The 107,323-nt window shown below is 58.2% G+C and carries 136 protein-coding genes and 5 tRNA genes (2 of these 141 running past the window's edge); 43 read left to right on the top strand and 98 right to left on the bottom strand.

The annotated features are described in order from the left end of the window. The 3 genes from BXA01_RS26225 to BXA01_RS26215 all read left to right on the top strand — a co-directional run. Nucleotides 1–20, top strand: partial view of a YbfB/YjiJ family MFS transporter gene (locus BXA01_RS26225; RefSeq protein ID WP_076567356.1) — the 3' end only. The gene continues 1,180 nt to the left of window position 1, outside the view; the window shows 20 of its 1,200 coding nt (coding positions 1,181–1,200); the start codon falls outside the window, past its left edge; its stop codon occupies nt 18–20. A 61-nt stretch (nt 21–81) separates the two neighbouring features. Continuing rightward, nucleotides 82–1,080 (top strand): NAD(P)H-quinone oxidoreductase, encoded by a 999-nt coding sequence (locus BXA01_RS26220; RefSeq protein ID WP_076567354.1) that lies wholly within the window; start codon nt 82–84, stop codon nt 1,078–1,080. Nucleotides 1,081–1,194: 114 nt separating this feature from the next. Next, entirely contained in the window at nt 1,195–2,139 is a 945-nt protein-coding gene (locus tag BXA01_RS26215) for an alpha/beta hydrolase (protein WP_076567352.1), read from the top strand. A 30-nt stretch (nt 2,140–2,169) separates the two neighbouring features. On the opposite strand, the gene BXA01_RS26210 is transcribed toward BXA01_RS26215, so the two are convergent. Beyond that, nucleotides 2,170–2,499, bottom strand: a complete 330-nt coding sequence (locus BXA01_RS26210; protein WP_041478568.1) for a hypothetical protein — start codon at nt 2,497–2,499, stop codon at nt 2,170–2,172. A 196-nt stretch (nt 2,500–2,695) separates the two neighbouring features. Here BXA01_RS26210 and BXA01_RS26205 point away from each other — a divergent pair, with 196 nt between their 5' ends. Continuing rightward, nucleotides 2,696–2,971 carry a hypothetical protein gene (locus tag BXA01_RS26205; RefSeq protein ID WP_076567350.1) on the top strand — a complete coding sequence of 92 codons (276 nt, stop codon included), beginning with the start codon at nt 2,696–2,698 and terminating at the stop codon, nt 2,969–2,971. Nucleotides 2,972–3,098: 127 nt separating this feature from the next. Next, on the top strand, nt 3,099–3,314 hold the full coding sequence (locus BXA01_RS26200; RefSeq protein WP_041478566.1) for a hypothetical protein: 216 nt from the start codon (nt 3,099–3,101) through the stop codon (nt 3,312–3,314). Nucleotides 3,315–3,396: 82 nt separating this feature from the next. On the opposite strand, the gene BXA01_RS26195 is transcribed toward BXA01_RS26200, so the two are convergent. From BXA01_RS26195 to BXA01_RS26185, 3 genes are all read right to left on the bottom strand, one after another. Beyond that, nucleotides 3,397–3,684: a hypothetical protein gene (locus BXA01_RS26195; protein ID WP_041478565.1), complete on the bottom strand. Its 288-nt coding sequence runs from the start codon at nt 3,682–3,684 to the stop codon at nt 3,397–3,399. A gap of 174 nt (nt 3,685–3,858) precedes the next feature. Further along, the gene (gene rtcA, locus BXA01_RS26190) at nt 3,859–4,884 is read right to left on the bottom strand and encodes an RNA 3'-terminal phosphate cyclase (protein ID WP_076567348.1); all 1,026 of its coding nucleotides are present in this window, start codon (nt 4,882–4,884) and stop codon (nt 3,859–3,861) included. 161 nt (nt 4,885–5,045) lie between these two features. Beyond that, on the bottom strand, nt 5,046–6,272 hold the full coding sequence (locus BXA01_RS26185; RefSeq protein ID WP_076567346.1) for an RtcB family protein: 1,227 nt from the start codon (nt 6,270–6,272) through the stop codon (nt 5,046–5,048). A gap of 195 nt (nt 6,273–6,467) precedes the next feature. Here BXA01_RS26185 and rtcR point away from each other — a divergent pair, with 195 nt between their 5' ends. Further along, a complete protein-coding gene (gene rtcR, locus BXA01_RS26180) occupies nt 6,468–8,072 on the top strand; it encodes an RNA repair transcriptional activator RtcR (protein ID WP_076567344.1) in 1,605 nt (534 codons plus the stop codon). Between the two features lie 419 nt (nt 8,073–8,491). Here the strand turns inward: rtcR and BXA01_RS26175 are convergent, their stop codons facing one another. The 3 genes from BXA01_RS26175 to BXA01_RS26170 form a co-directional block, all read right to left on the bottom strand. Further along, nucleotides 8,492–8,707: a hypothetical protein gene (locus BXA01_RS26175; protein WP_076567342.1), complete on the bottom strand. Its 216-nt coding sequence runs from the start codon at nt 8,705–8,707 to the stop codon at nt 8,492–8,494. A gap of 126 nt (nt 8,708–8,833) precedes the next feature. Beyond that, complete coding sequence (locus tag BXA01_RS27185) at nt 8,834–9,010, bottom strand: hypothetical protein (RefSeq protein WP_172834023.1); 177 nt, start codon at nt 9,008–9,010, stop codon at nt 8,834–8,836. 373 nt (nt 9,011–9,383) lie between these two features. Then, nucleotides 9,384–9,845 (bottom strand): hypothetical protein, encoded by a 462-nt coding sequence (locus tag BXA01_RS26170; RefSeq protein WP_076567338.1) that lies wholly within the window; start codon nt 9,843–9,845, stop codon nt 9,384–9,386. 343 nt (nt 9,846–10,188) lie between these two features. Here BXA01_RS26170 and BXA01_RS26165 point away from each other — a divergent pair, with 343 nt between their 5' ends. Then, nucleotides 10,189–10,398: a hypothetical protein gene (locus tag BXA01_RS26165; protein WP_076567336.1), complete on the top strand. Its 210-nt coding sequence runs from the start codon at nt 10,189–10,191 to the stop codon at nt 10,396–10,398. Nucleotides 10,399–10,774: 376 nt separating this feature from the next. On the opposite strand, the gene BXA01_RS26155 is transcribed toward BXA01_RS26165, so the two are convergent. The 10 genes from BXA01_RS26155 to BXA01_RS26105 form a co-directional block, all read right to left on the bottom strand. Beyond that, nucleotides 10,775–11,296 (bottom strand): lysis system i-spanin subunit Rz, encoded by a 522-nt coding sequence (locus BXA01_RS26155; protein WP_076567330.1) that lies wholly within the window; start codon nt 11,294–11,296, stop codon nt 10,775–10,777. Next, entirely contained in the window at nt 11,296–11,718 is a 423-nt protein-coding gene (locus tag BXA01_RS26150; RefSeq protein WP_076567327.1) for a cell wall hydrolase, read from the bottom strand. Before BXA01_RS26150 ends, BXA01_RS26155 begins: the two co-directional genes overlap by 1 nt. Before the next feature lie 58 nt (nt 11,719–11,776). Next, a complete protein-coding gene (locus BXA01_RS26145) occupies nt 11,777–13,768 on the bottom strand; it encodes an acyltransferase family protein (RefSeq protein WP_076567324.1) in 1,992 nt (663 codons plus the stop codon). Between the two features lie 172 nt (nt 13,769–13,940). Next, nucleotides 13,941–15,170 carry a tail fiber domain-containing protein gene (locus BXA01_RS26140; protein ID WP_076567321.1) on the bottom strand — a complete coding sequence of 410 codons (1,230 nt, stop codon included), beginning with the start codon at nt 15,168–15,170 and terminating at the stop codon, nt 13,941–13,943. 54 nt (nt 15,171–15,224) lie between these two features. Further along, complete coding sequence (locus tag BXA01_RS26135) at nt 15,225–15,950, bottom strand: hypothetical protein (protein WP_076567319.1); 726 nt, start codon at nt 15,948–15,950, stop codon at nt 15,225–15,227. 8 nt (nt 15,951–15,958) lie between these two features. Next, nucleotides 15,959–16,255, bottom strand: coding sequence for a hypothetical protein (locus BXA01_RS26130; protein WP_076567316.1), 297 nt, complete (start codon nt 16,253–16,255; stop codon nt 15,959–15,961). Beyond that, a complete protein-coding gene (gene gpJ, locus BXA01_RS26125) occupies nt 16,255–19,860 on the bottom strand; it encodes a TipJ family phage tail tip protein (RefSeq protein WP_076567314.1) in 3,606 nt (1,201 codons plus the stop codon). The genes BXA01_RS26130 and gpJ overlap by 1 nt, the downstream gene beginning before the upstream one ends. A gap of 495 nt (nt 19,861–20,355) precedes the next feature. Next, a complete protein-coding gene (locus BXA01_RS26115) occupies nt 20,356–20,964 on the bottom strand; it encodes a tail assembly protein (RefSeq protein WP_076567310.1) in 609 nt (202 codons plus the stop codon). Between the two features lie 42 nt (nt 20,965–21,006). Next, nucleotides 21,007–21,429, bottom strand: coding sequence for a hypothetical protein (locus tag BXA01_RS26110; RefSeq protein ID WP_076567308.1), 423 nt, complete (start codon nt 21,427–21,429; stop codon nt 21,007–21,009). A 2-nt stretch (nt 21,430–21,431) separates the two neighbouring features. Next, a complete protein-coding gene (locus BXA01_RS26105) occupies nt 21,432–21,758 on the bottom strand; it encodes a hypothetical protein (protein ID WP_076567306.1) in 327 nt (108 codons plus the stop codon). A gap of 189 nt (nt 21,759–21,947) precedes the next feature. On the opposite strand from BXA01_RS26105, the gene BXA01_RS26100 reads away from it, so the two are divergent. Together BXA01_RS26100 and BXA01_RS26095 are read left to right on the top strand one after the other, a co-directional pair. After that, on the top strand, nt 21,948–22,247 hold the full coding sequence (locus BXA01_RS26100; protein ID WP_076567304.1) for a hypothetical protein: 300 nt from the start codon (nt 21,948–21,950) through the stop codon (nt 22,245–22,247). A 43-nt stretch (nt 22,248–22,290) separates the two neighbouring features. Further along, complete coding sequence (locus tag BXA01_RS26095; protein ID WP_076567302.1) at nt 22,291–22,587, top strand: hypothetical protein; 297 nt, start codon at nt 22,291–22,293, stop codon at nt 22,585–22,587. Between the two features lie 108 nt (nt 22,588–22,695). Here BXA01_RS26095 and BXA01_RS26090 read toward each other — a convergent pair whose 3' ends face one another. Beyond that, complete coding sequence (locus BXA01_RS26090) at nt 22,696–23,187, bottom strand: hypothetical protein (RefSeq protein WP_076567299.1); 492 nt, start codon at nt 23,185–23,187, stop codon at nt 22,696–22,698. Nucleotides 23,188–23,400: 213 nt separating this feature from the next. Here BXA01_RS26090 and BXA01_RS26085 point away from each other — a divergent pair, with 213 nt between their 5' ends. After that, nucleotides 23,401–23,628, top strand: a complete 228-nt coding sequence (locus BXA01_RS26085; RefSeq protein WP_076567297.1) for a hypothetical protein — start codon at nt 23,401–23,403, stop codon at nt 23,626–23,628. Nucleotides 23,629–23,741: 113 nt separating this feature from the next. On the opposite strand, the gene BXA01_RS26080 is transcribed toward BXA01_RS26085, so the two are convergent. From BXA01_RS26080 to BXA01_RS25985, 20 genes are all read right to left on the bottom strand, one after another. Further along, entirely contained in the window at nt 23,742–24,506 is a 765-nt protein-coding gene (locus tag BXA01_RS26080) for a C40 family peptidase (protein WP_076567295.1), read from the bottom strand. 1 nt (nt 24,507) lies between these two features. Next, entirely contained in the window at nt 24,508–25,257 is a 750-nt protein-coding gene (locus BXA01_RS26075; protein WP_076567293.1) for a phage minor tail protein L, read from the bottom strand. 9 nt (nt 25,258–25,266) lie between these two features. Next, nucleotides 25,267–25,605, bottom strand: a complete 339-nt coding sequence (locus tag BXA01_RS26070) for a phage tail protein (RefSeq protein ID WP_076567291.1) — start codon at nt 25,603–25,605, stop codon at nt 25,267–25,269. Further along, complete coding sequence (locus BXA01_RS26065) at nt 25,605–28,955, bottom strand: phage tail tape measure protein (RefSeq protein ID WP_076567289.1); 3,351 nt, start codon at nt 28,953–28,955, stop codon at nt 25,605–25,607. Before BXA01_RS26065 ends, BXA01_RS26070 begins: the two co-directional genes overlap by 1 nt. Continuing rightward, nucleotides 28,952–29,221 carry a DUF1799 domain-containing protein gene (locus BXA01_RS26060; protein WP_068936707.1) on the bottom strand — a complete coding sequence of 90 codons (270 nt, stop codon included), beginning with the start codon at nt 29,219–29,221 and terminating at the stop codon, nt 28,952–28,954. Before BXA01_RS26060 ends, BXA01_RS26065 begins: the two co-directional genes overlap by 4 nt. Before the next feature lie 47 nt (nt 29,222–29,268). Further along, nucleotides 29,269–29,649 carry a phage tail assembly chaperone gene (locus BXA01_RS26055; RefSeq protein ID WP_076567287.1) on the bottom strand — a complete coding sequence of 127 codons (381 nt, stop codon included), beginning with the start codon at nt 29,647–29,649 and terminating at the stop codon, nt 29,269–29,271. A 3-nt stretch (nt 29,650–29,652) separates the two neighbouring features. Next, the gene (locus BXA01_RS26050; RefSeq protein ID WP_076567285.1) at nt 29,653–30,300 is read right to left on the bottom strand and encodes a phage tail protein; all 648 of its coding nucleotides are present in this window, start codon (nt 30,298–30,300) and stop codon (nt 29,653–29,655) included. Nucleotides 30,301–30,372: 72 nt separating this feature from the next. After that, a complete protein-coding gene (locus tag BXA01_RS26045) occupies nt 30,373–30,792 on the bottom strand; it encodes a phage tail terminator-like protein (RefSeq protein WP_076567283.1) in 420 nt (139 codons plus the stop codon). Beyond that, on the bottom strand, nt 30,789–31,445 hold the full coding sequence (locus tag BXA01_RS26040) for a hypothetical protein (protein ID WP_076567281.1): 657 nt from the start codon (nt 31,443–31,445) through the stop codon (nt 30,789–30,791). Before BXA01_RS26040 ends, BXA01_RS26045 begins: the two co-directional genes overlap by 4 nt. After that, nucleotides 31,442–31,813 carry a hypothetical protein gene (locus BXA01_RS26035; RefSeq protein ID WP_076567279.1) on the bottom strand — a complete coding sequence of 124 codons (372 nt, stop codon included), beginning with the start codon at nt 31,811–31,813 and terminating at the stop codon, nt 31,442–31,444. The genes BXA01_RS26040 and BXA01_RS26035 overlap by 4 nt, the downstream gene beginning before the upstream one ends. A 2-nt stretch (nt 31,814–31,815) precedes the next feature. Further along, nucleotides 31,816–32,319, bottom strand: a complete 504-nt coding sequence (locus tag BXA01_RS26030) for a DnaT-like ssDNA-binding protein (protein WP_076567277.1) — start codon at nt 32,317–32,319, stop codon at nt 31,816–31,818. 56 nt (nt 32,320–32,375) lie between these two features. Continuing rightward, the gene (locus BXA01_RS26025; RefSeq protein ID WP_076567826.1) at nt 32,376–32,981 is read right to left on the bottom strand and encodes a hypothetical protein; all 606 of its coding nucleotides are present in this window, start codon (nt 32,979–32,981) and stop codon (nt 32,376–32,378) included. 50 nt (nt 32,982–33,031) lie between these two features. Further along, nucleotides 33,032–34,000 carry a major capsid protein gene (locus BXA01_RS26020; protein WP_008431834.1) on the bottom strand — a complete coding sequence of 323 codons (969 nt, stop codon included), beginning with the start codon at nt 33,998–34,000 and terminating at the stop codon, nt 33,032–33,034. 11 nt (nt 34,001–34,011) lie between these two features. Further along, nucleotides 34,012–34,719, bottom strand: coding sequence for a hypothetical protein (locus BXA01_RS26015; protein ID WP_076567274.1), 708 nt, complete (start codon nt 34,717–34,719; stop codon nt 34,012–34,014). Nucleotides 34,720–34,850: 131 nt separating this feature from the next. Further along, nucleotides 34,851–35,060 (bottom strand): hypothetical protein, encoded by a 210-nt coding sequence (locus BXA01_RS26010; protein WP_076567271.1) that lies wholly within the window; start codon nt 35,058–35,060, stop codon nt 34,851–34,853. 167 nt (nt 35,061–35,227) lie between these two features. Further along, nucleotides 35,228–36,316, bottom strand: coding sequence for a minor capsid protein (locus BXA01_RS26005; protein WP_076567268.1), 1,089 nt, complete (start codon nt 36,314–36,316; stop codon nt 35,228–35,230). Further along, a complete protein-coding gene (locus BXA01_RS26000) occupies nt 36,291–37,751 on the bottom strand; it encodes a DUF4055 domain-containing protein (RefSeq protein ID WP_076567265.1) in 1,461 nt (486 codons plus the stop codon). Before BXA01_RS26000 ends, BXA01_RS26005 begins: the two co-directional genes overlap by 26 nt. After that, nucleotides 37,748–39,049 (bottom strand): terminase large subunit domain-containing protein, encoded by a 1,302-nt coding sequence (locus tag BXA01_RS25995; RefSeq protein WP_076567262.1) that lies wholly within the window; start codon nt 39,047–39,049, stop codon nt 37,748–37,750. Before BXA01_RS25995 ends, BXA01_RS26000 begins: the two co-directional genes overlap by 4 nt. Beyond that, entirely contained in the window at nt 39,036–39,497 is a 462-nt protein-coding gene (locus BXA01_RS25990; RefSeq protein WP_076567259.1) for a DUF2280 domain-containing protein, read from the bottom strand. The genes BXA01_RS25995 and BXA01_RS25990 overlap by 14 nt, the downstream gene beginning before the upstream one ends. Before the next feature lie 32 nt (nt 39,498–39,529). Beyond that, the gene (locus tag BXA01_RS25985) at nt 39,530–40,153 is read right to left on the bottom strand and encodes a putative metallopeptidase (protein ID WP_076567256.1); all 624 of its coding nucleotides are present in this window, start codon (nt 40,151–40,153) and stop codon (nt 39,530–39,532) included. Nucleotides 40,154–40,233: 80 nt separating this feature from the next. On the opposite strand from BXA01_RS25985, the gene BXA01_RS25980 reads away from it, so the two are divergent. After that, the gene (locus BXA01_RS25980) at nt 40,234–40,635 is read left to right on the top strand and encodes a hypothetical protein (protein WP_076567253.1); all 402 of its coding nucleotides are present in this window, start codon (nt 40,234–40,236) and stop codon (nt 40,633–40,635) included. A gap of 72 nt (nt 40,636–40,707) precedes the next feature. Here BXA01_RS25980 and BXA01_RS25975 read toward each other — a convergent pair whose 3' ends face one another. The 14 genes from BXA01_RS25975 to BXA01_RS25910 all read right to left on the bottom strand — a co-directional run bounded on the left by BXA01_RS25975 (nt 40,708) and on the right by BXA01_RS25910 (nt 48,925). Then, the gene (locus BXA01_RS25975) at nt 40,708–41,205 is read right to left on the bottom strand and encodes a DUF2514 family protein (RefSeq protein WP_076567250.1); all 498 of its coding nucleotides are present in this window, start codon (nt 41,203–41,205) and stop codon (nt 40,708–40,710) included. Beyond that, nucleotides 41,202–41,519 carry a hypothetical protein gene (locus BXA01_RS25970; RefSeq protein ID WP_076567248.1) on the bottom strand — a complete coding sequence of 106 codons (318 nt, stop codon included), beginning with the start codon at nt 41,517–41,519 and terminating at the stop codon, nt 41,202–41,204. Before BXA01_RS25970 ends, BXA01_RS25975 begins: the two co-directional genes overlap by 4 nt. Beyond that, complete coding sequence (locus BXA01_RS25965; protein ID WP_076567245.1) at nt 41,519–41,890, bottom strand: chemotaxis protein; 372 nt, start codon at nt 41,888–41,890, stop codon at nt 41,519–41,521. The genes BXA01_RS25970 and BXA01_RS25965 overlap by 1 nt, the downstream gene beginning before the upstream one ends. Before the next feature lie 95 nt (nt 41,891–41,985). Then, complete coding sequence (locus BXA01_RS25960; RefSeq protein ID WP_076567243.1) at nt 41,986–42,492, bottom strand: hypothetical protein; 507 nt, start codon at nt 42,490–42,492, stop codon at nt 41,986–41,988. 182 nt (nt 42,493–42,674) lie between these two features. Beyond that, nucleotides 42,675–43,022, bottom strand: coding sequence for a hypothetical protein (locus tag BXA01_RS25955; protein WP_076567241.1), 348 nt, complete (start codon nt 43,020–43,022; stop codon nt 42,675–42,677). A 143-nt stretch (nt 43,023–43,165) separates the two neighbouring features. After that, nucleotides 43,166–43,846 carry a hypothetical protein gene (locus BXA01_RS25950; protein WP_076567239.1) on the bottom strand — a complete coding sequence of 227 codons (681 nt, stop codon included), beginning with the start codon at nt 43,844–43,846 and terminating at the stop codon, nt 43,166–43,168. Further along, a complete protein-coding gene (locus BXA01_RS25945) occupies nt 43,843–44,445 on the bottom strand; it encodes a recombination protein NinG (protein WP_076567237.1) in 603 nt (200 codons plus the stop codon). Before BXA01_RS25945 ends, BXA01_RS25950 begins: the two co-directional genes overlap by 4 nt. Further along, nucleotides 44,445–44,843 carry a recombination protein NinB gene (locus tag BXA01_RS25940; RefSeq protein ID WP_076567235.1) on the bottom strand — a complete coding sequence of 133 codons (399 nt, stop codon included), beginning with the start codon at nt 44,841–44,843 and terminating at the stop codon, nt 44,445–44,447. The genes BXA01_RS25945 and BXA01_RS25940 overlap by 1 nt, the downstream gene beginning before the upstream one ends. Beyond that, a complete protein-coding gene (locus tag BXA01_RS25935) occupies nt 44,840–45,343 on the bottom strand; it encodes a hypothetical protein (RefSeq protein ID WP_076567233.1) in 504 nt (167 codons plus the stop codon). The genes BXA01_RS25940 and BXA01_RS25935 overlap by 4 nt, the downstream gene beginning before the upstream one ends. Continuing rightward, a complete protein-coding gene (locus BXA01_RS25930) occupies nt 45,340–46,137 on the bottom strand; it encodes a hypothetical protein (protein ID WP_076567231.1) in 798 nt (265 codons plus the stop codon). The genes BXA01_RS25935 and BXA01_RS25930 overlap by 4 nt, the downstream gene beginning before the upstream one ends. Then, the gene (locus tag BXA01_RS25925; protein ID WP_076567229.1) at nt 46,124–47,095 is read right to left on the bottom strand and encodes a phage replication protein; all 972 of its coding nucleotides are present in this window, start codon (nt 47,093–47,095) and stop codon (nt 46,124–46,126) included. The genes BXA01_RS25930 and BXA01_RS25925 overlap by 14 nt, the downstream gene beginning before the upstream one ends. Nucleotide 47,096: 1 nt before the next feature. After that, nucleotides 47,097–47,906, bottom strand: a complete 810-nt coding sequence (locus BXA01_RS25920; protein ID WP_076567227.1) for a Rha family transcriptional regulator — start codon at nt 47,904–47,906, stop codon at nt 47,097–47,099. Nucleotides 47,907–47,976: 70 nt separating this feature from the next. Then, entirely contained in the window at nt 47,977–48,402 is a 426-nt protein-coding gene (locus BXA01_RS25915; RefSeq protein WP_076567225.1) for a phage regulatory CII family protein, read from the bottom strand. A gap of 283 nt (nt 48,403–48,685) precedes the next feature. Next, nucleotides 48,686–48,925: a hypothetical protein gene (locus BXA01_RS25910; RefSeq protein ID WP_076567222.1), complete on the bottom strand. Its 240-nt coding sequence runs from the start codon at nt 48,923–48,925 to the stop codon at nt 48,686–48,688. Nucleotides 48,926–49,005: 80 nt separating this feature from the next. Here BXA01_RS25910 and BXA01_RS25905 point away from each other — a divergent pair, with 80 nt between their 5' ends. The 4 genes from BXA01_RS25905 (at nt 49,006) to BXA01_RS27180 (ending at nt 51,870) form a co-directional block, all read left to right on the top strand. Further along, nucleotides 49,006–49,485: a hypothetical protein gene (locus BXA01_RS25905; RefSeq protein WP_157115980.1), complete on the top strand. Its 480-nt coding sequence runs from the start codon at nt 49,006–49,008 to the stop codon at nt 49,483–49,485. Then, nucleotides 49,448–50,290, top strand: coding sequence for a HipA family kinase (locus BXA01_RS25900; protein WP_076567217.1), 843 nt, complete (start codon nt 49,448–49,450; stop codon nt 50,288–50,290). Before BXA01_RS25905 ends, BXA01_RS25900 begins: the two co-directional genes overlap by 38 nt. Next, entirely contained in the window at nt 50,236–51,156 is a 921-nt protein-coding gene (locus tag BXA01_RS25895) for a hypothetical protein (RefSeq protein ID WP_172834022.1), read from the top strand. The genes BXA01_RS25900 and BXA01_RS25895 overlap by 55 nt, the downstream gene beginning before the upstream one ends. Before the next feature lie 291 nt (nt 51,157–51,447). Then, on the top strand, nt 51,448–51,870 hold the full coding sequence (locus BXA01_RS27180; RefSeq protein ID WP_172834021.1) for a hypothetical protein: 423 nt from the start codon (nt 51,448–51,450) through the stop codon (nt 51,868–51,870). Between the two features lie 139 nt (nt 51,871–52,009). Here BXA01_RS27180 and BXA01_RS25885 read toward each other — a convergent pair whose 3' ends face one another. Further along, nucleotides 52,010–52,294: a hypothetical protein gene (locus BXA01_RS25885; protein WP_076567213.1), complete on the bottom strand. Its 285-nt coding sequence runs from the start codon at nt 52,292–52,294 to the stop codon at nt 52,010–52,012. A gap of 212 nt (nt 52,295–52,506) precedes the next feature. Between BXA01_RS25885 and BXA01_RS25880 the strand changes: the two genes are divergently transcribed. The 11 genes from BXA01_RS25880 (at nt 52,507) to BXA01_RS25845 (ending at nt 56,690) form a co-directional block, all read left to right on the top strand. Continuing rightward, nucleotides 52,507–52,818, top strand: coding sequence for a hypothetical protein (locus BXA01_RS25880; protein ID WP_076567211.1), 312 nt, complete (start codon nt 52,507–52,509; stop codon nt 52,816–52,818). A gap of 20 nt (nt 52,819–52,838) precedes the next feature. Then, the gene (locus BXA01_RS27035) at nt 52,839–53,117 is read left to right on the top strand and encodes a hypothetical protein (protein ID WP_157115979.1); all 279 of its coding nucleotides are present in this window, start codon (nt 52,839–52,841) and stop codon (nt 53,115–53,117) included. Beyond that, entirely contained in the window at nt 53,114–53,311 is a 198-nt protein-coding gene (locus tag BXA01_RS25875) for a hypothetical protein (protein WP_076567208.1), read from the top strand. Before BXA01_RS27035 ends, BXA01_RS25875 begins: the two co-directional genes overlap by 4 nt. Before the next feature lie 19 nt (nt 53,312–53,330). After that, nucleotides 53,331–53,759 carry a hypothetical protein gene (locus BXA01_RS25870; RefSeq protein ID WP_076567205.1) on the top strand — a complete coding sequence of 143 codons (429 nt, stop codon included), beginning with the start codon at nt 53,331–53,333 and terminating at the stop codon, nt 53,757–53,759. Further along, the gene (locus tag BXA01_RS25865; RefSeq protein ID WP_076567202.1) at nt 53,756–53,971 is read left to right on the top strand and encodes a hypothetical protein; all 216 of its coding nucleotides are present in this window, start codon (nt 53,756–53,758) and stop codon (nt 53,969–53,971) included. Before BXA01_RS25870 ends, BXA01_RS25865 begins: the two co-directional genes overlap by 4 nt. Next, the gene (locus BXA01_RS27175; RefSeq protein ID WP_172834020.1) at nt 53,968–54,138 is read left to right on the top strand and encodes a hypothetical protein; all 171 of its coding nucleotides are present in this window, start codon (nt 53,968–53,970) and stop codon (nt 54,136–54,138) included. The genes BXA01_RS25865 and BXA01_RS27175 overlap by 4 nt, the downstream gene beginning before the upstream one ends. Next, the gene (locus BXA01_RS27450) at nt 54,135–54,260 is read left to right on the top strand and encodes a hypothetical protein (protein ID WP_269457436.1); all 126 of its coding nucleotides are present in this window, start codon (nt 54,135–54,137) and stop codon (nt 54,258–54,260) included. Before BXA01_RS27175 ends, BXA01_RS27450 begins: the two co-directional genes overlap by 4 nt. Before the next feature lie 168 nt (nt 54,261–54,428). Then, entirely contained in the window at nt 54,429–55,151 is a 723-nt protein-coding gene (locus BXA01_RS25860; protein ID WP_076567199.1) for a hypothetical protein, read from the top strand. Next, nucleotides 55,148–55,711 carry a siphovirus Gp157 family protein gene (locus BXA01_RS25855; protein WP_076567196.1) on the top strand — a complete coding sequence of 188 codons (564 nt, stop codon included), beginning with the start codon at nt 55,148–55,150 and terminating at the stop codon, nt 55,709–55,711. Before BXA01_RS25860 ends, BXA01_RS25855 begins: the two co-directional genes overlap by 4 nt. Before the next feature lie 7 nt (nt 55,712–55,718). After that, complete coding sequence (locus tag BXA01_RS25850) at nt 55,719–56,312, top strand: hypothetical protein (RefSeq protein WP_076567193.1); 594 nt, start codon at nt 55,719–55,721, stop codon at nt 56,310–56,312. 69 nt (nt 56,313–56,381) lie between these two features. Next, entirely contained in the window at nt 56,382–56,690 is a 309-nt protein-coding gene (locus tag BXA01_RS25845; RefSeq protein ID WP_076567191.1) for a hypothetical protein, read from the top strand. Between the two features lies 1 nt (nt 56,691). On the opposite strand, the gene BXA01_RS25840 is transcribed toward BXA01_RS25845, so the two are convergent. Beyond that, the gene (locus BXA01_RS25840; protein WP_076567188.1) at nt 56,692–56,916 is read right to left on the bottom strand and encodes a hypothetical protein; all 225 of its coding nucleotides are present in this window, start codon (nt 56,914–56,916) and stop codon (nt 56,692–56,694) included. Nucleotides 56,917–57,023: 107 nt separating this feature from the next. Between BXA01_RS25840 and BXA01_RS25835 the strand changes: the two genes are divergently transcribed. Further along, complete coding sequence (locus BXA01_RS25835) at nt 57,024–57,446, top strand: hypothetical protein (RefSeq protein WP_042560013.1); 423 nt, start codon at nt 57,024–57,026, stop codon at nt 57,444–57,446. Nucleotides 57,447–57,530: 84 nt separating this feature from the next. Here the strand turns inward: BXA01_RS25835 and BXA01_RS25830 are convergent, their stop codons facing one another. Both BXA01_RS25830 and BXA01_RS27030 read right to left on the bottom strand, forming a co-directional pair. Continuing rightward, nucleotides 57,531–58,229, bottom strand: coding sequence for a hypothetical protein (locus tag BXA01_RS25830; protein ID WP_076567185.1), 699 nt, complete (start codon nt 58,227–58,229; stop codon nt 57,531–57,533). 172 nt (nt 58,230–58,401) lie between these two features. Next, nucleotides 58,402–58,575, bottom strand: a complete 174-nt coding sequence (locus BXA01_RS27030) for a hypothetical protein (protein ID WP_157115978.1) — start codon at nt 58,573–58,575, stop codon at nt 58,402–58,404. Between the two features lie 58 nt (nt 58,576–58,633). On the opposite strand from BXA01_RS27030, the gene BXA01_RS25825 reads away from it, so the two are divergent. Beyond that, nucleotides 58,634–59,137, top strand: a complete 504-nt coding sequence (locus BXA01_RS25825; RefSeq protein WP_076567184.1) for a DUF4406 domain-containing protein — start codon at nt 58,634–58,636, stop codon at nt 59,135–59,137. Between the two features lie 19 nt (nt 59,138–59,156). Here BXA01_RS25825 and BXA01_RS25820 read toward each other — a convergent pair whose 3' ends face one another. After that, the gene (locus BXA01_RS25820) at nt 59,157–59,828 is read right to left on the bottom strand and encodes a hypothetical protein (RefSeq protein ID WP_076567183.1); all 672 of its coding nucleotides are present in this window, start codon (nt 59,826–59,828) and stop codon (nt 59,157–59,159) included. A 115-nt stretch (nt 59,829–59,943) separates the two neighbouring features. On the opposite strand from BXA01_RS25820, the gene BXA01_RS25815 reads away from it, so the two are divergent. Genes BXA01_RS25815 through BXA01_RS25785 form a run of 7 tightly spaced genes read left to right on the top strand, consistent with a single transcriptional unit; the run spans nt 59,944 to nt 63,511 of the window. After that, nucleotides 59,944–60,318 (top strand): HNH endonuclease, encoded by a 375-nt coding sequence (locus BXA01_RS25815; RefSeq protein WP_076567181.1) that lies wholly within the window; start codon nt 59,944–59,946, stop codon nt 60,316–60,318. After that, a complete protein-coding gene (locus tag BXA01_RS25810) occupies nt 60,315–60,932 on the top strand; it encodes a hypothetical protein (protein ID WP_076567179.1) in 618 nt (205 codons plus the stop codon). Before BXA01_RS25815 ends, BXA01_RS25810 begins: the two co-directional genes overlap by 4 nt. A 49-nt stretch (nt 60,933–60,981) precedes the next feature. Next, nucleotides 60,982–61,344: a hypothetical protein gene (locus tag BXA01_RS25805; RefSeq protein ID WP_076567177.1), complete on the top strand. Its 363-nt coding sequence runs from the start codon at nt 60,982–60,984 to the stop codon at nt 61,342–61,344. Beyond that, nucleotides 61,341–61,658, top strand: coding sequence for a hypothetical protein (locus BXA01_RS25800; RefSeq protein WP_076567175.1), 318 nt, complete (start codon nt 61,341–61,343; stop codon nt 61,656–61,658). The genes BXA01_RS25805 and BXA01_RS25800 overlap by 4 nt, the downstream gene beginning before the upstream one ends. A 48-nt stretch (nt 61,659–61,706) precedes the next feature. Then, on the top strand, nt 61,707–62,141 hold the full coding sequence (locus BXA01_RS25795) for a hypothetical protein (protein WP_076567173.1): 435 nt from the start codon (nt 61,707–61,709) through the stop codon (nt 62,139–62,141). Nucleotides 62,142–62,186: 45 nt separating this feature from the next. Continuing rightward, nucleotides 62,187–62,399 carry a hypothetical protein gene (locus tag BXA01_RS25790; RefSeq protein WP_076567171.1) on the top strand — a complete coding sequence of 71 codons (213 nt, stop codon included), beginning with the start codon at nt 62,187–62,189 and terminating at the stop codon, nt 62,397–62,399. After that, a complete protein-coding gene (locus BXA01_RS25785; protein ID WP_076567169.1) occupies nt 62,399–63,511 on the top strand; it encodes a tyrosine-type recombinase/integrase in 1,113 nt (370 codons plus the stop codon). Before BXA01_RS25790 ends, BXA01_RS25785 begins: the two co-directional genes overlap by 1 nt. A gap of 89 nt (nt 63,512–63,600) precedes the next feature. Here the strand turns inward: BXA01_RS25785 and BXA01_RS25780 are convergent. The 9 genes from BXA01_RS25780 to thrS form a co-directional block, all read right to left on the bottom strand. Then, nucleotides 63,601–63,677: transfer RNA gene (locus tag BXA01_RS25780), tRNA-Pro, on the bottom strand. An 89-nt stretch (nt 63,678–63,766) separates the two neighbouring features. Further along, nucleotides 63,767–64,123, bottom strand: coding sequence for a MerR family transcriptional regulator (locus BXA01_RS25775; RefSeq protein WP_003179985.1), 357 nt, complete (start codon nt 64,121–64,123; stop codon nt 63,767–63,769). Next, the gene (ihfA, locus tag BXA01_RS25770; RefSeq protein WP_002553164.1) at nt 64,104–64,406 is read right to left on the bottom strand and encodes an integration host factor subunit alpha; all 303 of its coding nucleotides are present in this window, start codon (nt 64,404–64,406) and stop codon (nt 64,104–64,106) included. The genes BXA01_RS25775 and ihfA overlap by 20 nt, the downstream gene beginning before the upstream one ends. Nucleotides 64,407–64,409: 3 nt before the next feature. Further along, nucleotides 64,410–66,788 (bottom strand): phenylalanine--tRNA ligase subunit beta, encoded by a 2,379-nt coding sequence (pheT, locus tag BXA01_RS25765; protein ID WP_076567167.1) that lies wholly within the window; start codon nt 66,786–66,788, stop codon nt 64,410–64,412. Nucleotides 66,789–66,814: 26 nt separating this feature from the next. Then, the gene (gene pheS, locus BXA01_RS25760; protein ID WP_003226365.1) at nt 66,815–67,831 is read right to left on the bottom strand and encodes a phenylalanine--tRNA ligase subunit alpha; all 1,017 of its coding nucleotides are present in this window, start codon (nt 67,829–67,831) and stop codon (nt 66,815–66,817) included. A 109-nt stretch (nt 67,832–67,940) separates the two neighbouring features. Next, complete coding sequence (gene rplT, locus BXA01_RS25755; RefSeq protein ID WP_002553161.1) at nt 67,941–68,297, bottom strand: 50S ribosomal protein L20; 357 nt, start codon at nt 68,295–68,297, stop codon at nt 67,941–67,943. Nucleotides 68,298–68,324: 27 nt separating this feature from the next. Further along, on the bottom strand, nt 68,325–68,519 hold the full coding sequence (gene rpmI / locus BXA01_RS25750) for a 50S ribosomal protein L35 (RefSeq protein ID WP_002553160.1): 195 nt from the start codon (nt 68,517–68,519) through the stop codon (nt 68,325–68,327). 60 nt (nt 68,520–68,579) lie between these two features. After that, nucleotides 68,580–69,131, bottom strand: coding sequence for a translation initiation factor IF-3 (gene infC / locus BXA01_RS25745; RefSeq protein ID WP_169432615.1), 552 nt, complete (start codon nt 69,129–69,131; stop codon nt 68,580–68,582). Next, a complete protein-coding gene (gene thrS / locus BXA01_RS25740; RefSeq protein WP_024012407.1) occupies nt 69,131–71,053 on the bottom strand; it encodes a threonine--tRNA ligase in 1,923 nt (640 codons plus the stop codon). The genes infC and thrS overlap by 1 nt, the downstream gene beginning before the upstream one ends. 370 nt (nt 71,054–71,423) lie before the next feature. Between thrS and BXA01_RS25735 the strand changes: the two genes are divergently transcribed. Both BXA01_RS25735 and BXA01_RS25730 read left to right on the top strand, forming a co-directional pair. Next, the gene (locus BXA01_RS25735; protein ID WP_076567165.1) at nt 71,424–71,726 is read left to right on the top strand and encodes a hypothetical protein; all 303 of its coding nucleotides are present in this window, start codon (nt 71,424–71,426) and stop codon (nt 71,724–71,726) included. Between the two features lie 290 nt (nt 71,727–72,016). Continuing rightward, nucleotides 72,017–72,229 carry a cold-shock protein gene (locus tag BXA01_RS25730; protein ID WP_003179963.1) on the top strand — a complete coding sequence of 71 codons (213 nt, stop codon included), beginning with the start codon at nt 72,017–72,019 and terminating at the stop codon, nt 72,227–72,229. A 64-nt stretch (nt 72,230–72,293) separates the two neighbouring features. Here BXA01_RS25730 and BXA01_RS25725 read toward each other — a convergent pair whose 3' ends face one another. Beyond that, nucleotides 72,294–72,611, bottom strand: a complete 318-nt coding sequence (locus BXA01_RS25725) for an I78 family peptidase inhibitor (protein ID WP_016774047.1) — start codon at nt 72,609–72,611, stop codon at nt 72,294–72,296. Between the two features lie 166 nt (nt 72,612–72,777). Beyond that, the gene (locus BXA01_RS25720) at nt 72,778–73,080 is read right to left on the bottom strand and encodes a hypothetical protein (protein WP_076567163.1); all 303 of its coding nucleotides are present in this window, start codon (nt 73,078–73,080) and stop codon (nt 72,778–72,780) included. Between the two features lie 131 nt (nt 73,081–73,211). Here BXA01_RS25720 and BXA01_RS25715 point away from each other — a divergent pair, with 131 nt between their 5' ends. Continuing rightward, nucleotides 73,212–73,412, top strand: coding sequence for a hypothetical protein (locus tag BXA01_RS25715; protein WP_076567161.1), 201 nt, complete (start codon nt 73,212–73,214; stop codon nt 73,410–73,412). A gap of 33 nt (nt 73,413–73,445) precedes the next feature. Here the strand turns inward: BXA01_RS25715 and BXA01_RS25710 are convergent, their stop codons facing one another. From BXA01_RS25710 to BXA01_RS25675, 8 genes are all read right to left on the bottom strand, one after another. Beyond that, nucleotides 73,446–74,474 (bottom strand): nucleoside hydrolase, encoded by a 1,029-nt coding sequence (locus BXA01_RS25710; protein ID WP_076567159.1) that lies wholly within the window; start codon nt 74,472–74,474, stop codon nt 73,446–73,448. Between the two features lie 31 nt (nt 74,475–74,505). Next, nucleotides 74,506–74,910, bottom strand: a complete 405-nt coding sequence (rbsD, locus tag BXA01_RS25705) for a D-ribose pyranase (protein ID WP_076567157.1) — start codon at nt 74,908–74,910, stop codon at nt 74,506–74,508. After that, nucleotides 74,907–75,824: a ribokinase gene (gene rbsK, locus BXA01_RS25700; protein ID WP_076567155.1), complete on the bottom strand. Its 918-nt coding sequence runs from the start codon at nt 75,822–75,824 to the stop codon at nt 74,907–74,909. The genes rbsD and rbsK overlap by 4 nt, the downstream gene beginning before the upstream one ends. Nucleotides 75,825–75,848: 24 nt before the next feature. Next, nucleotides 75,849–76,868, bottom strand: coding sequence for a LacI family DNA-binding transcriptional regulator (locus BXA01_RS25695; RefSeq protein WP_076567153.1), 1,020 nt, complete (start codon nt 76,866–76,868; stop codon nt 75,849–75,851). Nucleotides 76,869–76,871: 3 nt separating this feature from the next. Further along, complete coding sequence (locus BXA01_RS25690; RefSeq protein WP_016774040.1) at nt 76,872–77,849, bottom strand: ABC transporter permease; 978 nt, start codon at nt 77,847–77,849, stop codon at nt 76,872–76,874. Next, entirely contained in the window at nt 77,846–79,399 is a 1,554-nt protein-coding gene (locus tag BXA01_RS25685) for a sugar ABC transporter ATP-binding protein (RefSeq protein ID WP_076567151.1), read from the bottom strand. Before BXA01_RS25685 ends, BXA01_RS25690 begins: the two co-directional genes overlap by 4 nt. A gap of 55 nt (nt 79,400–79,454) precedes the next feature. After that, a complete protein-coding gene (locus tag BXA01_RS25680; protein WP_024012403.1) occupies nt 79,455–80,411 on the bottom strand; it encodes a sugar ABC transporter substrate-binding protein in 957 nt (318 codons plus the stop codon). A 198-nt stretch (nt 80,412–80,609) separates the two neighbouring features. Beyond that, on the bottom strand, nt 80,610–81,059 hold the full coding sequence (locus BXA01_RS25675) for a hypothetical protein (RefSeq protein ID WP_041478549.1): 450 nt from the start codon (nt 81,057–81,059) through the stop codon (nt 80,610–80,612). A gap of 336 nt (nt 81,060–81,395) precedes the next feature. Here BXA01_RS25675 and BXA01_RS25670 point away from each other — a divergent pair, with 336 nt between their 5' ends. The 3 genes from BXA01_RS25670 (at nt 81,396) to BXA01_RS25660 (ending at nt 83,645) form a co-directional block, all read left to right on the top strand. Next, the gene (locus BXA01_RS25670; RefSeq protein WP_041478548.1) at nt 81,396–82,484 is read left to right on the top strand and encodes an asparaginase; all 1,089 of its coding nucleotides are present in this window, start codon (nt 81,396–81,398) and stop codon (nt 82,482–82,484) included. Nucleotides 82,485–82,681: 197 nt separating this feature from the next. Beyond that, nucleotides 82,682–82,951: a DUF1654 domain-containing protein gene (locus tag BXA01_RS25665; RefSeq protein WP_016774035.1), complete on the top strand. Its 270-nt coding sequence runs from the start codon at nt 82,682–82,684 to the stop codon at nt 82,949–82,951. Between the two features lie 4 nt (nt 82,952–82,955). Then, a complete protein-coding gene (locus BXA01_RS25660; protein WP_041478547.1) occupies nt 82,956–83,645 on the top strand; it encodes an endonuclease in 690 nt (229 codons plus the stop codon). Nucleotides 83,646–83,730: 85 nt separating this feature from the next. Here BXA01_RS25660 and BXA01_RS25655 read toward each other — a convergent pair whose 3' ends face one another. Then, a complete protein-coding gene (locus tag BXA01_RS25655; RefSeq protein ID WP_076567149.1) occupies nt 83,731–84,096 on the bottom strand; it encodes an SPOR domain-containing protein in 366 nt (121 codons plus the stop codon). A gap of 250 nt (nt 84,097–84,346) precedes the next feature. Between BXA01_RS25655 and csrA the strand changes: the two genes are divergently transcribed. After that, nucleotides 84,347–84,541 (top strand): carbon storage regulator CsrA, encoded by a 195-nt coding sequence (csrA, locus tag BXA01_RS25650; RefSeq protein WP_003179932.1) that lies wholly within the window; start codon nt 84,347–84,349, stop codon nt 84,539–84,541. Between the two features lie 219 nt (nt 84,542–84,760). Here the strand turns inward: csrA and BXA01_RS25645 are convergent, their stop codons facing one another. Both BXA01_RS25645 and BXA01_RS25640 read right to left on the bottom strand, forming a co-directional pair. Beyond that, a complete protein-coding gene (locus BXA01_RS25645) occupies nt 84,761–85,216 on the bottom strand; it encodes a DUF2214 family protein (protein ID WP_076567147.1) in 456 nt (151 codons plus the stop codon). Nucleotides 85,217–85,680: 464 nt separating this feature from the next. Beyond that, nucleotides 85,681–85,757 (bottom strand) — tRNA-Val (locus BXA01_RS25640). Nucleotides 85,758–85,940: 183 nt separating this feature from the next. Between BXA01_RS25640 and BXA01_RS25635 the strand changes: the two genes are divergently transcribed. Beyond that, a complete protein-coding gene (locus BXA01_RS25635) occupies nt 85,941–87,224 on the top strand; it encodes an NAD(P)/FAD-dependent oxidoreductase (RefSeq protein WP_041478544.1) in 1,284 nt (427 codons plus the stop codon). Between the two features lie 130 nt (nt 87,225–87,354). Here the strand turns inward: BXA01_RS25635 and BXA01_RS25630 are convergent, their stop codons facing one another. From BXA01_RS25630 to asd, 19 genes are all read right to left on the bottom strand, one after another. Next, the gene (locus tag BXA01_RS25630) at nt 87,355–88,326 is read right to left on the bottom strand and encodes an XdhC family protein (protein ID WP_076567145.1); all 972 of its coding nucleotides are present in this window, start codon (nt 88,324–88,326) and stop codon (nt 87,355–87,357) included. Between the two features lies 1 nt (nt 88,327). Next, nucleotides 88,328–89,563: a c-type cytochrome gene (locus BXA01_RS25625; protein WP_076567143.1), complete on the bottom strand. Its 1,236-nt coding sequence runs from the start codon at nt 89,561–89,563 to the stop codon at nt 88,328–88,330. Nucleotides 89,564–89,565: 2 nt separating this feature from the next. Further along, a complete protein-coding gene (locus tag BXA01_RS25620) occupies nt 89,566–90,105 on the bottom strand; it encodes a (2Fe-2S)-binding protein (RefSeq protein WP_016773947.1) in 540 nt (179 codons plus the stop codon). Beyond that, complete coding sequence (locus BXA01_RS25615; protein ID WP_076567141.1) at nt 90,098–92,929, bottom strand: xanthine dehydrogenase family protein molybdopterin-binding subunit; 2,832 nt, start codon at nt 92,927–92,929, stop codon at nt 90,098–90,100. Before BXA01_RS25615 ends, BXA01_RS25620 begins: the two co-directional genes overlap by 8 nt. 489 nt (nt 92,930–93,418) lie before the next feature. Next, nucleotides 93,419–93,495 (bottom strand) — tRNA-Asp (locus BXA01_RS25610). 93 nt (nt 93,496–93,588) lie between these two features. Next, nucleotides 93,589–93,665 (bottom strand) — tRNA-Asp (locus tag BXA01_RS25605). 55 nt (nt 93,666–93,720) lie between these two features. Next, a tRNA-Val gene (locus BXA01_RS25600) sits at nt 93,721–93,796 on the bottom strand. A gap of 190 nt (nt 93,797–93,986) precedes the next feature. Continuing rightward, nucleotides 93,987–94,763 carry an SDR family oxidoreductase gene (locus tag BXA01_RS25595; RefSeq protein WP_076567139.1) on the bottom strand — a complete coding sequence of 259 codons (777 nt, stop codon included), beginning with the start codon at nt 94,761–94,763 and terminating at the stop codon, nt 93,987–93,989. Then, nucleotides 94,760–95,971, bottom strand: coding sequence for an O-succinylhomoserine sulfhydrylase (locus BXA01_RS25590; RefSeq protein ID WP_016773944.1), 1,212 nt, complete (start codon nt 95,969–95,971; stop codon nt 94,760–94,762). Before BXA01_RS25590 ends, BXA01_RS25595 begins: the two co-directional genes overlap by 4 nt. A 69-nt stretch (nt 95,972–96,040) precedes the next feature. Then, nucleotides 96,041–97,546 carry an amidophosphoribosyltransferase gene (gene purF, locus BXA01_RS25585; RefSeq protein WP_016773943.1) on the bottom strand — a complete coding sequence of 502 codons (1,506 nt, stop codon included), beginning with the start codon at nt 97,544–97,546 and terminating at the stop codon, nt 96,041–96,043. Between the two features lie 41 nt (nt 97,547–97,587). After that, a complete protein-coding gene (locus BXA01_RS25580) occupies nt 97,588–98,148 on the bottom strand; it encodes a CvpA family protein (protein WP_016773942.1) in 561 nt (186 codons plus the stop codon). A 98-nt stretch (nt 98,149–98,246) separates the two neighbouring features. After that, the gene (locus tag BXA01_RS25575) at nt 98,247–98,906 is read right to left on the bottom strand and encodes an SPOR domain-containing protein (protein WP_076567137.1); all 660 of its coding nucleotides are present in this window, start codon (nt 98,904–98,906) and stop codon (nt 98,247–98,249) included. After that, complete coding sequence (gene folC / locus BXA01_RS25570; RefSeq protein WP_076567135.1) at nt 98,890–100,197, bottom strand: bifunctional tetrahydrofolate synthase/dihydrofolate synthase; 1,308 nt, start codon at nt 100,195–100,197, stop codon at nt 98,890–98,892. The genes BXA01_RS25575 and folC overlap by 17 nt, the downstream gene beginning before the upstream one ends. Next, on the bottom strand, nt 100,194–101,114 hold the full coding sequence (gene accD / locus BXA01_RS25565; RefSeq protein ID WP_016773939.1) for an acetyl-CoA carboxylase, carboxyltransferase subunit beta: 921 nt from the start codon (nt 101,112–101,114) through the stop codon (nt 100,194–100,196). Before accD ends, folC begins: the two co-directional genes overlap by 4 nt. 198 nt (nt 101,115–101,312) lie before the next feature. Then, on the bottom strand, nt 101,313–101,945 hold the full coding sequence (locus BXA01_RS25560) for a phosphoribosylanthranilate isomerase (RefSeq protein ID WP_071171655.1): 633 nt from the start codon (nt 101,943–101,945) through the stop codon (nt 101,313–101,315). Between the two features lie 64 nt (nt 101,946–102,009). Further along, the gene (gene truA, locus BXA01_RS25555; RefSeq protein WP_016773937.1) at nt 102,010–102,834 is read right to left on the bottom strand and encodes a tRNA pseudouridine(38-40) synthase TruA; all 825 of its coding nucleotides are present in this window, start codon (nt 102,832–102,834) and stop codon (nt 102,010–102,012) included. A 254-nt stretch (nt 102,835–103,088) separates the two neighbouring features. Further along, entirely contained in the window at nt 103,089–105,755 is a 2,667-nt protein-coding gene (locus BXA01_RS25550) for a FimV/HubP family polar landmark protein (RefSeq protein WP_076567133.1), read from the bottom strand. A 209-nt stretch (nt 105,756–105,964) separates the two neighbouring features. Beyond that, a complete protein-coding gene (locus BXA01_RS25545; protein ID WP_076567131.1) occupies nt 105,965–106,975 on the bottom strand; it encodes an aspartate-semialdehyde dehydrogenase in 1,011 nt (336 codons plus the stop codon). A gap of 244 nt (nt 106,976–107,219) precedes the next feature. Further along, nucleotides 107,220–107,323 carry the end of an aspartate-semialdehyde dehydrogenase gene (gene asd, locus BXA01_RS25540; protein WP_016773934.1) on the bottom strand. It continues 1,009 nt past the right edge of the window, so 104 of the gene's 1,113 nt are visible here — the last part of the coding sequence; the start codon falls outside the window, past its right edge; its stop codon occupies nt 107,220–107,222.

The following is a 107,323-nucleotide window of genomic DNA, read 5'->3' as shown; positions in this document are numbered from 1 at the left end:
CCCGTTGCGCGGCGAACTGAAGGGAATCATTGCGCGCTGCCAGCGTTCCCATCTACATGACCTTTTTCACAGGAATCGACAATGTCACTGCCCAACGAAATGACCCGTATTGAAATCACCGAACCCGGCGGCCCTGAAGTATTGCAAGCCAAGCGCGTGCCTCTGCCAACCGTTGCCGAAGGCCAAGTGCTGATCCGTGTTCACGCCGCCGGAATCAATCGCCCGGATGCCTTGCAGCGCGCCGGCAAGTACCCGATGAAACCCGGCATGGACCCGATCCCCGGTCTGGAAGTGGCTGGCGAAGTGGTCGCGGTTGGCGCCGGAGTAACGCGTTTCGCGGTCGGCGATCGGGTCTGTGCACTGACCAATGGCGGTGGCTACGCCGAGTATTGCGCGGTTCCGGCCAGCCAGACTTTGCCTGTGCCGGATGGAGTCGATTGGGTCCAGGCCGCCGCAGTTCCAGAAACCTTTTTCACCGTCTGGGCCAACCTGTTCGGCCTCGGCGGTGCCAAGGCCGGCCAGCGCGTGCTGATTCACGGCGGCACCAGCGGTATCGGTACCACCGCGCTGATGCTCTGTCGTGAATTTGGCATCGAGGCGTTTGCTACCGCAGGCAGTGCTGAAAAATGCGACGCGATCCGTCAGCTTGGCGCGCAACCGATCAACTATCGTGAGGAAGATTTCGCCAAGGTCATTGCCCAGAAAACCGCAGATCAAGGCGTGAACGTGATTCTCGACATCATGGGTGGCTCGTATCTGAACGGCAACGTCAGCGCACTGGCAATGGATGGCCGACTGGTGATGCTCGGCTTTCTCGGCGGCGCCCGCGCCAACGACATCGATCTGCTGGCGATCCTCGGCAAACGCGCGGTGGTCACCGGTTCGCTGCTGCGCGCGCGTACCGCTGCGGAGAAAGCCGCCATCGCCGATCAACTGCAAGAACACGTTTGGCCTGCCCTCAGCGCCGGGCGCTGCCTGCCGATCATCGACAAGGTTTACCCGCTGGCTGACGCAGCTCAGGCCCATGCCCGCATGGAGGGCGGCGATCATATCGGCAAGATTGTGCTGCAAGTGGGGTGATCGATTGCAGCATCTTGTAATCGTTGGACGTGCACGGTGGTCGAAAAACAGTCACGCGCAGACCGAGGCATCTGGTAAAAAGCGTTCTTTGTCTGCGCCGTGGTGAAACGATTAATGTTCCTGTCCTTGCTGACTCGTCTGCGACGCCGCCGCCTGGCGTTCGCCATGATGGCCGCGCTGATCATTGGCGTGCCGACGAGTTGTGCGGTGCTGGAACACACCGAGCGCAAACTGTTGTTTCGCATCGAGCCGGGCACCGCCGGCTGGTATCGCGGTCTGCCCGGCAGCGTTCAGGAACTCGATCTGCAACCGAAGAGTTTCAAGGCCGGGCAGAACATCCATGCCTGGTGGTGGCCGGCGGAACGTGCCAATGCCCCGGCAATCCTTTACTTGCATGGTGTGCGCTGGAACCTCACCGGACAGTTGTTCCGCATAGAGCAACTACGCGCGGCGGGCTATTCGGTGCTGGCCATCGATTATCGAGGGTTCGGACAAAGCAAGGGTGATCTACCATCCGAAAGCAGCGTTTATGAAGATGCCCGCGTGGCCTGGGAGCGCTTCCAGTTGCTGCAACCGGACCCGAACAAGCGCCTGATCTACGGCCACTCTCTCGGTGGCGCGGTGGCGATTGATCTGGCGGCCGAACTGGGACAGAACGCGGCGCGCAACCACACACCTCTGCCGGTACGCGGTCTGGTCATTGAATCAACCTTCACTTCCCTGGCCGATGTCGCCGCCGCCGTGGCCAACACCTCGCTCCCGGTGCGCTGGTTGCTGTCGCAGAAATTCGATTCCATCGACAAGATCGCCGACATTCACATGCCACTGCTGGTGGTGCATGGCCTGGCTGATGCCTTCGTGCCGCCGCGCTTCAGCGAGCAGCTATTCAACGCCGCAGAGCAGCCCAAACGCCTGCTGCTGGTGCCCGGCGCGACGCACAACAACAGCATGGCGCTTGGCGGTCAGGGTTATCGCAAGGCTCTGGATGCACTGATGCAGACCAAAGCGGCGCCGCGGGTTGCCGGGCCGGCAGTGGCCAAGGGCTCTCGCGATTCCTGAGCTGTGTAAATCAGTCCTGAGAAACCGGCATCAGCGCCGAGCCAACTCATGGCGTACGCATTGTTCGTAATAGGTCTGCTTGACCGCTGCCGGTTTGAGCTTCGAACTGCTGTTGTAGGTCTGCTCGGTAATCCCCATCGCTGTCATGCGCATCCAGGGTTGCTGGAATCGGCGAACCTGCAATTGCTTGCGCGCGCCATACAGCGAAACCCCGGACAGTTTTGATCGCTGCGCACCGGCAGCAATATCCGAGCCCCAGGTGCAGGCAAAGCGATGGCCCTTGCTCAACTCTTTTGCCTGCACTCCCGAGGCGATCAAAGCCAGGGAAAGCGTCACAACGGTGATGACAATCGTGCGCATATAGCCAACCTAACCTTTTGAAAAAAGGCGATTTTGCCGGTGCGAAATACCGATGGGGGCCAGCAATTTGCCTGCTGTTGCGAGATTTTTGATCCGGCTGAATACAATCAGGCTTCGCCGCTCGTCCAGTACTGCGCACCTTTGCCAGACAGGCCTATCCAACGCTATACATCCCACCGCGTAGAAGGCCCACGTGATGAACAAGAAAATCTTCGCAATGTCGTTTTTCAGTCTGTGCTTGATTGGCCCGCTCCACGCTTGGGCAGCCGAAACGACAGCGGGCGCTGCCACCCCCGCCACCGCCCTGCCCGGTGTCAATCATGCACACAGCTCTAGTGACCATGATGAGAAGGCCAACAAGAAAGGTGAAGAGTCTTCAGGCGCCAATGCGGGCTCAGAACCGCACGAGACGGAGAAGGATGCGGCGACGTCGAGCGACTCCGAAGATCTTGAGAAAAAACCCGCTCAGTAACGACGCACTTTGCTATTCATAACGAAATACCGACGCCGAACTAGCGCAATACAGGGTGATATCAATATGATGTGCGCACTGGCCACCATAGAAGGTGGCCAGAGGAAAATACATCCAAGGAATGCAAATGAAAGATTTCGTCATCGGCGTCAACAACATCGTTCTCTATATCGCACTGGCGGTCATCCTGATCGTTTCCCTCTTCATGATGAGCCAGAGCTTTCTTTCGGGTCTCGGCATGTTCGTAGGCGGCACCCTGGGCTGGTGCATCGTCTCCGGCTTCTGGTTCGTGCAATCGGCGACCTACGAAGAACTGCGCAAGCTGAACTCGAAAACCAGCTGATCTGCGCCGAGTATTCGTTAAAGAAAAAGGCCAATGTCATCGACATTGGCCTTTTTATTTCAGCTTCGAAAGGATTGATTAGTCATTGCTTGGTGCACTGAGCGCCCAGTCCCATGCCCATGGAACCCAGAGCAACCATCGGGCCGCTCGGCAGTTCGCACGTATATTCGCCACTTTCCGTTTGAGCGGTGTAGAAGGTTGTATTGAAGTCGCTGCGGATGTTGGAAACCTTGATTACGGGTTTGCCGATGGTGGTCTGTGCGCGATTTTTGAGATCACTCTCTCCCGGTTTGACGGTCTGGCATCCAGTAACTGCGAGCGCCATTGTTGCGAATAAAGCGAGAACCGGGATAGTCCTTGATGAGTTCATTGCAGATCGACCTTTTTGATTTTCATACCGGAGAAATACTGGCAATAACCTGCCAAGCGAAAGGACTTTAAGGTCGAGCCAGAACGGGGGCAATTAGGTCGGATGTGCTAATGGCTGAAGGCTAGCCTCACCTGCGATGAGGTTGTGCAACTGCTTTCCGGTTGCCGGCCGCCGTTAACCGGTTTGGAAAACGTCTACCCGCAAGCGATCGCCGCCCTCCTCTCGGCAATCGATACGGACCGGCAAAAACAGGTGAATGACTTCGATGTTGCTGCGCAGATGATCAGTCATGCGCGGCGTGGTGAACGATCCGCCACCGGCCAGCGCCATCGGCAACAGCAACTGATCGGCCAGATGCTCAGCCACCGCAGCACCACTACGCAGCCAGTCAGCAGCCTGATTGATCGCGGCATCGGCCACCTTCTCGGCGCGTAACGACACTTGGCCAAATGCGCTGAACACCTCAGTGACATGCTCGAAAACATACTCCAGCAATAACACATTGCCCGGGCCGCGTGCCGGATCAAGCGCCACAGATTGCAGCGCCTCCACTGGCCAGTTCAAACGTTTGGCCACCTGACTCAGCTCTCGCTGAGCGACAGTAGGTGCGAGACCTGCGGTCAGCGCCAATGCGCGTCGTGAGACTGCCTCGCCGCGCTCACACAGGTCCAAGCGCGTGAGGCGCGAGGGCTGCACCTTCACAGCAATTTCGCCACCGCCAGCCGGTACGAAACCATGACGCAGCAACTCCAACTCGACATCGCCGCCCATGCGCCGCAGCAGCGGCAACCAACTGCGCGACAGGAAATCCGTCGGCGGTGCCAGCGGATTATGCGTGCCACCGGAGATCGTCACCCGACTGGCCTTCGATGCCCGCAACAAGGCTGGCAACAGCGCCTGTAGCACCAGCGTGCAACTGCCCGCCGTGCCAATAGCGAACTGAAATTCTCCGCCGCGAATTTCGCCTGGTTCGAAGCTCAGGCCTTGCGACCCCAGATGCGCACCAGATATCTGTGCACCACAAACCTCGCCCGCCGCCATCACTGCTGTCAGGTGCTGACGCAGCAATCCCGGACGACTGCGTCTGGCGCGAATCTGTTTAATGCGAAACGCCCGACCTGTCACCATCGACAGGCTCAACGCACTGCGCAACACCTGGCCGCCACCGATGGCGCCGTCCAGTTCGATTATCTCTTTCATGGCAAATCCTTAAGCGTATAGCCCGACGGAGTCTCTGAGGTAGAGTTAAACCGTCGGGGGTCTTCCTGAGTTCTGATCAATATCGTTAATTCGCGCTTCAGCTCAGCCGCGATGAACCAGCGCACTGCCGGACGCAGAATTCCCGCCAGCGCTGTAGTTCCTTATCCTTTGACGCACACCACTTGACGCAGGGTGTGCAGCACTTCCACCAGCTCACGCTGGGCGTGCATGACTTTGTCGATGTCCTTGTAGGCCATCGGAATTTCGTCAATCACCGCTTCGTCCTTGCGGCACTCCACATGGGCAGTGGCGCGGATCTGATCGGCGACGGTGAAGGTATTCTTGGCCTTCGTGCGGCTCATGGTGCGCCCGGCGCCATGACTGCAGGAACTGAACGACTCTTCGTTGCCCAGACCGCGCACAATGAAACTCTTGGCGCCCATCGAGCCCGGAATAATCCCCAGTTCGCCCTTCTTCGCTGACACCGCGCCTTTGCGGGTAATCAGCACGTCCTCACCGAAATGCCGTTCCTTCTGCACGTAATTGTGGTGGCAGTTGACCGCCTCCAGCGCCACTTCGAACGGCTTGCGGATGATCTGCCGCGTGGCCTGAACCACCGCGCGCATCATCAGTTCACGGTTCTGTCTGGCGAAGTCCTGCGCCCAGCCAACCGCCTCCACGTAATCATCAAAATGCTGGCTGCCCTCTTCGAAATAGGCCAGGTCACGGTCCGGCAGGTTGGCAATGTGCTGACGCATATCGGCTTGGGCCATCTGGATGAACAGGTTGCCGATAGCGTTGCCGACGCCACGCGAACCGCTGTGCAACATGAACCAGACCCGGTTGGCTTCATCCAGGCACACTTCGACGAAGTGGTTGCCACTGCCGAGCGTCCCCAAGTGCCCACGGTTGTTGGTGTTGGCCAGTTTCGGATACTTGTCGGTGATCAGTTTGAAGCGCGGCTGCAACCCCGCCCAGGCCTGATCGGCTTGCTGCGGAACCTCGTCCCAGGCGCCTTTGTCTCGCCGCGAACGATTCGAACTGCGACCATGTGGCACCGCTTGCTCGATGGCGCTACGCAGTCCGTGGAGGTTGTCTGGCAGATCTGCAGCCGTCAGCGACGTACGCGCAGCGATCATGCCGCAACCGATGTCGACGCCCACCGCTGCGGGAATGATCGCGCCGACCGTTGGAATCACGCTGCCAATTGTCGAGCCCTTGCCCAAGTGCACATCGGGCATGACCGCCAGATGCTTGAAGATGAACGGCATTTTTGCCGTGTTCATCAACTGTGCGCGGGCTTCGTTTTCAACCGGGACACCTTCGGTCCAGAGTTTGATGGGCTTGCCGTTGGCGACTTCGAGAAGCTGGTAGGTTTGGTCTTTCATATCTTGGTGTCCATGTTCGTTTCCATCAGCATTGCAGCCGCTGTGCCAGCTTTGGATGCGGCCATGGTTGTTTCTGCTATGTTTTTGATTTTAATAACTTTTATCTCTGATTGGACGAGGCTCGATAATCTATGGAAGACAAATCCGACCAGCAAAATTATCATTGCATATCGTCATTTATCCTATGAGATAAGCATGCCCAACAAACGCACGGTCGCCATCGGATTTATCGGAGCCACCCTGGATCGTGTCGGCAAAGGTGCCAGCCGGTGGAATTATTGGCGACCAAGCGTAGGCCTGTGCCAACAAACAGACCTCCCTATCCACCGACTTGAATTGATTCATGGCCTCGACGCGCGCGACGTCAGCCTCGCCGAGCGTGTCCGAGCGGACATCCAGCAGATTTCTCCGAGCACCGAAGTGCGCCTGCATCCAATGTCGCTGCGCAACCCTTGGGATTTCGAGGAGGTGTACGGCGCCCTGCACGACTTCACCACTGCGTACAATTTTGACACCGAGCACGAGGATTACCTCGTCCACATCACCACCGGCACCCACGTCGCGCAGATCTGCTGGTTCCTGCTGACCGAGGCGCGCTATCTGCCAGCCCGGCTGATTCAGACCTCCCCCGCCAAGCGCAAGAACGAAAACGATCCCGCCTGTGGCACTCATGCGCTGATCGATCTCGACCTGTCGCGCTATGATCGCATCGCCTCACGCTTCGCCAGCAAACGTCTCGAAGGCCTGGAATTTCTCAAGTCCGGCATCGCCACGCGCAACCCGGCCTTCAACCGCTCCATTGAACAGATAGAGCGCGTAGCCCTGCGCTCAAAAGCCCCCATGCTGCTGATCGGCCCGACCGGCGCCGGCAAATCCTTCCTGGCGCGGCGCATCTACGAACTCAAACGTAACCGTCATCAAATGCAGGGACGCTTTGTCGAAGTCAACTGTGCAACCTTGCGTGGCGACGGCGCGATGTCGGCCTTGTTCGGTCACGTCAAAGGCGCCTTCACCGGAGCGCAAAACGCTCGCGACGGCCTGCTGCGCGCCGCCGACGGTGGCATGTTGTTTCTCGATGAAATCGGTGAGCTCGGCGCAGACGAACAAGCGATGCTGTTAAAAGCAATAGAAGAGAAACGCTTCTTCCCGCTGGGCTCGGACAAGGAAGTCGAGAGTGATTTTCTGATAATCGCCGGCACCCACCGCGACCTGCGTAGCCGGGTCGCCGAAGGCCTTTTTCGCGAGGACCTGTACGCAAGGATCAACCTCTGGACATTCGACCTGCCCGGCCTCGCCGGTCGCCGCGAAGATATCGAGCCGAACATCGACTTCGAACTGGAACGCCATGCTCGAGAACAGGGTGAGCGGGTGCGCTTCAATCTCGAAGCACGCCGACGCTACCTGGCCTTCGCCAGCTCACCTGCAGCAGCCTGGCTGGGCAACTTTCGCGAGCTGTCCGCATCGATTACGCGGATGGCGACTTTGGCCGACAGCGGGCGCATCGATGAAGCGCAGGTCGATGATGAGATCGAACGATTGCGATATGCGTGGGGCTTGGCGCATCCCTCTGCAGTATCAACTGAGTTGCCGGGAGATAACGAGAGCATGGACTTGTTCGATCGCTTGCAGTTGAAGGCTGTCATTGAGGTGTGCCAGCAGGCGGACAGCCTGTCGGATGCCGGCCGACAGCTGTTCAGTGTTTCCCGGCAGGCCAAGGCGCAACCCAATGATGCCGATCGCTTGAGGAAGTACCTGGCGCGGTTCGGACTTGAATGGGGCAAGTTAGTGGACATGAAGTGAAGCACAGCGCTCTTGATCACACTACTTCAATGATGACTGTAGAAAAAATGAATTAGCCGCCTGATCTCTCGGTCAAGAATTATGAACGCAGTAAATCTGACGAGGTGACAGCAATGACTATCCAGGCAGAGACACTCGTACAACTGACCGAAGCGCTCCAAGAGCGAGGCATGAAAATGGTCTCAGACGTCCATTTCACCCGAGCACCCTATCGATACAACCATCGCTGGATCTGCATCGTAGAGTGAACATGCTTGTTGCCGGCGCCTGGATCGAAGCGTCCAGCCGCCGGCGCCCTCGGCTTCGCCCACCCAAGCCCAAATAACCGTCTGCGCCCGGGGATGTCGATAGAGGGTTGGGCGGCAATAAAAAACCCGGCGCGATGGCCGGGTCTCGTGAACGATAACAATTGATCGGGCTTACTTAGCGCCGCCATTATCTCGGCCCGTCTGGGCGTCCTGATCAGAGCCAGGATTGCCGGGTGGCGGATTCCAGTCCTCTGGTCGTTCGTCGGTACCCTGCTTCGGCTCAGAATCAGCCTGCTCCAGGCCGGAATCATGACCCTCGCCAGAATCAGGGGTTTGTTCGTCTGGTCCCGGATATGGAGCTTCAGGGCCGTTGTTGTCGTCGATCATCATTCTCTCCCGTCAGTGGCGCAGGGGCTGCGCATATTAATGAGAGAAAATCCGCAGCCTCGGAGTGCGATCTGCTCGACGAGCGGGCATGAAAATCTCATACAACTGCGAGATCCATTTGGCAAATCACTTATTCCGTTGCAACCAACCTATCAACATGAACGCCAAGCCAGGTATCAATAACCCCGGCGCGACGTAAGCCAAGGTTCCGCTAGCGAGAAGACCATTTAGGCCGAAAACGAAGCCACAAATTGCAAGTGGCAGCCCAACAACAAACATTGGCTGTTTGAACGCCTTGTCCATGAGTCGACTCCATTCAAGAATTTTTTATTGAAACACAGATGCTTGTGCGTGTGGCGAGCAGATGCCGAAGGCTTAACCGAAGAAATTCGAAATCGAAAAGCCCCGCAAATCTCACGCGCATGAAAAAGGCCAATGTTTTGGACATTGGCCTAGATCATTGAAAAATATGGTCGGGACGGAGTGATTCGAACACTCGACCCCTAGCACCCCATGCTGGGGACGGTAGCTAGCTAAGTTATTGTTTTAAAAGGATAACATCCAGTTTATAGCGTAGCAAAACATCCGATTTTTTGTGATTATGCAAACGGAAAAACGGTGCTCCCAGAGGACGTTTTGCGCAAATACTGGGGATAAAAAAGCACCCTTTTAACATTCAAAATTCGTAACGCGTGACGCCCAAATCCCAATTTATTTCTGGATGCGCTACAGATACGTGAATAATCCGATCAGTGAGGTTCAACTCGAATGACCCCTGCTCTCCAGATACGTTCGCTGTAATAAAATGTATGCTGGTAAAAACCGTCATTTTCAGAGGGATTCTGGTATCAGGGCTTCTCATGCCATACGTAAAAGTTACACTTTTTGCGTTTGGTGGAACTGCCTGAGAGAGGTCATAAGTTACCCGCTCAGTCCAGTTTTCTTGAGCTACTACCGACGAGTTTTCCGCAACAGCCTGTATTTTTTTCAAGTTTTCCCAGATGCTTTCACCTGCCAGGCTAGATCCTAAATACATCAGAATAGCCCCCACAAGTGCAGCTAAGCATCCGACAACAGTGAAGAAAAATCCCACAAGATTGAGCTTGTCACCTATGCCTGACATCACAATTGCCTCCATTCGAGATCTCCGACAAAAGCAGAAGAGTAGCTCATAACCACCACCGCTCTTCCCCGGCGTCGCTGTTTATTAGCCCACTCATCGCATGCATAAAAATCGGAAACATAGTCAATAGCTGATTTCACTGATCAGTCCACCACCATGTCAAGGTGACCACGAAACACGCGCAACCTATTGATGGATAAAGAAAACACCCCTAAATTTGCAGGTTCGAAAACTGACGTTACCCGCTATAAGAATCAACAACTTAGCGCTGTATTTTCCTACAGTGCTCTGCCCTCCCTGGCGTTCTGCCGATCAAATCTCCCTCTGCTATTCTGGGTTCTTCCATGGAGGACACCCAATGCCGAACTCAGATCTACTCCCTTCCCTGCTCGTCAAGATCAACGAAAATCAACTCGCGCTCGAAGCCGCCATCATGGAACTCACCCTTTGGGTAGAGCAGCGCGGATCCGCCGATGTCGCCGAAAATGTCCGAAGCTCTCTGGCCGCGCTCGATCGGAATGAAGAATTCATCAAAATGACTTTGGCTGTTTTGATGACGCCCGACTGACAGCTCGTCGCCTCACCCTCGCCCGCTGGCACAGCCTCGATTACTGTATATGCAAACAGTATCTAGCAAGGCATTCCCGTGGACCCCCTCTATATAGAAGACACCGACGATTGGCTCGGCAACCCGACCCCGCTCGAAACCTGCCGACACCAGCTCAGGATGTACGAGAACGAATTCGAAGCTCTCACCCTTAAGCTGGAGCGTGCACTGGAAAATATTCAGGGCTTGGTCAGAGACAATGACGCTCTCAAGGAGGATCGTAACTCTCTCAGGACAAAGCTTCAGTACACCGAGGGGGATTTACTGAGCGAAAAACGCAGATTCGCTGAGGTGTCGCACCAGAGGGACCATCTCTTCCAAGAGAATCAGAGCCTTCTCAGGGATGCGCGGGATCGGCAGAACTGAGTGCCCTCACATAGGCCTGACACGCCTGCAACGCGATCAGTCCACGGTCGCCGGTGTCGGTGATGGCGATAATTCGTTGAGCATGCGCTGGGTCAAGTCGGGCGCGTACGGTTGCATTATCCACGCCGCCGGCGCCGGTGGCTTTTGGCACGTCACAGCCACTGGCTGAATCCGCGTCGATGAGGACTGACAGCCGCAGATCAGCAGTGGCAAGGCGATCGCGCAGGCGATCTTGGTCACGTTGGGCATCGCTCAATTTCCTGTAATGGGTTTGCTCACTGGCCGCCAGTCGCTGCTCGAGCGCCAGGCGCTTGTCCTGCTCGGCCATCTGCGCCTTGGCGCTGGCCGCGGCAAGCTGACTCAGCGTCTCGCCGTTGAGCCTGGCCTGCTCGGAGAGCTGCCGGTCATAGCGCCAGTCTTGGAACTGCCAAGCGCTGCCGAATCCAGCGAGCACCAGCACCAACACACCGACCAGTTTCCAAGGCAACGCCATCACGGCACATCCTTGAAGAAGACGTGACCACCCAGCTTCAGTGTCTGCTTGGCCTTCGCCGCCCATGCCGGCGCCTTGATGCTGGTGGCGTAGTAGTGGGTGGCCCCGCCGGTAGGATCCGGCACCTTGCCATCGATTACCTGGTCGGCGGCGATCCGGCACTGCGCCAGTTCGCGGAACGGGATCTGCTTCACGCCGATCAGGAACTGATAGTTCGGGTCGGCCTTGTTCCAGCAACTGAACTGATAGGGCTTCTGGCAGACGCCGGCGTAGCCCTCGCCCCACCAAGACTTTTCCTTTCCATCGAAAACGCGGTTTCGGATCGTCCAGGCCACGGCGATCTGGCCGGCCGCTCCCTCGCCGCGAGCCTCGCCCCACAGCGTGCGTGCGAGTACATCGCGGTCTTTTTCGGTTACAGGCATCACTTTTCTCCAGACGAAAAAAAGCCGGCGCGATGGCCGGCTCGGATTTAGATTGGGACTACTTCAATATGCGAAGGAAATCTTCGGCATAGATGCGACTCCCCCTTTCGGAAAGGTGGTGGGAATCTCGATAAAGCAAAATCCCCTCCTTGCTGATGCTGCAAACGTCACGCGTGCAGAAGACACCCAACGGGTCGTACACCTCGAGTTGCGGGTGTTTCGTCTTCAGCGCCTCAAGCATGAGCCTAAGCTCACTCTGCCGAGCAAGAACATCAGCCTGCTTCAGTGTGCAATTCATCAGAGGGTTGCGCAGACAGTCACGCGGAAACCATGGCAGCTCGGGGGTATCGACATTCAATACGACCCGTTTCCCAGATTCTTCCAGCCGAGTAATCGAATTGTCTAGCCCGGCCTTAAATATATCGGCATAGGACATGCCCTCGCCGCCGTCCATGCTGATTTTCACAAAGCCCGGCCCGAGACCGCTTTTCACGTGATCCGCCGCGTATTTGGTTGGCAGGAAATACCCCCCGAAGAACGAGAGCACAACGACGCGAACGCTCTCCCGCTGTTGAAGCCAGTCGAAGATTGCCTCCATACGGCGGCTGCAATCCGGCTGACTGCCTACTACCGAAACCCCAAGTACTGGCGGGCAACTGTTGTTGGCGAGCAATATCCATGACCGCTGCTTGTCACTCGCCACGATGCCGGGAAACTTGTCGTCAGCATGACTATCGCCCACAAGAGCTATGTTCGGATTCACTCCTATTGGCTCCTGGCACATGTCCAAGTCAGACAGCCCAGTGCCTGTACACGCTCGGTACCCGGCTACGTGGTTGGCGGGCTGCAGATCGGCCGACTTCACGGCAATTGCGCGCTCTGGCGCCCCGCCGCTGGCGAAGATAATGTAACCAGTAACGCCCAGGACGATCATTGTGGCGACGAGCGCCGGGGCAAGCGACCGCATATGTCTGACCCGTCGTTCGATCAGAGCGTAGGTGGCCCACGCCAGAACAATGGACGCCAGGACCAGCGCCACGCGCATAGCGAGAGGTGGCTCCCCACCCTGAACAATCCTTGCGAATGACAGCAACGGCCAGTGCCACAGATAAAGCGGGAAGCTGATGAGCCCGATCCAAACCATCAGGCGATTGGACAGTACCACACGGTTAAGCCATGCGTGCGGACCGGCCGAGATAAGCAAAGCGGCTCCGATCACCGGCAGTGTTGCCCACCAGCCCGGAAAGGCCTTTTCTTTGTTGGCCAGAAGCACCGCAGTCATGACCAGCGCCGCCCCCAGCAGCGACTTACTGTGGCGCGCAACGCTGCCGTTCGAGGCCTCGCTCAAGTCAGGGCGATACATGGTGAGGTAAGCCAGGCCTGCACCTACCAATAGCTCCCAGAACCGGGTTTGCGGTGAATAGAAGGTTGCGACCTGATCGGTCTGAACTCCGATGAGGTTCAGTGCAAATGAAATGCAGGCTACGGTTACAAGGCCCCACAAGGCGTTCAGGCGCAACTTGTGAATCGCAACCAGCAGGATCGGCCAAACAATATAGAACTGCTCCTCGATCCCAAGCGACCAAAGGTGCAGCAGCGGTTTTGTTTCTGCGGAATTATCGAAGTAACCGCTCTCACCCCACAGCACCAGGTTAGAAATGAAGCCGGCACCCGCCGCAGTGTGCTTGCCAAGCTGTGCGTACTCGTCGACAAACAGCAGGAACCAGCCTGCCAGCAATGTGACAAGCAGAACGGTGATCAGCGCTGGGAATATCCTCCTAACACGACGCCCGTAGAATTCTGCAAAACTGAATGAAGATCGATCGAGGCTGCCAAAAATAATGCTGGAAATCAGAAACCCTGAAATGACAAAGAAAACGTCGACCCCTACGAACCCGCCGCGAATGAGGGAAGGGAAGGCATGAAACCCGACAACGGCCAGCACGGCGATCGCTCGAAGGCCATCAATGTCGGGGCGATACTTGGGATGAATCGGTGCATGAATTTTCTTTGAAACGGTAAAACTACCTTCCGGCTGGCCAACATTCATCAGGCGTAAATCTTCCAAGGATCTGATTTGCGCGACAACTTACCTGAACAACCCCATCAATCCAATGGCGAATCAACCTTCTAGGGTCTAGATCTCCTTCAGTGCAAGCCTCACCTTTTCTCTGCCGTTGGTGCAAAGGCGCAGCGGAGGAGCCTGTGCAATTGAAATGCATCTATTGAGCGTTCGCCTTCAGTTCGTCGATTTCGGCCTTCAGGGCTTTGATGGCCGATACCAGGTACGGAATCAGCCCGGTGTAATTGACCCTCCAGATGTCTTGCTCGATATCAGGTCTTGCCGGAGTAACCAGCAGGGGAACCACTTCGTATAGCTCCTGAGCGATTACGCCAGCCTCGTGGTGCGGATAATCCGTGGAATCCAGGAAGTCACGACGATCGAATTCAACCGGGCGGATCTGCATAACTCGATCAAGACCGTCCAATATTTCAACGTCGTTTGCCTTCAGGCGCCGGTCAGAGCCTTGGCTCACCGTGCCAGGCACGTTCAAGTTGCCGGCATAGGTGTAGGTCATCGTCGGCCCGGTTGCGGTGTTGTTGGAGTTCACCGACCGCCAACTAAAACCACCAGAGCCGGCGCCTTGGTTACATACCCAGTCACCAGACCCGGACAGCCCACCTCCACCGGTGTTCCAAAGCTGATAGAGACCCTGACCCGCACCGACGTTGGTTGTGCCGCTGGTTCTGACAAACGCCGTAGCCAGAAGACCGGTTATGTCGTTATTGCTGCCGGATGCCGCAGCGCCAATACCCAAGCGAGCTTGCGATTGATTGCTCCCGCCAGTCCCACCCTGCCCAACGGAAAGCGCAGTAGTCAAACCGGTCAGCGATGTGATGTCGCTGTTGACCCCCTTCAAGGCCCTACCGGTGATCTGCGCCTGGAGCTTACCCATAGCTGCCAAAACATTGTCAGTGGCAGTAATCACTGTCGAGGTGGCCGCGCTCAAGCCGGTCAGCGCCGATTGCAGCACTCTGGCGCCGGTAAAATATTTGTTCGTTGCGCCTTCTGGAACAACATCTGAATCCAGTGTTGCCGACCCCGTGCCGCCCTTGGCGACCGGCAATATCTCGTAGTTGCCGGTGGTACCCAGAGCGGCCAGTTTTTGTCCCCACTGAAGATTGATGTTGTTGAAGGAGTCAGCCAAAGCCTTGGGATACCCCTGCACCGGCATGATCGCGTACGCCACGCCACTCGCTGTTGGCCCTTTATAAGCCGGAATGATCGAGATGACAGTCGCGCTGGCGACATTGCCGATCTCGTAGTTGGCCCCGTCAGGACCGACAAAGGCATCACCGTTTTTTGCGTTCGCAGCAAAATCTGCATCAGTGCCGACAACGGTCGTTGATCCGTTGGTGACGGCAACAGTCCCACCTCTAAGCCAAGGCATGGAAGTATCCTAATTCTGGTCAATAAAAAACCCGCGCTGGGCGGGCTCGGTTTTTTATAACGGACGCATGGGTCGTGCAGCAAAAGTGGTTCTGCCGTTTTTGGCAGTGCCGCCCTCCGAACTCACCATTGCCCCGACGTATCCATTCAATGTCGCGCGGACTCCGGCGTGGAAACCGCAGGGCGTTTCCAGTGTTGTGTTGCCGTTGTAAATCTTACCTCCGAGCAAGGTCGAGGCGAGGAAGTAATCCTCATAGGAGCCCGTCCAAGGCATCTGGTAGCCGCTCCAGTAGATCCCGGACACTTCGCCTCCGCGGTTGTCCAGCGTCCAGCCTTCATTGATCGGGAAGCCTGTCATCACAAGAAGATTGTCCGCACCCACAAAAATCTGTTCATTCGCAGCATTACGCAAACGCAGATCGTATTCATTGGGTGGTGACGTTGAACGGAATGTAGCGACCAGCCATCGACCGCTACAGTCGGTACTGTTGAAAGGTGCCATCAAATGCAATTTGAAATAGAAGCCGGTCCAGTTACCCGGCCCGCCCATCTGCATCAGCGTGTGATACATGCCGTGATTGTTCGGGTTCAAGAAAACATGTGGCGCTTCGGTAGTTGTTATAGGTATCGGATAGGTGATGACTGCCGTAGTAATGGTTGTCGATGATGTCGGAGTTTTTCCTATGGCGTAGCTCCCAGACGCCGCTACGTTCAAGACTTTGTTGTCACTGTCAATCTGGAAGAAATTCTGGCCGTTACGCGACCTGAATCCGTAGTCCATGCCACCTCCTATTGGTAAGTCAGAATAAACACGTTGAGCACCAGCCCTTGCCCGCGCCGAACTCTGAGCTGTCCTGCCGACCAAAAAACAGCGGGCAACGCGGCAAACTCATTCGCCTGGCTGCCAAGGGTCACGCACACAAACGACTGCGCGGTGATCTCAGGCATGCTGATGAAGCTGGTGAAGTCGCTGGTGATGGGCGGCACGGTGACTTGTCTGGTCACAATCGACCGGACTGTCATCGTTGATGACTCAAGCGTCACCCGCCCCATCGCGTCTTTCGTTCTCGCACCGTAATAGTCCATTACGTCATCTTCCCGAGCGCTGCGCGCTCGATGTAGTTCAAGTCGTAGACGTAGATGCCGTTGTTGTTCAGCAACGTATAACCGGTGCTGGACTGGCCACGAAGCGTGAAAGTACCCGCCGGTATATTGATCTCCAGCAGCGGCAACCCTTGCGAGTTGAGAGCCGCCGATCGCAGGGTCATCCCCAGGACCAACTCCTTGATGAAGGCTTGGCTGATGATCGCGGTGTTCATAAATACCTGGCCGCCCTGCACAACAAACGGCGCAATCATCTGGCCGCTCACCTCATCGAGGATCGCGAACCGTTGAGCGAACGCAAGGATCTGCGACTCTTGCTGCTCACCTTCCACGCCGATGGCCAAACCTGACATCACCGTCCGACCGCCAACCGTGGTCGAAGTCTTGATGGTGGTCAGCGCAGACACCTTCCCGTTGAGACCAGAAACAGCCGTACTAGCAAACTCTGCCTTGGCCGTAGCGTTGTTGGCAGTTGCAGTGAGAGTCTCGATTTTCTGAGCAGTGGCCTCCTTATCTGTGGCAACTACCTCCTCAAGCGTGGTGAGGTTTGCTGCGTTCTTGCCTACAGCAGCATCAAGCGTGGTGATACGGGTTGCCGAGGCCAGATTCTCCTCTGCTCTGACCTTATCGTTGGTGACGATACTGGCGGTACTTTGATAGGCCTTCAGTGCGTCATTCATAGCCCCCGTGCCATCGTCCTCTCGCCATGCTGCTTGCAGCGCCTGCATCGTCGACGCATGCGCCGTGACCTTGCCGTCGATAGTTTCGATCTGTGTTGAATGCGTCTGGATTTGCAGCGCCATGGCATTGGTGGTTTCAGCAATCGTACCCATGTCGTACCAGAACTCAGCATTCGGCGGCGGCGTTTCAACCGGAACAGCCTTGATGGCTGAAAACAACCGGCCATCGAGCCGCACCACCTCACCCTTCCCGTACGGCTTGGACGGGTCATAAACCATGGCGTCAGTGATCTCGCCGATCAGGCCTTCAAGCTCCTGCTTGGCCTGCTCAAGTCGCTCATTGACCGAACCTTCGCCGTCACCGGAGATCTTGCCGATCTCCTGGAATAGCTTCTCGCCCAGTGCGGATTCTTGAATTTTCCCGAGGAAATACTTCTCGTACTCGGACTGATCGATGCTCACTTGGCCGTTGATGCCGTCAACCAAAGGAAACCACGGCCCGACGTTACCAATTCGATCCACCAACCGCCCCCAGAAGAACAGACTGGTGCCCGGCACGACGTTCTGCATTTCGTGATTCGATTGTGGGTAGGCAAAATCAGCCAACTTCACGGCTGTGGCCAAGTCGTTGATTTTGTTATTCCAGATTTCAGTGCGCTGGGTATCTTCTGCACCAGGTGGGAATCCCCATTCGAGCCCAATGCCATAGACCTTGCTGATCGTTTTCAGATACGCCAGCGCCGGCGGCAGCCCCTGCTTACCGCTGAGGTTGGTCAGGATCGAGTTGCGCCACGGCGACGTGATGTCGAAGGCGCTCACTGCGCGGACGCGAGCCACGTAGGCACCGGCATAGATGCCGACCACGTCCACGTTGGTCATGCCAGTGCGTTGTAGCTTGATCCAGTTGCCGCTGTCCTTGCGCCACTCCACGTCATAGCCGACGGCTCCATCCACGGCTGGCCAGCTGATGGTCATGGTGGCCACGGCCATCCCCTGCACAACCGACGACGTCGACGAAAGCGACACGCTCGCAGGCGCCGGAACAACGGTTATTGGAATCACGCTGATCGGGCGTTCTTCCAGGCGGGCGCCGGTATCGATGAAGGCGAACTTGCTCGGCTCGAACTGTAGCGCGCTGATTTCGTAATCGCCCTCGGTGGTGCGTTTGGTGCGCAGCACGCGATACAGCGGGATTGCCAGATCATCCGCGTCGAGCGCCCATTGCAACTGCGCCACCGGCAGTTCGCTGTAGGCGACCGTGACGGTCACCGCGCGCCCGTTCACGCTCTGCACGGTCCGACCTTCGGCGCGGCCGCCCGGCAGGTTGATGATCAAACGATCGCCAGCCTTGGCCTGGGTGTCTCGATCAAGCGTGATCACCCGCCCCGCCACCGCCGAGATACGGCCGCCCACTTCGCGACCAGCCAGCAGCGAATCTGCCACCGGGATGATATGCCCCGGCAGCGGAATCACGCCTTCCATACCGGTCTTGAACGAGACGGTGCGGTCTTGGTTGTTGCTGAGGATCGCCCACTTGCCACGGCGCTGGGCCTCGGAGGCGCGGGTGCAGCCAATGGCGCTCAGCTCCGTGGGTCGGTCGCCGTAGCGGCGCTGGAGATCCAGGTCGGCGAATGGGATGACGTCGGTGTCGTAGTTGTTCGCCGGGTTGTCGTAGCTGACCAGCGCCCGGGTGTAACGGGTTTTCGCCGAGGCACTGCCATAGGAGAACTTACCGTCGATCACATTGGCCCGGGTGAACACGTAGTCGAAGTCCTGCGCGCGCGGCATGTCGGCCTGCATCACCAGTTGACCCTGCGCCCAGTACGTCATGCCTCGGTAAATCGCCGAGATATCACGCAGCAGGGACCAGGCGTCAGCCTTGCCCTGCAGGTTCATGTCACACAGAAAACGCGGTTCCTGGCCGCCTAGCCCGTTCGGCACCAACTGATCACAGTACTGGGCAATCCGGTACAGCTCCCACTTATCCACCATGAAAGGCTTGATTCGCTTGCCCAGCCCGAAACGGTCTTCGGTGCACACCCCGTAGGTGATCCACGCAGCGTTGTTCGTCCATGCCGATTTCATCGAGCCGTCCCAAGTCCCGGTATAGGTGCGCAGGATCGGGTCGTAGTTGCTCGGCACCATCCAGCGCCGCGCCTTGCACTTCACGGTGACGGCAGGAATGTTGGTGAACTGCTCGGCGTCGAATTCGATATAGAGCAGCGCGGTGTTCGGGTAACGCAGCTTCGCGTCGATCACTTCGGTGTAACCGGCCACCAGCATGGTGTCGGCGATCTTGTTGGTGTTCTGGTTCGGCGTCAGGCGGCGCACGCGGATCTGCCAGCCCGTGGTGGCGTCCGGCAAATCGATGCGACGCGAGCGCTCGTAGCGCGTGGTGGTCTTGCCGTCGACTGCATCCACCAGAACTTGCTGATAGGAGCCGCCATCAGTGGCCACGTCGATCGCGTATTCGATTCGGTAGCCGCCGACGTTGCCCTGGTCATCAGACCGTTGCAGCGCTGGCCAAGCCAAACGCATGCGCACGGCGGAAAGCTGGGTGTTAGTGATCGAGCGCACCCACGGCGAATCGCTGCGCAGTTCGATGTTCAGCGACGTCTCGTTTTCCACCGATGGAATGCCAGGGATATAAGTCTGGTCCACCGAACCCGGGCGCCAGTCCCATTTCACGTTCGGGAAGTTGTAGTTTCCGCTGGCATCGCGGATCGGTGTGTTGTCCAGGTAGATGTCGTAATCGGTCGGGACGCTGTCGAACTCACCCTCGCCCACGGCGATCAGCAGTTTTGCAAGGTTGGTCGAGCGCAGGCTGTCGCTGGCTTCGGTTGGCGACTTCGGCTTGCTGCTGCCGCCCTTCTCGCCGCTGATGTCGATCTGTGCTGCTGCGCCCATGCTTTCCTCCAGGCGTAAAAAAACCCGCCGAAGCGGGTTAGGTAGTGATCTGTGCGGTGGAACTTCTGAAACTGCGGGCAGATGGAGAAACTCTAAAGACAGGTCTTGGCGCTCGCGACGCGGCGATCGATTATCCATCCCATGCTGCCGCTAGAGTAGAACCGAATTATGGTTTGCCCTTTTTCGCCGATAACGTCCGCCATCTCTCTGTTTCCGGCGTTAACCACAGACTTCCCACCGCCTGGGCGAGGCTGAAGGCTCACCGCGTAGTGAACCCCCGCCAGCGACTGGTTTTGCCAGGCATAAAGGATGCATTCTGCAACCTGCTGCTCTGGCTTCTGGGTTGTGAAAGTCTTCTCAGGCCCCTCTGCCCGCATATCTTGAAGTGATGTGGTACAGCCGCCAAGAGCAACAACACAACAAACTGCTGCGATAATCCTTTGCATCGTCTTCCCTCCGAAAATGGCGACTGTATCACCGGCCGGTCCCAGGCCGTTAAGCTTTGTCTTCAGCCAGGATCGAGGCCGAGATGATCATCCCGCCCCACCGGCGCTCGCCGATGCAGATCGGTACCGGGTTGCCGCTGGCCGTGGTGTTCTTGGCGCTGCCGAAGGCGTAGGACGGGGAGTTCTCAGGGGATGCGCTTTGCTTCAGGCCTGAGGCTTGCGGGCTGAGCATTTGAATCACGCCGCCAATCGCCATCGACGCGCCGGCCGCATATAAAAACGGCGATGCGGCTGCAAATGGAGTGAATGAAAGTACATAGGCTGCGGCGATCATGACTGTGCCGATGATGGTCTGCAGGCCGCCAGCACGTTTGCTCCCGCCAATCACCGGAACAATGCGAATCTCCCGTGTACCGCCAAGATCGAATCCGTCCATCCCAATGTTTGCGCGATTCCGAAAGATCGCAAACTTCAGCCCAAGGCGCTCCAGTCGTTTAATTTCCTCGGCGAACCCATCAATGGTCGCATTGAGCGCACGGATCACCTCCACGGCCGATCCGCCGTCGAGAAGAAATGGCTTGCTTCGAAAAAACTTCTTCGCAAGCGAGCCGGACAACATGACTTTCGTCATTGGCGTGTAGGTAATCGCTGAGCACATGCCATTCTCCAGGCAATAAAAAACCGCCCGGAGGCGGTCTGTTCAGAGAGTCGTGGGCAGTATGTCGATCTGCCCATCGCCCCCGGTGAAAACTCGGTATTTCTTGACCGCGCCGTCTTTCACGATCGCTTCCCGCTCCACTCGGGCGGCACCCATGGAGCAGATGCCAGAGCCGGTGTACGCGGCGCCAACTGAAACCGAATCAGGCGGCAGATAGAAAGATGCCTTCTGACCCGGGTCGAGCTTGGCGGCTTGCTTGCCATCGATAAAAACGGCCATTGAACAAAGGCTTCCGGTCTGTCCAGAGTCGCGGATCACTTGCAGTGTCCCGTATGCCCCTGAAGGCTTGGACTGGTAGGCCGACAACTGACTGGCCGGCGCCTGCTTGGCTTCACTGGAAGGCGTTGGGGAAGTCGCACACCCCGCCAACAGCGCTACCGCCAACGCCCCTATCAAAATCCGCATATTTACTCCTTGTGGTCTCGCACGGTGAAGGTGAAGAAGTAGAACGAAATTTTTTCGTCCTCAATATCCCTCAGCTCGTACCGGATTCTATCCAGACCGTCGTCGATGCGAGTCACGATGAGGTCCATGAATTGGGTTAGTCCGCCACCGAAGTCGCTTAGGTTTAGTGCGCTGACATCATGAAAAACGGCCGTCACACCGTCTGTTTCTGGATCTTCCGAGGAAGACATAGTCAGCGTGAGGTTGTATTTGAAATCCACCATTTCGAGCCGCATCGAAGCTACGCAATTGTGCTCGAAAAAGAGCTCGTTTAAGCGAGACAGCTCCATTTACGACCCCGATGACAAATCAAGTGCTGCACTCAGCGCAGCCAGCGCTCCTACGATCAACTTCATGCAGGTCACTCCTGTGGGAAAGCTGCAAGGTTACATCGAAACGACGCTGGACGAATCCTCAGTAGCACCCCACCGACCTCCGATAGTAGCCTCTTGCCCTACCACTCAAAACGGGCGCCCGTTATGAATATGTTGAGAAGAGCACTGCTCACGTTTCGCAACCGAAAGAAGAAGACTTGGACTGATCTGAACGACTGGGCGCTTGCATTAATTGGAGCCCCGAGTTTTTTGGTGGGTAGCTTCTACCTATGGGTCGTTGCCACCAACACACCCGGCTTATTGGTCTTGTCCCGCGATCACGGCCTTCCATTGAAGGCAATTTTGGCCTTCGTCTTTTTGGGCGGTTTAGCATTGAGCAGCTGGTTCTTCCTGACGGTTGCGCGGCGATGCAACGAGCTACTCTACGAACGTAACTTCAAATAGCCCAACCCACCGGACTTTGTCGGCCATGATTGTATGCACGCCAATGAACAGCGAAGACACCGCTTCGCTAAAAGCCCCCCTCACTTTCAAATGTCTGAGCCATAACAATCGTGATGATGGTTCTGTTGCGCGCTACGACGTAGAAGTTACCGACACCCAGAGCGGCAAGATCGCGACGATTTCTGTGGAGCCAAGACATCTCGCCTCGGCTCGCAGCATGAAAACAATTCTTCTAGATCGATGCATGCTCTACTCGGCTTCTCAGAAGAAGCACGACCAGATTCTTCTTGAGATGTTTGAATGTACGCAAGACCAGATTGAGAGCGAATATTTTTGCTGAAATAAGGGGTCGCGCTTTACAGATCAATACTGTGTAGACGAGTGCGCGAGATAACTGATGGAGCTAGTGGATATGAAAAGCCCGGCAGAAACCGGGCTCTGTTGATTCTTATGCCTTACCGGAAATCGAAACATGCACCTGTGACTTTCCGACTCGGTAACTTTCAGCTAATTTTACGACAGCCTCATCCAAGGATAAGAATCCTCGCCGGTGCAGGTCAGTCCTCAACTGTACCTCGTCGCCAATACTAAAAAAAGCCTCATCTGAAAACTCTAAAAGCTCTGGTCTCATCCTTTCAAAGGAGTGGTAGCGAAAGACCTCCGGAACTTCCGGTTTTCCCCACGATAGTGAACGTAGCTCAGAGAATCGTACAGTCACCAACCCACCTTCTTCTTGAGGGAGTAGAACCTCTTCTGCCTTCAACACCCAGCTAGGGATGCGGTTATAAACCCCAACTACATACTGCAGACCAATAAGCTTAAATAAACTAATTTCCCCTAGTGGTAGCTTAAGTTCATGCGACTCCAGCATCACTTTATAGTCATCGTTGCTCAAATAAACGGAAACCGCTTTCACTTTTTTCACTTCATCCGTTGACATTTTATTTTTCCCTGCGATATCAAATAGACATCATTTTTTATCATGAATTGGCGAGGAATGGAATGTTAAATTCACTGTAAAAATCCCCAGTAACGCCCCTCTCCCGCCAATAGTAACCTCTGCCCTCACGCAACGGATTCCCCAGTCCTTTGCCTGCAAGCCCAAGGACTGGGATTGCGCCAATCTCGGCGCGTTTATGACCTGGAGGTCACCATGGCAAAAATCGTAACGCAAAGTGAGATCGTGGCGCTGGACTTGGCATTTCGCTGCCTAGTCGCAAGCTTGAAACATGCCGGAATTCTTGATGAAGAGCTTTACACCGCCAGGCTGAAGTCACAGATCCTGGGCGATTATCCCGTCGCCGAAAATAAGGAGATCTTCAACTTAAAGCTTCAGAGCTACGTGGATGATATTGGTCGAGTGAAAGGCCCGGCCGAATAAGACGGCTGATGAGGGCTGCGGTCTTTTTATCGGCTTCAGCTCTCAATTTCGCTTCCTCATTTACCATTCCTTCTTGCTGTTTGCCCATGATTCTCTCCCGCGGCGTCGCCGCTTCATTTAATTGGTTTTGCGTTTCTGTGCCTTAGAATCAGGCGTGTCCGATCTAGCCAAGGCCCGCCGAAAACAATGACTTCCGATGGCCTACCATACAGGTGGTGCAGCAGGAACGGCCCGGGACCGAACGTTGCGGCATCCTCACTTGGCAGCGCAGGATCAGTACCAAGGAAGATCCCGGCGTGGTTCGGATAAACGGTGCGCCCCACTTCCATCACGATCATGTCGCCACGTTTCGGCTGGTCGACGCGGTGGAAGCCGGCGGCCTCGTAGTTCGCCTCGTAAAGACTGGTGTTGTCCTTGCTCTCCCACCAGCCATCGGCACGCTTGAAGGCTTCGAACTCCAGCCCCCACTCGCGCTTGTACCAATCGGCGCATACCTGCCAACAGTCCCAGGCGCCGTGCACGAAAGGCCTCTTCAGCAGTGGCACATCACCGGTCGGAACGATGGTACGCAGATCGCCCTCGGGCCAGCTCAGGATGTGCCATGGCATCGCGGTCGCTTCGCACATGGCGAGGTCGCGCGGTGACGGCCTGCTGGTCGCGTCCGGATGCGAATGCACGACGCCGATCACCTCGCCTATGCCCTCGGCCGCGGCGTACTGCTCGGGATCGATTCGGAACTCTTCGTTCGGCTCGGTCGAGACGTTGATGCAGGGGAAGTATTGCTGCTTGCGCCCGATCGCCAGCAACAGCCCGCAGCACTCTTTCGGGTACTCGGCCGCCGCGTGCGTCTGGATCGCGTTCAAAATGTGTTTACGCATGTCAGCTCCGTGCGATCAAGGAAACAGCCGGGAAGCCGCCGTGTGGCAATGGATTGTTCTCGCCGAAGCGAGGCATGCAGCCCTTACCCAGCGTGGCGTCGCACTCGTCCAGTTCGGGGTTGTCGGTAACGACGCCATCCTTCGTAACGTATGGGCCGGTGTAACCGCAGTTCGGCCCGCGGTAGCCGCCGGTGAGGCACCAGTGACACAACGTCGTGGCCTGCCGTCCAATCGACTCGTTTCCGACGTCGCCCGGGCTGGCTAGCTCCCAACTGACGTTTTCCCCGTCCTCGTTCGTTTTCTGGTCGATGTACCAGACCTCGATCGTTTCTTGGGTTGGGTCTGCCGTCGGGTTGCCGGCCGGGAAGTTGGCGGCATCGAGGTAGCTGCCCAGCGTGTGGCGCATCGTCAGCTTGAACTCGAGCAGATCTTCGAACGCCAGACAGAGCGCGGTGATGCGCCCGTTGACGTTGCCCACCGACAAAGTGGGCCGAACCGCCGTACCATCCCCGTTCGCCTCTATGCCTTCGATCTGCATCGGCCAGGCGCTGTACTCGTTGCCCTGCCAGTAGATCGCTTTTGCCGGCAGTTGATCGGCATCGTCTCCGGCGGCGATCAGCTCGTCCGCCGAGTGCGGAATCGCGTGCCCGTGGAAGCGCAGCACGTCCGCGCCGTAGTCCGTGCCGTCCAATTCAAAGAGCAGCACTTCGCTGCCAGGCTCAAGCACCTGGATGTCACTGATCAGCGGCATGATCGCCCCTTATGGATGGAATGCACGCTCGAACGTGGCGGTAAGTTTGAAAACCCCACCGCCCACCGGAGTGGGCACGGGGTTCTTGCAGGTGAACAGGCCAAGCTGGCCCAATGGCGTGGTCCAAAGGAAGGCTTTTGCCCCTGCATGCCGGTCGAGGAACGCCATGATCTCCAGCACCTTGGCCTGAGGTCCGCTGTAGGTGATCGGGTAAGCGTCTTCCTTGTTGTTTGGCCCGTCGCCGACTTCCTGTTTGTAGCCGTCGCCAAACTGCGAGGTGCGCACTCGATAGGAAATCTCGGGTGAATCACCATGCTGAGTCGGCCAAGTAAATTTTTCGATGGCCATCAGCCCCTCCCATTTGTAAGGCGCCAAATAGAACCGCCTGGCTGAATCGCTCGGGCGATAGCGGTTTCAGCTTCGGTTTTTGCCGCCTGCTGAATACCCTTGCCAAGCTGCGTCGTATCCTCAGTACTGGCTGCGCCGCCACTGCCTTGGGTTTGCACCGATACAGCGACGGGGAAGTTGTAGACGTTGCCGCCACCACTCCCGCCGCCACTGATTGCGCGCACACCCAACTGCCCGCCGGCCGTGCGGGTCAGCGGCATGATCGCCTCCTCTCCCGCCTCGCCCATTACACCAAGCCCACCGCCAGCCATGCCGAACGCAGTAGGCTTGCTCACGATCGAGTTGGTGAACGCAGCGCCATTGGCAAACATCTGCACGCCGTTGGCCCATGCCCCGCCGTCAGCCTGAAAGTAGGCGGACGAGTAACCAGCCTGGGAGGCCCCGAGATTGGATGAAGTTGCGCCAGCGGATCCAGCCGCCAGCCCGTTACCGCCGCCTCCGCCAGTGAAGTAACTGGTGGCCGCACCAACCAGACTGCTCAGCAGCGCCGAACTGGCCTGACGGGTCGCAATGCGCGCCATGTCCGCCAGAATCGACTTGGTGAAGTCAGCAAACGACAGCTTCCCGGTCATGGCGAAGTTGACGACTGCGTCTTCCATCGAGCTGAAGGCGTTGCCGAACAGGGTCTTTGTCTGTCCGGCGATATTGCTCGCCGAGTCCAGGTAATTGGCCCAAGCCGACGTTGCGCCCTTGGTCCAGTCCCCTTGAGCTTTCTCGACATCGGCGTAGTTCTGCCGGATCTGATCGGTTGCGGCCTTGTTCGCATCGGCAAGAGCCTGCGACTTACGGGCGAACTCCTCCTCCGACATATTCCGCGACGGATCGGACTTCTGATTTGCCAGTTCCAGCGACTGCTGAGCGAACCGATCCTGTTGGCTGTTCAACTCACTGTTGAGCGCGTTCTGGCGATCGCCCTGACCGACGCCGAGAACGGCTCGCTGCCCTGCCAGTTCCAGCGCTCGCTGTTGCTGAGCCAGGGCCTGAACGTAGGTCGTGATCGCACGCTCTTGTCGGGCGAGACGGCCGGTCTCGTTTGTGGCCAGAACCTCGAGCTGGGTGTCCGCGTCCTTCTGCGCTTTGACCATGCCTGCGCGGGCGTCGGCGATCTTCTGGTCCAACTGAATGCTTTGCGCGGCGGAGGTGGTCTTTTTCGCCTTCGCGGCTTCCAGCGCGGCGATCTCAGCCTCGTATGCTGCGGTCACTTCGTCGCGCTCATTGCCGATCAGCGCTTCGCGTTTCAGGGCATAGTCGGCTTGAGAAACGAGTCCGGCCTTCTGCGCCGCGTCCAGTTCCTTCTGGGCGTTTTTATAGTCAGCGCTGATGGCGGCCAAAGCGTTTTTGGCATCATTGAAGCCTGTCAGGTCGACTTGAGAAGCTGCCGATTTCGGATCTTTGTTTTTATCTTCAAGCCCTTTTTTCAGCGTGTCGTAGGCGCCGCCAGAAAACTTGCTGCCGTCGTAAAATACGCCATCAAGCAGGGGCGACTTCTGTCCTGTTTTCTCCGCATTCTCGTACAGGGTTTTGAACTGCTGGTTGAGCTTATCCAGCGCGGCCTTGCGCTTATTTAGCGGATTAACGTCATCAAGCTGCGCATCGAGCGCTTTCTGAACTTCGATAGCCTTCTGATTGGCATCTGTGTTCTCACCGGTGGCGATTGCCAAATCGGTGCTTGCCGACATTCTGGCTTTGAGGCCGGCGAGCTTTTTCTCCAAAGCTTCGGTTGAGTCGTCATGCACGCCAGTGCCCAGGCCCAACGCCGTGTTCAGAGAGCTGAGACCGTTGGAGATTGCGCCCGCTACTCCGCCACCCTTGCGGGTATCCAGAATGCGCTGAGTGATCTCGATCTGCTTGGCCAAGTCCGGGAATATTTCCGAACGGACCTCGGCGTACGCGCCTTTGATGGCTGATTTGATTTTGTCCCAGTCGCGCTCAACATCTGATAGGGACGCGCGATAGGCTTCCAATCGCTTAAGTGCGGCCTGATTCACATCTTCGCTGAGAACATCAAGCGCGCGCTGGCTTTCGCCCTGGTCATCGAGCCCTTTGATGACCTGGTACTGTTCGAGGGTCAGCAACCCATACTGACTGCTGATCTTGCCTGCGGCTTCTGTTGCCGTGTCGCCAGCGGTGGCGAAAGACTTGGCGAGTTCGGCAGCGCCTTGGCCAGTTACTTCACTCACGGCCGCTGCGGCTTCAGCCAGATTACGCATTTGCGTGCCGCTGGTAGCTGCTCCGGATGCAAGCGAAATAACTGCCTCGCGGGCGCCGGACAGATTGCCGGTGACGCGCCCAGCGCCGTCGGCCATGTCCTTCAGGCTTGCGATGGTCTGCCCCGCGCCGTTCGTACCGCCATTGATAGCGGCATTGAACTCGCGCGCCTGTTTCATTGCATCGAAGTACGCGTACCCCAGACTGCCGATTACAGCGACCAAAAGGCCAGCCGGGATCAACATCCCTGCGAGACTTTTCGCTGATTCACCGGCGCCAGCGCCAAGCTGAGCGATTGCGCGCGCACCACTGCCCAGATCGCCTGCCTGAATGGCATTGGCGAGCTGCATGACGTTTTCTTGAGCTTGGCGCGTGCCGAGCTTTAACTTGTCGAATGCACCCGCGGCTTCAGTCAGGCCCGCTCGGTCCTTGCCGATCTTGGCCAGGGCTTCGTTATAGCGCTCGGCATCGACCTGCCCAGCTTTGTGCAGGTCGTTTAGCGCCTTCTCCTGAGCCTCCAGCTTAGCCAGCTTGGCGGTCACTGGATCAATACCGTTGACGGTGCGCTTCAGCGCCTCAATCTGGCGATTCTCAGCCTCAATCAGCTTTTGCTTTTGGGCCAGCTCTTTGGCTTCCGCCTTTTCAATCTTGTCGTAGGCCCTACCCAGTTGATCCTGGTACTTCGCCTGCTCCTCGATGGTGACCAAGCCGCCCTTGCGGGCGCGCTCCAGCAATCCCTCAGCCTGAACCAGCGATTCCATGCTCGAGATATTGCCCGTCATCGCCTTGTCGAGCTGACTGATGACGGAGATTTCCGCTACTGCGCTGTCAGTTACTTTGCGACTTGCCCCGGCTTGACGGTCCCTTGCCGCCGTCGATTTATCGATGCCTTGCGCAATGTCCGCTTCTGCCTGGGAAACCTTTTTACCAGTGCCGGCCAGGCCTTCGCCTGTTTTGCCTAGGTCATCAATGGCCTTCTGGGCGCCTTCAGCAGAATCGACCAGCTTATCCAGATCATCAGCAGCCTTTGCGGCCTGCGACGACTCGACCGCAATACCCAGGGAAGCGAAATTGGTGCTCATTTGTTTTCTCTCTGTTCCGCCATCACCTGCAGGGCTTCAGCCTCCATCCGCCGGAAGTCGCTGAAAATGGTTTGTCGCTGACTGATCGGTACGCCACACATCCGAATCACACCGGAGAGAACGCTGTAGTCCATGCCTGTTGCGCCACACGCGCCTGTGCGCCACTGGGTGCTCATGGCCTCGAAGACTTTGAAGGCCTCCCAGTTGTCCGGCCAGATGCCGACTTCCTTGTCGGGAATGTCCTGGCGCGATAAGCCGAAGGCCATCAGGTCTGCATCTGATGGCCCAGGCTCATACAGGGCGCGGGAGGCGCTTAGGAGTTTCCCAGGCGGGCTTCGCTGAAGGCCTCGGCGTACGCGTTTAGCACTGCCTTCGGCGCCGAGTTGATCGAGTTAACGAGGATGCGCACGTTTTCAGGCGTGAATTCCTCTTCGATATCCCAGCCGACCACCACATCCAGCAACTGGTCTGCTTGCAGGGCGATCTGGGCGGCGGTGAAAGCTTTGAGGTCCATGTCGCCGACCAGCTTGCTCAGCTCGTCGTGCCGTTCGTTCCAGCCGGTGTACAGCTCGGCAAGCGCCGTGCGGTCCAGGTACTTGAACTCAAACTCAACCTTTTCGGCGCTGTATCCAGCCCGCTGGATCATCACCGGTGCCTTGAAGGTTGGTTTTTGGATCAACTTGAACTTAGCCATGGGTTACACCGCAGCCGCGTAACGGGCTGGGCGGCCGGTGAGCGCCAGGCTGATAACACGGGTCATCAGGTTGTTACGAGACATGGTTGGGGTCGAAGTGATCGACACATAGCCGTTGTAGATGATGCTGCTGCCGCCCGGCAGGTTCAGGCGAAGCAAGCGAGCCTGCTTATCATCGTCCGCAGCCTCACAGACGGCCACATACGGCTTGGATGGATCATCGGCTACGGTGAACGTTAGCGTGATCGGGTTCTTTGTGGTCGGCATCTGGCGATCATCATCGTCAGCCAGGAAGCCGAAGGTCAGGAACTGCTGATCACCACCACTGGAGTTCATCTCAGTAATCTGCGAGATCTCGGTGAAGGCTGTCACCTCGCGAACGGAACCAATCCCTGAGCCAGCGGGATACTGTTGAATGCTGGTCGTATTGATGTTCTCCAGCGCGAAGGTGCCGCTGGCGATCGTCCCAACCCGAACGCCGCGACCATCGAGGCGGGTCCAGCCAGAATTTACGGCAATGATGTCGCCCTCGGCCAGACCGTGCGCCGCAGCGGTCGCGACGGCTGGATTGGCGTTGGTCAAAGCGGTGAATGGGATCGCCGTGCCGTAGATGGACGCGATCTCAAGAGTGGCGCCGTTGGGCATTTGCATGGGTGTTTCCTCTTTTCAGAAATGACAAAACCCGCACAGAGGCGGGTTTCGGGGCTTGCCCAGCGGGCGGAATCAAGTGGCGATATCAGCTCGGTATTCGAACGAAACCGGCACGGTGTATGTGGGCGGATCAGGAATGCCAGGGCCGGGATCGACTGGCGACATCGTAACGACGGTGAGGCCTGCCTTTGTGTCTCGCGCATAAACCGGGAACAGCGCGCTCAACTCAGCCACAAGTGGGTTCGTCTTGGCCTTGCCGGTATTGGCCGGAGCCACAATGCTGACCTGGTAAACGCCAATGAATGCTCGATGGTCGCCGGCGAGCGTGCTGCTCGCGGTATCACCCGGCAGCAAGAACGCCCGCAGATAGGTTTCGCCGTCGGCCGGGTCGTATTGGATGTTTTCGAACACAACCTTGATCGGCTCTGACCGGGCCTTGCTCCAGGCAATCAGCTTGGCCTCGTAAATGGACGCGATAATGGCGTGGCTCATACCTGGTTGTTCCTTGCGGCTTCGTCGACGATCTGCTGGAAGCGGGCCAGGGTGATTCGGACCATGCCGCCGGGTGCATGGGTCGAATGCCCATACTCCAGCGGGATGCCGTACGGGAGATTATTCACGATGTAGGCTGTCTCGCCAGCCGTAAGTGCCTGGACCTGTAGTCGCAGCTTGGCCAGCGTCACACCGCCAGCCGGATCGGCCTGGTCAATCGTGCCTTCTGAGGGTGTGCCGATGGAAAACTGCCAGTTCCCACGAAACCGCCCACCAACGTAGTCCCTACCCGCGACCAACCCGTTCACGTTGAAATTCTGGTCGCGCTCGGTCTTGGTCAGGGGCTTGGCGTACTTCACGCCGCGCCGCAGCTTGCCAGCCTTGGTGAAGTTTGATTCGTTGAGGTTGATGATCGTGTTGCGGACAGCGACCTTGAAGTCGTAGTCGTCGGCTGCGCGGGTGTTGGTCTGGCGGTGATCTACGTTCGCGGCCCAGATTTCAGGATTGCCTACCGGTGACATGCGGATAACGCTGCTTCCGATCTCGATGACGATCTCGCGGATGGTCGCGTCGATACCACCCTTCGCGCGCTCAGCGAAGTCGCGAATGTTCTCGGCGAAGCTACCGTTCATGCTCGCGTACTTGTTCGTCATGACCGCACCTGCAACTCATACAGGATCGGCGTACCGGCAGGGTTGACCTCTTTCAGCGGCGGCACGATTGACCAAGTACGACCCTGAGCAACCACTTTGTCGAGCAGACCAGGCACCCAGGCCAATCCCTGCGCGGCGATCTTCAGTTTCTTGTCGCCCTGCTTGATGAGGCTGTTGTTCTGGAATTCTTGGCCGGTGAAGTCGAGCAAGATGCCTTGGGCGGCCTGCTCGATGGTAAAGCCCGGTGACTCGCCACCGGTCTCAGGGTCGTACTCACCCGGTTCGGTCTTGCTGATGGTTACGGGCTGGCCGAACTGCGTTATCAACCGCAGAGCGGTAGCAGCCGTGCGGTCGTAGAAGGCATTCATAGTCAGGCCCTTACAGCAAAGAGGCCTCGTTTGGCCAAGTAATCGGCGAACTGGGTTCGACTTGGACGATCCGGCGCGGCCGGCAATAGCCTGCCGCTTTTGTTGCTGATCGGGGCGTATTCAACATCAACCGCGCCTTCTACTCGTTCGCGAATTACCGCCCCCTGACGCTGATCGATCGGGTCGACGTCGTCGGTATGGATCTCGGCAGCCAGCGCCATCTGTCCGTACTGGATCCGCGCCGGCAGGTAGTTGTCTGGCTTGATCTCGTAATCCAGCTCGACGCCGCGGCGTGGCCAGGAGAGTGCCTGCTCGCTTTTGGACTTTCGCCCTTTCCACGTCATGCCATCCATTGCCAGCGCGGCCCTGCGCAGCAGCGCTTCCTGTGCTGGCACCTCCGCCGGGATAACCACGCCGAACTTCACGGCGTACATGGCCAGATCTTCGGCGGATGCGTAGCTTTCGGCGTCAGGCTTGCCGGTGCCGTCCTCAATGATGAGAGTCATGAATCAGCTCGCTGTGGTGTTCTGGATCGGGCGCCGAGCTGCCGGCACCCGCATTGTTACGCCTTCGGAAGTTCCGAGACCGCCTTTTCCAGCGACTCTTTCGAGGCGTTGGCCCGATAAGGTACGCCAGCAGCGTCGAGTTTGGCTTTCAGCTCGGCGATTTCCTTCGCCTCCTTGGTCTCGTCCGTTTCCAGCCGAGCCTGAGCGGCCTGAGCCAAGAGGTCGTCCACCTGCTTCTGCAGGAGCCGCGCCTTCTCGGCTTCAGAATCGCGCTCACCCGCCAGAGTTTCCATCTGTAGGCGAATGCCGTCGAGGGCGTCGAACAGGCGGATAGGCAGTTCGCCGCCGCCAGGGTGTTCCAGTTCAATCAGACCTTCGGCGGCGTCGATCAGCAACACGATGCTGTCGCGCTCTGCATTAAGCTTGCCAATCAGCTCCTGGAACGCAGCGCCGTCATAATTACCGCTATCGGAGATCAGCAGCACCGGTGCCGAATCAACCTGTCGCACCGTCACTTCCGGCACATCGTCAGCCTCGTCATCGCGGCCATTGGTGGCGTTCGCGTCAACAATGCGCAGGCCGTTTTGCTTGGCCAGCGCCTTCACATCTTCCTGGTACTGGTGGAACGGGCCGGGCAAGTACCAGATGTTTTTGTTGCTCATGATCATTACCTCGTCAAGCCGGGCACACCGCCCGGCTCAACATTCAGGGGTTACTTGGAGGCATCACCGATCAGAGCCACACCGGCGGTGTGCTTGATGCTGGTAGCAGTCTTGTCCCAGTTGGTACCGGTCGCCAGCTCGGCGTCGGTCGGAGACTTGCCGCCGGTGGTGGTGTCCCAGGTGTAACCCTTCAGGCCCAGGCCGAAGGTGTAGTCGGTCTGGAGCGTGGTTTCGATGCGCTCCTTGCCGTTGGTGGTCTGGACGTTACTGATGATGTCGCGACCGTCGTGCACCAACGCAGCACCCTGCACCAGAGACAGGATGATTTCCTTGTTCGGAGTGCCGGCCTGCATCAGCGCCGGGGCATCCGTCACAACGGAGATCTTTCCGAGGATATCCACCACACGAACGTTGCCCGCTTGGAACAGCTGCTGCTGGTTCGCCAGGTTCTGGCCGACCAGCTTGTGGTAACTGGTGCCCTGCATCACCTGGGTGACCAAGTTCTGACTGGCGTCGCCGAACTTCGCATGCGCGTTGTTCAGGCCGGCGTAGGTGATGCCTGCGGTCGCCGACACATCGTTGACTGCGGCGGCTTGAGCGGTGATCGCTGCAACCAGTGCCGCGATCGCAGTGTTCAACTGGTCCTTCAGCAGGATTTCAGCGAACGCGCGGCTCGCGACTTCGATACCTTGCGCGGTTGGGCGCTCCAGCCAGGTCATCTGCGATGGCTCATAGCGAATCGGGCCGAAGCCGCCGGCGACCTTCACCGAAGTGTTCTTCAGCTCGGTCAGGTCGGTGGCAGCAACGGCAGCGTTAGCGCTGTAGCGGTCTACGCGGCGCTGGGCAGCAGCAAGAGTCTGGAAAAACGACTCTTGGAGGAAGTCACCAGTGAAGCCGTCCGGGGACAGCACAATAGCGCCCCGGCTCGCTGCGTTGAATGCGGCGAGATATTGATCCAGCGTCTCGAGAGTCGCCGGCATGATGTATTCGTTGAAAACCTGCATTTGCGACAGGGACATGAGTCATTTCCTTACGATTGAGGGAGATCTGGGAACCGGCTTGCGATTGCAGCCGTGCGTTCCTCTTTGGTACCGCCGATTTTTCCTTTCGGGGCCCCGCCCCCACCACCTGCACCGCCGGCCCCGCCGCCCGATGCTTTACTGCCCGCGATCAGCGGCGCGAACGCCGCGTCATTCGCGATTTCTGCTTTCAGCTCGTCCAGCGTTGCCGCTGAGAGCTTGCCCTGCGCGTCAAGTACAACCACCACAGGCATCCCTTCGCGCTGCTCGACGCTCAGGCGGCGCTCGATGTGCGGCAACAGGGCTTTGGCGCTGCCTTGAACAGCCAAGGCAGACGCGATGTCAGTAGCGGTACGGCCGACAGTCAGATCCCGGATCTGCCCGCTCAGCGTTGCCCGCTCCTGTTCCAGCGTGCCGGTCAGCTCAGCTTCACGGCGGGTGAATTTCTCAGTCCAGGAACGCTCGAGCTCTTCGACGTTGCCGGACTTACGAGCGAGTTCTTCTCGCTCAAGGCGCGCAGCCTCTTCAGCTTCACGCGCCTTCTTCTCGGCGGCTTTCTTCTCGCCGAGCAGCTCATCAACCTTGGCCTTCAGGCCAGATACATCTTCTTGCTGCGGCAGACCTTCAATGCCGAGCACGAACTTGCCGTCCTTCTCGGTGTAAAGAGCGCGCACGGCTTCATCTACCCCTTCCAGGGTATCCAGTTGGAATTTCAGCATTGGTTGTCTCCCAGAGACGTAGGTGCAGGCCCTGCCTGCGGGCATAAAAAAGCCCCGTCGTAGACAAGGCTTGTGTGAATCGCAGGGATAAAAAAACCCCGGCGGGCGCCAGGGCTTTGATGAATATCTGATTACATCTGTTTCACGGAAACCGCATACGTGAAATACGGCTTGTTGCCTTGCTCCAACTGCATTTCAGCTTTGCCGACCTGTTTCCTGCCGGCCTCTATGTCGTCTGCAAGGCCGCGGAGGATGGCCACCGCACTGTTTGAAAAGTCAACCGACACATCGGCGCCAATCATAGCTGCAAGCCTAATTGCCTCAGCGTTCTTCTGGTTCATAGCGATTACTCTTCCTTTAGGAAGCGCTGAGTCTAGGTACAAACCTAAATCAACACAACTCGCCACCCTTTAAGCAGTCACGCAACGCACTATAGAGTATTAACCCGCCAATTGGCTTCATCGTGCCACTGATCTTGACTCGCTCACTTCACTCCGCCGCAGCGATACTACTGAATACCTGCTCGCCCGAATGCCAGAGGCTCAAGTGCCTTCATCTCTTTCAGCGTTAGCGGTGCAAAGTTCCGATCAAGCTGCAGCTCAGCAAAGCGCTCCACGCTCAGGCCGCCCTCTCGAAACAGCTTCGCCCGAACCAGGCCAATGGCCTTGTCCTGAAACGCCGCAGGCTGCTGCTTGAGCCAGTCGTAGTAGCTGAGGTCTGCCCTCACCTGCTGCGCGCCAGCGTTGCCAACGGATGCCCGCGTGGCGCCCTCGGCGAACAGGGCACTGAACCGAGTCACTGCCACTACCGTCGAGCGACAGTTGATGTGGATCGGGGGCCGTGGCCCTTCGGTCAGCTTGAATCGACGCTTGTCGAGCGTCCGGCACTGGCTGGTCGTCTTCGAATCCAGCGTACTGACCCACTCCACCGACGGCACAACATCGGAGTTCGCTTTCAGCGTCTCCATGCGCGCCTGGGTGGCGACGTGCTGCACTGCCGTTCGCACGATGGCGCCTGCGTTACGGTTGGTCGTGGCCAGGATGCCGTCGTTGTACTTGAGCGCCTTGGTGCCACGAATGTTCTTGATGATCTGAAAGTTGGTTTGGCCTTCGAAGAAGCCCTGCCGGATCGCGCCTGTGAGGCGTTGTCGCTCCGTGGTCGTGAAACCATCAATGAACGACTTGAGCAGCTTGCCGCCGTCCGCACCGCGCACGCTCAGCGGATTGGTGAGGATTGCCGCTCGAATCGCAGCAGCGCCAGGCACCGCCGCGTCGAACGAAACGCCAACCGGTGCTGCGCGGGTCAGGCTGGTTGCTTCAAATTCTGCCTCGTAATTGGCGATATCCACCAAGTCGAGGTTCAGCTTCTCGGTGTACCGGTCGAAGATGCCGAGCAGCAGGCTGTCGACCTCGCTCAGCAGCCGCTCCAAGCGAGCGACGGTGTAATCCGTCAGATCCGCCCGGGTAAGCCTGTCCCGGATGGAACGGTCGATCTCCTTCAGGAAGGGTGCGAACTTCGCCACCTCCCCCGACTTCAGTTGCTCAAGGAAGACGGCGTGCCGAATGGTAGCGTCAAGGATTGCTTGGTTTGCCGCCATTTAGGTTTGCCTCGTCGTCATCCAGATCCGGCCCGGTGCTTTGCGCTTCGAGTTCACCCCGAATTTCATCGTCCGTCTTCTCTGGGTTGATCACGCCTCGATCGCGCAGGTACTGCCAGAAGTCGCCTTCAGGCAGCTTGCCACCCTGCACTGCGTTAAACAGCGCTGCCAGGATCGTCGCGTCCAGAGTGATCTGGCTGAAGTCTTGATTGAGTTTGTAGACCACTTCTCCGGAGGCGTTCACGAACTCAGCCATCCATTCAAGGCACTGGCTGTAGGCCTCGCTGACGTTGCTGACCACCAGCGACAGGACGCTGTGTTCGGCGGCGCTGTCGTTGTCGGCCTGGGTTGCGGTCTTCACCGCGCTACCACGCTCAATCAGCCGGGCACCGAGCGAAACCATGTCCTGCTTCTTGGATTCCATGGCCTCCTTAGCCACCGTGTTCGGCTGAGCCTGCCAAACTCCGCAGGTGCCGTTTACTGGAAGCAGCCAGGGCGCACGGGAGCCGAGGAATATCCCGTTCGTCTCCATGTGATCGCGCCACTGCTCATCGAGACCAGCCATCCACGGTTGAGGCTGGCCCACCAAGTAGGCAGCTTCCTCGTAGTCCGCACTGTTGCGGTAATGGCCGATGTTCACCTCGGCCATGTCGTACAGCGGCGCGTCGTCAATGGTCGTGTCGTTGTTCTCGCTGCCAACGAATTGGAACGGGATCACTTGCCACGGGCGACCCAGGCCGTTAAGCGGGGTGAATGGCGCGACCTTCTGAGTTGCTGCGCTTGCCCCCTCCTCCCAGACTTCCTGCGTGTACTGTCCGGAGACATCGAGGCGCAAAACGCGGTACTGAATGACCTGCTCACTACCGAAACCATCGTCCGTATCGACGTCGACCGTTTCGCGCAGTACGACGAGGCTGAGCAGGTGCTGGCCGCCGACTTGGCGGGTCTTCCAGTTGATGATCGACTCAGCGGTGTAGCTGGCGATGTTCGCCCGGGCACGACCGGACAATTCGTCAGCCTTGCTGACAGTTCCAGCCTCAACCGCGGCGTAGTCCACCAGCAGCCCGTGGCGACCCACTTCGAGCAGGTGCCCGATGACCGACTGGGACTGTTGGTAGACGCTCACACCCTGACCGTCGACGTCCTTGGCCACGTAATCGAGCGCGCCGGGAACAGTCAGGGTCGGCCAAGTTCGGAATACTGCACCGACAAGACTGTGCTTCGTACGGCCGGTGGCGTTGTAGAACACAGCCCGCTTCTTGTACGCCTCATAGCGCGCCTTGTTGTCTTCACTGGTGTCAGCCGCATTCGGCCTCGGCAGATAACGGTCACCCGCAGCCTTGATAGTTTCCGACCCTTTGCAGACGTCGCGCACCAAGCGCCAGCGGTACTGCGCCGCCGTGTACTCGGGACGGGTAAAAGTAACGTCCGTCATCGGGCGACTCCCATTTTCATTGAGGTGACCGGTTTAACGATCGGGTACTCGCGGTGAATGAAGTAACCGCCGCCGTCGTTGGCGTGGTCGTTGCCTTGGCTCTTATCTGGCTCGCCGTTTGGCGCCCAGATCTGCTGCTCCAAGCCATCGGCGTATGTCGGACAGGTGAACGGATTGACCAGGTAACGCCGCTCGCCCTGCGCGTTGCAGAACATGGCGTTCATGGCGTTGATCCGATCCTTCACCGGCGGGTTGGCCGCCGGCGCGATGACCGTGAAGCCTGCCTGCTTCAGCATGGCGATATCGGTGAGGCTGGCATTGACCGACTTGCGCGAATCGCCGGAGGCGTCCGGGTAGATCCGGATCTCGCAGGTCTTTCTGAAGTCGTTGCCGGTGTGTTCCCAGTACCGCTCTTTGATCCGACGGATCATATCCGGCGTGTCGTAGCCATCCATCAGCTCGTCCACGGCGCGCGGCAGGCCCTGATCACGTTTCACGTGTGTGATCGCCGCCATCTTGCCGACGTTGAAGTCCATGCCGATGAACAGCGGTTCGCCGGGCTGCACAGTGTCAAAGCACTGGTTCAGCTTGCGGTCGTACGCGTGGTAGATCGACCCGGACGTCAGGTTGACGAACTGGCCATTCAGGTACGCGCGGATCAACTGCTCGGGGTACGACTCCATCAGCGAGGCGATGTAGTCGTCAGGTAGGTTCAGTTCGTTGTCGAAGGTGCTGGCTTGGATCAGCCCATACATTTCCTTCAGCGCCGGCTTGTCGCGCAGCTGCTTCACGAACTGGAGAAAGACGAACTTGAAGCCTTCCGGCGTTGTGGTCACATCCACGCCGTTCTTCAGCCCGGGGATGTTGTAACGCATCCGAGCAATGATCTTGCGCCAGGCCTGCTGCGCCTTGATCGACGTCAGCACGTCCAGCTCGTCGACCAGAGCATGACCGATCTTGAAGCCGACGATGGTCTGCGGCTTCTCCATCGACCGGCAAATCACAGTGCCGCGATACTGCCGACCGCTGTAGATGTGAACCTCATGGTTCGCCTGGTTGATCTTGGTCTTCAGCCCCCAGTCGTAGGCCACCTCCTCCATCGTGGGATAGAAGATATCGCGGATCTGCGGGTAAGTCGGCGCGAAGTAGCCAGCATTAACGCCGGGCCACTCCATGAAATGCTTGCTCAGTGCTGAGCACCCGACCCAGGTTTTCCCGGAGCCGAACCCGGCGACGAAGGCGCGAAACTTGTGGGGCAACAGGAGGAACTGCGACTGCGGAACGTTAAGGCTCGGCATTCGACTTCCTCGCATCCACTACGTCGACCTGAATGCGCGTCGGGATTGCCGGTTCGTCGTCAGGCTCATCCTTCCGGTGGCGATTGACGTAGACGTCGCCGACTTCCTTCGCAGCCTGCTCGAGGATCTGCATGGCCAGGCCGATGTTCTTCATCGTCTCGGCCTTCTCCACGAACCGGTTCATCGCACGAAGGCGGAATGCTCGGTTAGCGATCGGGATCTCGGCTGTCTCCTCGCGGAAGCGCTTGCGGGTGTCTTCAAACACCGCTTTCCACTTCACGCCAAGATCACGGCCTGCGTGTTTCGTTGGGTCGTACAGCTCGCACTGCTGGCGAGACACCTCGACACCAAATGTTTCCTTGACCGCCTGCACTACCTGAGTCGGCGTGTCAAAGCAGGCCAACGCCTGCACAATGAAGCGCTTCACCTCATCTTTCAGGGCTGCCATATGGGTTTATTCCGTCAAGGTCCTGTCAAGGATCAGGCCGACTTGAGCAGACAGGTTCCGCAGGCCCTCGATATGTTCATTTCCCCCACCTCGGCAGGATTGTTTGCAGCGTCCACCAGCTCTTGCACTTGAGGGCTCGCCCCATAGCGACGCACCACACCGACGAACTCTTCAACGTCGTGTCCGCGCATCTCAAGCTTGGGCAATCCTTCCTGTGTGAACTTGGGTGCGCCGTACTGATCGGTCGCTTGGGCGATGTGGTACAGCTCATGTTCGACCAGTGCGCAGAAGTCAGCGTCGGAACAGTCGGCGCAGTAATCGGCAGCCAGCGTGATGATGTAGGCCGGCACGTCGCCGAACCAATCCAGCATCTGCTGTTCCATTCGGGCTTTCTGCCAGCCACCAGCGCGGAACGCTACCTGTTCGGCTTGACCGACCACCGTGCGACCCTTCTTCGTGAATGCGGCAGACGCCCACATGACTCTCACGTCCGCATCGATCAGATGGGCGTGGTCTTCGTTGTGGATGCTTCCGGTGTCGGCAAGGATCTCGGCTTGGAGCCACTCCCACACCTCAGGCGCAGGGATCAGGCGGATACCCAGGCCGGATTGCTCAGACAGGTCGAGCAGAAACTCCGGCGGCATCGGCCTGTTCATAGCTCACCTTGCACTTGTAATGATGGCTGGATGCCGGTATTAAGTCCGCGCAAACATCGGTGCAGAACTAAAGGTAGGAAATGGAAAACCTGACAAAATTGCGAGTCGCGCTGACAATCGGAGCACTTGTCGGGCTTCTGCCAATCACCCTCCTCTTCGCAGCTGGCATCGTGGGTTTGCTCATTCCGCTCTTTCTTGTCATCCAAGAGCGCCCTCTAGTCCTGCTGGGAGGTATATGCGCCTTCATCGTCTCGTTGCTTGCGATATGGTCAGCATGGAAGATTTATGCTCTCGCGATGGCAGCGTCACCAAACGTGCGCAACCCTCGAACGCTCGCATTGGGTGCTGTGGCTGCCATGATTTGGGGGATGTTTCTCGCCTACTATCTGCGCGGGCTTCCCGAACTCACGTGCATATTCCTAATGCCTGGAATAGTCTCGACAGCCATGCTCGCCGTTACGTTGAAAAGGCAGAGATCCTGACGCAGGTGGTACACCCCTAACGTCGTTCATTTGATGCGACACAATTTGCCCACTCGCGAAACGTGTCGCGGCCTACCTGTTCTTCTGTGCAGCCGAGTAGGCAGCCTCACACGCAAAGCCGGCTATTCGACTTCGATCAAGCGCTGCTGCCAGTCTTCCCGCTGTTTCGTCAGCGCTTCTACGCAGGTCGGCGAGCAGAACGGTAAGGTCGGCTCTTGTCTTGCTTCCGCTGACAACCTCGGCAGAGCAGGACTGTCGCTTGGCGATGAGATCGGTGATTTGCTGCTGCAAGCTGCGAGCACGGCCATCAGCAATAACAACGGCAGCCGTAATGTTTTCAGTCTTGGCTTTCGCATCGTCAGAGACTCGGTTGATGTCATCGGTGATTTCGCGCTGTAAGCGCAGCGTGTTAGTGAGCGAGCCCACACGGGCGGTGGCAGTGTCGCGCTCTGCGGTGATGATTGCTCGATCGCCCTTGACGGTATCAAGGCGCAACGCCAAGTAGCCGATCGCTGCGAGCGAACCTATTGCGAGCCACAACCAGGCCGGGATCACGCGTAACAGGCTCACGGCGCTTGCCTCTCTACAACTTCGCTGACCTTATCTGCGGCCTGCGTGGCAGTAGTTGCGGCCTTCGATGCTTTGTCAGCAGCGGTACCAGTCTTGCGCGTGAGCTCGTCCAGACGCTGGTCACGCTCAGCCATGGCCGTGTCGTAAGCCTTGCGAATCTCTTCGACCTGCTTGTTCTGTTTCTCTGCAAGCGACCAATAGCTGGCCTGATACCCAAGCACCGCACCGCCACCCACAAGCACGACGGCGATCGCCCAGACTTCAGTCCGGCGCCACCAGCGGCGAGCAATGAATTCCATCGCGCATCTCTCCATCAGGTGATACCTCCCAGCTTGGTTCGCAGGCGGGTGATCTCTTCGCTCTGCAAGGTGACGCGCTCGGTGAGCTGGCCTACCTGGCTAGTTAGCGCTTCAATCTTCCCTTCCATGCGTCCAACAGCAGCAGCCAAGTCGTTGCGCTCTTTCGCAAACTGATCGGCACGCGCTTCGGCTTCTTTGCGGGCGGTGCGTTCGGAGTCGAGTAGCTCATTGAGACGCCGCACTGTTCCGATGTCGGCATTGTCGAATGCGCGATCTGCGGCGTCCTTGGATAGGAATTTCCGCAGCCACAACAAGCCGCCGAGAATGACAGTGGCGCTACCGCCCAGCCAGGTAGCTGTGCCTGGGCCGAGATCAGTAGGATCCATCGTCGCTCCATGAAGAATTGGCCCCGCTGCACTCCCAGCTCGGAGCAATGGGTGTGGGGAGCCGAAAAAGAAAGGCCCCTATCGCGGGGCCGAAATTAGTGAGCGTTTACTGGGTTGAGCGCAGCCAAGAGCAGCGCCTGCCCTTTGTGCAACTCAACATGCGCGAGGCTGGTCAGCTTCGAATCCGCGAACGAATGTCGCTTCAGCAAGTCTTCCATTTCTTCGAGAGCGGCCTTCAAGCCAAGCGCCTTCTTCAGGACCTTCTCGTCGTGTTCGCCGCGAGCCTTCAGGACTGCGTCGCGAACCTGTTCGAACGGCAGACCTTCGCCAGATGGACTGGCTTTTTTGCACATGAATTCGGATGGCGTGTACACAGCTCCGAACACATGGCCATCACGGTAGTAGAACGGGCTTTCGTAGCCGATCACGAACAGCGAAAACTTTTCATGCTGGTCAGTGTTCATCAACTGCCCAGTAACCGTAGAGAACTCGTAGCCTGGCAACTCGGAAAGCCGAGCAAGGCCCGATTTCAGTCGGCTGAGATCGCCACCGACCACTGCGTCAACTACACACTGAACCGCCTGCTTCTCTGCCTCGGACATTTCCCTGCTCCTCAAACGAAAAAGCCCCTGCGAATGCAGAGGCCCTGAATAGGTGCGCTCGTCTTTCCGAGCTGTCGGCCAAAGACCATTCCAGCGTCGACGCCCCTTTGCATCGATCTCGCTGATCCAGTCTCGCGCCACCCTGCAGCATTGTGAGGTCAGGGCGCGCGGGCTGCCGGTGTTTATCCGTAGCACTGTACTTGCCGGCTTATCAGTGTCCAGACCTCCCGAAGGCCGCTCTGGCTGCGGTGATTTTTAGGCAATAAAAAACCCGGCGCGGTGGCCGGGTTTAGTCGAGGCGATAAAACCTCAGATGGAGCGGGGAACTGCGCCAGCAGCGACACAGCTACACAGCTACACGCGATGGCAGATATCACGGTTACAACAGGCTTGAAAAACAGCATGGTTAAACTTGGGATCTCGGTCATCTTACTACCCTCATTCGCGAGCGAAATAACTGTCGCGATCAGCATTTCTGGAGTTGTGTAAAGCACGGTCATGAAGACCGCCATAACAAACAGCAATGCCATCTGGGTAGCCGTGAGAGCTGCCGGAATCGAACCGTTCGCCCCCCGAAGCTATTTCGTCACTCCTCGACACACGCAGGAATGACAGGATGGGTGAATAATACGACATGGCGACATGACATTGCAAGCCCTTTTGAGGGACTATTTCATGCCGCCTCGCTTTCCAGCACTCCAACCGCTTCAAGCATGTGTTGCGCCTCGACCAGTGCCTCGTTCACAAGCGACTCCAAGCCATCCTTGATGGCCTTGTTCCAGCGCTGGTAGGTGCGCTCTGTAAGGCCCTGAGAATCCCAGTTCGTCATGTTGTAGTTAGAATCGGCCAGGACGATCATCTCGCCGGGCTTGTCCTCTGCTACCGCGCGCGCGTGCTTGTTGGCCCGGGCAACGTCCGCATCCGCTGCCGCGTTGCGCCAATCCCACTGCCCTTTCTCCTTGTTCTCCCGGTGCTTCGGCGCCTTGATCTGGGTTACTGCTCGCTGAATGCCCTTCACCTGCTGCGGCACCGCCCAGACCAAGACGGACTGTTGCGTGAAGCGCTGCGGTGCTGGGGTCTTCACCACGGCGACCAGCCGGCCGATGGAATCGATTTTGCGGCCACGGTGGGTGCTGTACTTCGCCACCAAGGCGTTCCAGTGCCTCGGGGCAAGCTGGGCGTGCAGGAGCTTGTGCACGATGCAGTCAGCCAACAGCGCGGCATCCTTCCCGGATATCTCGCCCTTGAGCTTGCTGGCCTGCACCCGGGGTTCGACGTTGCAACCGCCGGAACTGTTGATCGTCTCGGCGGCCAAGGCCCGAACTACTGCTGAGATCACGTTGTGGTAATTCATGCTGCCTGCCCCTTTTTCAGTTCTCGGGTCTTGGCCCGGTATTCGGCCTTGATAGTTTTGATTTCTTCGATGGTGTACTTGCGGGGCTCATGAGGCCCTTCGAGCCAAGCAACGGTTTCGGCGCCGATGCGCTGTACCAACCGGATGCGGTACTCGACCGCGTTACCGGACAGGTTGCGGTTGCACTTCACGCATTGGCGATGGATGTTCAGCGGTTCGAAGCGCAGCTCCGGGCAGGCGCCGACGGATCGGTAGTGCCCAGCGTCCCAGCGGCTGCCGGTCATCAGGTCGTTGTCGTTCGGCATCGAGTCGCAGCTGATGCACGGCAGGTGCGCGTCGCGCAGTCGGATGTACTCGTTCACGGCGGCCTGGGCCTCGCGCAGGTGATCCGCCCTGCTCTTCAACTTCTCCTTACGGACTTTGATCTCACGTCGACCGATCTGGGCGATGGCCTTACGGGCTTTCTCGCTGTTCGCCGGCGCGTGAGCCAGCGCGCATTTCGGACTGCACACCACCTGCGTGGTGTTGAACATCGGCGCGAACTTCTCGCCGCAGGCCTTGCAGATTTTCTGCTTCACATCCTTGAGGGCAGTACGCATCAATACCTTCCCCCCCATTTATCCTGCTCAGTCCAGCGAACGTCATGCTCGGCGCCGAAGGCATGCATCAGCTCGAACAGATCGCTGAACCACTTCTGCGATTGCTTGCGGGTCGATACGGCCATCACAACGAATCCACCGTCGAGGCCAGGCTCGGCGCGCTGCTTCTCCAGCGAGGCACTGAAGAGGCACTTCCAGTCCTCACTGGTCAGTTTCTTGCCATGCCAGATCACCTGCTCGGATACGTCCTTGAGCATTGCCCACATCTTCCGGTTACAGACGTCCGGCCGTTTCTCGTCCTTGATGACCACGATTTTGGGTTTGGTGAAGTCAGTGGCGTGCAGGACACCCATCAGGCGACTTATGTCGCGCTGACTGCGGATTGGGAACTCGTTCATGGCTCCTCCCGCTCGATCATGGATCGCAGGTCGCGATCGAGGTCATGCACGGGCACCCAGTCGTGGCCAATGTTCATTTGCACAGCCACAAAATCATTGCTCGGCTGATCGCACTTCTTGCGCAGCCAGGTGTAGAGAACGTGGGTTTCGGTCATGGCCTGCTTGTCCTCGTCCAGGCGATCGCAACGAAGGCGCAGCGCCTCGTTCTCGGCCTTGAGCTGCTCAATCTCCTTGAGCGTTCCAGCCTTGGCATCCGCCGCTGCGGCATCGGCAATCCCCTTCACCGCTTCGGTAACGGCCGCGCGGATGATCTGGCGCTCCGGCGATGCAGAAAGTCGATCGTTCTCCGCCAGCAACTCCAGCGCAACCTCCTCCACGGTCTTCTCCCCGAGGAATTCGCCGAGCGCTTCAGCGTTCTGCTTCCACTCCCCGCAGTCAGCCTTCCAAGAAGCGACCTCACTCCACAGCAGCTTCTGAAGTTTTTGTTTGTCGATGGTCATTGAGCAGCGCTCCTTGCTTCCAATTGTTCGGCCTGCTGAATGAGCAGCGCCCGGCGATCCGCCAGCTCGTTGGCTGCCAGAATTCGCAGTTCTGTTTTTTCCTCGGCCGATGCTTGGCGCATGGCGAGCATCGATTCCTTCACCGTGGCTAGCTTCTCGCGCAGTTTTGGCGAAGGCCGTGCAACCTCGCCGGTGAGCAGCGCAACGACGGCTCGGCCGTCTTCCGTAACCGGTGCGACACTCAAGTCAGCCAAGTACAACTGCCCGCGCTCCTGTGGGATTCGCTGCATTTGCACGGCCTTGGTGATCGCCTGGGTGCGACGGTTGGCGTCGAAGCCGACCGACACGTGCCAATTGACGTGTTTGTTGTCCTCACGAGCCTGCCCCACCAGACGCTCGTAAGCACTGTTGAACGCCATGCGCGCACCGACCTTGTCGCCGGCATCGAGGACAGGTTTTGCAGCAGCCAGTGCGAGCTGGATTTCGTTGGTCAGCACCACGGTTTCAAACTCGTCATTCGTGGTCATGGCGATCGCCCATGCTTCGTCCTTGCCCGGGCGACCATCAGCAACCTGGACGCGCTGGAGGATGTCAGCCATGGCCAACTTGCCTTTCACTTCGAAGCGGCAAGCCTTCAGCGCGGCCTTAACCACCTGCACCGGGTAAGCACAGAGATCTTCGGCCATGATCGCCGCGGTACCTGGGTTCATTTCCTGACCCATGGCCTCGGCGGTGGCACAGATCGCAGCAGCGAGCCCGGCAACCTGTTGATCGTTCATTTCAAAGGTACTCATTGCGCTCTCCCGCTTGGCGCTTGGCCAAGACCATTTGCGCGGCCTGTTCGGCGGCGGAGACGTTCGCCTCGGTACGCTCCATCTGGCGTGCAGTTGTCCCATTGATGCGCTGACCGGTCACCCACTGGGTGTGGTAGCTCTCGGCGTTGGCCAGCAGCTCGTTGAGGCTGTGGCACTTGCGCAGGACGGCGGCATCGCTGGTTTTCAGGAAGTGGGCAGCGACGTGGTGGGCGACATCGGCGCCGAGACGGTCGACCAGTTGGCCGAGCTGGCCACCGACCTTGGCGTTCCACACTGGCCAAGTGGTGTAGCGCTTGCGGTAGGCCATGGCGTAGTTCGCCCAGACCTTGAAGGTTTTGCAGGACTGGTCTTTCGGGCCCGGCATGTCAGCGGGAATCTCAACCCGTGGCGCATCGGTTCGATCAACCACCAGAACCAGATTGCGGGCCGGCTTGTCCGGACTGCCTTGCAAGCCCTGACTGGTATCCTGATTGGTACCCTGATGATTGGTATCCTGATTTGTCGGAGATTTTTCCGACCCTAGCTCGGGTTTTTCTCCGACCTTGCTCGGATTTTTTTCCGAGGTAGATCGGATTTTTTTCCGACCTTCATTCTTTGGTGGGGTCGGATATTTTTCCGACCCGTCGAGCTTCTGGTTCCACTCGATCGCCTTCTCGGTCAGGCGAAAAAGAGTGATGTTCGAAGTGCTGGAAAGCTCAATCAGACCGGCTTCTTCCAGAGCCTTCAGCATGCGGTAAGCAGTGTCTGGCTTGTCAGTGAGCAGCGGTAGCTCCTCGATGATCTTGGCCTTGCTCAGTGCGAAGAAGATCCCGTCGTCAGTCTTGATTGGCTTGGTCCAGCTCGGGCAGCCGTAGACGAAGGCGAACAGCAGGGCCTGCTGAGAATTCAGCCCCCACTCCAGCGCCTTTACCTGATTGATCGTGACGGTAAATTGCATATCAGGCCTTCCCGACCAGTTTGGCCAATTCAGGGAAACGATCCACGTACCAGTGAGGCTGTGTTTCGCGGGGGCATTGAGGGCTGGTGAGGTTCTTGCCGTAGGCCAGACCCTTCTCAGTCACCGACCAGAAGTCGACCATTTCCTGTTTTGAGTTCTTGCGCTGGAGCTGCTTGAGGAAGCCATGGGCTGCCAGCAGTTTGTTAAAGGCTGGTGCGGACGAGCGCAGGTCGAAGTCTTTGATGAGAGCAGTAACGGCCTTGGTCGGCATGGAGGTGCCGCCAGTTGCATCGGGCGCAGCGTCGACGGCGTAGCCAGGCAGGAACTTGGCATCTAGTCCATTGTTGGCGGCGATCTTTGCCAGCATCATCATCTTGCTTGACGGTGCTGGTTTCAGGAGGCGGTCGAAGCACTCCAGAATGGCGAGCTCGCCGACAATCTTTGAGTTGTTGGCGGGAAGAGCGGCTTGTGCTGCGACAACACGCTCGAGCTCTTGCCAGCGATCCACAAGCTTCGATGTGAACTCCGGCGAGAGCTGAGCGACGATTACGTAGCTGTCCCGCTCGCAGATGTTGTAGATACGGGTGGCGCGCGCGCGACCAAGTTTGTCCCTGGACCATTCATCCTCAGATTGAGGATGGACCAACCCGCTAGCGGCCAAGTCCTCAATGGTGCGTTTTACATTGTCGTGGCGCTTGCCGGTGACATTCGCGATTTCGCGGGAAGACATCGTGCTTCGCGACACGTTTTCAGAATTCGAAAAGTGTGTCGCGACACGTCCGGTATTGTCCTGTTGTGGCTGTGTGTGCATAATCGGCTCCACTTGTTTTACTGCTGTTGAAAAAGCCGACCTCGTACGTCGGCTTTTTTGTGTCTGAAATTCAGGCTGCCTTCACGGATTGCTTGAACACTTCCAGGCTGACGATCACCTCCTCAGCCTCCTTAAGCAGGCTCGTTTTCTCGACCGAGCAGACTCGCCCATCAGCCTGTGCGTCGAACGCAAGGCGGGTAACGTCGGCAAGATCGGCGTGCAGCCGCAGAAGAGCGGAGTTGAGATTGATGCCTTCCGGCTTTTCCTTTGGAACCAGGTCGAAACCAAACGCTTCCGCCCATGCTTGGAGCGGACGGAAGTCCTGAGTGAACTTCATGATCCGGTGCAGCTCTTCCACGTTCATGCGGTGGGTGTCGTAGTCCGGGTTTGCCTTTTGGGAAAGAAGCGTCCGTGACTTGAAGTCCGCGCCTTCGGCGATTTTCTTGGTGCCATGGTCGTCAACCACGTCGTAGATCGCCTTCATCAACTCCTGCATGTCACACCTCGAAAACTGTTACGTGGCTTTGCGCCACCGGCGGCGCGATCATTTGCTTATCGATTGATCAAGGACGTATCCGTGACCGAATCATCAGAACTGCAAGGCGAGATGGCCGCCCTTTGTCGTTTTGCAGGTGCTCTTGCTTCCACCCTGCCCTTGTCTTCTCAGCTCAGGCTTTGGCCTGCGTTTGGATCGAAAGCTGTCAGTTTCGAAATCTGCAGAACCGCGATGCCTTGAGGAGCTTTGAACAGGCGACGATCTCGCTCAGTTCGAGGCGCGGTTAGGCGGCGGACTTCTTGGGGTGCGCTTCGGCAAGCAGCCACGCAGGCTCGAATGGCTTACCGTTTGCGCTTGCTAGCGCTGCAATACTCACTGCATAGCTCGTCTCGCCGGTGTATTCGGTACGCGGCAGAGAGCCTTTTGCTAGCCACTTATCAATTGACTGACGGCTGATGCTGCAAGCTATTGCGGCGGCAATCGGGCCGCCTGCCGATTCAATTGCGATGGAGATTGCGTTCATTGGGTAGACTCCGACATCAACTTGCGGTTGATATTACAGATCAACTGACTGTTGATGCAAGCGTGTGCGAGCATCAACCTATGGTTGCCAAAGAAAACGTCAGGAAAGAATTCTCAAAACGCCTTCATAAGGCGTGTGACGAAGCGCGCGTAAGAGAAAGAGGGCGCGCTGTTGATATCCAGTCAGCGCTTGCCAGTGCCGGCTTAAAGGCAACCACTACCGCAATTGGTAAGTGGCTCAACTCTGAGGCTATGCCAGAGTCTGAAAAGCTACGACCTGTAGCGGCCTGGCTTAAGGTCCGCGCCGAGTGGCTGGAGTACGGAATAGAGCCAATGAGGCAGGGTGAACCAAGCGCCGATTCCATTTCTGCTGATGACCTGCAGGTCCTGCAGAGCTTGTTCGCCCTCAAGGGGAAAGTTACGCCAAGATCAAAGAAGGCGCTCGACAGCATTGAGCGAGCAGCCCTAGACGGTCGCCTCACCGAGGACGATCTCGTGTTACTGGAAAGGATTGCCAAGCGCTTTGAAGACGCCCCAGAACTCAATTCAGCCCGTCCCTGAAGCTGAAGTTATTACTTTCTTAGGCCGGGAAGCTGAAGGCCGGGATAGTGAGACTTATAAAGCCCAAGTGCTGGACGATCATGACCGGACCATCACTGCATATGTGAAGCTTACGGTCGACCCTCGAAAAATCATCGCAGAGCTTGCCGCCTCTCAGGTGGGCAGAGCACTAGATTTGAATATCCCGAGACCTTACCTGGTCCTCGTCAACACCGACGAAATTCCAGATCAGTTCGAATCGGCTTTTGCTAAGCGTGGTTACATGCTGTGCTTTGCGAGCAAGCAGGTGAGCGACAGAGGCTATAGCCTTGAACGGGCCTTTACGTCAGAACCTGCTATGACCAACCTGGCCATTTCCAGGCTGTTCGATATGAACTCAACTGTTGTTTTTGACGAGCTGATCGCAAATACGGACAGGAATTTGGGCAATCTCATCTATTCGCCAGAAAAGAAAGGTGTTTGGATGATTGATCACGGTCGAGCGTTGACTGGCGAGTATTGGGATCTCTGGGACCTGGTGCCTGACCAATATGTTACGAACAGTCTCGCAGACACAAATAGCCATTCCTGGGATGAGGCTCGGCGTCGCGCCGTACTCAAGGAAGCCCAAAAAATGGTTGTCGCATGCGCTGAACTCTCGCTCGACGAGCTAGATAAAGAGGGGCACTATTCTCGCATTGACAAAGGGACAGATCGCTCGCAAATTGCGGCGTTTCTCAAGGAGCGAATTCAGCACACGGTGCCACTGCTATGCAAACGTCTACAGATAGAGCAACTGCATTTACAGCCGCAGCCTCGTACATAAGCGAGAGAACCAGAAAGCCGCTCATTCCTGCGAGCTGGATGCCAGTCTACGTCGAGCCTATCACTCACTCCGGCGAGAGGATAACTGTGGCCGTTGCGATAACAACTGGCATTCCAGGAGATGTGCCGAGAGTCGTGAATACGCTTGACGTCGACTCACTCAAAACTGTTTTTGGAAAATTCGGTGATCATTTATATGCCATCGCCGACAGCGTCTCTACTGATCTGCAGGCATGGCTATCTCTCGGCGGCGAGTTGGAAGGATGGCAGCCAGCATTCAGTGGCGTCTTCCCGGGCCGAATCACTGGCACTCGTAACGTTAGCATTGAAGCGATCATTGGCTCGGCCAAGACACATACGTCTCTTTTCAGTGCAAAGACCAATGACTCTTCACAAGAGGATTCATCAGAGAGGTCGCTAAACAGATTTCAGGCGGAGATACGGAAGCTAGTTGAGGCAAGCCGTGAAGGTTACTCTAAGCGATTCAACTGCCCCCTCAATCTGTATGGTTCGAAGGGCAGAGCCGTTATCAGCTATGTAGGAACCAACCTTGCAATAAATTTCAGCACCATCGATCCATCGCAAAAAAACTCAAGCTATCAGTGCGCGACCGCCCAAAGAAAAATCAACCAGTTATTGAGGTTGCGCGACATCAACATCGGCCATGATCACGACGACTTACTGCTTGGAATCTGGGTTCCTAAAAAGGACTTAAATCCAGGTCAGGAGGATCAGTTGGACTCGTACACATCGGAGCTAGAGTACGCAGCCAAGAAGGCCGAGATCGACTTTGAGGTCGTATATGGAAACGGCGACCTTCGGCAGGTAGCCCTACCCTTCGCCCAGAGAATACTGGCTGACGCATAGCCTGAATATACGTCCACCAAAAATCAAAGCCCGCCCGTAGCGGGTTTTTTTTCGCCTACGATTTAAATATCAACTTTTGGTTGTTGACATGCAATCAACTTTTGGTTGATATTAGATCCATCGCAGCGACACACAGCCACTGCGAAGGGCCTCAACAGACCCGCCGCTCTTTAACAGTCAGAAATCTTCGCGGATCGATCCCCGGAAACGGGCATAGCGCGAAACACAAACTTCGATCTCCATGCAGGCTCTGGAACCTGCCGGACTCCTCATATGGGAGGACGCCAAACCATGCAAGCCAGCCGGCGAATAACACCGAACACGAAATGTGTGACGCCGGCCAGGTGGGGAAACCGCGGCGCCGAGCATGGGGCGGACAGCAACACGGAATTTTTCACTGATGCACCTGGTGACGGGTGCATTGGGAAAACAACCGGAGGCGAGAAGATGCGACCAGTAATGACGATGAAGGCGCTCCATGACAATTGCGGGCGCCGGACAGGAATCGAAGATGCGGCCGAGGGCAAGTTTCACGGCTGGGGAGTTGAATACGAAGAGTTCGAGAGTGGGCCCGGAAACTTCAGCGTAGCAATCGTCGAAATGGCTGACGGCACGATCCAGACCTTGATGCCTTGGGCGATTCGTTTTCTCGACAGTGACAAAGCGAAATCCGACGCCCTTGACCATTCGCTGAGGCACCCAATCAGCGGCTGAACAACCAGCGCCACGACAGCCTGTCGTTAAGCGCCTGATGACACTATGCGCCTAGTCTAGACTTCACGCGTCAAGAGTTATTTAAGCAAGACATAGGCAGAACTCCTGCTGTCAGCTAGGAGTTCTGCGGCGGATCACCTCAGCTCCTATCAAGAAAGGCTGACCAATCCGAAAGCTGACCAACGAAAACAGCAGCTCTTTTAGGGCTTGAGTGCGGATCAGCCATGCCGCTCACCCACACCTGTAGATCAAGGGCGCTGAGTTCGCTGCTACCAAAATAAGTTCCAGAAGGCATTTCGTAGAAAACGCCGCCGTCAGACTTGATCTGCCTGACCAGCCCTTTATTTTTCATCTTCTCGTGTAGCTCGTTGTAATCATCTGCATTCGCGTTGAACAGTTCAACACGCACCAAATATTCCGCCATAACGATGTTCCTTATCTCGACTGTGGAAGTCGAATCATATGGTTTTCCCTCGACTGTGGAAAGCGAGGACACAGGGAGCCTGACCCTGCAAAAACAGGCGTACCCTTCCCCGGCAAATCCCGAATGCACTCCCCTCCGCGCCCAACGGCAACCAGCGGAGCGGATGAGTGCATTGCGAGTTTTGTTGGATCAACCAGCGAATGGAGAAGGCGATGAGCAAATACACGGAGGCGATCACAGCGGCTGTTAAGGCTCTGGAGATCGCCGAGAAATCCCACCAGATCGCAGCTGAGCGACTCGCCACTGTTCGAGGCCATGCCGGTCAGTCTGGCTACTCGGTAAGCGTCAACGGCGTGACAGTGGAGGTATCGACCTGCGATAGCCGCTCCTACCAAGGAACGCTGATCCGGGGCCGGGAGATGATCCACTTGGGCGCCTTGAAGGCGCTCGGCGCCGAACTTCAAACAGCTACCGATCGCGTCCGGGATTGCCGGGCGTATCTGGCGTCGATCGTAATCGCCTAACCCAAACACTGGAGGTCGTCATGCACAACTGCACCGATACACAAGCAGTTTGCCGAGCTTGCGGGCTGAAGCTGCGCGGCTCGCCATCGTGGAAAGGCGGCCTCGCATATCACCCCGAGCCGAAAGGTGAAGTCCACCGCTGCCATTACGGCGGCTGGGTTTGCTCGCGCCCCTGCGACATCCGCGCCTGCGTCGAGCTTGAAGGAACCATGCCGGGGTGCGGATCGGTAAACGGCTATGCGCGCCTCTCGCCGTACGCCAAAGAAAGCATTGAGCGCCACTGGCCGGAGGCAGCATGAGTAATTGGATTCCGATTGGCGAACTGCCAGAGCGTGAAATCGGCGCTCGCTATCTGATGATCCTCGATGGATCCCCTCAGGCCTGCCAAGAAATAGAAATGGAAGGCACCAGCAAACGCTGGTTTTACGGCGAGGAGAATGGCGCATACCCCATCGATGAAATCGAGTTGTTCAAACCGATCTCCACCGAATAACGCCGATCTGGAGGCAACCATGAACGCAGCACTGAAGATTTGTCAGGCTATGCACGACGCGCAGTTGCCCCCGATGGTGAGCGATAGCGCGCAGGAAGTGGCTCGGGCTGAGTGGCTGTACAACGCGGCCGAGCAGTTGACGCGGTTCGGCTGCGACGTCTCGTTCCAGCGCCGCATGCGGCCGGCTCAGGGCGTCACGCTGGCCCAGTTCGCTCTGGCAGTTGATGAGCATGCAAACGGACGGCTTGCGGGCTGCGAGGTCTCCACGGCTTCGCTGGGCTACCTGCTGATCGCCGCCGAGCGCGGTCACGCTGACAAGGTCGCCTCCGCCGAACTGCTCGGACCCAGCGACCACCCACTGGGAAAGCTTGGCGAAATCGCAGAGGGCCTACTTCGACCCCTTGTCGATGACGCGCTGATCGCCCAGGCCGAGGACGGCGAACTATGAGCAATCAGGTAGCACTGGCCCGGCTGGGCCTTGAAATCGCGAAGATGCGCAAGTCGTGCACACCAGTACCTGATCGCACCTTCGTCATGGGCATGATCGAAATGGCGGAATTCGCCGAGATCATCGACACCTGCACTGCCAATCGTTATCGGGATGCGCTGGACGCCAAGTTCGTCGAACGCAACACGCATCTGAAAGGAGTTTCGGCATGACTACTGCACCGGTCAAAACGCTTCTCGATGAGCAACTGGAGGAGATTGCACGCAGCCTCGCAGTTGTCGGCGCTGGCATCCCTCGCGAGCTTCCTGTTTCGGCGCTCCCTCCTCCACTGGTGGCAGCCATCAAACAAGGCCGCATCGCTGTGAGGGCTCGGCCATGAACCTTGTCTACTGGATTCTGGTTGTGATTCTCGTAGCCGGTGCAGGCGCCTACGGCATCGTGAAAGACGGCTCGGGCACTTGCCAGGTGCCGCGCTCCACCACCTACAACGTGTTCCGATGACCAGCCGGCAGATGGCCCGCCGTACGCTGATCTGGCGCGGATCGTTCTCCGCCATCGGCTTTTTCACCTTCCTGATGCTGCTCAGCGCTCTCGCCGATCGCATCACCTCCTAACTTTCAACTTCAAGCGCTGCGCACGTCGCGGCAAGGATTCCCCGTGTCTACGAACATGCAGATCTGGGACAAGGTCAGCACGACCGATACCCGTTACACCAAAGCCGCCGAGGTTGGCGGGCAGAAAATCACCAGCCTCAACGGCACGGCGATGATCATGAAAGCGACTGAGGTTTTCGGCCCGGTCGGCATTGGCTTCGGTTGGTCGATCGTTGAAGAACGCTTCGATGAGGGTTCCGAAATGGTCAGCGGCGAAGGCGACAAACGCCTGGTGCTCGGTCGCGAGCTGAACCACACCATCAAGATTCGTTTCTGGTTCGAACTGGACGGGAAGCGCGGCGAGATCGAGCAGTACGGCTGCACGCGCTACCTCTACAAATCGAAGTACGGCACCACCACAGACGGGGAAGCGCCGAAGAAGTCGCTGACCGACGCCATCAAGAAATCTCTGTCGATGCTCGGCTTCAGTGCCGACGTGTTCCTCGGGATGTTCGATGACCACACCTACGTCGAGCAGCTCAAGGAAGAACAAGCGATCGAGCAGGCAGTAGACAAGGACGCCGAAATCCTTCGTCAGAAGCAGGAGCGACTGGACTGGCTGAATTCTGCGGTGGAAACGATGAGCAAGGCCGTGACCGCCCACGAACTGAAAATGCTGAACGTCAAATACATCCGCGAGGCGACCCGCCGCAACGAGCCGACTTTCATCGCCCGAATCACTCGCGCCTTTGAAGAGCGCAAAGCGGCCATTGAGCCCGGCAAGGAGAATGCAGCATGACCCAGCTCTACGCACTGACCGGCAAGCTCGCCGAACTTCAAGGGATGGCTGACACCGACGACGAGGGCCTGAAAGAGGCCCTGCAGCACGCGATGGACGAAATACAAGGCGAGTTCGAGGTGAAGGCCGACAACATCGTCATGCTGCGCCGCAACATTGAAAGCGACGTGACCGCCATCGACACCGAGATTGAGCGGCTGACCGAGCTCAAGCGCATCAAGTCCAACAGCGTTGCGCAGATCAGCGATTACCTGCGTCGGAACATGGAAGCCGCCAACCTCAAGTCGATCAAACGCCCGCTGTTCACCATCACCTTGGCCCTGGGCAAGGAGAAGGTCATCGTCGACAACGAGGACGCGGTGCCCGACGAGCTCACATCAGTGAAAACCAGCATTGCCCCGGACAAGAACGCGATCGCCGCCAAGCTCAAGGAAATTCGCGAGCACAACGAAGCTGTGCGCAAGCGCATGGCCGCCGGCGAAGACGCAGAACACGAACTGCTCGAAGAACCTGCCTACGCGCATTTGGAGCGCGGCGACAGCTCGATCCGGATCAAGTGAGGCCAGCATGATCAGCAACCACCTCAGCCTGGTCGAATCCCTTCGGCCAAAATCCAACGAGCTGGCGACGCAGGTCGAAGAGTTCCTGGCCGCCGGCGGCAAGATCGAAGAAGCCGAGCCCATCGGCTACAAGCCCAAGCCGATCAGCTACAGCAACCAGATGCCGCCGGCGCCGAAGCCATTCGTTCGGCGTCGGGCGCCTGCCCCGCCTCAACCGCTGTCAGCTCAAGACATTCGCCATCAGGAGCGCATGCAGCAGCTCGAACGGATTCGGGAAATGGCGCCGACGCACACGCAGGCTGAGATTGTTGAAGCGCTCGGCATCAGCCGCCGCACGCTCTACAACATCGCCCAGGCCCACAACCTGACGTTCAAGAGTGCAGCTCGCGGCCGCCTGACCGGCAAAGACCGGGAGGAACATCTGGAAGCCCGCGACGCGAAGTTCGCCGAGCGGATCCGTGCATTCCTTGAGCTGGGCATCACTCGCCGGCAGGTGTGTGGACGCCTCGGCATCGCCAACAAAACACTCGAGCGGATTCTCGCCAATCACGGCATCGATTATCCGAAGGCGCGGCGCGGCTGTACTTCATGCGCCGCATAGCTCGCACCCAGCAACGCAAACGACAGACCTGGCTGGACTTGCCGGCCAGCGGAATTGAAGAGGTAGGCCATGGCCAAGAGCAATGCGCAATTGCAGAAGGACAAGCGAGCCAAGGAAAAGGCGCTGCTCGATCGGATCGGCGCCGAGAAGCGATCGCTGATTGTTTCGAAGGCGCTTGATGACGCGCTTCAAGTGCTGGGCGAGCGCCACGGTTTCGAGGAGTGGCAGGAGACAGTGTCGACGCTCATGATCAATCTCGCCGCAGCGCCTGCGGAAGAGTCAGAGCGTTTCGTGAAAATGTCGCGACCTAAAATCGTCGTGAAGGAAAAGTGGTCGCGGCAGCTTGAAGCGTTTGCCGCCACCGGTGTCGAAGCCTGAACTACTCGTCCTTGGGAGCCATCGGAAACGGACGGTAGAACTCGATTTTAGCGTTTAGGAACTTGGCCACTACTTCAGCCTCCTCCATGGTGGCTCCGTCAACCAGGTCAAAAACCGGAGGATCGACTGGCAGGCCCGGAATGTCATCGTGAAATTCCATCATCAAATATGGACGTCCCGCGTCGGTTTCTTTGATCGTGAAGACGACTCTCGTTTTGTAGCTCATACCAGCCTCCATTATCCGGCGTCATGCCGGGCCTTCAATCAATAGCCCACAAACACATATCTCGCCACCACCGGTCACGGAGGGCGACGCCTGACTGGAGACAATCCATGAACAACATTCCTCCGCGCCCGAGGGCTGACAAAGCGATGATCCTCGCGGCTTGCACTGTTGTTGCTGAAAAGATCAGCGGCGACGCCGAAACCATCGCCCAGCACTACCGTCGCCACATGGACGGTTTTGAGCTGGCAAAGGAACTCGATAAGTATGCGTCCTGGGACACCACGCGGGATGATATGGAAGCGCTGGACGAGATCGACTATCTCGTAGACCGGGCCGAGGAGCTGGCGGTTAAGGCGTGGGCCGAAGAGTTTAACCCCCAGCCGCCACTGCCTATTGGCACCAGGGTCAAGCAAGGCGTTATCACGCGAATCTATGAGCACAGCCCGGCCACCTACTGCATCAAAGAAGACGGCTGCACCAACGATACGCGCAGCCTGCTCATCAAATTCGAAGATGCGGTAGCCGCTTGATCCGGCTCCATGCCGGGCCGAACACAAATACCTCACTTATACGAATCACGCCAAACAACTAATCCCAGAGTCTGAAGGCCACCATCAACGATGCGCTTCCCAATCTATCGCATCGGACCGTTTAAACGGAGTTCTCACAAATTCCTTTTTATCTGAGCCGAACAATCTGAACAGGAGAAACTTTCTATTAAACCCAAGGTCATTTTTCGCATCTTTCCATGCCTCCTCAAGCTCTGCTCTGAGGGCGTTCTGATAAGCATCAATTTCATCGAGCAGCAGTTTGAATTCAGGATCTCGACGTTGGATCCGCAGCACCCTTTTTACTAGTACCCCTCCCTCATCCCTTAATGCATTAGAAAAGGAATCATCGCGACTAAGTAGAAGCGCTACCTTGGAGTGCATCTCCATTGCAGCCTTGCTGTAATTCCAGTACATATCCGTTTTCTTGAATTCATCTTTGTTACAACAGCCATTAGCTATCAACCGCAGCGTGACAATCAACTCGGAAGCAGCCTGTCTCAACTCGGTCATCCAATTATGGCGAAAGTTGCTGATATTTCCCTGAATTTGAGTTCGCTGAACTCCGACAGTAAGCCACGCAACAAGCAGCGCGACCACTACACCTGCAGCGGCCGGAACAACTGCCGCCCAGTCAGTATCAGAATCAACAAACACTGTCAGCGGCGCATCTTTCGTGCCTACAGATAATGTCGAGTTCCGCTCTACTGATATTCCTTTGCCATCGTATCGAATATCTGCCACGTTCAAGGTAAAGGTTTCCATCGCACAGCCCTGAAAAAGTATTCCCCATCCTACTCATTGCAAAATCAAATTGCCATCAGTCAGTAGGGAGCACCCCACTCAGCCAATCACTCCACCGCCCGGGCCTGCCCCGGCATAGGGCGCCCCATGCCCACAGAAAACCGACATGGCCCGCTGAATTATCCGCTTGAACTCATTTGGGGTCGTCGCGGCGCCGAGCTTCCCGAATGAAAAATGCACCCACAATCACGGGCAGCAGACCAAGCAAAACGATGTCCCAAGCCTTATGTTCGACCGCATTCCAGATAACTACAAACTGCAACACTCCGCACCAAATGAAGTACTTAGTCATGTCTGAGTAAGCCATCGCTGTCCCCTCCTTCGATTTACAAAACAATTTAGCCGAGTATTGGCGAGGTATCCCCATGCCCACAGAAAACCGCAACCATCCAGATGATCAGCCCGCGATCGAGCGCTTGCACCAACGCTACGTCGACAAGATCGACCGATTCTCAGAAGAGCTGATTGTGTTTCAGGACTCGGCCTATGCGATGGGCCTGGATCGCGGCACGCAACTGGCCAAAGGTTGCGTAACGCTCGCCGCCGACCGCGCCAGCCGCTTGTACCTGGCCGGGCCGATGACGGGCATCAAGGACTTCAACTACCCCGCCTTCAACGCTATGGCCGATCGGCTTCGTGCTGCGGGCTACGAAGTCGAGAACCCGGCTGACCACGGCACCGTCGAGGGAGCGGTCTGGGCCGATTACATGGCCTATGACCTGACGAGGCTCGGCCTGTGCGGAATGATTGCACTGCTGCCGGGCTGGGATTTGTCGCAGGGCGCCAAGCTTGAAGTGATGATCGCCGAACACCTCGGCATGCGGGTTGTGAATGCCCATGATCTGGTATCGATGGAGATTGCAGGATAGTGGTTACTATTCTTTGAACTCATCCGTGCGGAGATATAGAGCTCTCAGTAGAGGATGTAGCTTTCGGCTTCATCAGCGGTACATGCTCAGGGTGGGATTCCGATACACTATTATTAATTTCATTGAACGCTTTTATTATTCCATCATTGGCCACCATAATCGTTGCCAATATAACTGTTAACCTTCGGCTATTCGCATATTCGATTTTTTTTCGATCATCAATCTCATCGACCAGCCCCTCTTGAATATCGCGAAAACAGTCTCTGATGCCACACACAAAATCAATCAACCTATGATCCGGAAGCTGTAGAATATTTATATCATCAAAACTTTTACTCAACCCTTTAATTAAATTTTTAGTTGATAGTTCATTGGCATGATCATAGTTAATCAACCCTTCACACACTCTAGAAGCTCTTGAGGATAGGACTTGGAGGGACTTCAACAGCACTACATCCTTTCGATGTTGCTGAATTTGTAATTGCCTGGACTGACTTGAGGCAATCCATACAGCCATGATTATCGCAAAAATCGCTCCAAATGCCTGAACCCATGCTGCCGCGTCTTTAATTGCACCAGACGCATTCAAAACCACAAAAAGCGCCCACCCGATGGAGCCAACCGCTAAAAACGTCCACACAGCCCAAACGCTTGCCAACTTCATGCTTGTTGGAATTTGCATTTTTTTCACCGCGAACCCTCCATTGCCCTAGCAAGATACAGAGCTTGACCAATTTTTCGGACGGGGTCTACGTCCGAAAATCTCCCCCCCTTCAAAGCCAGCCGCTATAGCGGCAAGGATACCTATGCGCCTGAAGAAATCTGAGCGCGAGCAAGTGCGCCTGAAGTACGGCGGGCACTGCGCCTACTGCGGTGTGGTGCTGGGTGAGAAGTGGCACGCTGATCACCTCGAAGCGGTCCGCCGCAACTGGGGCAAGGAGGCGAAGCTGGTTCCAGCGCTCAGCCCAGAAAACCACAACCTCGCCAACATGATGCCGGCCTGCATCCCCTGCAATCTGAGCAAGCACGCCATGCCTCTGGAAGCTTGGCGCGAGTGGATCGCCGGACACGTCAACAGCCTCAACAACTACCACCCAATCTACCGGCTCGCCAAGTCGTACGGCCTGATCGCTGAGACTGGCGCGCCGGTGGTCTTCTACTTCGAAAAGGTGAACCCATGACCGCTATCAAGGAACGGCCGATCCTGTTCTCGGCGCCGATGGTGCGCGCCATCCTGGATGGCCGGAAGACGGTGACGCGGCGGCCGGTCAAAGGGTCAGCCCTGAAATGGCTGGAAGAGTTCGTGCCGGAGTTCGTCGCGCTTTCCGCCAATGAGCTTTGCCCGTTCGGCCAGATCGGCGCACGGCTTTGGGTGCGCGAGACCTGGTACTGCGATCACTTCGAAATCCAGAAAGGCCCGTACCTACAGCCCGCCGACATGCACGACCTTGATCAGTCTCGAGAAGACGGCGAACTGGTGTACGCCGCTGATGGACTGGCGCCCTATGAGCAGGAGCAGCCGACGTGGAAGCCAAGCATCCACATGCCGCGCTGGGCCTGCCGCATCCTGCTGGAGATCACCGACGTCCGCGTCGAGCGCTTGCAGGACATCAGCCGCGCCGATATCCGGGCGGAAGGCCTGGAGTGTCCGCAGGAACTGGCAATCGATGACGTTTCGCCGAATTACCGAGACTGGTACCCGGCGGCTTGGAAGGAGTTGTGGAACTCCACCGGCGGCGACTGGGACGCGAACCCGTGGGTCTGGGTCGTCGAGTTCAAACGGGTGACGCCATGATCGCCCTCGCCTGGTTCGCCTACGTGTACTGCTACAAGGGGCCGCGGTGATGAAAGCGCGCATCGAAAAGAAACTGAGCAAGCGACTGGTTGAATTGCATCCATCCCTGTACCGAAAGGCTTGGCGTGATGGCGAGCATTCTGAACTGGCGTATGAGCAGCGTTCGAGTGTCAGGCACTGCCTCAGTGTTGGAGGCGGCACTGATTATTGGGGCGACGGCCTGGAAGCCTATACGGTGTGGGCTGACTGGCGTAACAACTGGGCCTGGCATGGACCTTTTGAGGCTTACCCTGACGGGCATAACCTCGAAGGCTACCCCGACACCGGCCGTTTCAGGCCGACAACGCGGAACCTGCTGAAGCTGGCTTCCAATTGCGAACTGTCAGAGCGCGCCAAGGCGCGGGCACGATGAAACGCACGGTCAGCGTCCGCACCGAGGAACTGACCGGCCCGGCGCTGGACTGGGCGATCAACGCGATCGAGGGTGAGCAGCTGCCCGCGGCAGGCCAGCTGGATCTCTTCGCCCTGCCCGACGCCGAGCAACTGATCACGAAGTACGGCGTTTGGGTCGATGTTGGCCACCGGCACCCTTGGTTGGCCGATATGACGAACGACCCGCTCAACCGGCAGCCCGGCGAAACCAGAACCATCGCCGTGTTCCGCGCCGTGGTCTTCGCCAATCGCGGCGCCGCGGTGAAAGTCCCCGCCGAACTGATCCAGCAATAACCCCAACCACTCAACAGCCTGCCGGTGTACGGCGGGCGAGGAATTCGTATGTCTGAGAAAAATATCAAAGCCATCATGGAACAAGCGCAAGTGTTCGCCAGCAGCTGGTCGATGGTCGGCGGGCCGTTCGCGGCAGACGATCAACTCGAACGCGCCGAAGAAGAAAAAGCGGAACTGAAAAAGCTGGTCACCAGCGCCCTTGAAGGATCGGTCAACGCCCCGCAAGACGTCGGCGAAATGATCCAGTCGTTACTGGCTTGGCATAAGCGGCAGGCCGACCAGGTCCAGATCATCAGCGACAACGCAAAGGAAGGCGTGACGCTCCAACTCGGCATCGAGGACCCCGTCGAGATCGTTCTGACAAAGGACATGGCCAAGGGGTTGCGGATCGGCCTCGTGCTCGCGCTCGAACGCCTTGGCAAATTACCGATCAGCGTCAGTCATGACGACGATGACGACCTCGATCTGGATGAAGACGAATAACCCATCACCACCTTCTGCCGCCAAGCGCGGCATGGAGCATCACCAATGAAAAAAGAGCTGATCAAGATCAGTGAATTCCAGCGCCGGCGCTGGGGTGAAAACGGAACACCACCCTGCCCCCAGGCGATCCGCAACTACATCCGCAACGGCAAGGTGCCCGGCGAGCAGATTGGCAAACTCTGGTACGTTGATTGGACGGCGTTCAGCCGTTCGGACGGCAATGATCTGGTCGCGATGGTATTGAAAGGAGCTGCATGATGGTCCCACGGCCGCGCAACAAGGCGAACAAGAGCCTACCGCAGAACCTGTACTTCGATTCGCGGCGCTCGACCTATCGCTACCGCCGGCCCACCGACGGTAAGTGGTTCCAGTTCGGGTCTGACCGGATTAAGGCGATCGATGCCGCGAAGCAGTTGAATCTGGAGTTCATGCGCGGCGCTGACCTGGTCGGCGCCGTAATGGGCAGCACATCGGAATCGTTCGCCGGCTTCCTGGACGCATACGAACGCGACGTTCTGCCGCCGAGGGAACTCGCAAAAGGAACGCTGGGCTTGTACGCCGTGCATTTCCGTCGTTTCAGGAAACAGTTCGAAGGCAAAGCCATCGATCAGATCACGATCCGCATGATCGCGCAGATGCTGGACGCCCTCACCCCGCGCACTGCCAACCAGTGCCGCGCGCTGCTGATCGACATCTTCAACCACGCAGCGGCAAAAGGGCTGTGCCCGGATAACCCGGCCGCCAGCACCATCAATCGAATTGAGAAGAAGCAGCGCAAGCGACACACCGTCGAAGGCCTGAAGGCCATTCGGGAGAACTCACCGTTCTGGCTGCAGAACGCAATCGACCTGGCACTGATCACCGCGCAGCGCCGGACGGACATCTTAAATATGCGGTTCGATGGTGTTCGGGAAGGGTTTTTGTATGTGGTTCAGCAGAAGACGGCCAAGGCCAGCGACGCGGCTTGGATCCGGTTCAAAGTAACCGAAGAACTCCAGGCAGTTATCAGCCGGTGCCGGGATGACATCGTCTCGCCCTACCTGATACATCGCCGCCCAGACCGCAAAAAGCAGAAGCAGGCGCAGACGAAGGACCACTGGACGCAGGTCGAAGAGCGATATTTGACGCGAGCCTTCAAGGAGGCCCGGGATGCGGCGGGTTGTTACAAGGGATGGAAGGAAGAGGAAATGCCGGGCTTCCATGAAGTGCGAGCGCTGTCGCTGCACCTGTATCAGAAAGCCGGGAAGGACGGTCAGAAGATCGCCGGCCACGCCAGCGAGACCATGACGAAGAACTACCAGAAGGACCATGCCGAGATCGTCTGGTCAGAGGCAATTCCTGATCTGAATATCAGCGAAATCACCGGGTAGTTTTGCGCAAGTTTTGCGCGGGTTTTGCGCAGGCACAAAAAAGCCGATCCATCTGATCGGCTTAAGTGTCTGATTCTAATCAGGAATAATGGTCGGGACGGAGTGATTCGAACACTCGACCCCTAGCACCCCATGCTAGTGCGCTACCGGACTGCGCTACGCCCCGACTGATGTTGCATCCCGTTCTTCACCTCGAAGAACGCTCAAGAATATATCGCAAGCTTTTGAAAACTGGAAGTATTCAAACGCAGGTTTTTATTTCTTGAGTACCACCAGAACGTCTTCCAATTCGGCAATCATCTGCCGAATCATCTGTTTGTACTGTGTGGTGTCATCTTTGGCTTCGTCGCCGGACAAACGCAGTCGTGCGCCGCCGATGGTGAAACCCTGATCGTAAAGGAGCGCGCGGATCTGCCGGATCATCAGCACGTCCTGGCGCTGATAATACCGGCGGTTCCCGCGGCGTTTGACGGGGTTGAGCTGAGGAAACTCCTGCTCCCAGTAGCGCAGCACGTGTGGCTTTACGGCACACAGCTCGCTGACTTCACCGATGGTGAAGTAGCGTTTGCCCGGGATGACCGGTAGTTCGTCGTTATGACTTGGTTCCAGCATAAGCCTCAACTCGGGCCTTCAACTTCTGCCCTGGACGAAAGGTGACCACACGGCGAGCCGTGATCGGGATTTCTTCCCCCGTTTTCGGGTTGCGGCCAGGCCGCTGGCGTTTGTCCCGAAGGTCGAAATTGCCGAAACCGGACAATTTGACCTGCTCGTTGTCTTCAAGAGCGTGCCTGATTTCCTCGAAAAACAGTTCGACCAATTCCTTGGCTTCCCGCTTGTTCAGGCCCAGCTCTTCATACAGACGTTCCGCCATCTCAGCTTTCGTCAAAGCCCCCATACGTCACTTCCTTAACGTGGCGTTCAACCTTTGTTCGAGCGAGGTGAGGATATTTTGCGTCGTCGAATTCACCTCATCGTCATTAAGAGTGCGCGATGGATGCTGCCAGGTCAAGCCGACTGCAAGGCTTTTTCTATCAGGATCAATACCTTTACCCTGATACACGTCAAACAGCCTGAGCTCTGTGAGCCATTCGCCTGCATTTTCACGGATTACGTCCAGCACAGCCGAGGCCGCGACGTCTTTGTGCGCGATCAGTGCAAGATCACGACGCACTTCAGGAAAGCGCGACAACTCGTGGAATTTTGGCATTTTACCGAGCGCCACTTCCGCCAGAACCAGCTCGAAGACGAACACCGGACGATCGAGCCCCAGCGCCTTTGACAACTCAGGGTGGATTGCACCGATATAGCCTACCTCGCGACCTTCACGCTCGATGCGCGCGGTCTGACCCGGATGCAGCGCCGGGTGCTTGCCCGGAGCAAAGGTGAACGAATCCAGGGCACCGGCGAAACCCAGTACCGCTTCCACGTCAGCCTTTACGTCGAAGAAGTCGACGGTATCCCGACCCTGCGCCCAGCCTTCCGGCAAGCGACTCCCGCAAACAACCCCGGACAGCATAGGCTCTTGCTTCAAGCCCTCAAGCTGACCAACGAAGCGCAGGCCGCTCTCGAACAGACGCACGCGATCCTGCTGACGGTTGAGGTTGTGCTGCAACGCCTTGACCAGACCTGGCCACAACGACGAGCGCATGGCGGCCATATCGTTGGAGATCGGATTAGCCAGCAACAGCGGCTCGACACCTGGATTGAACAGTTCGAACTGACGCGGATCGATGAAGCTGTAAGTGATCGCTTCCTGATAACCACGAGCAACCAGCAGGCGACGCAGCTCAGGCAGATCACTACGCGCTTCTGCCTTGGCTTGCGGCGCCAGACGCGCTTGCGGGTAGCGAACCGGCAGACGGTTGTAACCGTACAGACGAGCCAGCTCTTCGATCAGGTCGACTTCCAGGCTGATATCGAAGCGGTGGCTTGGCACTTCAACGCGCCATTGCCCTTCGCCGTCAGCGGCAATGTTCAGGCCCAGGGCGCCGAGCAGACGCTCGACCTGTGCCGAATCCATCTCCATGCCGAGCATTTGCGTGATGCGCTGGGCACGCAGAGTGATCGGTGCAATCGATGGCAGATGTTGCTCGCTGACGGTCTCGATGATCGGGCCAGCTTCGCCACCAGTGATCTCCAGCAGCAGGCCAGTGGCGCGCTCCATGGCTTCACGTGCCAGCTGCCAGTCAACGCCACGCTCGTAGCGATGCGAAGCGTCGGTGTGCAAGCCGTAAGAACGTGCCTTGCCGGCAACCGCAATCTGATCAAAGAACGCAGATTCGAGGAACACATCGCGCGTGGTCGCGGAAACACCGCTGTGCTCGCCACCCATGACGCCGGCGATCGCCAGTGCACGAGTGTGGTCAGCGATGACCAGCGTATCGCTACGCAGGCTGACTTCCTGACCATCGAGCAGAACCAGCTTCTCGCCCTCTTCAGCCATGCGCACACGAATCCCGCCATTGATTTCGGCGAGATCGAAAGCGTGCAGCGGCTGACCCAGCTCGAGCATCACGTAGTTGGTGATGTCGACGGCAGCGTCGATGCTGCGCACGTCGGCGCGACGCAGACGCTCAACCATCCACAGCGGGGTTGGCTTGGACAGGTCGACGTTCCGGATGACCCGACCCAGGTAACGTGGGCAGGCAGCCGGGGCCAGCACCTCGACCGAACGGACTTCGTCGTGTACCGCTGCAACCGCAGGCACCACAGGACGGGTTACCGGCACGGCGTACAGCGCGCCGACTTCACGGGCCAGACCGGCCAGGGACAGGCAGTCGCCACGGTTCGGGGTCAGGTCGACCTCGATGCTGGCGTCTTCCAGATCCAGATACACACGGAAATCTTCGCCCACCGGCGCATTGGCCGGCAGCTCCATCAGACCGTCGTTGCCCTCACCGACCTGCAGCTCTGCCTGCGAGCACAGCATGCCGTTGGACTCGACGCCACGCAGCTTGGCCTTCTTGATCTTGAAGTCGCCCGGCAGCTCTGCGCCAATCATGGCGAACGGAATCTTCAGGCCCGGGCGCACGTTTGGCGCTCCGCACACGACCTGGAAGGTTTCCGCGCCATTACTGACCTGGCATACGCGCAACTTGTCGGCGTCCGGATGCTGCTCGGTGCTCAGCACCTCACCCACCACCACACCACTGAATACGCCGGCGGCCGGAGTAACGCTATCGACCTCAAGACCGGCCATCGACAGACGGGCAACCAGCTCGTCGCGATCTACCTGCGGGCTGACCCAGCCACGCAGCCATTGTTCACTGAATTTCATCCTGCTCTCCTAAGAATTCGTTACGACTAGCGAAATTGCGCGAGGAACCGCAAGTCGTTGTCGAAGAACAGACGCAAGTCGTTCACGCCGTAACGGAGCATGGCCAGACGCTCGACGCCCATGCCGAAGGCAAAGCCGGAGAACTCTTCCGGGTCTATGCCAGACATGCGCAGCACGTTCGGGTGAACCATGCCGCAGCCCATCACTTCCAGCCAGCCGGTCTGCTTGCAGACGCGGCAGCCTTTGCCGCTGCACATCACGCATTCCATATCGACTTCAGCGGATGGCTCGGTGAACGGGAAGTACGAAGGACGGAAACGCACGGCCAGTTCTTTCTCGAAGAACACCCGCAGGAATTCTTCGATGGTGCCTTTGAGATCGGCAAAATTGATATCGCGATCGACCAGCAGGCCTTCGACCTGGTGGAACATCGGCGAATGGGTGATATCGGAGTCGCTGCGATACACGCGGCCCGGGCAGACGATGCGGATCGGCGGCTGCTTGGATTCCATGGTGCGGACCTGTACCGGCGAGGTATGGGTGCGCAACAACATGTTGGCATTGAAATAGAAGGTGTCATGCATCGACCGGGCCGGGTGATGGCCTGGGATGTTGAGCGCTTCAAAGTTGTGGTAGTCGTCTTCGACCTCAGGGCCTTCGGCGATGCCGTAGCCAATGCGGGTGAAGAACTGCTCGACGCGCTCCAGAGTCCGGGTGACCGGATGCAGACCGCCAGAGGTCTGGCCACGGCCCGGCAACGTCACGTCGATGGATTCGGCAGACAGTTTGGCAGCCAGTTCGGCTTCTTCAAACAATGCCATGCGCGCATTGAGAACGCCTGTAACACGCTCCTTGGCAACGTTGATCAGCGCACCGACTTGCGGACGCTCTTCGGCCGGCAGATTCCCCAGGGTCTTCATCACCTGAGTCAATTCGCCCTTCTTGCCAAGGTATTGAACCCGGATTTGCTCCAGGGCATTGATATCTTCAGCGCTTTGCACAGCCTCTAGTGCTTGAGAGACCAGCGCATCCAGGTTTTCCATGTACAGACTCCAGATACAAAATAGGGGAAGAGCTTGAAGGCTCTTCCCCTATTTATGACGTTTAACACCTGGCCCCACAGAGGTGAGGCCGGGTGACTGTCGGGGGTACTTAAGCCAAGGTGGCTTTAGCTTTCTCGACAATCGCAGCAAACGCCGCTTTTTCGTTCACTGCCAGATCAGCCAGAACCTTACGGTCGATCTCGATGGACGCTTTTTTCAGGCCAGCAATGAAACGGCTGTAGGACAGACCGTTAACACGAGCACCAGCGTTGATACGAGCGATCCACAGAGCGCGGAACTGACGTTTTTTCTGACGACGGTCACGGTAGGCGTATTGGCCTGCCTTGATTACCGCTTGCTTGGCAACACGGAATACGCGGGAGCGTGCGCCGTAGTAGCCTTTAGCAAGTTTCAGAATTTTTTTGTGACGCTTACGGGCAATGACGCCACGCTTTACACGAGCCATGAGTTACTTCCTCTATTCTTGACTAAATTAACGAAGGCGCAGCATGCGCTCGACTTTTGCCACGTCAGACGGATGCAGCAAGCTGCTACCGCGCAGTTGACGCTTACGCTTGGTCGACATTTTAGTCAGGATGTGGCTCTTGAAAGCGTGCTTGTGCTTGATGCCGTTAGCAGTTTTCAGAAACCGCTTGGCAGCACCACTTTTGGTTTTCATTTTTGGCATGTTCGGATACTCCGCATTCAGTTGATAAACATAATCAGAAGGCCTGCCGTGCCCTGTTGATTACTTCTTCTTTTTCGGGGCGATGACCATGATCAGCTGGCGTCCTTCCATCTTAGGATGCTGTTCGACCGAACCGTACTCGAGCAGGTCTTGTTCAACCCGCTTGAGGAGTTCCATCCCCAGCTCCTGGTGGGCCATCTCACGGCCGCGGAATCGCAAGGATACCTTGGCCCTGTCCCCGTCACTCAGGAAACGTACCAGGTTGCGCAGTTTTACCTGGTAATCCCCTTCCTCCGTCCCTGGACGAAACTTGATTTCTTTAACCTGAATCTGCTTCTGGTTTTTCTTCGCCGCGGCAATCTGCTTCTTCTTCTCGAAGATCGATTTGCCGTAGTCCATCACCCGGCAAACAGGCGGGACTGCATCTGCGGAAATTTCCACCAGATCAAGCTTTGCTTCTTCAGCGATACGAAGCGCTTCATCAATCGAGACGATGCCAATCTGCTCGCCATCAGCGCCAATTAACCGAACCTCGCGTGCCGAGATATTCTCGTTGATCGGGGCTTTCGGTGCAGCTCGTTTATCTTGTCTCATTTCACGCTTAATAATAATTACTCCGAATCTGGGCGACCACGCCGGGAAACCGCTTGCGCGAGAAACTCAGCGAACTGGGCGACGGGCATCGAGCCCAGGTCAGCACCTTCACGAGTACGCACAGCGACAGTCTGCATCTCGACTTCCTTATCTCCGATAACCAAAAGATAGGGAACCTTGAGCAAAGTATGCTCGCGGATTTTAAAGCCGATCTTTTCATTTCTCAAGTCGGACTTGGCACGAAATCCGCTTTCGTTGAGAGTTTTTTCAACCTCTGCAACAAAATCTGCCTGTTTATCAGTGATATTCATGATCACCGCCTGGGTCGGCGCGAGCCAAGCAGGGAAAGCACCTTCGTAGTGCTCGATCAGAATCCCGACGAAACGCTCGAACGAACCGAGGATCGCGCGGTGCAACATCACCGGGTGTTTGCGGCTGTTGTCTTCAGAGACGTATTCAGCGCCCAAACGGACAGGCAGGTTAAAATCGAGCTGCAAGGTACCACACTGCCAGACTCGACCGAGACAATCTTTCAGCGAGAACTCGATCTTCGGCCCGTAGAAAGCACCCTCGCCCGGCTGCAGATCGTACGGCAGGCCAGCAGAATCAAGGGCTGCAGCCAATGCTGCTTCAGCGCGATCCCACAGCTCATCGGAGCCGACGCGTTTTTCCGGACGAGTGGAGAGTTTCATCTCGACTTCGGTAAAGCCGAAATCGCGATAGACGTCCATGGTCAGCTTGATGAACGCAGCGGACTCGGCCTGCATCTGCTCTTCTGTGCAGAAGATGTGCGCGTCGTCCTGAGTGAACGCTCGCACGCGCATGATGCCGTGCAACGCACCCGACGGCTCGTTACGGTGGCAAGCACCGAACTCGGCCAGACGCATCGGCAACTCGCGGTAGCTTTTCAGGCCCTGATTGAACACCTGCACGTGGCATGGGCAGTTCATCGGCTTGATGGCGTAGTCGCGGTTTTCCGACTGAGTGGTGAACATGTTGTCGGCGTAGTTGGCCCAGTGCCCGGATTTCTCCCACAGGCTGCGGTCGACGACTTGAGGAGTCTTGATCTCAAGGTAGCCGTTGTCGCGCTGGATCTTGCGCATGTACTGCTCGAGCACCTGGTACAGAGTCCAGCCGTTCGGGTGCCAGAACACCATGCCCGGCGACTCTTCCTGAGTGTGGAACAGGCCCAGGCGCTTGCCGATCTTGCGGTGATCGCGCTTCTCGGCTTCTTCGATGCGCTGGATGTACGCCGCCAGCTGTTTCTTGTCCGCCCAGGCGGTGCCGTAGACGCGCTGCAATTGCTCGTTCTTGGCGTCGCCACGCCAGTAGGCGCCCGACAGCTTGGTCAGCTTGAAGGATTTCAGGAAACGCGTGTTCGGCACGTGCGGACCGCGGCACATGTCGACGTATTCTTCGTGATAGTACAGACCCATGGCCTGCTCGTTCGGCATGTCTTCGACCAGGCGCAGCTTGTAGTCTTCGCCACGGGCCTTGAACACTTCGATCACTTCGGCGCGCGGAGTGACTTTCTTGATGACGTCGTAATCCTTCTCGATCAGCTGCTGCATGCGCTGTTCGATGGCCGCCATGTCTTCCGGCGTGAAAGGACGCTCGTAGGCGATGTCGTAATAGAAGCCTTCGTCGATGACCGGGCCGATGACCATCTTCGCGGTCGGGTACAGCTGTTTGACCGCGTGGCCAACCAGGTGCGCGCAAGAGTGGCGAATGATCTCCAGCCCCTCTTCATCCTTTGGCGTAATGATTTGCAGGGTCGCGTCGCTGCTGATGATGTCGCTGGCGTCGACCAGTTGGCCATTGACCTTGCCCGCGAGCGTGGCTTTGGCCAGACCTGCACCAATGGATGCGGCGACCTCGGCTACGGAAACCGGGTGATCGAATGAACGTTGACTGCCGTCGGGAAGAGTAATAGTTGGCATGGCGCCTCCTCTCCTAGTGGTGACCCCTACCAAAGGTCACGTGGGTTGGGATGAGCCAGTACAAGATCCGATCCAGGCCATTCAATGACGAACGCCTGCCTTACAGCGGCAGGAGCCTTGCGGCCAACCGGAAAACCGAACCAGAGTGACTGGGATTCAAATCGGAAAAATTCGCACGCCGACCGCTTCGGGACTGAAGGTCATCCGAAGCCTGAGAACGCTTGAGCCCGGCATGCTAGCACAGATGAGCGGTCGCTTACGTCCTGATTTGGCAGAAGGCCAAATGTCCGTTTTTATGCCAGAGTGCTGAACTTGATAGGCCGTTGCGCCCTCAGATAACAAGACATTGACCCACAAGGAGCATCCTCGCATGCGTCTGAAAAGCTTATTCGCCCTCGTCGCCCCCGTCGTTCTGCTGCTGCCACTGAGCGCCCATGCCGACTGGCCGAAAGGCGAGCGCGAAAAGTACATGACCCAGTGCACTCAGGCTGCGACCCAGCAAATCGGTGCTGCAGCGGCGAAATCCCACTGCGCTTGCGGAGCTGACGCCATCAAGTCCTATCCGGCCAGCGACATTCAGGCGCTGATGGACAACAAGGCGACTCCTGAATTGCAACAGAAAGCCCTTGGCCAGATCGCCAAATGCAAGGCAAATACCGCCCCGAAAAAATAAGAAAACCGGGCATTAACATCGGCTGAAAGGCGGAAAAAAGTGCTGGAAATGAGCCTTTTCAGACGATTTATGCAGGTTTTACAGGTTTTTTTATCGTCTTTACGTTTCGCTGAAAGCCTTTCAAACCGGGGCTTTCAGCAGAAACGGGTGGCAAAGAAAACACGACTGATTGGCAAACAGCACGTCCGGGGGGCTACCAAAGCGAACATTTCGACTATGATACCCGGGTGTGCCCAGTTGGCCTGAGCAGCACAGCACTACTGAAAATATATGTTTCTTGGAGATACACCATGTCTAATCGCCAAACCGGCACCGTTAAATGGTTCAACGATGAAAAAGGCTTCGGCTTCATCACTCCTCAAGGTGGCGGTGACGACCTGTTCGTACACTTCAAAGCTATCGAATCCGACGGTTTCAAAAGCCTGAAAGAAGGCCAGACCGTCTCTTTCGTGGCTGAGAAAGGCCAAAAGGGTATGCAAGCTGCACAGGTTCGCCCAGAGTAATTTCTCGGCGCACTAAAAAAACCCCGTCCAAGTGACGGGGTTTTTTATGTCTTGAACAAAGTGTTCAGCCGCAATTGACGCGGGTAACCACCAGGTTGTTGTCGGTGTTCAGATTCAGGCGATCGGAGCGGTATTCCAGGGTGATCATGTCGTTTGGCTTGAGGAAGCGCGCATTTTGCGCCCCAGCCTTGGCACGCGCCTGATCCAGCAACTCAGGGGATGCCTTCTTGCCGATGGCAAATTGCGCTGCCGATGCTTCGCAGCGGCTGTTTCCTGATTCAGCCGCCACGGGCTCCTTTGCCGACTCGCTGGAGGTTGTGCTGCAACCAGCCAACAGAGCAGCGGCCATAAGTGCACCCAGTGTCGCGAACTTCAAAGGCATGAAGCCTCCTTGTTTTCAAATGTTTAAGCAGAGATCGTGCGACCGCCAATGCGGCGTTTGGTTTCAAGGCTCAAGCCATGCCCTGCCCCACGAGCGGAAAAATGCCGAGTGTGCCTGAGCTGCGCGCGGCGACTCAGCAAACAATCGTGACTGAATATTAACGACCTCAATAAACGTCGATGTAGTCATACGGCGGATTCGGCCAGTTGTCCTTTAGCGCGTTGAATATCTGCCTCACCCAGACGTCATCGCTGGCTGCGACGTTGCCTACATAGCCGGAGCCCTTTGACCAGGTTTCCAGGCGAAACCGCAGACCGCCGATATCCTGCCCACCGGTCACGGTGGACAGATAGGCGATGCCATCTTTGGTCACACGCAACTGGTTGTGTGCGTCGTCACTGGCCGAGGCGAGCAATTGGCGCACTGCCTCGAGTGTGAGGCCATCAGGGCTATTCAGATCGATTTGCACAACAGGGTCCTTGGTAAGCCGGAAAAGACCAAGTGTCGCATAGCGCTCCGCTCATGCCTAAGTCGCAGTGTCAAACGCCGCTCAAAATGGTTAACTCGAAAAACAGACATTCCGACCTTTCGAGCCTCCTCATGACCAGTGTAAGCATCGACGCCTCCATCAACGCCAAATGGGCCGAAGGACACAGCTCTTACAGCCCCGGCACGACGGAAGAATTGGCGCTGATCGGCATTGATTTACTGGTCAAGGAGTTGGGGATAGAAGCGGCGCAGCATTTTATCAATCAGGTATTCGAGCGATACCCAATTGGTCAGGCCGAACAGCCGCAGTGAAAACCCGCAGGCAACCGCCTGCGGGTTGACGACTTATTTCAGGCGTTTCAGGCGCTCGGTCAGCAGATCAAAGAAGCCTTGGGCGTCGCCATTTTCGACCCAGAATGCATTCTTCGGTGCTTTCAGGCCGTCATACCAGTCAACAATGGTCTGGCCGAATGTCGGTCCTTCACGGCTATCCACCACGACGTTGACCGCCCGACCGGTAAACAACTCGGGCTTGAGCAGATACGCCACAACCGTCGCGTCATGCACCGGTCCACCGGGAATGCCGTAGTGCTCCATATCGCCCTTGATGTATTCGTTGAGAATGTCGCCGACGATCTTGCTCGCATTGTTGTTCAGCGCGGCGATCTGCTTCAGGCGCGCCTCACTGGTCAGGATCTTGTGGGTCACGTCCAGCGGCAGATAGGTGAGTTTCACCCCGCTCTTGAGCACCACCTCGGCAGCCTGCGGATCAGCGAACAAATTGAATTCAGCCACAGGGGTGATGTTGCCACCGTTGAAATGCGCCCCGCCCATGATCACCACTTCCTTGATGCCCTGAACGATCTCCGGTTCCTGGATCAACGCCAGAGCCAGGTTGGTCTGCGGGCCGAGCATGGCGATGGTGATGCTGTGCGGTTTGGCCGATTTAAGAGTGTCGATCAGATAATTGACCGCATTACCTTTCGCCAGGCCTTTCTTCGGTTCGTGAACCGTGACGCCCGACAAGCCTTCCTTGCCATGAATGTTCTCGGCGTAGATCGGCGTGCGCATCAGTGGCTTCGGTGCGCCAGCGTAAACCGGCACGTCTTCGCGCCCGGCCCATTCGCGAGCCAGCCGCGCGTTGCGCGAAGTCTTGTCCAGGCGCACGTTGCCGGCCACGGTAGTCAGCGCGCGAATATTCAGTTCATCCGGCGACGCCAGCGCGAAGAGCAAAGCGACCACGTCGTCGGCGCCTGGATCGGTATCGATGATCAGATCGATCTTTTCCGCCGCCTGAGCGCCGGTCGCAGTTATCACGGACAAAAGCAGCAGACTCCGGATCAGTTGGTGAATTTTTTCAGCATAGCGTTGCATAGCGCATTCCTTGTGCAGGTGATATCGGAAATCAGAATGTAACCCCGGCGACCAGAACGATGTTGCAGTACGGCTGACATTCTCCTGTACGAATGATCGCCCTGGCTTGTCGGCTAAGCACCTTGAACTGCTCGTGGGTGAGCAGATCCCTACGGCCCAGCGCGCCCTCTTCGTTCAACGCGTCCAGCTCGGCCAGTGCCGTGGGTTGTTTGTCGAAGATCTCTTTGGCCAGCACATGGCTTTCTACCTGCATCTCGCTGAGTACAACTTTCAGCGTGCTGACGAAATCAGGGATGCCATGGGTCAGCGCCAGATCAATCAACTCGACACCCGGTGGCACGGGCAAACCGGCATCGCCAATCACGACCATGTCACCGTGGCCAAGAGAAGCGATCAGTCGCGACAGCGCGACATTAAGCAAAGGAGTCTTTTTCATGCGGGTTTGAACGCCTGTACTTCGGATATGGTTGGAATCGACGGTTGCGCACCGGCGCGGGTAACCGACAGTGCAGCGGCGATCTGACCGTAGCGAATCGCCTCGGCCTCAGATTTGCCATAGGCCAGCGCTGCGGCGAAACCGCCGACAAAAGTGTCGCCCGCCGCCGTGGTATCGACCGCCTTCACGGCCGGCGCGGGGAAATGTTCGAAGCCGTTGCCGTTGGCGAACAATGAGCCTTGCGCGCCTAACGTGACGATGACTTTGCCCGCGCCCATGGCAATCAACTGAGTGGCAGCCGTTTCTGCCGACTGCAGCGAGTCGACAGCGAGCCCGCTCAATGCGGCGGCTTCGCTTTCGTTGGGAATCAGATAGTCGATGGCGGCAAACCAGTCTGCCGGCAAAGGACGGCTGGCCGGCGCCGGGTTGAGGATGACGGTTTTGCCCAGTTCACGCGCACGCTTGAGCGCATGCCCGACCGTCGCGTCGGGAATCTCGAGCTGACAGATCACTACATCGGCGGCCTGTAAAACCGCATCAAAGCGGTCGATCACTGCCGGCGTCATCGCGCCGTTGGCACCGGCGACAATCACGATGGCGTTCTGGCTGTTGTCATCCACCACAATCAGCGCTACGCCACTGGAATCCTCTACGACACTGACAGCCTGGCAGTCGATGTGCTCGGCGAGCAAGGCATCGCGCAATCGCACACCATAGTCGTCATTTCCGACGCAACCGATCATTGCCACCTTAGCGCCCAAGCGCGCAGCAGCAACCGCCTGATTGGCGCCCTTGCCGCCAGACACCGTGGCAAAGGAATGACCAATCAGCGTTTCACCGCCGCGTGGCAGCCGTGGCGCCCGGGTGACCAGGTCCATGTTCAGGCTGCCTATTACCACTACATTTGCTGGCATACATCACTACTCATCAATTCGGTTTCAGCGATATTCGGTGAACACGCCGGACAGCGGCGCGGTCGATTCGCGCAGGACAATGCTCGGGGTCACGATGCGTTGATCGGTGCCCGAATCGGGCGCAGCAATTCTGCGCAACAGCACTTCGGCGGCCATCTCGCCCAATTGCAGGATCGACTGGCCGACCGTGGTCAGCGCCGGATAGACATAACGGCTCATCTGAATGTCATCGAAGCCGATCACCGACAGCTCAGCCGGCACCCGGACATTACGTTCAGCCGCCGCACGCAGCACACCGATGCCAATCATGTCGTTACCGGCAAAAATCGCGCTCGGGGGATTGCTTTCGAGCAGCCGGGCAGCGGCGTTGTAACCGCCGGTGCTGGTGAAGTCGCTTTCGAGCATACGCTCCTCACGCACCTCGATTCCCGCTTCTCGCAGCGCTCGGCAATAACCGGCCTGACGCATTTGCGCCACGCTGGTACTGGCAGGACCGCCGATGGTGGCGATGTCGCGATGCCCCAACTCGAGCAGGTGACGGGTTGCCAGATAAGCGCCGTATTCGTGATCGATACGCACCAGATCGGCATTCACACCTTCCAGACCCCGGTCAACGATGACCATCGGCGTCTTCACGCCCGCCAGCCCTTGCGCCAGACCACTGTCGCCGCCGGCGGAGGCGACGATCAAACCGTCAATGCGTTTTTCCAGTAACACACGCAAATAGCTGCGCTGCTTGTCCGGGTTGTCGTCGGAATTACAGAGGATCACGCAATAGCCGTTGCGCTCGCAGTAATCCTCGATCCCCCGCGCCAATTCAGCGAAGTACGGGTTGAGGCTATTAGGCACCAGCAGGCCAATGGTCGCCGTGGTCTTGGCTTTCAGCGAGCGCGCCACGGCACTGGGAACGTAGTCGAGGCTCTTGATCGCCGCCTCGACTTTGCGCCGCACTTCCTGACTCACCGGGCGGGTGTTATTCACCACGTGCGACACGGTCGTGTAGGAAATGCCCGCGAGCGCCGCTACATCCTTGATCGTTGCCATGGTTCAGCCCCGGCGACTGGCGCGTTGACTGCGATAGGTGTCGAGCACCACAGCGATAACGATTACCGCGCCGGTGATGATGCGCTTGGTCGGCTCCGTCGCACCAATCTGCGCGAGACCGGCCGCGAGCACGGAAATGATCAACACACCAAAGAAAGTGCTGATCACCGACCCGCGTCCACCCATCAGGCTGGTACCACCGATAACCACCGCCGCGATCACTTGCAGTTCCAGACCCGAACCTGCGTTCGGGTCAGCCGCTTCCAGACGCGAAATCTGAAACAGCGCAGCGATGCCCGCCAGCAGCCCCATCAGGCTGAACACCAGAATCTTGTAGGGCTTGGGATTGATCCCGGCAAGTCGCACGGCTTCTTCGTTAGTACCGATGCCGATCAGGTAACGGCCGAAAACAGTGCGGGTCAAAACTGCCTGCGCGATGAAGATCACCAGCAAAGCGATGATGAACGACGGGGAAATGCCGAACGCGATCGGATTCGACAGCCAAGCGAACGCATCGCCGATGTACGCAGTACGCGACCCGGTCATCTGATACGCCACACCGCGAGCCATTTCCAGCACGCCGAGGGAGACAATGAACGACGGAATCCGCCAGGCCACGGTGATCGAGCCAGTGATGGTCCCGGCCAGAGCCGCCACCGCCATGCCGAGCAGCGCCGCTGGCAAAACGCTCCAGCCCCAGCCGAGAATCGCAACGCTGACCGTCGATGCGGCCAGCGCGAGGACCGAGCCGACGGACAGGTCGATGCCGCCGATGATCAGCACAAAGGTCATGCCCACGGCCAGCACCATCAGGTCGGGAATCTGGTTGGCCAGGGTGCTGAAGGTGTTGTACGAGAGGAAATGGCTGCTCAGGACTGAGAACAGCGCAATCATCGCCAGCAAGGCACCGGCCAGGCCCAGATAAGTACCCAGGCCAAAGAAATTGCCACTACGTTTACTGGCAGAAGATGCAGTTTTCATGGGAGATCCCTAGGCGCTGCTTCATTGAGCAACGCATCACGTTTCTGGTAGCCGGCGAAAGCGGCGGCAAGCAAATCATCCTGGGTCCAGCTGTCGCGCTCGAAGGTGTCGATCAGACGTCCCGCCGAGAGCACGCCGATCCGGTCGCAGATCAGCATCAACTCACGCAAGTCACTGGACACCACGACCAATGCCTTGCCCTGGCGGGTCAACTCACCGAGCAAACCGTAAATATCGAACTTGGCACCGACATCGATTCCACGAGTAGGCTCGTCGAACAGCAGCACCGAACAGTCGCGCTCCAGCCAGCGACCGATCACGACCTTCTGCTGATTGCCGCCGGACAGTTCCGAAACCAACTGCGTCGGGCTCGAACTGCGGATGCGCATGGCCTCGATCTGACGTTGCGCCAGGCAAATTTCGTCGCCGTTGTTGACGAAACCGCCACTGGAGATTTCCGGCATGTTGCCCAAGGCGATGTTGGCGCTGATCGACTGACTGAGCAGCAGCCCTTCGCCCTTGCGATCCTCGGTGATCAACGCGATGCCATTGCGTACGGCATCGACTGGCGAGCGAACACTCACGACCTTGGCCGGGGAGCCGAGCGCGATGGTGCCGCTGTCGGCAGCATCGGCACCGAATATCAGCCGCAGCAATTCCGTGCGCCCAGCTCCGATCAATCCGGAAATGCCGAAGATCTCCCCGGCACGCACCTCGAAAGAGACGTCGCGGACTTTGTCAGAACGGGTCAGGCCTTTGACCGTCAACGCCGGAGCGCCGATCTTGCGCGGCCCCATGTCGATGTGTTCGCCCAGTTCGCGACCGACCATCAAGGTGACCAGTTGCTCGCTGTTGTAGTTGGCCATCGGCTCGACGCAGACCAGATTGCCGTCACGCAGCACAGCAATACGCTGCGCCACCCGCGCCAGTTCTTCGAGACGATGGGAGATATAGATGATGGAAACGCCGCGAGCCTGCAATCGGCTGATCTGCTCGAAGAGCATTTCGACTTCGCGCGCCGTGAGCATCGCGGTCGGCTCATCGAGGATCAGCACGTGGCAGTCGCCGATCAGGTTGCGCGCGATTTCGACCATCTGTTGATGACCGATACCCAACTCGCCAACCAGTGTGTCCGGGTCGATCGCATCGAGGCCGACCTGCGCCATGGCTTCGATCGCCGCCTTGCGCAACTGCTTGCGACTGATCCAGCCAGCGCTGCTCGGCAGATTATCCAGAAACAGGTTTTCCGCCACCGACAGCGTCGGCAACAGATTGAGTTCTTGCATGACCATGCGCACGCCAAGCTCTTCAGCCTGGGTACGGCTGCCCGGACGATAGTCCTTGCCGTGGAATTGCATCTGGCCGGTAGTGGGTGTGACCAGACCACCAATGATCTTCGACAGGGTACTTTTGCCGGCACCATTTTCGCCGGTCAGCGCCAGTACTTCACCGCGCATCAGCGTCAGATCGATGCCGGTGAGCACCGGTTGCGCATAGGTCTTGCCGATACCGCTGACCGAGAGGACAGCGTTCGGAGCGGAAACTGACATAGGAATCTCCACGCGCTCGCCCGGACGGACGAGCGCCGTTGTGTCGCCAGATGACTTACTGGGTGACCAGCTCGACCGGTGTTTCGATCACGCCGTTGGCACCGCTGTCGACTTTCTCGCCTTTGATGATCTTCAGCGCGGTTTCGATGCCGAACACGGCCTGCTTGGCTGCAAACTGGTCAGCCGTCGCCAGCACGCGGCCGTCCTTGAGCATTGGCTTGATCGCGTTGATATTGTCGTAACCGACGACTTTCACCTGCCCTGCCTTACCAGCGGCACGGACTGCGGAAACGGCACCGACCGCCATGCTGTCGTTACCGGCCAGCAGCGCTTTGACATCCGGGTATTCACTGAGGATCGAAGCGGCAACCTTGTTGCCCTTGTCGATCTCCCAGTCACCGGACTGCAGCGAGACCACTTTGATCTGCGCGGCTTCCATCGCGTCCTTGAAACCGGCCGTGCGCGCCTGCGCGTTGGTGGTGGTGGACACGCCTTCGATGATGCCGACCTCGTCGCCCGCCTTCAGTTGCTTGGCCAGATATTCGCCAACCAGACGTGCACCCTTGCGGTTGTCCGGACCTACGAACGGCACGTTGATGTTTTTGCTTTTGACCACGGCGGGATCGAGCTGGTTGTCGATGTTGATCACCGTGATACCGGCGTCTACGGCCTTCTTGATCACCGGCACCATGGCCTTGGAGTCAGAAGGCGCGATCACCAGTGCATTCACCTTGGCCAAGATCATCTGTTCGACGATGCGAGTCTGGCCGGCCGTGTCGGTTTCGTCCTTGATACCGTTGGAGATCAGATCGAAATCGGCGGAGTGTTCTTTCTGGTAGGCCTTGGCGCCGTCTTCCATGGTCAGGAAGAATTCGTTGGCCAAAGATTTCATGACCAGGGCGACTTTGGGCTTTTCTGCAGATTCGGCGAACGCCGAGGAGACAGGTAGTGCGGCGGCTGTGGCAGCCAGCATAGCGACAGCAAGAAGACGTGCGGCGAATGGCAGCTTCATGGGTTCACTCCGATCTTATGATTATTGTGAGCAACGTTTGCGCTGACGTAAGCTACGTCACGGCTCCGGGAGCAGATGCCCTTCCAAGCCGCGCAAACGTTTGCGTAGACCGAACTATGAGAATCCCGCCGACATTTGTCAACAATCAGAAATCGTCTTTTGTTGTAGGCCGAATCGCTGAGTCGGCCATCTGACGCTTCAGGCGGTTGTGTTGACCAGGCCACCGCTGGTAGCGCTTTTCGACATCTCCTTGACCAACGCACCCGCCACCTCTGCCAGTGCGGCGCTGGTTTGCGCGATCTGGCCCTGAATCGACATCACTGCCTGGGATTTCGCTTCGGGAGTCGGATAGCTTGCGGCCTGAGCCGCAGCCAGTTGCTGTTGCTGCTCCTGAAGTTGCTTCTGCAATTCCTTCATCCGCTTGAGCAACGTCTTGACGGTGATGCTGAGATTGCTGTCAGCCTCGGTTTCACTGTTTTCCTGCACAGGCCCGCCACCGGTTCTGACCTGATTCTTCTCAGTCTTTTCGGTACCCAGCGCCTGCGCCGAAGTCTCATTGGTCGCATCGTTCAGGCTGTTGATCGTCGCTGCAGTTTTACCGCCAATGGTGACTGCAGCGGGATTGGCAAAACCGACCGTCAGTGACATGTGAACTCCTAAGATTTGGTTTCCTTGAGGACGCATCGGCCTGAGAGCACATTTCTTTAGCGGAGATTTGTCACCCGCCTGGCTTTTCAGAGATTGCCTATCGGCGAGCCGAACGCGAATCCTCCTGTCGTTCGGAATCCCGGATGGATGAATCCTCAACGATGCTCCAGCCCTCGACAAATATTGATTTAAATCATTGGGTTAAACATTTTCCGCCAGCACATTACGCATGGTATGAATCCTGCTCCCGTCCTTGCACCCCGAGCATTCAGATCGGCTTGGGGCGCATCTAGATGAACCTGCATCAGCACCGTCTCACGACTAGAGAGAAAAATAATGAAATCTGCTTTCAATACTTTGATTCCGGGCGCATTGGCCCTCCTCCTGCTCCTGCCTACTGCCCTTCAGGCAAAAGAAGCCGAAACCCAGACGAAACTGGCCAACGTCGTCGTCCTCGCCACAGGCGGCACCATCGCTGGCGCCGGCGCCAGTGCTGCCAACAGCGCCACTTATCAGGCAGCAAAAGTCGGCATCGAACAACTGATTGCCGGCATTCCCGAGTTGAGCAAACTGGCTAACGTGCGTGGCGAACAAGTCATGCAGATCGCTTCGGAAAGCATCACCAACGACAACCTGCTGCAATTGGGTCGTCGCGTTTCCGAACTGGCTGACAGTAAGGACGTCGACGGCATCGTTATCACCCACGGTACCGACACCCTCGAAGAAACCGCTTACTTCCTGAACCTGGTCGAGAAGACCGACAAGCCGATCATCGTCGTTGGCTCGATGCGTCCGGGCACTGCCATGTCGGCAGACGGCATGCTCAACCTGTACAACGCCGTCGCCGTGGCGAGCAGCAAAGAAGCGCGCGGCAAAGGTGTGCTGGTGACCATGAACGACGAGATCCAGTCCGGTCGCGACGTCAGCAAAATGATCAACATCAAGACCGAAGCATTCAAAAGCGCTTGGGGTCCGCTGGGCATGGTGGTCGAAGGCAAATCCTACTGGTTCCGCCTGCCGGCCAAGCGTCACACCATGGATTCGGAATTCGACATCAAAAACATCAAGAGCCTGCCTGACGTAGAAATTGCCTATTCCTACGGCAACGTCAGCGATACCGCCTACAAGGCACTGGCACAAGCCGGCGCCAAAGCCATCATCCACGCCGGCACTGGCAACGGTTCGGTATCCTCTCGAGTGGTTCCATCCCTGCAAGCGCTGCGCAAGGATGGCGTGCAGATCATTCGCTCGTCCCACGTCAACGCCGGCGGCTTTGTCCTGCGTAACGCCGAACAGCCTGACGACAAATACGACTGGGTTGTCGCTCACGATCTGAACCCGCAAAAAGCCCGCATCCTGGCGATGGTCGCGCTGACCAAGACCAACGACAGCAAAGAGCTGCAACGGATGTTCTGGGAATACTGATTGAACATCGCCTGATTACTTCTCGATCGGGCAATTGCGCATCACCTGTCAGCTTGGCAGGTGGTGCCCCGCTTACACCCTTCCAATACTTTTCCCACAAAAATCTCGACAAGCCCTACACCAAAATCGGAAACCCGCTGTCAGAGGATTTTCTTGAATTTTAAGCAGTTGCGAAATCGCTTACAGTTAAATACTGTATGCACGTACAGCTTAATAAGGATAACCTCGTGGCCACCTCTCCTGCTGCTCCTGACGCTTATGAACGCATGGGTATGCGCGTTCAGAAAATCATCAATTCCCCCACCGCACAAAAAGCCAAAGCCGCACTGATTTTTCGTTTGCCGGATGAGCCGATGGACGACTGGGAGCGCTTGCTCGAGGAAATCGACGAGAACGACAACGTTACCCTCGCTTATCGCGATGACGGTGGCGTGCAGATTTTTTGGGTTGTGCCGAAGGAAGATTGATTCAATGAGTGTCCGCTGTGTTGCTTTGCTGTTGTTGTTTTTCGCCGTGGGCGCCCAGGCTGGCGCCCCGCGTACATTTTCCGAAGCCAAGAAAGCCGCATGGAAACTTTATGCGCCGCAGTCCACGGAGTTTTACTGCGGCTGCAAGTACACCGGCAACCGCGTAGATCTCAAGGCTTGCGGCTATGTGCCGCGCAAGAACGCCAAGCGTGCATCGAGGATCGAGTGGGAGCACATCGTGCCGGCGTGGCAGATCGGGCATCAGCGACAGTGCTGGCAGCAAGGCGGACGCAAAAATTGCACGCGTTACGATCCGGTTTATCAAAAGGCCGAAGCTGATCTGCACAACCTGGTGCCGAGCATCGGTGAGGTCAACGGTGATCGCAGCAACTTCAGCTACGGCTGGTTGCCGGTGCAGTCCGGTCAGTATGGATCCTGCCTGACCCAGGTCGACTTCAAAGCGAAGAAAGTCATGCCCCGCCCTTCGATTCGCGGCATGATCGCCCGCACGTATTTTTATATGAGCAAACAATACGGACTGCGCCTGTCGAAGCAGGATCGGCAGTTGTACGAGGCGTGGGACAAGACCTATCCAGTGCAGGACTGGGAACGTCAGCGCAACCAGAGCGTGGCGTGCGTGATGGGGCGCGGCAACGAGTTTGTCGGCTCGGTAAATCTGAAAGCCTGCGGCTGATCGCAGCACAAATAAAAAGGCCTCGAGCGTTATGCTCGAGGCCTTTTTCATGTCTGGCGTTCAATCTGTTTTGAAGGCGCTACGCTTATGGCGTGAGCGGATGCTCAATCACCACCGACTCGATATTTTGTTTCTTGGCTTTTACCAACGCCGCATCCACCTGCACCTTGCGCGCTTCGGCATCAGCCAGGGAGTTGAACGGACCTATCAGAATGCGCGTTTTACCGTTGCCGTCCTTGACGACCGTCGGAACGAAAGCGTGCTCGATCAACCAGCCGCTCAGGTCACTGACGGCCTGAGGAGTCTCGCCACGCACTTCCAGATCCCACTGTGGCGCGGCGGCCGCCGGCGCTGCCGCGACCTTCGTCTCAGGCTTCGGCGCATCTACATTCTTGCCTTCACCGCAGCCTGCCAATGCCAGTGCCGCTACCAGCCAAACCAATTTGCGCACAACGCTTTCCTCGGAATTCGTAAAGCAGCGATCTTATCATTCATAAATACTTCGCGAGCCCCGCAAAATGGGCACAAAACAACGAGAATGATGATTGCAGCCTCTGTATAGTTACGCCCTGGGAATTAATGCCGCATCTGCGCGTCAGAAAGAGGCACCCAAACCGTGAGACTTCGCACTAATCTATAGATACCACCGACCTCTGCACTGTCTGAATCAGGTGCCCTACAAAGCAATCAAGGAGAAGACCATGCTGATACTCACCCGCAAAGTCGGTGAAAGCATAAACATTGGTGATGACATCACGATCACCATCCTCGGAGTCAGCGGCCAACAAGTCCGCATCGGCATCAACGCTCCGAAAAACGTGGCAGTGCACCGTGAAGAAATTTACCAACGCATCCAGGCCGGCCTGACCGCTCCGGACAAGCCGCAAACACCCTGAGCCACTTTGCATTACGTAGCCAGTCCTATTGCCGTCGCGCAAGACTGGCTAAAGATTCACGCGCCGTTTAGCCATCCGCATTTCACCCCGCTGGGCACGGCGCCTGAAGCACACTGACTCCTTTCACTTATCACTCCCTCCTTTCTTGCGCCGATATTACCTTTCACTCCTGGAGCTGGCTGTCGGACGTTTCCGATAGAGCACGGAGAATTTCGCCTTCTAAGCGAATATCACCCCACGCGCCATGCCTGTCGCCGCGACCATCATCAGGATCAGCAGCAGCGCTTCAACATGACTGATTCCCGCGTACAACTTCGCACGCCCGGCATCAGGCGCTACCCCGCGCGACGATGCGATGCGCCATTTGATCAGCGTGATCATGGGTGCAAGCTCCATCAGTAGTATCAGCAAGAACAGCGTCATCTTCAGATGAAACAGCGGCTGATGCAGGTAATAGCCAGAGCCTTTCTCGTAACCACCAAACCCACGCATCGCTCCGGTGATAAGCAGCGTCAAAGCTGAAAGCCCCCAAAGGTTATCCGCGAGCAGAACGCGCTTGACCTCTCCCGTGCCCGCCGAGAGCTGGCTGAACGCTGTGCCGCGCGTCAGCACTGCCCAGAAAGCCAAGGCAAACGCGAATAGATGAATAGCGGCAAGGACCCACTGACTCAGCATCGACGCACTCCCTTATAAAGAGTTGAAAATCGGCCAGTCAGTAGTAGACGAAAAAACGGCGCCTCGCCTGGAGGTGAAGGTGAGATAGATGCCCAACGCCAAATCGCAGGCAAAAAAAATCCCAAGCAGCTGATGGAAGCTTGGGATTTAAAAATGCATAAACCGTGGTGGTGAACGCAGGTCCGATGTTACTTAAATTCCCAACATGCAACAAGGCTTTTTCGATAACCGGTTAGAGAAAAAGAGCTGTAAGCCTTTGGATATTCAGGTGTTTTCAACAACGAAATGGAAGAAGAATGCACCAAAATGGCGCTTGATCATTTTGCGCAAACAGTAATGAATGGAGAGCTGATCAGAGCGAAGCGGAAAGGACCGGGAACAAGCGTTGCGCAAATCGCAGACAACAAAAAAGGGCCCACCTTTCGGTGAGCCCTTCCAGACCGCCCAGCAGAGCGGATTTTGTTTGGTAGGCGCGATTGGACTCGAACCAACGACCCCCACCATGTCAAGGTGGTGCTCTAACCAACTGAGCTACGTGCCTGCTGTGAGGCGGCATTCTACGGAATTCCGGAGGGGTGTCAACACCTTTTTTTCACCTAACCCTATGAATATGCAAAATATTTAATTTCGCCTCAGCGAAGAAGATTTTCCGCTGGCTGGCGGAGGTTTTTCAACTCGGGTAGGATCGGCACACTCGTAAAATATATTAAACAGAGGCGGCAGGATGGCGAACACCCAATACCCAGAGTCTTATTACGCTGCGTCGGCCAATGCCGTACCACCACGCCCTGTGCTGCAGGATGATGTGGAGACGGACGTCTGTGTGATCGGCGCCGGGTATACCGGGCTGTCGTCCGCCCTGTTCCTGTTGGAGAACGGTTTTCGCGTAACCGTGCTGGAAGCGGCGAAAGTCGGTTTTGGCGCCTCGGGCCGAAACGGTGGGCAGATCGTCAACAGCTACAGCCGCGACATCGACGTCATTGAACGCACGGTCGGCCCCAAGCAGGCGCAACTGCTCGGCGAAATGGCCTTTGAAGGCGGCCGGATCATTCGCGAGCGCGTGGCCAGATACAACATCCAGTGCGACCTGAAAGACGGCGGTGTATTCGCCGCCCTTTCCGCCAAACAAATGGGGCACTTGGAATCGCAAAAGCGCCTGTGGGAACGCTTCGGCCACACCCAGCTGGAATTGATGGATCAACGCCGCATCCGTGAAGTGGTGGGTTGCGATCAATACGTCGGTGGCATGCTCGATATGAGCGGCGGCCACATTCATCCGCTGAATCTGGCGCTCGGTGAAGCAGCGGCAGTCGAGTCTCTCGGCGGCACCATCTATGAGCAATCACCTGCCGTGCGCATCGAGCGCGGGGCCAATCCGGTTGTGCATACGCCGCAAGGCAAGGTCAGGGCCAGGTTCATCATCGTCGCCGGCAACGCCTACCTCGGTAATCTGGTGCCGGAACTGGCGGCCAAATCGATGCCGTGCGGTACCCAGGTGATCACCACCGAGCCGCTGGGCGATGAGCTGGCGAAGGCGCTTTTGCCGCAGGATTACTGCGTGGAAGACTGCAACTATCTGCTCGACTACTATCGCCTGACCGCCGACAAGCGCTTGATCTTCGGTGGCGGCGTGGTTTACGGCGCTCGCGATCCGGCGAACATCGAAGCGATCATCCGCCCGAAGATGCTCAAGGCCTTCCCGCAACTCAAGGATGTGAAGATCGATTACGCCTGGACCGGCAACTTCCTGCTGACCCTGTCGCGCTTGCCACAGGTCGGGCGCCTGGGCGACAACATCTATTATTCGCAGGGTTGCAGCGGTCACGGCGTCACCTACACGCACCTGGCTGGCAAAGTCCTCGCCGAAGCGTTGCGCGGTCAGGCCGAGCGTTTCGATGCCTTTGCCGACCTGCCGCACTACCCCTTCCCCGGCGGGCAATTGCTACGCACACCGTTTGCCGCGCTGGGCGCCTGGTATTACGGGCTGCGCGATAAGTACGGCCTATAAACACCATTGTGGCGAGGGGATTTATCCCCGTTGGGGGGTGCGAAGCGCCCCCTCTTGAGCAGGAGGGGACTGCTGCGCAGTCCAACGGGGATAAATCCCCTCGCCACAGTAGATTCAGCAAGGCCTAGGATCAGAGCTGATCCCGAGCGATCCCGCTGCGAATCCGCAGGATATCCGCCAGCACCGCCAGCGCAATTTCCGCCGGTGTCTTGCTGCCGAGGTTGAGGCCGATCGGCGCATGAATCCGCTCCAGCTCCGCCTCGCTCAAACCACCAATGCGACGTAAGCGCTCAAAGCGTTTTTGCGATGTCTGCTGCGACCCCATCACACCGATGTAAAACGCCTTGGTGCGCACCGCCTCCATCATCGCCAGATCATCGATACGCGGATCGTGGGTCAACGCCACTACCGCCGTATCGCGATGACAACCACCGTCGGCAATAAACACCGAAGGCAACTGCCGACGAATTTCCACGCCATTGAGCACCACACCTTCCAGCACCTCGTCGCGCGGATCGCAGAGAATCACTTCGAAGCCAAGTCCTACCGCGAACTCGGCACAGGCCTGCGCCACACTGGAGTAGCCGGCGAGCAACAAACGCTGTGCTGCACCAATACGGATGCGCACCCGATCGATCTCACGCTCGATCCGCGCACCCTGCTCGCGATCAGCAAACAGAGCGCGCGCACCGCTGGCCAGATCGACTTCGCGAAGCAGACGACGCTGACCCAGCAGCGCTGATTCCAGTTCACGCAGGTGCGCCTGCACCGCGCAGTCGGCGTCAAGTTTCTCCACCAACACATCGAGAATGCCACCGCAAGGCAGACTGACCCGCGAGCGCGGATCATCGCCTTCGCCGTAACGCACGACGCTTACTGTTTCGAGAAACGCACCTTCGGCAACGCGCTCAAGAAAATCCTCCTCCACGCAACCGCCCGACAGCGAACCGATCCACTGCCCGCCTTCGTTCACCGCGAGCAGCGAACCCGGCGCGCGCGGTGCCGAGCCGTAAGTGGTCAGCACCGTGCACAGCCAGATTCGCTGCCCGGCCACCGACCATTCCAGCGCCCTACGCACCACTTGCAGATCGAGATGCTGCATATCAGTGGGCCTTGTGCTCGACGCTCGGCGCGTCGGCTTGCAGCTTCTGCACTTCACTTACTGCCAGCTCAGCGCTCTGTCCGCCCCAACCTTGACGCAAATAGTTGAGCAGATCGGTCAATTGCTCAGGACTGAGCTTTTCAGCAAAACCCGGCATCGGCTGCATGTGCTCGAACCCGGAAAACTTCTGTTCGCCGATGCCATCCTCGATCACTCGCAACAGGTTGCGCGGATCTTCCAGACGCAACGTGGTGTTGCCGCGCATGGCCACTGCGATGTGCGGCTTGCCTTCACCGCCAGCCGCGTGGCAACCGGCGCAGACGTTCAGATATTCCTGACGGCCGCGCTGGGCACTCGCGCTGAGCTTGTCCAGCGGTACTTCGACGAGCTCTTTGGCTGGTGGCGGTTGCTCGCCAAGGAGGAACGTCGCCATTGCCGCCAGGTCAGCATCGCTCAGACCTTGAGTGCTGTTGTGAAACACCGGGAACATTTCGTTGAACATCGTTCCTTGCGCGCTCATGCCATGCTTCAGAAACGTGCTCAGATCCTGCTGATTCCAGCCGCGCGCGGCCAGGTCGGTGGCCAGCAGGCTCGGTGCCAGATAACCATTGAGAATGCCGCCGGTCATGCGCTTGTCCATTTGCATCGCGCCGGGCAGGCCGCGTGGCGTATGGCATTCGCCGCAGTGACCGAGAACGTCGACCATGTACTGGCCGCGCTTCCATGCCTCACTTTTGCCTTCGGCCGGTTCCAGCTTGACGTCTTTGCCGTAGAGCATGTTCCAGCCGGTCAGGCCCAGACGCACGTTGAACGGAAAGCTCAGGCTGGTCACCGGCGCGGCGCGTTCGATCGGTTCGATGGTTTTCAGATACGCGTGAATCGCATCGGAATCGGCGCGCGGCATCAGGTGATACGAGGTGTACGGCATCGCTGGATACAGATTCGCACCGTCGCGTCGTTTGCCTTCGGTCAGCGCAGCGAAGAACTCGTCATCGTTGTACAGACCGATGCCGTGCTCTTTGCTCGGGGTGATGTTGGTGCCGTAGATCGTGCCGAATGGCGAGACGATCGGCAGGCCGCCGGCATACGGCGCGCCACCCGGTGCGGTGTGGCAGGCCATGCAGTCGGCAGCGCGGGCGAGGTATTCGCCGCGCTTGACCTGTTCATCGGCGTGGACCGCCAAAAGCGGCGCGGCCAGTCCGACCGCAAAAGTCAGGCGGGTCAGTAAACGCTTCATGCTCAACCCTCCTTGACCAGGCCGAGATCGGTCAGCACGTTGCGCGTGGCGTTGTAATAACGCACGTAACCGGTGCAGCGGCAGACGTGATGGCCGAGACTGTCCTCGATCACCTGTTCCAGCTGACTTTTGACAATCGGCTGGCGCTGCAGCTTCTCGACCAGCACGGTCGCGGCGTTGACGAAGCCTGGCGCGCAGTAGCTGCACTGGAAAGCGAACTCGTCGACAAAGCGCTGCTGGATCGGATTGAGCTCGGTGACCTGGCCCTGCTCGTCGCGAGTGGCGTGGCCTTCGATGGTGCGGACTTTCTTGCCCTCGAAGTAGTGCGCGCCGGTGATGCAGGTGCGCACTTCTTCGCTGGTACCGTCGGGGTTATCGACGATCACCACGCAGGCGTGGCAGATCCCCTGACCGCAGCCCAGCCGCGAGCCGGTGAGGTTTTTGTATTCGTGCAGATAGTCGATCATCGGCAGGTCATCAGGGATGTCCACCGGGCCGACGGATTGACCATTGAGGGTCAGTTGAAGCGGACGGTTAGCCATTGAGGGCCTCCTTGATGCGCGCAGCAGTGATGGGCAGGTCGCGAACACGTTTACCGATGGCATGCGCCACGGCGTTACCGATGGCACCGACAATCGGGATCATCACCACTTCGGCGATGCCCTTGGACGGATCGCTCGGCGACAGCGGCGGCAGGATCTCCGCGGTCTGCTTCCACACCGCAACGTGACGCGCCATCGGCAGGCGGTAACGGTTGAAGTTCCAGTCACCCTCCCCCGGCCCGCCTTCGTACAACGGCATCTCTTCCATCAGCGCATGACCAATACCCATGGCGATACCGCCTTCGAGCTGGCCCTTGACCAACTGTTCAACCAGCACGCGCCCGCACTCGATCCACGAATGGTGGTTGAGCACCTGAACCTCCGCCGAGCCTTTATTGACCTTCAACTCAACCAGCGTCGCGACCGGGCTGTAATAGGTCACGGCAGCGTTGTTCAACTGCACTACCGGGTAGTTGACGTTCTGCCGATCAAGCAAGTGGAAGCCGGCGCTGTTCATCTGCGCTTTCTTCGCTTGCGGCGCGCCATCGCCGTATTTCACCGCCAGACCGTCGAGCGGCAGGCGCTCGCGCACGCCGTCGATGCTGTATTCAGCCTCGGCCCAGCTCCAGCGGTTGAAACCATGCACCGTGGCGCCAGTCACCAGACCGCGTTCGTGGGCGCGTTTGGCCAGTTCTTCGAAACTCAGCGGCTGCATGCCGTTGGCGGTCAGCTTGCCATCGACCCAATGCGCATCTTCGCGGCGCACCACGTAAGGGTTGGCCTGACCGCCGTACGGCCCCTGACGCCAGATCTCCAGCGCCGCCGGCCACAAACCGTGGTTGAACAGCACACGCGCAGCTTCACGGGTCGCATGACTGAAGTAGTAGGCGGAGTTGGTCGCCGAAGACGCCGACGCCAACTTGCCGACCCAGCGCGGATTGCGCAGCAGATTGTCCTGCTCGGCCTGACTCATGATGTACGGGTTGCCGCTGGTGATCAGCTGCATTTCCTGCCACTCGGTTTCTCCGGTCTTCACATCATGCGCCGAGCTGCCGAGGAAATCGGCGACGACCAAGGCTTGCGAAGTGGACATGCCGGTGCCGATTTCGATACCGATATGGCGCAGGGTGATGCGCCCGTCAGCGGTGAATTCGATGCTGGCCATCGGCGCTTCGGAGCCGGTACCGAAGTCTTTCTGGCAGATGGCGAAACCGACGCCGTACCAGTTATCCGGGTCTGCCGCTTCACGTTGCTGCTTGATCGTGTCGCGGTTTTTCCAGACTTCGTGCACCGAGGCCTTGTCGAGAATTTCGTGCAGGCGCAATGCACCGGCCGGGATCGCGCCCTGGGTATTTTTCATGCCGGAACGCAGGGCATTCCTGCGGCGCAAATCGATGGCGTCGACACCCAGACGACTGGCGATCTCGTCGACCATCATTTCGGTCGCCGCCATGCTTTGCAGGGTGCCGTAACCGCGCATCGAACCCGCCTCGACCGCGCGCGAGTGATACGCGGTGACTTGCAGGTCGTTCTGCGGCATGTAGTAGATCGACTGCGCAGCCGTGGCGCCAACCGCTGCCACCGATGGGCTGTAGTTGACCCGACCGCCGCCGTCGACGCTCATTTCCGCGCGGAAAATCTTGAAGGTGTAGTCGTTCTTGTCCACGGCCAACTGGTAGCGGATGTCGAACGGGTGACGCTTGATGCCGCTCTGGAATTGCTCGTAGCGGTCGTTGGCCAGACGCACCGGCACACCGGCGCCGTACAGCGCGGCCAGGGCTGCATAGTAGACAAAAATGTTGTGGTCTTTGGAGCCATACCCGACGGTGTAGCCCGGGTGCATGTTCAGGTTGGCCAGGCCGAAACGCGACGGCCCGATCATCTTCGCAGTCTCGGTCGCGACTTCCAGCGGGCACTGCGTCGCCACGACGAAATGCAGGATTTTGGTTTTCGGGTCGTACCAGCCGTTGCCGTTGTCCGGCTCGAGGGCGGCCGGTTCGATCGACGGCGTCTTGTAGCGCTCATCGAACACCAGCCAGTTGTCTGGCGGCGTGTCGATTTCCTGCTTCATGCGGTCGGCGTAGAACAGGCCGCGCTCGGTGAGGTTGCCATGCAGGTTCGGCGATGCATTCCACACTGGACGGCGGTTCTTCAGCATCGGGAACAGGATCGAATCCTTGAGGCTGGCGAACTCGTCTTCGTCCGCCGAAGTCGCGCCACCGACGCGCACGTAGCGGAAGCTGCCGTAGGGATCACCTTCGTAGAACGGCACTTTGGCGCCGTAACGAATCGCTTTGTCATTGAATTTGAGTTGGTTCTTGGCCTGACGGAAACGCTCGAAATCGTTCCAGATCAGGATCGCCACCGGGTGACCGATGAACATCGGCACTTTGCCTTCCGGCAGCAATGGATCAGGCGCGTGCTCTTCGGGGAAGACGATACCGTCCTTGTCCAGATCGGCAGCGGTAACGATGCGGTCTGGCTGCAGATCGGCGCCGAGCCACGACAGGTCGTAACCTGCGTAGATATGGTCGGCCTTGATGGTTTTCAGCAGCATGGCGTGGCCCTGTTGCTCAGGCCAGCCGGGCATGTCCTTGGCGCGGATGTCGCGGGCAAACACCTTGCTGCCGCAGACCTTGGACAAGGCATCGTTGCGTTGACGGGCCTTGCCGTTATTGCCGAGCCATTTCTCGGACGGCACAGTGACGCTGTTTTCCATCAAGGCAGCCAGCGCCTGACTGCTGAGCGGCGTGAGCGTAACGCTCACACCCGCCACCAGCCCGCCCTGGAGGAACGAGCGCCGGGATATTTCACGGTTGGACATGGATCATCCTCTGGGCGGTTATAGGTCCGCCCTTGTGGTTATCTACTGGGGATCTCGAGTCGTGCAGAAGCTCTTTCTGGCGAAGCAAAGAGCTGTGTTGACAGTGCAAAGCTGACCGAAAGGTTAACTTTAAAGGTTTCTGCGCCCACAGCAAACAACCAGTTACAAAAACCTGACCAAATAATCAAAAAATCAATGCGACGTGGCACCGCATCCGATCCGCCGAGACAACAGAGCGTGCCTATGTGGGAGCGAGCCTGCTCGAGAAAACTTTTTTCCAGGCAATACAGATTTTGAATGTACCGGCGCTTTCGCGAGCAGGCTCGCTCCCACAGGGATTCGCATGGACTTAAGGAGTGAGGAAGAGGAATAACCAAATTTCAGACACAAAAAACCCCGGTCTTTCGACCAGGGTCTTTGCTATCGATCCGATTCAGCCTATGACTGGTTTCGGCGCTTCAAGGCGTTCAGTGGTCCTTGAAGCAGATATGGCGCAGCGGACGGGACTCGAACCCGCGACCCCCGGCGTGACAGGCCGGTATTCTAACCGACTGAACTACCGCTGCGTATCGCTTTGAGCTTGCGCTCAAGTAACTCGTTTTGATTGCCGGCTTCGGTGCCTTGCAATCGCGAATCAGATGAATCTGACTCGTAAAATATGGCGCAGCGGACGGGACTCGAACCCGCGACCCCCGGCGTGACAGGCCGGTATTCTAACCGACTGAACTACCGCTGCGCGTCGGTGCAGGCACTTTCAGCCTACTCTCTTGCTTGCGCAAGCTTCTCGGGAGTGGTGGGTGATGACGGGATCGAACCGCCGACATTCTGCTTGTAAGGCAGACGCTCTCCCAGCTGAGCTAATCACCCGTTTGCATCTCCGAGGCCGCGAAATTTACGCAGGTGGCGAAGCTAAGTCAATAGCAGGATTGGAGTTTTTTTCAAAAACGGGTTTTAGCTGCAAGCTCCAAGCTCCAAGCTCCAAGAAAAAGCAGGATCACCTAAAGCAGGCACACCAGCGTCTTGCTTTAGCTTGCACCTTGAAGCTTGAAGCTGCCTTTCACTGCTCGTAGATCATTTTCTTGGTCATGCCGCCATCGACGACAAATTCCTGCCCGGTGACAAATCCCGCATTACGCGACAGCAACCACGCCACCATCGCCGCCACGTCTTCGACCGTCCCCACCCTGCCCGCCGGATGCTGGGCGTGATCGGCATCGGCCAAAGGTTCGGCGCGACGCACCGAGGGATCACGCGCATCGATCCAACCAGGACTGACTGCGTTCACGCGGATTTCCGGTCCAAGGCTGATTGCCAGCGCATGGGTCAGCGCCAACAGCCCACCCTTGCTCGCCGCATACGCCTCGGAGTCCGCCTCCGACTGTCGCGCACGGGTCGAGGCCAGATTGACGATCGAACCGTTGTGCGCACGCAGATAAGGCGCACAGTGCTTGGCCAGCAACATCGGCCCGCTCAGATTCACCGCCAGCACCCTATTCCAATAGGCGAGATCGAGGCTTTCCAGAGTAATGTTGTGCGGATCGGCCACCGCCGCGTTGCAGACAAGCGCATCAAGGCGACCAAACTGCCCCAGCACCTCGGCCACGCCCAGTGCGACCTGATTTTCCTCGGCGACGTCCATGGCGATGAACCAGGCATTCTCGCCGAGCACCTTCGCCACTTTCGAACCACGTGCCCGATCGAGATCGGTCAGCACCACTTGCCAGCCTTCGCTGATCAGCCAGGCGGCAATTCCGAGGCCGATACCGCGTGCAGCGCCAGTGACCAGCGCCACGCGGCCATGGGTATTGGCCGCCGGTGTGGACAACTCGATCACAATGCCGCCAGACCGCGCGCCAGGTCAGCCTGCAGGTCAGCGACATCTTCCAGACCAACCGCGACGCGGATAAGGCTGTCGCGAATCCCCGCCGCTTCACGCTCCTGCGGCGCCAGACGGCCGTGGGAGGTGGTGCTTGGATGGGTGATCGTGGTTTTGCTGTCGCCGAGGTTGGCGGTGATCGAAATCAACCGAGTAGCATCGATAAAGCGCCAGGCGCCTTCTTTGCCGCCCTTGACCTCGAAGCTGACCACTGCACCAAAACCCTTCTGCTGGCGCTGAGCCAACTCGTGCTGCGGATGGCTCTTCAGACCGGCGTAATGGACCTTCTCGATGCCGTCCTGCTGCTCCAGCCATTCGGCCAGCGCCTGAGCGTTGGCGCAATGCGCTTTCATGCGCAGGTTGAGGGTCTCGAGGCCTTTGAGGAAGATCCACGCGTTGAACGGGCTGAGGGTCGGGCCGGCGGTCCGCAGGAAGCCGACTACTTCTTTCATCTGCTCACCGCGACCGGCGACAACGCCGCCCATGCAGCGGCCCTGACCGTCGATGAACTTGGTCGCCGAGTGCACGACAATGTCCGCGCCGAGCTTCAGCGGCTGCTGCAACGCCGGGGTGCAGAAGCAGTTGTCGACCACCAGCTGCGCGCCTTTGGCATGCGCGATTTCTGCCAGCGCGGCGATATCCACCAGTTCGGCCAACGGATTGGACGGCGACTCGACAAAAAGCAGCTTGGTGTTGGACTTGATCGCCGCGTCCCAGGCCGACAGATCGGCCAGCGGGACGTAATCGACTTCGACGCCGAAGCGTTTGAAGTACTTCTCGAAGAGGCTGATGGTCGAGCCGAACACGCTGCGCGACACCAGCACATGATCGCCAGCACTGCACAGGCTCATCACCACCGCCATGATCGCGGCCATGCCGGTTGCCGTGGCGACGGCTTGCTCGGCGCCCTCCAGCGCGGCGATGCGCTCTTCAAACGCACGCACGGTCGGGTTGGTGTAACGCGAATAGACGTTGCCCGGCACTTCGCCGGCAAAGCGCGCCGCTGCATCGGCAGCGGTGCGGAACACGTAGCTGGAAGTGAAGAACATCGGATCACCGTGTTCGCCTTCCGGCGTGCGGTGCTGACCGGCACGGACGGCCAGGGTATCGAACGCTACGCCTTCGAGGTCGCTGTCCAGCCGACCGGCATCCCATTCCTGACTCATGCTGTCTCTCCTTTGTTCACGAACAATAAATATCAGATACAAAACCGGCCCCTCAGGGCCGGTGGAAACTCAGTTGTTGTACAGATCGATGATCGCACTGACTGCCTGGGTCTTGACCTTCGAGGCATCGTTGCGCGCCTGTTCGATCTTGTTCAGGTAAGCCTCGTCGACGTCACCGGTCACGTACTTGCCGTCGAACACCGCGCAATCGAAGTGCTCGATCTTGATCTTGCCGCCGCCGACCGCTTCGATCAAGTCAGGCAGGTCCTGATAGATCAACCAGTCTGCGCCGATCAGGTCGGCCACGTCCTGAGTCGAACGGTTGTGCGCGATCAGCTCGTGGGCGCTCGGCATGTCGATACCGTACACGTTCGGGAAGCGCACCGCAGGTGCCGCCGAGCAGAAGTAGACGTTTTTCGCGCCGGCCTCGCGGGCCATCTGGATGATCTGCTTGCAAGTGGTGCCGCGCACGATCGAGTCATCGACCAGCATCACGTTCTTGCCACGGAATTCCAGCTCGATGGCGTTGAGCTTTTGACGTACCGACTTCTTGCGCGCAGCCTGGCCCGGCATGATGAAGGTGCGGCCGATGTAACGGTTCTTGACGAAGCCTTCGCGGAATTTCACACCCAGGTGATTGGCCAGCTCCAGCGCGGCAGTACGGCTGGTGTCCGGAATCGGGATGACCACGTCGATGTCGTGCTCAGGACGCTCACGCAGGATCTTCTCGGCAAGCTTCTCGCCCATGCGCAGACGCGCCTTGTACACCGAGACGCCGTCGATGATCGAATCCGGACGCGCCAGGTAGACGTGTTCGAAGATGCACGGGGTCAGCGACGGGTTGGTTGCGCACTGACGGGTGTGCAGCTTGCCATCTTCGGTGATGTACACCGCTTCGCCTGGCGCGAGGTCGCGGATCAGGGTGAAACCGAGCACGTCCAGGGAAACGCTTTCCGAGGCGATCATGTACTCGACGCCTTCGTCAGTGTGACGCTGGCCGAACACGATCGGGCGAATGCCGTGCGGATCGCGGAAACCGACGATGCCGTAACCGGTGACCATCGCCACAACGGCGTAACCACCCACGCAGCGGTTGTGCACATCGGTCACAGCGGCGAACACGTCTTCTTCGGTCGGCTGCAGCTTGCCGCGCTGGGCCAGCTCGTGGGCGAACACGTTGAGCAGCACTTCCGAGTCGGAACTGGTGTTGACGTGACGCAGATCGGATTCGTAGATCTCTTTGGCCAACTGTTCAACGTTGGTCAGGTTACCGTTGTGCGCCAGGGTGATGCCGTACGGCGAGTTGACGTAGAACGGCTGGGCTTCGGCCGACGTCGAGCTGCCGGCAGTCGGGTAACGGACGTGGCCGATACCCATGTGGCCGACCAGACGCTGCATGTGACGCTGCTGGAACACGTCACGCACCAGGCCATTATCCTTGCGCAGGAACAACCGGCCATCATGGCTGGTCACGATACCGGCAGCGTCCTGGCCGCGGTGCTGGAGCACGGTTAGCGCGTCATACAGCGCCTGATTGACGTTCGACTTACCGACGATACCGACGATGCCACACATGCGACGCAACCCCTACTTAATGGATCTGAACTGAACAGCACTCACTGAGGCGTTTTCGCCGTCGGCAAGAGCTGCTCCTTGAACGGAATCTCAGCGGGTACGCTGATTCCGCTGGCAAGCCACTGACTGCTCCACCCGAGTATCAGGTTTTTGGACCAGTCGGCGACCAATAGAAACTTGGGCACGAGCTGTGATTCTTTCCACCACCCGTCCTGCTGTACCGGCCCCAGGCTCAACAGCCCGACCGCCACGACCACCAACAACACGCCACGCGCTGCGCCGAAGGCCATGCCGAGGAATCGATCGGTCCCGGACAACCCGGTAACGCGAACCAACTCGCCGATAAGATAATTGATCATTGCGCCCACGATCAGTGTGGCGACAAACATGATGGCACAGCCCGCGATCACGCGAGCCGATGGGGTTTCGATGTATCCGGCGAGGTACTCGGACAGTGAGCCACCAAACATCCAGGCAACCGCTCCTGCGATGATCCAGGTCAGCAGCGATAAAGCTTCCTTTACGAAGCCGCGGCTCAGACTGATCAAAGCGGAGATGGCGATGATTGCAACGATCGCCCAGTCAACCCAGGTAAATGGCACAGTGCAGCCTACAGACGGATAAGGCGGCGCATTTTAGCAGAGCGCATGGCTGTCGGTAAGCTGCGATTGTCAGTGCTTTTCAATCGAGGTGATAGATTTCAGCCACGTTCAGGCTGAAAACGGACAACGAAGCCCTTGAGGTTCTGCTGACGACTCAGTAGATCACGCAGACGATCGGCTTCGGCACGCTCGATCAGCGGACCGACGAACACCCGATTCTTGCCATCGGCCGAACGAATGTAGGCGTTATAACCCTGGCTGCGCAGGTTCTTCTGCAGGCTCTCGGCGCTGGCGCGGCTCGACAGGCTGGCCAGTTGCACCGACCAGCTCACCGACAGACCGTTGGCATCGACGCGGCTCTGCGTGGTGTCAGGCTTGCTGGTTGCGGAGGTGATTGGCTGAGCCGGCGCCGGAATCGGCTTGGCCACTGGTGGCGGCGTTGCCGGGCGGGCAATCTGCGCCGGGATGGTCGGTGCCGGGGCGGCCGGGGTGGCCGGTGCAGCGGGCGCAGCTTCTTCAGCGACCTCTTCGTCCGTTGGCACCGGCTCTTGTGGCAAAGCCTGGGGCTCAGGCACGGCGACCGGGTCCATTTGCACTTGCGGCATGGCCGAAGGCTGAGGCGCAGCCGGGGCCTCGACGGTCACCTGACGCTGCTCGTCCTGACGGGAAAACAGCATCGGCAGGAAGATCACCGCCAGCGCCACCAGCACCAGCGCGCCAACCATGCGCTGCTTGTACGCTTTATCCAGCAAAGCCATTTGCCGCTTCCTCCGTGGAGCGCCGGACCAGCCATTCAAGGGCCTCGGCGACACAATAAAATGATCCGAACAAGAGAATCTCGTCGTCACTGGTTGCTACCGCACACTGCCCTTCCAGAGCGGCCGCAACGCTGGCATAGGACGTAACCGAAGCACCAAGGTTCTGCAGCGCTGCCTCAAGTTCAGCCACCGGACGCGCGCGCGGCGAATCCAGCGGCGCGACAGCCCAATGCGCGACACTAGCATTCAATTCGCCAACAACACCATCCAGATCCTTGTCGGCCAGCAATCCGAACACCGCCAGACGCTTGCCAACCGGCGGCCGCGCGGCCAGACGCCGGGCGAGATACTCAGCGGCGTGCGGGTTGTGACCAACATCAAGCAAAACGTTCAGGCGCTTGCCATTCCATTCGAATGACCGACGATCGAGGCGCCCGACCACGCGCGTCGCCTGCAACGCCGCGACAATCTGTTCGGCATTCCACGGCAAACCTGTCAGCAGATAGGCTTGCAGCGCCAGCGCGGCGTTTTCCATCGGCAGATCGAGCAGCGGCAAGTCGCGCAATTCGACCGATTGGCCTTGGACATCGGTGCCGCGCCATTGCCAGTGTTGATCAGTGATGCCGAGATCGAAATCGCGACCACGCAGAAAAAACGGGCAAGCCAGTTCGCGTGCCTTGTCGAGCAGTGGTTGCGGAGGATTCAGGTCGCCACACAGAGCAGGCTTGCCCTGGCGGAAAATTCCGGCCTTCTCGTAGGCCACGGATTCGCGGGTATCGCCCAGGTAATCGGCGTGATCGACACCAATGCTGGTGACCAGCGCAATATCGGCATCGACCACATTGACGGTATCCAGACGCCCGCCCAACCCCACTTCAAGCACCACAGCGTCAAGCGCCGCCTGCTGGAACAGCCAGAACGCTGCCAGAGTGCCCATTTCGAAGTAAGTCAGGGAAGTCTCGCCGCGGCCCGCCTCGACCGCAGCAAAGGCTTCGCAGAGCTGCGCGTCAGTGGCTTCGACGCCGTTGAGCTGCACCCGCTCGTTGTAACGCAGCAGGTGCGGAGAATTGTAGACACCAACGCTCAGGCCCTGGGCACGCAGCAACGAAGCCACGAACGCGCAGGTCGAACCCTTGCCGTTGGTGCCGGTGACCGTGATCACCCGAGGCGCCGGCTGGCCCAGCCCCATGCGGGACGCTACCTGTTGCGAACGCTCCAGGCCCATGTCGATGGCCGACGGATGCAACTGCTCAAGGTAGGCGAGCCATTCACCAAGGGTGCGCTGGGTCATACGTTGGCAGGCACCGGTGGCACCACGATCGGTTCGATCGGCGCGGCGACGAACTTCGGCGTCGGCTTGCCGGTCATCTGTGCCAGCAGGTTACCCAGACGCGGACGCAGTTCCTGACGGTGGATGATCATGTCGATCGCGCCGTGCTCCAGCAGGAATTCGCTGCGCTGGAAGCCTTCCGGCAGTTTCTCGCGCACGGTCTGCTCGATCACACGCGGGCCGGCGAAGCCGATCAGGGCTTTCGGTTCGCCGACGATGACGTCGCCAAGCATCGCCAGACTGGCGGAAACGCCGCCGTAGACCGGGTCGGTCAGTACGGAGATGAACGGAATGCCTTCTTCACGCAGACGCGCAAGCACGGCCGAGGTCTTGGCCATCTGCATCAGCGAGATCAGCGCTTCCTGCATGCGTGCGCCACCGGAAGCGGCGAAGCAGATCATCGGGCAGCGGTTTTCCAGTGCGTAGTTGGCAGCGCGAACGAAGCGCTCACCGACGATGGCGCCCATGGAACCGCCCATGAAGTTGAATTCGAATGCCGAAACCACTACCGGCATGCCCAGCAGGGTACCGCTGACCGAGATCAGCGCATCTTTCTCGCCGGTCTGCTTTTGCGCAGCAACCAGGCGATCCTTGTACTTCTTGCCGTCGCGGAATTTCAGACGGTCAACCGGCTCCAGATCAGCGCCCAGTTCGTTGCGGCCTTCCGGATCGAGGAAGATGTCGATGCGGGCACGTGCGCCGATGCGCATGTGATGGTTGCACTTGGGGCAAACGTCCAGGGTCTTTTCCAGCTCCGGACGGTACAACACCGCCTCGCAGGACGGGCATTTGTGCCACAGACCTTCAGGCACCGAGCTCTTCTTGACCTCCGAGCGCATGATCGAAGGGATCAGTTTGTCTACTAACCAGTTGCTCATGCTTTCTTTCTCCAGTACCGGCGGCCCGAACGCTCTGGTTCGCAGCCCCGCGTATGCCCTTGAGCTAAATTCATGTGTGTGGCGATGGTTGCCGAACAGTGGCGGTCAGCGCGGAACATGACCTGCGACGATTCAGCAACCCTCAGCCGCGCCTGCTTTGTGCAAGTGCATTGATGGACGGCGGCAGACTGCCAGCCGTCACATCGACGATGTATTGCCGCGCACCGCGTTGATGAATGCGCGAATCTTGTGGTGATCCTTGATGCCTTTGCTCGCTTCTACCCCGCCGCTGACATCCACCGCGTAGGGCTTGACCCGTGCTACCGCGTCGGCAACGTTCTCCGGCGTCAGGCCGCCGGCCAGAATCAGCGGCTTGCTCAAGTGTTGCGGAATCAGTGACCAGTCAAACGCCTCGCCGGTTCCGCCGGGCACACCTTCGACATACGTGTCGAGCAGTACGCCACTGGCGCCGGGAAAGGCATCGCAGGCGGCGGCAATGTCATCGCCGGCCTTGACCCGCAGCGCTTTGATGTACGGACGATGCCAGCCTTCACATTCCTGCGCGCTTTCGTCGCCATGGAACTGCAAAAGATCCAGCGGCACCGCATCAAGGATTTCTCCCAGCTCGCAACGGCTGGCATTGACGAACAGCCCCACGGTAGTCACGAACGGCGGCAACGCCTTGATGATTGCCCTAGCCTGCTGCACGCTCACTGCACGCGGGCTCTTGGCGTAAAACACCAGACCGATCGCATCGGCACCGGCTTCGACGGCGGCCAGCGCATCTTCGATGCGGGTAATGCCGCAGATCTTGCTGCGAACGGCTGACATGTCAGGAAAACCTCAAGGCAAAATCCGAAAACGTCCCGGATGGTAACAAAAGCGTTCGACAGCGTCAGCCGTCAAGTTCGGAGAAACCCGTAAGGAAATGTGGCCCGATAAAGCGCTCGGGTAACGGGAATTCGTCGTGATACTCGACCTGCACCAGATAGAGCCCATATGGATGCGCCGTCACCCCGCCGGAGCGACGCTCGCGACTCTCCAGCACTTCTTTCATCCACTCCACCGGGCGCTCCCCGGCACCGATGGTCATCAGCACACCGGCAATATTGCGCACCATGTGATGGAGGAACGCGTTGGCACGAATGTCGAGCACGATCATCTTGCCGTGACGAGTCACGCGCAGGTGATGCATCTTCTTGATCGGCGACTTGGCCTGGCACTGACCGGCCCGGAACGCGCTGAAATCGTGGGTACCGATCAAGTACTGCGCGGCCTCGGCCATACGCTCGGCGTCGAGCGGACGGTGATTCCAGGTGATTTCTTCATTGAGGTGCGCCGGGCGAATCTGATCGTTGTAGATCACATAGCGATAACGCCGGGCGATGGCCTTGAAGCGCGCATGAAAATGCGCCGGCATGACCCTGGCCCAACTGACGCTGATGTCATGGGGCAGATTGATGTTGGCGCCCATGACCCAGGCTTTCAGCGAGCGATCAACTTGAGTGTCGAAGTGCACGACTTGGCCGCAGGCATGCACGCCGGCATCGGTACGCCCGGCGCATTGCAGGGAAACCGGCGAATTGGCGACTTTCGACAGGGCCTTTTCAAGCTCTTCCTGCACCGTCGCCACACCGGTCAACTGACGCTGCCAGCCGCTGTAGCGCGAGCCTTTGTACTCAACGCCCAGTGCGACGCGGTAAAAGCCGTCGGGCGCCATTTCAGCGACCGGGTTATCTATGTTTGCCAAGGTGGGACAGCCTGCTGATTTGCAAAGGCGGGCATTATAAGGCGGTGGGCTGGGGATGCCAGAGTTCTCTATCGGCAGTACCGCCCCCTTGGCGAGCAAGCTCGCTGCCACATTTGCAATGCGCCCCCCCCTGCTCGCGAAAGCAATCGATCAGACACCGCCGAATCCGGCACCAACAAAAACGGCAGCCCCACCGGGCTGCCGCTTGTTGTTTACCGCTGAACTTACGCCAGGTTGGAAAGCATTTCCTTAGCCTCGCCCCGCTGCTTCTCGTCACCCTCGGTCAACACTTCGTTGAGGATGTCACGGGCACCGTCGGCGTCGCCCATGTCGATGTAGGCCTGGGCAAGATCGAGTTTGGTCGCTGCTTCGTCAGTGCCGGCGAGGAAGTCGAAATCGTCTTCTCCCAAATCATCACCCATCGCCGCGTCCGCTTCGGTGAAGCTCGGTTCGGCCATGCTTTGCGACAGGCGATCCAGCTCGGCATTGACGTCGTCCAGCTCGGCCGCGAAGGCATCCGGCTCAGCAGCCGGGTTGCTGTCCATTTCGTCCGCCAGCGACAGGTCGAAATCAGCCGGGAGCTCCAGGTCGTCCTGCGGCACGTCAGCGACAACCGGCGTCTCGACCGGCGGCAAGTCCTTCACGCCGTCGTCCAGATCCAGCAGGAAGTCATCTTCAGCCAACGTGGCCGGCGATGGTTCGGCGCCGAGATCCATATCCAGATCGAAGTCCGACAGATCGTCGAGATTGTCTTTCATCTCGGTCTGTTCTTGCAGCACCGAGGCGAAGCTCAGATCGTCTTCGGCCGGAAACGCGTCGAGCTCGACCGGCGCTTCTGGCTCGGCCACTGGTGCAGGATCGACCGGAGTGATGTTGTCGAGATCGTCCAGACTCAAATCGAACGCAGTGTCGAGATCGTCAGCGGCAGCCTCTGGCGCTTGCGGCTCGTCTTGCAGCAGTTCCTTGACGTACTGCGCGTCCAGTTCGGCAGCGACGGCGGCAGCTGCCAGCCCACCGGCAGCAACCACGGCCATGGCCGGGAAGCGGCTCTTCAGTGCTTCGACCTTGGCGAAGTTATCGCCATTGGCCACCAGTTGACGCTCTTGCGCAACGAACGCATCGCGATCGCCCTGCTGACCGTAGACTTCCATCAGCTTCAGGCGCAGATCGCTGCGTTCCGGCTCAAGGCTGACGCCCTCTTCCAGCAGCGCGGCGGCTTGATTGAGGCGACCGGCATTGATGTGCGATTGCGCTTTGTCGAGCACATCATCAGAGCGTTCGCCGGCCGGGGCCACCAGTGGTGCGGCAATCGGCGCAGCCATCACCACCGGAGTGACGACCGGCGCTGGAGTTGGCGCAGGTGCCGGAGCTGGCGTATTGAGTTTGACGCTGGCTGCCGGGGTTTCCAGGCCAGAGAAGCTGCTTTCCGGCAGATCCTGCTCAGCGGAGAACTCTTGCTCTTCAGCCAGAGCGCGGGCCATGCGCAGGTGCTTTTCGGCTTCCTGCTGGGCTTTGCGGCGACGTGCCAGCAGCAACAGCAGAAGCAGCAGAACCACCGCACCGCCGCCGATCAGGCCGAGCAGGATCGGATTGGTCAGCAGTTCATTGAAGGCTTTGTCGTCATCGGCGGCAGCAGGCGGCGTAGTTTCGACCACCGGCTCGACGACCGGCTCAACCGGGGTTTCCGCTGGCGGCGCGATGGCCGACTCTGGAGTCGGTGAAGCCGCTGCGGCGTCGGCCGGAGTGGCTGGCGGTGTTGCGGCCAGTTCCGCAGTGATCGCCGGCACCGGCGGCACAGCAGCAGTGGCGCCAGGCGCAGCGCCGGCGCCGGCGCCGTCGGCCTGCATCTTCGCCAGTTGATTGTTCTTCAGCTCGATGAGCTTTTGCAGCTTGTCCAACTGGCTCTGCAGATCCGCCATGCGGCTTTTCAGTTCCTCGTTGTCACGACGGGTCGTGTCGAGGTTTTCCTGGGTGATTGCCAGTTTGTTGCTCAGCGCCTTGGCATCGCCGGCCGGGCCTTTCGCACCGGGCTTGGCGCTTTCCGCCGAGACCAGGCTCAGATTGTCCTGAGTGTTAGCCGCTGTACCGGTATTGCCACGACCGCGATTGGTTGCATCCAACTGCTGCTGACCGGTGCCAGGCTTGGCCGCATAACGCCGGCCCTGACGCCAGGCTTCGTTCTGCGCCGCCACTTCAGCGATGGCTGCCGACTGCGGCAGCGCCGTGCTTTGTACCGGGTCGGGCAGACGCAGCACCTGGCCGGTTTTCAGACGGTTGATGTTGCCGTCGATAAAGGCATTCGGATTGAGCGCCTGAATCGCCAGCATGGTCTGCTGCACCGAGCCACCGTTGCGCGCCTTCGCGGCGATTTCCCACAGGGTGTCGCGCGGCGTGGTGGTGTACTGATTGCGATGGGTCGCGCCAGTGGTTGGCGCGGTGATGGTCTGCGACGGCGCCGGTTGCGCGGCGGCGTCAGCGGTCTGCGGCGAGAACTTCGACGGATCGAGCAGCACGCTGTAATCACGCAGCAGGCGGCCATTGGGCCACATCACCTGCACGAGGAACTTCACCATCGGTTCCGACAGCGGTTGGCTCGAGGTCACGCGCAACACGCTTTTGCCGCTGGCGTTGAGTACCGGGGTGAACGTCAGATCATTGAGAAAGGCCTGACGATCAACGCCAGCCTTGGCGAAATCTTCAGGGGAAGCCAGGCTCGGCACCACCTCGGCGGCGGTGAGATCCTTGACGTCGAGCAGCTCGATTTCAGCCACCAACGGCTGGTTCAGGGTCGACTTCAGGGTCAGCTCCCCGAGCCCGAGGGCATGCGCCATACCGGAGGACAGCGCCGAGGCGGCCGCTATTGCTAACACCAGTTTGCGAACTTGAACCATAGCCTCATCCTTTTTTTGAACGTTCCTCGGCCAGCGAGAAGCTTTTGAATACCGCTGCCGTAAGGCATTGCGCGCGACGACGGGGGTCGCCGCGCGCGATCATTTCTGTGCTGCCCCGGAAAGTCCCGGAGGGTGACTCGTCATCGACGCGCTTCGGGCAAGCATAGCGCTCACCTAGAATCAGTCGACAAATTGTTGCCAAGTATCTTTTACAGCAGGTCTTTTATCAACAACTCAGCCAGTTGCACGGCATTGAGCGCCGCGCCTTTGCGTACGTTATCTGACGTCAGCCAAAGATTTAGTTCCGCCGGGTCGTCGACACCACTGCGCACGCGGCCGACATAGACCACGTCCTGCCCCACCGCATCGCCGACCGCGGTCGGATAATCGCCGGCCTCGACCAGCTCGATGCCCGGTGCTGCCTCGAGCGCGGCGTTGACCTTTTCCAGGTCAACAGCGCTGCCTGACTGCAAGGTCACGCTAAAGCTATCGCCAAAAAACACCGGGGCTTGAACGCAAGTGGCAGAAATCTTCAATAAAGGTTTTGCCAGCACCTGGCGCAACTCGCGCACCAGACGTTTTTCCAGCAGCGTATGGCCTTGCGCATCAGGCGTACCGACTTGCGCCAGCAGGTTGAACGCCATCTGCCGATCAAAGAAGGTCGGCTCCAGCGGGCGCATGTTCAGCAGCTCGGCGGTCTGCCGCGCGAGCTCGGTGACCGCTTCGCGACCTTGGGCAGAAACGGCCAGGTTGGCGGTGACGTTGACGTATTGCAGATCGAGCAGATCAAGCAACGGCGCCAGCACCACCGCAAGCGCCGTCGCAGACGGGCTTGGGCTGCTGACCTGGAATGGGCTTTTCAGACTGGCGAGAATATCGGCATTGGCCTCGGGCACCACTTGTGGCGCCTGATCGGCGGGCAAGGCGCCAGACAGGTCGATCAACGAGCAACCGGCAGCATGGGCGCGAGCGGCGTAGCTCAGCGACACCGCAGCGCCGGCAGCGAAGAACACCAGTCTGACCTTGCTGAAATCGAACTCGTCGACCTCGCGCACACGGACGTTTTTGTTGCGGAACAGCACCGAGCTGCCGGCCGATTCACTGCTGGCCAGCAGGTGCAGGTTGCCGACCGGAAAGTCGCGCTCTTCGAGAATCTGTACGAGGGTTTCGCCGACAGTACCGGTGGCGCCGATAACGGCGATATCGAAAGTCTGGGTCATGGAGCTACCTCTGGCAAAACGGGGGAGCGGCACTTTACCGGGTGGGTGGCGCACAGGCAATTTCTGCGGGATTTGCGGCGGCTGTGCCGGCCCTTTCGCGAGCAGGCTCGCTCCCACAGGGACCGCATTTCAATGTGGGAGCGAGCCTGCTCGCGAAAACGGCAGTACAGACACCGGAGAAATCCTTGGCATAAAAAAACCCGCACCTCTCACAAGGCACGGGCTTCTTCATTGCTTCAAGCGATCAACGCTCCAGCAGGATCCGCAGCATGCGGCGCAGCGGTTCGGCCGCGCCCCACAGCAGTTGGTCGCCGACGGTGAAGGCACCGACGAATTGCGAGCCCATGT

The organism is Pseudomonas sp. B10 (assembly GCF_900156235.1).
Classification (GTDB): domain Bacteria; phylum Pseudomonadota; class Gammaproteobacteria; order Pseudomonadales; family Pseudomonadaceae; genus Aquipseudomonas; species Aquipseudomonas siliginis.
The sequence above is the reverse complement of the archived record's forward strand: the minus strand, read 5'-3'. Positions and strand labels throughout refer to the sequence as shown.

Coding starts and splice junctions, on each gene's coding strand:
- BXA01_RS26220 (WP_076567354.1), top strand. CDS start 82: ATGTCACTGCCCAACGAAATGACCCGTATTGAAATCACCGAACCCGGC.
- BXA01_RS26215 (WP_076567352.1), top strand. CDS start 1,195: ATGTTCCTGTCCTTGCTGACTCGTCTGCGACGCCGCCGCCTGGCGTTC.
- BXA01_RS26210 (WP_041478568.1), bottom strand. CDS start 2,499: ATGCGCACGATTGTCATCACCGTTGTGACGCTTTCCCTGGCTTTGATC.
- BXA01_RS26205 (WP_076567350.1), top strand. CDS start 2,696: ATGAACAAGAAAATCTTCGCAATGTCGTTTTTCAGTCTGTGCTTGATT.
- BXA01_RS26200 (WP_041478566.1), top strand. CDS start 3,099: ATGAAAGATTTCGTCATCGGCGTCAACAACATCGTTCTCTATATCGCA.
- BXA01_RS26195 (WP_041478565.1), bottom strand. CDS start 3,684: ATGAACTCATCAAGGACTATCCCGGTTCTCGCTTTATTCGCAACAATG.
- rtcA (WP_076567348.1), bottom strand. CDS start 4,884: ATGAAAGAGATAATCGAACTGGACGGCGCCATCGGTGGCGGCCAGGTG.
- BXA01_RS26185 (WP_076567346.1), bottom strand. CDS start 6,272: ATGAAAGACCAAACCTACCAGCTTCTCGAAGTCGCCAACGGCAAGCCC.
- rtcR (WP_076567344.1), top strand. CDS start 6,468: ATGCCCAACAAACGCACGGTCGCCATCGGATTTATCGGAGCCACCCTG.
- BXA01_RS26175 (WP_076567342.1), bottom strand. CDS start 8,707: ATGATCGACGACAACAACGGCCCTGAAGCTCCATATCCGGGACCAGAC.
- BXA01_RS27185 (WP_172834023.1), bottom strand. CDS start 9,010: ATGGACAAGGCGTTCAAACAGCCAATGTTTGTTGTTGGGCTGCCACTT.
- BXA01_RS26170 (WP_076567338.1), bottom strand. CDS start 9,845: ATGGAGGCAATTGTGATGTCAGGCATAGGTGACAAGCTCAATCTTGTG.
- BXA01_RS26165 (WP_076567336.1), top strand. CDS start 10,189: ATGCCGAACTCAGATCTACTCCCTTCCCTGCTCGTCAAGATCAACGAA.
- BXA01_RS26155 (WP_076567330.1), bottom strand. CDS start 11,296: ATGGCGTTGCCTTGGAAACTGGTCGGTGTGTTGGTGCTGGTGCTCGCT.
- BXA01_RS26150 (WP_076567327.1), bottom strand. CDS start 11,718: ATGCCTGTAACCGAAAAAGACCGCGATGTACTCGCACGCACGCTGTGG.
- BXA01_RS26145 (WP_076567324.1), bottom strand. CDS start 13,768: ATGAATGTTGGCCAGCCGGAAGGTAGTTTTACCGTTTCAAAGAAAATT.
- BXA01_RS26140 (WP_076567321.1), bottom strand. CDS start 15,170: ATGCCTTGGCTTAGAGGTGGGACTGTTGCCGTCACCAACGGATCAACG.
- BXA01_RS26135 (WP_076567319.1), bottom strand. CDS start 15,950: ATGGACTACGGATTCAGGTCGCGTAACGGCCAGAATTTCTTCCAGATT.
- BXA01_RS26130 (WP_076567316.1), bottom strand. CDS start 16,255: ATGGACTATTACGGTGCGAGAACGAAAGACGCGATGGGGCGGGTGACG.
- gpJ (WP_076567314.1), bottom strand. CDS start 19,860: ATGGGCGCAGCAGCACAGATCGACATCAGCGGCGAGAAGGGCGGCAGC.
- BXA01_RS26115 (WP_076567310.1), bottom strand. CDS start 20,964: ATGTGCTCAGCGATTACCTACACGCCAATGACGAAAGTCATGTTGTCC.
- BXA01_RS26110 (WP_076567308.1), bottom strand. CDS start 21,429: ATGCGGATTTTGATAGGGGCGTTGGCGGTAGCGCTGTTGGCGGGGTGT.
- BXA01_RS26105 (WP_076567306.1), bottom strand. CDS start 21,758: ATGGAGCTGTCTCGCTTAAACGAGCTCTTTTTCGAGCACAATTGCGTA.
- BXA01_RS26100 (WP_076567304.1), top strand. CDS start 21,948: ATGAATATGTTGAGAAGAGCACTGCTCACGTTTCGCAACCGAAAGAAG.
- BXA01_RS26095 (WP_076567302.1), top strand. CDS start 22,291: ATGAACAGCGAAGACACCGCTTCGCTAAAAGCCCCCCTCACTTTCAAA.
- BXA01_RS26090 (WP_076567299.1), bottom strand. CDS start 23,187: ATGTCAACGGATGAAGTGAAAAAAGTGAAAGCGGTTTCCGTTTATTTG.
- BXA01_RS26085 (WP_076567297.1), top strand. CDS start 23,401: ATGGCAAAAATCGTAACGCAAAGTGAGATCGTGGCGCTGGACTTGGCA.
- BXA01_RS26080 (WP_076567295.1), bottom strand. CDS start 24,506: ATGCGTAAACACATTTTGAACGCGATCCAGACGCACGCGGCGGCCGAG.
- BXA01_RS26075 (WP_076567293.1), bottom strand. CDS start 25,257: ATGCCGCTGATCAGTGACATCCAGGTGCTTGAGCCTGGCAGCGAAGTG.
- BXA01_RS26070 (WP_076567291.1), bottom strand. CDS start 25,605: ATGGCCATCGAAAAATTTACTTGGCCGACTCAGCATGGTGATTCACCC.
- BXA01_RS26065 (WP_076567289.1), bottom strand. CDS start 28,955: ATGAGCACCAATTTCGCTTCCCTGGGTATTGCGGTCGAGTCGTCGCAG.
- BXA01_RS26060 (WP_068936707.1), bottom strand. CDS start 29,221: ATGGCCTTCGGCTTATCGCGCCAGGACATTCCCGACAAGGAAGTCGGC.
- BXA01_RS26055 (WP_076567287.1), bottom strand. CDS start 29,649: ATGGCTAAGTTCAAGTTGATCCAAAAACCAACCTTCAAGGCACCGGTG.
- BXA01_RS26050 (WP_076567285.1), bottom strand. CDS start 30,300: ATGCAAATGCCCAACGGCGCCACTCTTGAGATCGCGTCCATCTACGGC.
- BXA01_RS26045 (WP_076567283.1), bottom strand. CDS start 30,792: ATGAGCCACGCCATTATCGCGTCCATTTACGAGGCCAAGCTGATTGCC.
- BXA01_RS26040 (WP_076567281.1), bottom strand. CDS start 31,445: ATGACGAACAAGTACGCGAGCATGAACGGTAGCTTCGCCGAGAACATT.
- BXA01_RS26035 (WP_076567279.1), bottom strand. CDS start 31,813: ATGAATGCCTTCTACGACCGCACGGCTGCTACCGCTCTGCGGTTGATA.
- BXA01_RS26030 (WP_076567277.1), bottom strand. CDS start 32,319: ATGACTCTCATCATTGAGGACGGCACCGGCAAGCCTGACGCCGAAAGC.
- BXA01_RS26025 (WP_076567826.1), bottom strand. CDS start 32,981: ATGAGCAACAAAAACATCTGGTACTTGCCCGGCCCGTTCCACCAGTAC.
- BXA01_RS26020 (WP_008431834.1), bottom strand. CDS start 34,000: ATGTCCCTGTCGCAAATGCAGGTTTTCAACGAATACATCATGCCGGCG.
- BXA01_RS26015 (WP_076567274.1), bottom strand. CDS start 34,719: ATGCTGAAATTCCAACTGGATACCCTGGAAGGGGTAGATGAAGCCGTG.
- BXA01_RS26010 (WP_076567271.1), bottom strand. CDS start 35,060: ATGAACCAGAAGAACGCTGAGGCAATTAGGCTTGCAGCTATGATTGGC.
- BXA01_RS26005 (WP_076567268.1), bottom strand. CDS start 36,316: ATGGCGGCAAACCAAGCAATCCTTGACGCTACCATTCGGCACGCCGTC.
- BXA01_RS26000 (WP_076567265.1), bottom strand. CDS start 37,751: ATGACGGACGTTACTTTTACCCGTCCCGAGTACACGGCGGCGCAGTAC.
- BXA01_RS25995 (WP_076567262.1), bottom strand. CDS start 39,049: ATGCCGAGCCTTAACGTTCCGCAGTCGCAGTTCCTCCTGTTGCCCCAC.
- BXA01_RS25990 (WP_076567259.1), bottom strand. CDS start 39,497: ATGGCAGCCCTGAAAGATGAGGTGAAGCGCTTCATTGTGCAGGCGTTG.
- BXA01_RS25985 (WP_076567256.1), bottom strand. CDS start 40,153: ATGAACAGGCCGATGCCGCCGGAGTTTCTGCTCGACCTGTCTGAGCAA.
- BXA01_RS25980 (WP_076567253.1), top strand. CDS start 40,234: ATGGAAAACCTGACAAAATTGCGAGTCGCGCTGACAATCGGAGCACTT.
- BXA01_RS25970 (WP_076567248.1), bottom strand. CDS start 41,519: ATGGAGAGATGCGCGATGGAATTCATTGCTCGCCGCTGGTGGCGCCGG.
- BXA01_RS25965 (WP_076567245.1), bottom strand. CDS start 41,890: ATGGATCCTACTGATCTCGGCCCAGGCACAGCTACCTGGCTGGGCGGT.
- BXA01_RS25960 (WP_076567243.1), bottom strand. CDS start 42,492: ATGTCCGAGGCAGAGAAGCAGGCGGTTCAGTGTGTAGTTGACGCAGTG.
- BXA01_RS25955 (WP_076567241.1), bottom strand. CDS start 43,022: ATGGCATTGCTGTTTGTTATGGCGGTCTTCATGACCGTGCTTTACACA.
- BXA01_RS25950 (WP_076567239.1), bottom strand. CDS start 43,846: ATGAATTACCACAACGTGATCTCAGCAGTAGTTCGGGCCTTGGCCGCC.
- BXA01_RS25945 (WP_076567237.1), bottom strand. CDS start 44,445: ATGCGTACTGCCCTCAAGGATGTGAAGCAGAAAATCTGCAAGGCCTGC.
- BXA01_RS25940 (WP_076567235.1), bottom strand. CDS start 44,843: ATGAACGAGTTCCCAATCCGCAGTCAGCGCGACATAAGTCGCCTGATG.
- BXA01_RS25935 (WP_076567233.1), bottom strand. CDS start 45,343: ATGACCATCGACAAACAAAAACTTCAGAAGCTGCTGTGGAGTGAGGTC.
- BXA01_RS25930 (WP_076567231.1), bottom strand. CDS start 46,137: ATGAGTACCTTTGAAATGAACGATCAACAGGTTGCCGGGCTCGCTGCT.
- BXA01_RS25925 (WP_076567229.1), bottom strand. CDS start 47,095: ATGCAATTTACCGTCACGATCAATCAGGTAAAGGCGCTGGAGTGGGGG.
- BXA01_RS25920 (WP_076567227.1), bottom strand. CDS start 47,906: ATGCACACACAGCCACAACAGGACAATACCGGACGTGTCGCGACACAC.
- BXA01_RS25915 (WP_076567225.1), bottom strand. CDS start 48,402: ATGCAGGAGTTGATGAAGGCGATCTACGACGTGGTTGACGACCATGGC.
- BXA01_RS25910 (WP_076567222.1), bottom strand. CDS start 48,925: ATGAACGCAATCTCCATCGCAATTGAATCGGCAGGCGGCCCGATTGCC.
- BXA01_RS25905 (WP_157115980.1), top strand. CDS start 49,006: ATGGTTGCCAAAGAAAACGTCAGGAAAGAATTCTCAAAACGCCTTCAT.
- BXA01_RS25895 (WP_172834022.1), top strand. CDS start 50,236: ATGCAAACGTCTACAGATAGAGCAACTGCATTTACAGCCGCAGCCTCG.
- BXA01_RS27180 (WP_172834021.1), top strand. CDS start 51,448: ATGCAAGCCAGCCGGCGAATAACACCGAACACGAAATGTGTGACGCCG.
- BXA01_RS25885 (WP_076567213.1), bottom strand. CDS start 52,294: ATGGCGGAATATTTGGTGCGTGTTGAACTGTTCAACGCGAATGCAGAT.
- BXA01_RS25880 (WP_076567211.1), top strand. CDS start 52,507: ATGAGCAAATACACGGAGGCGATCACAGCGGCTGTTAAGGCTCTGGAG.
- BXA01_RS27035 (WP_157115979.1), top strand. CDS start 52,839: ATGCACAACTGCACCGATACACAAGCAGTTTGCCGAGCTTGCGGGCTG.
- BXA01_RS25875 (WP_076567208.1), top strand. CDS start 53,114: ATGAGTAATTGGATTCCGATTGGCGAACTGCCAGAGCGTGAAATCGGC.
- BXA01_RS25870 (WP_076567205.1), top strand. CDS start 53,331: ATGAACGCAGCACTGAAGATTTGTCAGGCTATGCACGACGCGCAGTTG.
- BXA01_RS25865 (WP_076567202.1), top strand. CDS start 53,756: ATGAGCAATCAGGTAGCACTGGCCCGGCTGGGCCTTGAAATCGCGAAG.
- BXA01_RS27175 (WP_172834020.1), top strand. CDS start 53,968: ATGACTACTGCACCGGTCAAAACGCTTCTCGATGAGCAACTGGAGGAG.
- BXA01_RS27450 (WP_269457436.1), top strand. CDS start 54,135: ATGAACCTTGTCTACTGGATTCTGGTTGTGATTCTCGTAGCCGGTGCA.
- BXA01_RS25860 (WP_076567199.1), top strand. CDS start 54,429: ATGCAGATCTGGGACAAGGTCAGCACGACCGATACCCGTTACACCAAA.
- BXA01_RS25855 (WP_076567196.1), top strand. CDS start 55,148: ATGACCCAGCTCTACGCACTGACCGGCAAGCTCGCCGAACTTCAAGGG.
- BXA01_RS25850 (WP_076567193.1), top strand. CDS start 55,719: ATGATCAGCAACCACCTCAGCCTGGTCGAATCCCTTCGGCCAAAATCC.
- BXA01_RS25845 (WP_076567191.1), top strand. CDS start 56,382: ATGGCCAAGAGCAATGCGCAATTGCAGAAGGACAAGCGAGCCAAGGAA.
- BXA01_RS25840 (WP_076567188.1), bottom strand. CDS start 56,916: ATGAGCTACAAAACGAGAGTCGTCTTCACGATCAAAGAAACCGACGCG.
- BXA01_RS25835 (WP_042560013.1), top strand. CDS start 57,024: ATGAACAACATTCCTCCGCGCCCGAGGGCTGACAAAGCGATGATCCTC.
- BXA01_RS25830 (WP_076567185.1), bottom strand. CDS start 58,229: ATGGAAACCTTTACCTTGAACGTGGCAGATATTCGATACGATGGCAAA.
- BXA01_RS27030 (WP_157115978.1), bottom strand. CDS start 58,575: ATGGCTTACTCAGACATGACTAAGTACTTCATTTGGTGCGGAGTGTTG.
- BXA01_RS25825 (WP_076567184.1), top strand. CDS start 58,634: ATGCCCACAGAAAACCGCAACCATCCAGATGATCAGCCCGCGATCGAG.
- BXA01_RS25815 (WP_076567181.1), top strand. CDS start 59,944: ATGCGCCTGAAGAAATCTGAGCGCGAGCAAGTGCGCCTGAAGTACGGC.
- BXA01_RS25810 (WP_076567179.1), top strand. CDS start 60,315: ATGACCGCTATCAAGGAACGGCCGATCCTGTTCTCGGCGCCGATGGTG.
- BXA01_RS25805 (WP_076567177.1), top strand. CDS start 60,982: ATGAAAGCGCGCATCGAAAAGAAACTGAGCAAGCGACTGGTTGAATTG.
- BXA01_RS25800 (WP_076567175.1), top strand. CDS start 61,341: ATGAAACGCACGGTCAGCGTCCGCACCGAGGAACTGACCGGCCCGGCG.
- BXA01_RS25795 (WP_076567173.1), top strand. CDS start 61,707: ATGTCTGAGAAAAATATCAAAGCCATCATGGAACAAGCGCAAGTGTTC.
- BXA01_RS25790 (WP_076567171.1), top strand. CDS start 62,187: ATGAAAAAAGAGCTGATCAAGATCAGTGAATTCCAGCGCCGGCGCTGG.
- BXA01_RS25785 (WP_076567169.1), top strand. CDS start 62,399: ATGGTCCCACGGCCGCGCAACAAGGCGAACAAGAGCCTACCGCAGAAC.
- BXA01_RS25775 (WP_003179985.1), bottom strand. CDS start 64,123: ATGCTGGAACCAAGTCATAACGACGAACTACCGGTCATCCCGGGCAAA.
- ihfA (WP_002553164.1), bottom strand. CDS start 64,406: ATGGGGGCTTTGACGAAAGCTGAGATGGCGGAACGTCTGTATGAAGAG.
- pheT (WP_076567167.1), bottom strand. CDS start 66,788: ATGAAATTCAGTGAACAATGGCTGCGTGGCTGGGTCAGCCCGCAGGTA.
- pheS (WP_003226365.1), bottom strand. CDS start 67,831: ATGGAAAACCTGGATGCGCTGGTCTCTCAAGCACTAGAGGCTGTGCAA.
- rplT (WP_002553161.1), bottom strand. CDS start 68,297: ATGGCTCGTGTAAAGCGTGGCGTCATTGCCCGTAAGCGTCACAAAAAA.
- rpmI (WP_002553160.1), bottom strand. CDS start 68,519: ATGCCAAAAATGAAAACCAAAAGTGGTGCTGCCAAGCGGTTTCTGAAA.
- thrS (WP_024012407.1), bottom strand. CDS start 71,053: ATGCCAACTATTACTCTTCCCGACGGCAGTCAACGTTCATTCGATCAC.
- BXA01_RS25735 (WP_076567165.1), top strand. CDS start 71,424: ATGCGTCTGAAAAGCTTATTCGCCCTCGTCGCCCCCGTCGTTCTGCTG.
- BXA01_RS25730 (WP_003179963.1), top strand. CDS start 72,017: ATGTCTAATCGCCAAACCGGCACCGTTAAATGGTTCAACGATGAAAAA.
- BXA01_RS25725 (WP_016774047.1), bottom strand. CDS start 72,611: ATGCCTTTGAAGTTCGCGACACTGGGTGCACTTATGGCCGCTGCTCTG.
- BXA01_RS25715 (WP_076567161.1), top strand. CDS start 73,212: ATGACCAGTGTAAGCATCGACGCCTCCATCAACGCCAAATGGGCCGAA.
- BXA01_RS25710 (WP_076567159.1), bottom strand. CDS start 74,474: ATGCAACGCTATGCTGAAAAAATTCACCAACTGATCCGGAGTCTGCTG.
- rbsD (WP_076567157.1), bottom strand. CDS start 74,910: ATGAAAAAGACTCCTTTGCTTAATGTCGCGCTGTCGCGACTGATCGCT.
- rbsK (WP_076567155.1), bottom strand. CDS start 75,824: ATGCCAGCAAATGTAGTGGTAATAGGCAGCCTGAACATGGACCTGGTC.
- BXA01_RS25695 (WP_076567153.1), bottom strand. CDS start 76,868: ATGGCAACGATCAAGGATGTAGCGGCGCTCGCGGGCATTTCCTACACG.
- BXA01_RS25690 (WP_016774040.1), bottom strand. CDS start 77,849: ATGAAAACTGCATCTTCTGCCAGTAAACGTAGTGGCAATTTCTTTGGC.
- BXA01_RS25685 (WP_076567151.1), bottom strand. CDS start 79,399: ATGTCAGTTTCCGCTCCGAACGCTGTCCTCTCGGTCAGCGGTATCGGC.
- BXA01_RS25680 (WP_024012403.1), bottom strand. CDS start 80,411: ATGAAGCTGCCATTCGCCGCACGTCTTCTTGCTGTCGCTATGCTGGCT.
- BXA01_RS25675 (WP_041478549.1), bottom strand. CDS start 81,059: ATGTCACTGACGGTCGGTTTTGCCAATCCCGCTGCAGTCACCATTGGC.
- BXA01_RS25670 (WP_041478548.1), top strand. CDS start 81,396: ATGAAATCTGCTTTCAATACTTTGATTCCGGGCGCATTGGCCCTCCTC.
- BXA01_RS25665 (WP_016774035.1), top strand. CDS start 82,682: ATGCACGTACAGCTTAATAAGGATAACCTCGTGGCCACCTCTCCTGCT.
- BXA01_RS25660 (WP_041478547.1), top strand. CDS start 82,956: ATGAGTGTCCGCTGTGTTGCTTTGCTGTTGTTGTTTTTCGCCGTGGGC.
- csrA (WP_003179932.1), top strand. CDS start 84,347: ATGCTGATACTCACCCGCAAAGTCGGTGAAAGCATAAACATTGGTGAT.
- BXA01_RS25645 (WP_076567147.1), bottom strand. CDS start 85,216: ATGCTGAGTCAGTGGGTCCTTGCCGCTATTCATCTATTCGCGTTTGCC.
- BXA01_RS25635 (WP_041478544.1), top strand. CDS start 85,941: ATGGCGAACACCCAATACCCAGAGTCTTATTACGCTGCGTCGGCCAAT.
- BXA01_RS25630 (WP_076567145.1), bottom strand. CDS start 88,326: ATGCAGCATCTCGATCTGCAAGTGGTGCGTAGGGCGCTGGAATGGTCG.
- BXA01_RS25625 (WP_076567143.1), bottom strand. CDS start 89,563: ATGAAGCGTTTACTGACCCGCCTGACTTTTGCGGTCGGACTGGCCGCG.
- BXA01_RS25620 (WP_016773947.1), bottom strand. CDS start 90,105: ATGGCTAACCGTCCGCTTCAACTGACCCTCAATGGTCAATCCGTCGGC.
- BXA01_RS25615 (WP_076567141.1), bottom strand. CDS start 92,929: ATGTCCAACCGTGAAATATCCCGGCGCTCGTTCCTCCAGGGCGGGCTG.
- BXA01_RS25590 (WP_016773944.1), bottom strand. CDS start 95,971: ATGAGTCAGGAATGGGATGCCGGTCGGCTGGACAGCGACCTCGAAGGC.
- purF (WP_016773943.1), bottom strand. CDS start 97,546: ATGTGTGGCATCGTCGGTATCGTCGGTAAGTCGAACGTCAATCAGGCG.
- BXA01_RS25575 (WP_076567137.1), bottom strand. CDS start 98,906: ATGGCTTTGCTGGATAAAGCGTACAAGCAGCGCATGGTTGGCGCGCTG.
- folC (WP_076567135.1), bottom strand. CDS start 100,197: ATGACCCAGCGCACCCTTGGTGAATGGCTCGCCTACCTTGAGCAGTTG.
- accD (WP_016773939.1), bottom strand. CDS start 101,114: ATGAGCAACTGGTTAGTAGACAAACTGATCCCTTCGATCATGCGCTCG.
- BXA01_RS25560 (WP_071171655.1), bottom strand. CDS start 101,945: ATGTCAGCCGTTCGCAGCAAGATCTGCGGCATTACCCGCATCGAAGAT.
- truA (WP_016773937.1), bottom strand. CDS start 102,834: ATGGCGCCCGACGGCTTTTACCGCGTCGCACTGGGCGTTGAGTACAAA.
- BXA01_RS25550 (WP_076567133.1), bottom strand. CDS start 105,755: ATGGTTCAAGTTCGCAAACTGGTGTTAGCAATAGCGGCCGCCTCGGCG.
- BXA01_RS25545 (WP_076567131.1), bottom strand. CDS start 106,975: ATGACCCAGACTTTCGATATCGCCGTTATCGGCGCCACCGGTACTGTC.